General features: G+C 62.6%; 108 protein-coding genes and 3 pseudogenes (2 of these 111 only partly in view). 74 read left to right on the top strand and 37 right to left on the bottom strand.

Features of this window, described 5'->3' with window-relative positions; translation table 11 throughout:
• The 11 genes in view from trbB (GDIA_RS05020) to GDIA_RS18385 are tightly spaced (at most 7 nt apart) and all read left to right on the top strand, a layout consistent with a single transcriptional unit that may run on beyond the window.
• Positions 1 to 297 carry the final stretch of a P-type conjugative transfer ATPase TrbB gene (gene trbB / locus GDIA_RS05020; protein ID WP_012553512.1) on the top strand. 672 nt of this gene lie to the left of the window's left edge, so the window shows 297 of its 969 coding nt (coding positions 673–969); its start codon lies beyond the left edge, outside the window; it ends in the stop codon at positions 295 to 297.
• A complete protein-coding gene (locus tag GDIA_RS05015; protein ID WP_012553511.1) occupies positions 294 to 620 on the top strand; it encodes a TrbC/VirB2 family type IV secretion system protein in 327 nt (108 codons plus the stop codon). The genes trbB (GDIA_RS05020) and GDIA_RS05015 overlap by 4 nt, the downstream gene beginning before the upstream one ends.
• Positions 620 to 886, top strand: a complete 267-nt coding sequence (locus GDIA_RS05010; protein ID WP_012553510.1) for a VirB3 family type IV secretion system protein — start codon at positions 620 to 622, stop codon at positions 884 to 886. Before GDIA_RS05015 ends, GDIA_RS05010 begins: the two co-directional genes overlap by 1 nt.
• A 7-nt stretch (positions 887 to 893) precedes the next feature.
• On the top strand, positions 894 to 3,320 hold the full coding sequence (trbE, locus tag GDIA_RS05005) for a conjugal transfer protein TrbE (RefSeq protein WP_012553509.1): 2,427 nt from the start codon (positions 894 to 896) through the stop codon (positions 3,318 to 3,320).
• Positions 3,317 to 4,063, top strand: a complete 747-nt coding sequence (trbJ, locus tag GDIA_RS05000; protein WP_012553508.1) for a P-type conjugative transfer protein TrbJ — start codon at positions 3,317 to 3,319, stop codon at positions 4,061 to 4,063. Before trbE (GDIA_RS05005) ends, trbJ (GDIA_RS05000) begins: the two co-directional genes overlap by 4 nt.
• Entirely contained in the window at positions 4,063 to 4,335 is a 273-nt protein-coding gene (trbK-alt, locus tag GDIA_RS04995; protein WP_012553507.1) for a putative entry exclusion protein TrbK-alt, read from the top strand. Before trbJ (GDIA_RS05000) ends, trbK-alt begins: the two co-directional genes overlap by 1 nt.
• Before the next feature lie 4 nt (positions 4,336 to 4,339).
• Positions 4,340 to 5,599 (top strand): P-type conjugative transfer protein TrbL, encoded by a 1,260-nt coding sequence (gene trbL, locus GDIA_RS04990; protein WP_012553506.1) that lies wholly within the window; start codon positions 4,340 to 4,342, stop codon positions 5,597 to 5,599.
• A 2-nt stretch (positions 5,600 to 5,601) separates the two neighbouring features.
• Positions 5,602 to 6,282 (top strand): conjugal transfer protein TrbF, encoded by a 681-nt coding sequence (trbF, locus tag GDIA_RS04985; protein ID WP_012553505.1) that lies wholly within the window; start codon positions 5,602 to 5,604, stop codon positions 6,280 to 6,282.
• Complete coding sequence (gene trbG, locus GDIA_RS04980) at positions 6,282 to 7,268, top strand: P-type conjugative transfer protein TrbG (protein WP_012553504.1); 987 nt, start codon at positions 6,282 to 6,284, stop codon at positions 7,266 to 7,268. Before trbF (GDIA_RS04985) ends, trbG (GDIA_RS04980) begins: the two co-directional genes overlap by 1 nt.
• A complete protein-coding gene (locus GDIA_RS04975; protein ID WP_012553503.1) occupies positions 7,265 to 8,425 on the top strand; it encodes a TraB/TrbI/VirB10 family type IV secretion system protein in 1,161 nt (386 codons plus the stop codon). Before trbG (GDIA_RS04980) ends, GDIA_RS04975 begins: the two co-directional genes overlap by 4 nt.
• Complete coding sequence (locus GDIA_RS18385; RefSeq protein ID WP_012553502.1) at positions 8,422 to 8,667, top strand: DUF2274 domain-containing protein; 246 nt, start codon at positions 8,422 to 8,424, stop codon at positions 8,665 to 8,667. Before GDIA_RS04975 ends, GDIA_RS18385 begins: the two co-directional genes overlap by 4 nt.
• Here GDIA_RS18385 and GDIA_RS04970 read toward each other — a convergent pair.
• The 3 genes from GDIA_RS04970 to GDIA_RS04965 are packed head-to-tail and all read right to left on the bottom strand — an operon-like array spanning position 8,639 to position 11,020.
• On the bottom strand, positions 8,639 to 9,517 hold the full coding sequence (locus tag GDIA_RS04970; protein ID WP_012553501.1) for a LysR family transcriptional regulator: 879 nt from the start codon (positions 9,515 to 9,517) through the stop codon (positions 8,639 to 8,641). The genes GDIA_RS18385 and GDIA_RS04970 overlap by 29 nt on opposite strands.
• Positions 9,498 to 9,629, bottom strand: coding sequence for a hypothetical protein (locus GDIA_RS19775; protein ID WP_280110224.1), 132 nt, complete (start codon positions 9,627 to 9,629; stop codon positions 9,498 to 9,500). The genes GDIA_RS04970 and GDIA_RS19775 overlap by 20 nt, the downstream gene beginning before the upstream one ends.
• Complete coding sequence (locus GDIA_RS04965) at positions 9,626 to 11,020, bottom strand: efflux transporter outer membrane subunit (protein WP_244455131.1); 1,395 nt, start codon at positions 11,018 to 11,020, stop codon at positions 9,626 to 9,628. The genes GDIA_RS19775 and GDIA_RS04965 overlap by 4 nt, the downstream gene beginning before the upstream one ends.
• A gap of 219 nt (positions 11,021 to 11,239) precedes the next feature.
• Between GDIA_RS04965 and GDIA_RS04960 the strand changes: the two genes are divergently transcribed.
• From GDIA_RS04960 to fabF, 4 genes are all read left to right on the top strand, one after another.
• Positions 11,240 to 11,848 (top strand): TetR/AcrR family transcriptional regulator, encoded by a 609-nt coding sequence (locus tag GDIA_RS04960; protein ID WP_012553499.1) that lies wholly within the window; start codon positions 11,240 to 11,242, stop codon positions 11,846 to 11,848.
• A gap of 85 nt (positions 11,849 to 11,933) precedes the next feature.
• The gene (locus GDIA_RS04955) at positions 11,934 to 13,034 is read left to right on the top strand and encodes an efflux RND transporter periplasmic adaptor subunit (protein ID WP_012553498.1); all 1,101 of its coding nucleotides are present in this window, start codon (positions 11,934 to 11,936) and stop codon (positions 13,032 to 13,034) included.
• Complete coding sequence (locus GDIA_RS04950; RefSeq protein ID WP_012553497.1) at positions 13,031 to 16,114, top strand: efflux RND transporter permease subunit; 3,084 nt, start codon at positions 13,031 to 13,033, stop codon at positions 16,112 to 16,114. The genes GDIA_RS04955 and GDIA_RS04950 overlap by 4 nt, the downstream gene beginning before the upstream one ends.
• Before the next feature lie 48 nt (positions 16,115 to 16,162).
• On the top strand, positions 16,163 to 17,422 hold the full coding sequence (fabF, locus tag GDIA_RS18380) for a beta-ketoacyl-ACP synthase II (RefSeq protein ID WP_012553496.1): 1,260 nt from the start codon (positions 16,163 to 16,165) through the stop codon (positions 17,420 to 17,422).
• A 10-nt stretch (positions 17,423 to 17,432) separates the two neighbouring features.
• Here the strand turns inward: fabF and GDIA_RS04945 are convergent, their stop codons facing one another.
• Positions 17,433 to 17,810, bottom strand: a complete 378-nt coding sequence (locus GDIA_RS04945) for a winged helix-turn-helix transcriptional regulator (RefSeq protein ID WP_244455107.1) — start codon at positions 17,808 to 17,810, stop codon at positions 17,433 to 17,435.
• 145 nt (positions 17,811 to 17,955) lie between these two features.
• Between GDIA_RS04945 and GDIA_RS04940 the strand changes: the two genes are divergently transcribed.
• On the top strand, positions 17,956 to 18,759 hold the full coding sequence (locus tag GDIA_RS04940; RefSeq protein WP_012553494.1) for an SDR family NAD(P)-dependent oxidoreductase: 804 nt from the start codon (positions 17,956 to 17,958) through the stop codon (positions 18,757 to 18,759).
• Positions 18,760 to 19,256: 497 nt separating this feature from the next.
• On the opposite strand, the gene GDIA_RS04935 is transcribed toward GDIA_RS04940, so the two are convergent.
• Positions 19,257 to 20,966: a recombinase family protein gene (locus GDIA_RS04935; protein WP_012553493.1), complete on the bottom strand. Its 1,710-nt coding sequence runs from the start codon at positions 20,964 to 20,966 to the stop codon at positions 19,257 to 19,259.
• A gap of 443 nt (positions 20,967 to 21,409) precedes the next feature.
• On the opposite strand from GDIA_RS04935, the gene recD2 reads away from it, so the two are divergent.
• Positions 21,410 to 23,596 carry an SF1B family DNA helicase RecD2 gene (gene recD2, locus GDIA_RS04925; RefSeq protein ID WP_012553492.1) on the top strand — a complete coding sequence of 729 codons (2,187 nt, stop codon included), beginning with the start codon at positions 21,410 to 21,412 and terminating at the stop codon, positions 23,594 to 23,596.
• 180 nt (positions 23,597 to 23,776) lie between these two features.
• Here the strand turns inward: recD2 and GDIA_RS04920 are convergent, their stop codons facing one another.
• A complete protein-coding gene (locus tag GDIA_RS04920; RefSeq protein ID WP_012553491.1) occupies positions 23,777 to 24,748 on the bottom strand; it encodes an SDR family oxidoreductase in 972 nt (323 codons plus the stop codon).
• A 120-nt stretch (positions 24,749 to 24,868) separates the two neighbouring features.
• Between GDIA_RS04920 and GDIA_RS04915 the strand changes: the two genes are divergently transcribed.
• Both GDIA_RS04915 and GDIA_RS04910 read left to right on the top strand, forming a co-directional pair.
• A complete protein-coding gene (locus GDIA_RS04915; protein ID WP_062454554.1) occupies positions 24,869 to 25,810 on the top strand; it encodes an AraC family transcriptional regulator in 942 nt (313 codons plus the stop codon).
• Between the two features lie 603 nt (positions 25,811 to 26,413).
• On the top strand, positions 26,414 to 28,489 hold the full coding sequence (locus tag GDIA_RS04910) for a hypothetical protein (protein WP_012553489.1): 2,076 nt from the start codon (positions 26,414 to 26,416) through the stop codon (positions 28,487 to 28,489).
• A gap of 442 nt (positions 28,490 to 28,931) precedes the next feature.
• Here the strand turns inward: GDIA_RS04910 and GDIA_RS04905 are convergent, their stop codons facing one another.
• A complete protein-coding gene (locus GDIA_RS04905; protein WP_012553488.1) occupies positions 28,932 to 30,374 on the bottom strand; it encodes a DUF6880 family protein in 1,443 nt (480 codons plus the stop codon).
• Positions 30,375 to 30,651: 277 nt separating this feature from the next.
• Between GDIA_RS04905 and GDIA_RS04900 the strand changes: the two genes are divergently transcribed.
• From GDIA_RS04900 to GDIA_RS04885, 3 genes are all read left to right on the top strand, one after another.
• Entirely contained in the window at positions 30,652 to 31,329 is a 678-nt protein-coding gene (locus GDIA_RS04900) for a DNA methyltransferase (RefSeq protein ID WP_012553487.1), read from the top strand.
• A gap of 368 nt (positions 31,330 to 31,697) precedes the next feature.
• Positions 31,698 to 32,114, top strand: a complete 417-nt coding sequence (locus GDIA_RS04895; protein ID WP_012553486.1) for a hypothetical protein — start codon at positions 31,698 to 31,700, stop codon at positions 32,112 to 32,114.
• 574 nt (positions 32,115 to 32,688) lie between these two features.
• A complete protein-coding gene (locus GDIA_RS04885) occupies positions 32,689 to 33,060 on the top strand; it encodes a DUF736 domain-containing protein (protein ID WP_244455106.1) in 372 nt (123 codons plus the stop codon).
• A gap of 53 nt (positions 33,061 to 33,113) precedes the next feature.
• Here GDIA_RS04885 and GDIA_RS04880 read toward each other — a convergent pair whose 3' ends face one another.
• On the bottom strand, positions 33,114 to 33,365 hold the full coding sequence (locus GDIA_RS04880) for a helix-turn-helix domain-containing protein (RefSeq protein WP_012553484.1): 252 nt from the start codon (positions 33,363 to 33,365) through the stop codon (positions 33,114 to 33,116).
• Between the two features lie 271 nt (positions 33,366 to 33,636).
• Between GDIA_RS04880 and GDIA_RS19630 the strand changes: the two genes are divergently transcribed.
• The 11 genes and pseudogenes from GDIA_RS19630 (at position 33,637) to GDIA_RS04825 (ending at position 41,449) form a co-directional block, all read left to right on the top strand.
• Positions 33,637 to 33,843 carry a transcriptional regulator domain-containing protein gene (locus tag GDIA_RS19630; protein WP_081434703.1) on the top strand — a complete coding sequence of 69 codons (207 nt, stop codon included), beginning with the start codon at positions 33,637 to 33,639 and terminating at the stop codon, positions 33,841 to 33,843.
• 142 nt (positions 33,844 to 33,985) lie between these two features.
• Complete coding sequence (locus GDIA_RS04875) at positions 33,986 to 34,423, top strand: DNA -binding domain-containing protein (protein WP_043459202.1); 438 nt, start codon at positions 33,986 to 33,988, stop codon at positions 34,421 to 34,423.
• A gap of 96 nt (positions 34,424 to 34,519) precedes the next feature.
• Complete coding sequence (locus GDIA_RS04870) at positions 34,520 to 34,816, top strand: helix-turn-helix transcriptional regulator (protein ID WP_012553482.1); 297 nt, start codon at positions 34,520 to 34,522, stop codon at positions 34,814 to 34,816.
• Complete coding sequence (locus GDIA_RS04865; RefSeq protein ID WP_012553481.1) at positions 34,813 to 35,886, top strand: replication initiator protein A; 1,074 nt, start codon at positions 34,813 to 34,815, stop codon at positions 35,884 to 35,886. The genes GDIA_RS04870 and GDIA_RS04865 overlap by 4 nt, the downstream gene beginning before the upstream one ends.
• Positions 35,883 to 36,371, top strand: a complete 489-nt coding sequence (locus GDIA_RS04860; RefSeq protein ID WP_012553480.1) for a DUF2840 domain-containing protein — start codon at positions 35,883 to 35,885, stop codon at positions 36,369 to 36,371. The genes GDIA_RS04865 and GDIA_RS04860 overlap by 4 nt, the downstream gene beginning before the upstream one ends.
• Positions 36,344 to 36,853, top strand: a pseudogene (locus GDIA_RS19880) (DNA cytosine methyltransferase); the annotation flags it as partial. The gene GDIA_RS04860 and the pseudogene GDIA_RS19880, both read left to right, overlap by 28 nt.
• A gap of 181 nt (positions 36,854 to 37,034) precedes the next feature.
• A complete protein-coding gene (locus GDIA_RS19620; protein WP_244455104.1) occupies positions 37,035 to 37,748 on the top strand; it encodes a hypothetical protein in 714 nt (237 codons plus the stop codon).
• Positions 37,749 to 37,818: 70 nt separating this feature from the next.
• Positions 37,819 to 38,448: a S26 family signal peptidase gene (locus GDIA_RS04840; protein WP_012553478.1), complete on the top strand. Its 630-nt coding sequence runs from the start codon at positions 37,819 to 37,821 to the stop codon at positions 38,446 to 38,448.
• A 58-nt stretch (positions 38,449 to 38,506) separates the two neighbouring features.
• Positions 38,507 to 38,848 carry a DUF736 domain-containing protein gene (locus GDIA_RS04835; protein WP_012553477.1) on the top strand — a complete coding sequence of 114 codons (342 nt, stop codon included), beginning with the start codon at positions 38,507 to 38,509 and terminating at the stop codon, positions 38,846 to 38,848.
• Positions 38,845 to 39,516: a lytic transglycosylase domain-containing protein gene (locus tag GDIA_RS04830; RefSeq protein WP_012553476.1), complete on the top strand. Its 672-nt coding sequence runs from the start codon at positions 38,845 to 38,847 to the stop codon at positions 39,514 to 39,516. Before GDIA_RS04835 ends, GDIA_RS04830 begins: the two co-directional genes overlap by 4 nt.
• 193 nt (positions 39,517 to 39,709) lie before the next feature.
• Entirely contained in the window at positions 39,710 to 41,449 is a 1,740-nt protein-coding gene (locus GDIA_RS04825; RefSeq protein WP_012553475.1) for a relaxase/mobilization nuclease domain-containing protein, read from the top strand.
• A gap of 596 nt (positions 41,450 to 42,045) precedes the next feature.
• On the opposite strand, the gene GDIA_RS04815 is transcribed toward GDIA_RS04825, so the two are convergent.
• Complete coding sequence (locus GDIA_RS04815) at positions 42,046 to 42,822, bottom strand: helix-turn-helix domain-containing protein (RefSeq protein ID WP_049762866.1); 777 nt, start codon at positions 42,820 to 42,822, stop codon at positions 42,046 to 42,048.
• 69 nt (positions 42,823 to 42,891) lie between these two features.
• Here GDIA_RS04815 and GDIA_RS04810 point away from each other — a divergent pair, with 69 nt between their 5' ends.
• The gene (locus GDIA_RS04810; protein WP_012553472.1) at positions 42,892 to 43,584 is read left to right on the top strand and encodes an aspartate/glutamate racemase family protein; all 693 of its coding nucleotides are present in this window, start codon (positions 42,892 to 42,894) and stop codon (positions 43,582 to 43,584) included.
• A 6-nt stretch (positions 43,585 to 43,590) separates the two neighbouring features.
• Here GDIA_RS04810 and GDIA_RS18360 read toward each other — a convergent pair whose 3' ends face one another.
• The 4 genes from GDIA_RS18360 to GDIA_RS19405 all read right to left on the bottom strand — a co-directional run bounded on the left by GDIA_RS18360 (position 43,591) and on the right by GDIA_RS19405 (position 45,362).
• Positions 43,591 to 43,989, bottom strand: a complete 399-nt coding sequence (locus GDIA_RS18360) for a gamma-glutamylcyclotransferase family protein (RefSeq protein ID WP_244455130.1) — start codon at positions 43,987 to 43,989, stop codon at positions 43,591 to 43,593.
• 89 nt (positions 43,990 to 44,078) lie between these two features.
• A complete protein-coding gene (locus GDIA_RS04805) occupies positions 44,079 to 44,705 on the bottom strand; it encodes a type II toxin-antitoxin system VapC family toxin (RefSeq protein WP_012553470.1) in 627 nt (208 codons plus the stop codon).
• Between the two features lie 9 nt (positions 44,706 to 44,714).
• Complete coding sequence (locus tag GDIA_RS04800; RefSeq protein ID WP_012553469.1) at positions 44,715 to 45,137, bottom strand: hypothetical protein; 423 nt, start codon at positions 45,135 to 45,137, stop codon at positions 44,715 to 44,717.
• A gap of 75 nt (positions 45,138 to 45,212) precedes the next feature.
• Positions 45,213 to 45,362: a hypothetical protein gene (locus GDIA_RS19405; RefSeq protein ID WP_169307521.1), complete on the bottom strand. Its 150-nt coding sequence runs from the start codon at positions 45,360 to 45,362 to the stop codon at positions 45,213 to 45,215.
• A 173-nt stretch (positions 45,363 to 45,535) separates the two neighbouring features.
• Here GDIA_RS19405 and GDIA_RS04795 point away from each other — a divergent pair, with 173 nt between their 5' ends.
• From GDIA_RS04795 to GDIA_RS04740, 12 genes are all read left to right on the top strand, one after another.
• Positions 45,536 to 47,536, top strand: a complete 2,001-nt coding sequence (locus tag GDIA_RS04795) for a conjugal transfer protein TraG (protein ID WP_012553468.1) — start codon at positions 45,536 to 45,538, stop codon at positions 47,534 to 47,536.
• Between the two features lie 7 nt (positions 47,537 to 47,543).
• The gene (locus GDIA_RS04790) at positions 47,544 to 47,975 is read left to right on the top strand and encodes a ribbon-helix-helix protein, CopG family (RefSeq protein ID WP_012553467.1); all 432 of its coding nucleotides are present in this window, start codon (positions 47,544 to 47,546) and stop codon (positions 47,973 to 47,975) included.
• 148 nt (positions 47,976 to 48,123) lie between these two features.
• Positions 48,124 to 49,128, top strand: coding sequence for a P-type conjugative transfer ATPase TrbB (gene trbB, locus GDIA_RS04785; RefSeq protein WP_012553466.1), 1,005 nt, complete (start codon positions 48,124 to 48,126; stop codon positions 49,126 to 49,128).
• Complete coding sequence (locus GDIA_RS04780; protein WP_081434701.1) at positions 49,125 to 49,493, top strand: TrbC/VirB2 family type IV secretion system protein; 369 nt, start codon at positions 49,125 to 49,127, stop codon at positions 49,491 to 49,493. The genes trbB (GDIA_RS04785) and GDIA_RS04780 overlap by 4 nt, the downstream gene beginning before the upstream one ends.
• On the top strand, positions 49,493 to 49,768 hold the full coding sequence (locus tag GDIA_RS04775) for a VirB3 family type IV secretion system protein (protein WP_012553464.1): 276 nt from the start codon (positions 49,493 to 49,495) through the stop codon (positions 49,766 to 49,768). The genes GDIA_RS04780 and GDIA_RS04775 overlap by 1 nt, the downstream gene beginning before the upstream one ends.
• Positions 49,769 to 49,781: 13 nt before the next feature.
• Entirely contained in the window at positions 49,782 to 52,223 is a 2,442-nt protein-coding gene (gene trbE / locus GDIA_RS04770) for a conjugal transfer protein TrbE (RefSeq protein WP_012553463.1), read from the top strand.
• Positions 52,220 to 52,954 carry a P-type conjugative transfer protein TrbJ gene (trbJ, locus tag GDIA_RS04765; protein WP_012553462.1) on the top strand — a complete coding sequence of 245 codons (735 nt, stop codon included), beginning with the start codon at positions 52,220 to 52,222 and terminating at the stop codon, positions 52,952 to 52,954. Before trbE (GDIA_RS04770) ends, trbJ (GDIA_RS04765) begins: the two co-directional genes overlap by 4 nt.
• Before the next feature lie 5 nt (positions 52,955 to 52,959).
• Complete coding sequence (gene trbL, locus GDIA_RS04760; RefSeq protein ID WP_012553461.1) at positions 52,960 to 54,366, top strand: P-type conjugative transfer protein TrbL; 1,407 nt, start codon at positions 52,960 to 52,962, stop codon at positions 54,364 to 54,366.
• A 5-nt stretch (positions 54,367 to 54,371) separates the two neighbouring features.
• Complete coding sequence (gene trbF, locus GDIA_RS04755; protein ID WP_012553460.1) at positions 54,372 to 55,055, top strand: conjugal transfer protein TrbF; 684 nt, start codon at positions 54,372 to 54,374, stop codon at positions 55,053 to 55,055.
• Positions 55,052 to 56,053, top strand: coding sequence for a P-type conjugative transfer protein TrbG (trbG, locus tag GDIA_RS04750; RefSeq protein WP_012553459.1), 1,002 nt, complete (start codon positions 55,052 to 55,054; stop codon positions 56,051 to 56,053). Before trbF (GDIA_RS04755) ends, trbG (GDIA_RS04750) begins: the two co-directional genes overlap by 4 nt.
• Complete coding sequence (locus GDIA_RS04745; RefSeq protein ID WP_012553458.1) at positions 56,050 to 57,243, top strand: TraB/TrbI/VirB10 family type IV secretion system protein; 1,194 nt, start codon at positions 56,050 to 56,052, stop codon at positions 57,241 to 57,243. Before trbG (GDIA_RS04750) ends, GDIA_RS04745 begins: the two co-directional genes overlap by 4 nt.
• Positions 57,240 to 57,473: a DUF2274 domain-containing protein gene (locus tag GDIA_RS04740; protein ID WP_012553457.1), complete on the top strand. Its 234-nt coding sequence runs from the start codon at positions 57,240 to 57,242 to the stop codon at positions 57,471 to 57,473. The genes GDIA_RS04745 and GDIA_RS04740 overlap by 4 nt, the downstream gene beginning before the upstream one ends.
• Before the next feature lie 2 nt (positions 57,474 to 57,475).
• Here GDIA_RS04740 and GDIA_RS04735 read toward each other — a convergent pair whose 3' ends face one another.
• The 5 genes from GDIA_RS04735 to GDIA_RS04715 form a co-directional block, all read right to left on the bottom strand.
• Positions 57,476 to 58,396 carry a LysR family transcriptional regulator gene (locus tag GDIA_RS04735; RefSeq protein WP_012553456.1) on the bottom strand — a complete coding sequence of 307 codons (921 nt, stop codon included), beginning with the start codon at positions 58,394 to 58,396 and terminating at the stop codon, positions 57,476 to 57,478.
• Between the two features lie 46 nt (positions 58,397 to 58,442).
• The gene (locus tag GDIA_RS04730) at positions 58,443 to 59,861 is read right to left on the bottom strand and encodes an efflux transporter outer membrane subunit (protein WP_012553455.1); all 1,419 of its coding nucleotides are present in this window, start codon (positions 59,859 to 59,861) and stop codon (positions 58,443 to 58,445) included.
• Positions 59,858 to 61,345 (bottom strand): MFS transporter, encoded by a 1,488-nt coding sequence (locus GDIA_RS04725; protein WP_244455103.1) that lies wholly within the window; start codon positions 61,343 to 61,345, stop codon positions 59,858 to 59,860. Before GDIA_RS04725 ends, GDIA_RS04730 begins: the two co-directional genes overlap by 4 nt.
• 62 nt (positions 61,346 to 61,407) lie before the next feature.
• On the bottom strand, positions 61,408 to 62,442 hold the full coding sequence (locus tag GDIA_RS04720; protein WP_012553453.1) for an HlyD family secretion protein: 1,035 nt from the start codon (positions 62,440 to 62,442) through the stop codon (positions 61,408 to 61,410).
• Positions 62,443 to 62,540: 98 nt separating this feature from the next.
• Positions 62,541 to 62,924, bottom strand: a complete 384-nt coding sequence (locus GDIA_RS04715) for a carboxymuconolactone decarboxylase family protein (RefSeq protein ID WP_012553452.1) — start codon at positions 62,922 to 62,924, stop codon at positions 62,541 to 62,543.
• 176 nt (positions 62,925 to 63,100) lie between these two features.
• Here GDIA_RS04715 and GDIA_RS18355 point away from each other — a divergent pair, with 176 nt between their 5' ends.
• Complete coding sequence (locus GDIA_RS18355; protein WP_012553451.1) at positions 63,101 to 63,829, top strand: TetR/AcrR family transcriptional regulator; 729 nt, start codon at positions 63,101 to 63,103, stop codon at positions 63,827 to 63,829.
• Here the strand turns inward: GDIA_RS18355 and GDIA_RS04705 are convergent.
• Both GDIA_RS04705 and GDIA_RS04700 read right to left on the bottom strand, forming a co-directional pair.
• Positions 63,768 to 64,166: a GlcG/HbpS family heme-binding protein gene (locus tag GDIA_RS04705; RefSeq protein ID WP_012553450.1), complete on the bottom strand. Its 399-nt coding sequence runs from the start codon at positions 64,164 to 64,166 to the stop codon at positions 63,768 to 63,770. The two genes, GDIA_RS18355 and GDIA_RS04705, sit on opposite strands and share 62 nt — an antisense overlap.
• A gap of 135 nt (positions 64,167 to 64,301) precedes the next feature.
• On the bottom strand, positions 64,302 to 65,180 hold the full coding sequence (locus GDIA_RS04700; RefSeq protein ID WP_012553449.1) for a LysR family transcriptional regulator: 879 nt from the start codon (positions 65,178 to 65,180) through the stop codon (positions 64,302 to 64,304).
• Positions 65,181 to 65,402: 222 nt separating this feature from the next.
• Here GDIA_RS04700 and GDIA_RS04695 point away from each other — a divergent pair, with 222 nt between their 5' ends.
• Both GDIA_RS04695 and GDIA_RS04690 read left to right on the top strand, forming a co-directional pair.
• Positions 65,403 to 66,086 carry a type 1 glutamine amidotransferase domain-containing protein gene (locus GDIA_RS04695; protein ID WP_043458699.1) on the top strand — a complete coding sequence of 228 codons (684 nt, stop codon included), beginning with the start codon at positions 65,403 to 65,405 and terminating at the stop codon, positions 66,084 to 66,086.
• A gap of 10 nt (positions 66,087 to 66,096) precedes the next feature.
• Positions 66,097 to 67,152 (top strand): SDR family oxidoreductase, encoded by a 1,056-nt coding sequence (locus tag GDIA_RS04690; RefSeq protein WP_012553447.1) that lies wholly within the window; start codon positions 66,097 to 66,099, stop codon positions 67,150 to 67,152.
• A 129-nt stretch (positions 67,153 to 67,281) separates the two neighbouring features.
• Here GDIA_RS04690 and GDIA_RS04685 read toward each other — a convergent pair whose 3' ends face one another.
• From GDIA_RS04685 to GDIA_RS04670, 4 genes are all read right to left on the bottom strand, one after another.
• Positions 67,282 to 68,196 (bottom strand): LysR family transcriptional regulator, encoded by a 915-nt coding sequence (locus GDIA_RS04685; protein WP_012553446.1) that lies wholly within the window; start codon positions 68,194 to 68,196, stop codon positions 67,282 to 67,284.
• 6 nt (positions 68,197 to 68,202) lie between these two features.
• The gene (locus GDIA_RS04680; RefSeq protein WP_012553445.1) at positions 68,203 to 71,268 is read right to left on the bottom strand and encodes an efflux RND transporter permease subunit; all 3,066 of its coding nucleotides are present in this window, start codon (positions 71,266 to 71,268) and stop codon (positions 68,203 to 68,205) included.
• On the bottom strand, positions 71,265 to 72,335 hold the full coding sequence (locus GDIA_RS04675) for an efflux RND transporter periplasmic adaptor subunit (protein WP_012553444.1): 1,071 nt from the start codon (positions 72,333 to 72,335) through the stop codon (positions 71,265 to 71,267). The genes GDIA_RS04680 and GDIA_RS04675 overlap by 4 nt, the downstream gene beginning before the upstream one ends.
• A gap of 94 nt (positions 72,336 to 72,429) precedes the next feature.
• Complete coding sequence (locus GDIA_RS04670) at positions 72,430 to 73,863, bottom strand: efflux transporter outer membrane subunit (RefSeq protein WP_244455102.1); 1,434 nt, start codon at positions 73,861 to 73,863, stop codon at positions 72,430 to 72,432.
• 204 nt (positions 73,864 to 74,067) lie between these two features.
• On the opposite strand from GDIA_RS04670, the gene GDIA_RS04665 reads away from it, so the two are divergent.
• Positions 74,068 to 74,466: an ArsR/SmtB family transcription factor gene (locus tag GDIA_RS04665; RefSeq protein ID WP_233056741.1), complete on the top strand. Its 399-nt coding sequence runs from the start codon at positions 74,068 to 74,070 to the stop codon at positions 74,464 to 74,466.
• A 26-nt stretch (positions 74,467 to 74,492) separates the two neighbouring features.
• On the opposite strand, the gene GDIA_RS04660 is transcribed toward GDIA_RS04665, so the two are convergent.
• Positions 74,493 to 75,215, bottom strand: a complete 723-nt coding sequence (locus GDIA_RS04660) for a DsbA family oxidoreductase (protein ID WP_012553441.1) — start codon at positions 75,213 to 75,215, stop codon at positions 74,493 to 74,495.
• Positions 75,216 to 75,305: 90 nt separating this feature from the next.
• Between GDIA_RS04660 and GDIA_RS04655 the strand changes: the two genes are divergently transcribed.
• The 12 genes and pseudogenes from GDIA_RS04655 to GDIA_RS18345 all read left to right on the top strand — a co-directional run bounded on the left by GDIA_RS04655 (position 75,306) and on the right by GDIA_RS18345 (position 85,070).
• Positions 75,306 to 75,974 (top strand): alpha/beta hydrolase, encoded by a 669-nt coding sequence (locus GDIA_RS04655; protein ID WP_012553440.1) that lies wholly within the window; start codon positions 75,306 to 75,308, stop codon positions 75,972 to 75,974.
• Positions 75,975 to 76,474: 500 nt separating this feature from the next.
• The gene (locus tag GDIA_RS04650; protein WP_012553439.1) at positions 76,475 to 77,029 is read left to right on the top strand and encodes a Panacea domain-containing protein; all 555 of its coding nucleotides are present in this window, start codon (positions 76,475 to 76,477) and stop codon (positions 77,027 to 77,029) included.
• A 15-nt stretch (positions 77,030 to 77,044) separates the two neighbouring features.
• On the top strand, positions 77,045 to 77,458 hold the full coding sequence (locus tag GDIA_RS04645) for a hypothetical protein (RefSeq protein ID WP_012553438.1): 414 nt from the start codon (positions 77,045 to 77,047) through the stop codon (positions 77,456 to 77,458).
• Positions 77,459 to 77,779: 321 nt separating this feature from the next.
• Positions 77,780 to 78,187 carry a hypothetical protein gene (locus GDIA_RS19065; protein WP_157864139.1) on the top strand — a complete coding sequence of 136 codons (408 nt, stop codon included), beginning with the start codon at positions 77,780 to 77,782 and terminating at the stop codon, positions 78,185 to 78,187.
• Entirely contained in the window at positions 78,187 to 78,456 is a 270-nt protein-coding gene (locus GDIA_RS19060; protein ID WP_157864137.1) for a hypothetical protein, read from the top strand. Before GDIA_RS19065 ends, GDIA_RS19060 begins: the two co-directional genes overlap by 1 nt.
• 470 nt (positions 78,457 to 78,926) lie before the next feature.
• Positions 78,927 to 80,044, top strand: a protein-coding gene (locus GDIA_RS04635) for an IS3-like element ISGdi11 family transposase (protein ID WP_157864127.1) whose coding sequence is annotated in 2 segments (ribosomal slippage) — positions 78,927 to 79,179 and positions 79,179 to 80,044 — 1,119 coding nt in all. Because the reading frame shifts where the segments join, the coding sequence is not laid out codon by codon here.
• Positions 80,045 to 80,481: 437 nt separating this feature from the next.
• Complete coding sequence (locus GDIA_RS04630; protein WP_043458697.1) at positions 80,482 to 80,664, top strand: hypothetical protein; 183 nt, start codon at positions 80,482 to 80,484, stop codon at positions 80,662 to 80,664.
• A gap of 41 nt (positions 80,665 to 80,705) precedes the next feature.
• Positions 80,706 to 81,530, top strand: coding sequence for an IS5-like element ISGdi2 family transposase (locus GDIA_RS04625; protein WP_012553437.1), 825 nt, complete (start codon positions 80,706 to 80,708; stop codon positions 81,528 to 81,530).
• Positions 81,491 to 81,913: pseudogene (locus GDIA_RS04620) on the top strand (TonB-dependent receptor domain-containing protein); the annotation flags it as partial. The gene GDIA_RS04625 and the pseudogene GDIA_RS04620, both read left to right, overlap by 40 nt.
• Before the next feature lie 76 nt (positions 81,914 to 81,989).
• A protein-coding gene (locus GDIA_RS18350) for an IS630-like element ISGdi4 family transposase (protein WP_157864088.1) occupies positions 81,990 to 83,047 on the top strand; the annotation gives its coding sequence in 2 pieces (ribosomal slippage) (positions 81,990 to 82,482 and positions 82,482 to 83,047; 1,059 coding nt in all).
• Between the two features lie 18 nt (positions 83,048 to 83,065).
• Positions 83,066 to 83,803: pseudogene (locus tag GDIA_RS04605) on the top strand (TonB-dependent receptor domain-containing protein); the annotation flags it as partial.
• Positions 83,804 to 84,012: 209 nt separating this feature from the next.
• A protein-coding gene (locus tag GDIA_RS18345; protein ID WP_157864088.1) for an IS630-like element ISGdi4 family transposase occupies positions 84,013 to 85,070 on the top strand; the annotation gives its coding sequence in 2 pieces (ribosomal slippage) (positions 84,013 to 84,505 and positions 84,505 to 85,070; 1,059 coding nt in all).
• Positions 85,071 to 85,240: 170 nt separating this feature from the next.
• On the opposite strand, the gene hydA is transcribed toward GDIA_RS18345, so the two are convergent.
• Genes hydA through GDIA_RS04565 form a run of 6 tightly spaced genes read right to left on the bottom strand, consistent with a single transcriptional unit; the run spans position 85,241 to position 91,038 of the window.
• On the bottom strand, positions 85,241 to 86,635 hold the full coding sequence (hydA, locus tag GDIA_RS04590; protein ID WP_012226854.1) for a dihydropyrimidinase: 1,395 nt from the start codon (positions 86,633 to 86,635) through the stop codon (positions 85,241 to 85,243).
• A 38-nt stretch (positions 86,636 to 86,673) separates the two neighbouring features.
• Complete coding sequence (locus GDIA_RS04585; protein ID WP_012226852.1) at positions 86,674 to 87,315, bottom strand: GntR family transcriptional regulator; 642 nt, start codon at positions 87,313 to 87,315, stop codon at positions 86,674 to 86,676.
• A 4-nt stretch (positions 87,316 to 87,319) separates the two neighbouring features.
• Positions 87,320 to 88,267: a dihydrodipicolinate synthase family protein gene (locus tag GDIA_RS04580; protein ID WP_012226850.1), complete on the bottom strand. Its 948-nt coding sequence runs from the start codon at positions 88,265 to 88,267 to the stop codon at positions 87,320 to 87,322.
• A complete protein-coding gene (locus GDIA_RS04575; RefSeq protein ID WP_012553436.1) occupies positions 88,264 to 89,415 on the bottom strand; it encodes an NAD(P)/FAD-dependent oxidoreductase in 1,152 nt (383 codons plus the stop codon). The genes GDIA_RS04580 and GDIA_RS04575 overlap by 4 nt, the downstream gene beginning before the upstream one ends.
• Positions 89,412 to 90,836, bottom strand: a complete 1,425-nt coding sequence (locus GDIA_RS04570; protein WP_012553435.1) for an FAD/NAD(P)-dependent oxidoreductase — start codon at positions 90,834 to 90,836, stop codon at positions 89,412 to 89,414. The genes GDIA_RS04575 and GDIA_RS04570 overlap by 4 nt, the downstream gene beginning before the upstream one ends.
• Positions 90,823 to 91,038 (bottom strand): 2Fe-2S iron-sulfur cluster-binding protein, encoded by a 216-nt coding sequence (locus GDIA_RS04565; protein ID WP_012553434.1) that lies wholly within the window; start codon positions 91,036 to 91,038, stop codon positions 90,823 to 90,825. Before GDIA_RS04565 ends, GDIA_RS04570 begins: the two co-directional genes overlap by 14 nt.
• A 223-nt stretch (positions 91,039 to 91,261) precedes the next feature.
• On the opposite strand from GDIA_RS04565, the gene GDIA_RS04560 reads away from it, so the two are divergent.
• From GDIA_RS04560 to GDIA_RS04505, 12 genes are all read left to right on the top strand, one after another.
• Complete coding sequence (locus GDIA_RS04560; RefSeq protein ID WP_012553433.1) at positions 91,262 to 92,107, top strand: transporter substrate-binding domain-containing protein; 846 nt, start codon at positions 91,262 to 91,264, stop codon at positions 92,105 to 92,107.
• Positions 92,104 to 92,763, top strand: coding sequence for an amino acid ABC transporter permease (locus GDIA_RS04555; RefSeq protein WP_012553432.1), 660 nt, complete (start codon positions 92,104 to 92,106; stop codon positions 92,761 to 92,763). Before GDIA_RS04560 ends, GDIA_RS04555 begins: the two co-directional genes overlap by 4 nt.
• Positions 92,760 to 93,413 carry an amino acid ABC transporter permease gene (locus tag GDIA_RS04550; protein ID WP_012553431.1) on the top strand — a complete coding sequence of 218 codons (654 nt, stop codon included), beginning with the start codon at positions 92,760 to 92,762 and terminating at the stop codon, positions 93,411 to 93,413. The genes GDIA_RS04555 and GDIA_RS04550 overlap by 4 nt, the downstream gene beginning before the upstream one ends.
• On the top strand, positions 93,400 to 94,122 hold the full coding sequence (locus GDIA_RS04545; RefSeq protein WP_012553430.1) for an amino acid ABC transporter ATP-binding protein: 723 nt from the start codon (positions 93,400 to 93,402) through the stop codon (positions 94,120 to 94,122). Before GDIA_RS04550 ends, GDIA_RS04545 begins: the two co-directional genes overlap by 14 nt.
• Before the next feature lie 34 nt (positions 94,123 to 94,156).
• On the top strand, positions 94,157 to 95,044 hold the full coding sequence (locus GDIA_RS04540) for a dihydrodipicolinate synthase family protein (RefSeq protein ID WP_012553429.1): 888 nt from the start codon (positions 94,157 to 94,159) through the stop codon (positions 95,042 to 95,044).
• Positions 95,041 to 95,886 carry a transporter substrate-binding domain-containing protein gene (locus GDIA_RS04535; protein ID WP_012553428.1) on the top strand — a complete coding sequence of 282 codons (846 nt, stop codon included), beginning with the start codon at positions 95,041 to 95,043 and terminating at the stop codon, positions 95,884 to 95,886. The genes GDIA_RS04540 and GDIA_RS04535 overlap by 4 nt, the downstream gene beginning before the upstream one ends.
• A gap of 17 nt (positions 95,887 to 95,903) precedes the next feature.
• Positions 95,904 to 96,635 (top strand): amino acid ABC transporter permease, encoded by a 732-nt coding sequence (locus GDIA_RS04530; protein WP_012553427.1) that lies wholly within the window; start codon positions 95,904 to 95,906, stop codon positions 96,633 to 96,635.
• Positions 96,635 to 99,517 (top strand): FAD-dependent oxidoreductase, encoded by a 2,883-nt coding sequence (locus tag GDIA_RS04525; RefSeq protein WP_012553426.1) that lies wholly within the window; start codon positions 96,635 to 96,637, stop codon positions 99,515 to 99,517. Before GDIA_RS04530 ends, GDIA_RS04525 begins: the two co-directional genes overlap by 1 nt.
• Entirely contained in the window at positions 99,514 to 100,236 is a 723-nt protein-coding gene (locus GDIA_RS04520) for an amino acid ABC transporter ATP-binding protein (protein ID WP_012553425.1), read from the top strand. The genes GDIA_RS04525 and GDIA_RS04520 overlap by 4 nt, the downstream gene beginning before the upstream one ends.
• A gap of 157 nt (positions 100,237 to 100,393) precedes the next feature.
• Positions 100,394 to 101,665, top strand: coding sequence for an ArgE/DapE family deacylase (locus GDIA_RS04515; RefSeq protein ID WP_012553424.1), 1,272 nt, complete (start codon positions 100,394 to 100,396; stop codon positions 101,663 to 101,665).
• A gap of 75 nt (positions 101,666 to 101,740) precedes the next feature.
• Positions 101,741 to 104,269, top strand: coding sequence for a TonB-dependent receptor plug domain-containing protein (locus GDIA_RS04510; protein WP_012553423.1), 2,529 nt, complete (start codon positions 101,741 to 101,743; stop codon positions 104,267 to 104,269).
• 32 nt (positions 104,270 to 104,301) lie between these two features.
• Complete coding sequence (locus tag GDIA_RS04505) at positions 104,302 to 105,537, top strand: pyridoxal-phosphate-dependent aminotransferase family protein (protein ID WP_012553422.1); 1,236 nt, start codon at positions 104,302 to 104,304, stop codon at positions 105,535 to 105,537.
• Positions 105,538 to 105,758: 221 nt separating this feature from the next.
• Here the strand turns inward: GDIA_RS04505 and GDIA_RS04500 are convergent, their stop codons facing one another.
• The 6 genes from GDIA_RS04500 to GDIA_RS04475 form a co-directional block, all read right to left on the bottom strand.
• On the bottom strand, positions 105,759 to 108,119 hold the full coding sequence (locus GDIA_RS04500; RefSeq protein WP_012553421.1) for a TonB-dependent receptor: 2,361 nt from the start codon (positions 108,117 to 108,119) through the stop codon (positions 105,759 to 105,761).
• Between the two features lie 89 nt (positions 108,120 to 108,208).
• Entirely contained in the window at positions 108,209 to 109,660 is a 1,452-nt protein-coding gene (locus GDIA_RS04495) for an aldehyde dehydrogenase family protein (RefSeq protein WP_012553420.1), read from the bottom strand.
• Positions 109,661 to 109,674: 14 nt separating this feature from the next.
• Positions 109,675 to 110,442 (bottom strand): SIS domain-containing protein, encoded by a 768-nt coding sequence (locus GDIA_RS04490; RefSeq protein WP_012553419.1) that lies wholly within the window; start codon positions 110,440 to 110,442, stop codon positions 109,675 to 109,677.
• A complete protein-coding gene (locus tag GDIA_RS04485; protein ID WP_012226816.1) occupies positions 110,439 to 111,221 on the bottom strand; it encodes a nucleoside phosphorylase in 783 nt (260 codons plus the stop codon). The genes GDIA_RS04490 and GDIA_RS04485 overlap by 4 nt, the downstream gene beginning before the upstream one ends.
• 5 nt (positions 111,222 to 111,226) lie before the next feature.
• Positions 111,227 to 112,105, bottom strand: coding sequence for a carbohydrate kinase family protein (locus GDIA_RS04480; protein ID WP_012553418.1), 879 nt, complete (start codon positions 112,103 to 112,105; stop codon positions 111,227 to 111,229).
• Positions 112,102 to 112,398: the 3' portion of a cysteine hydrolase family protein gene (locus GDIA_RS04475; RefSeq protein ID WP_012226810.1), read on the bottom strand. It continues 267 nt past the right edge of the window; only the last 297 of its 564 coding nucleotides appear in the window; the start codon falls outside the window, past its right edge; the stop codon is at positions 112,102 to 112,104. The genes GDIA_RS04480 and GDIA_RS04475 overlap by 4 nt, the downstream gene beginning before the upstream one ends.

Raw genomic sequence — 112,398 nt, 5'->3', positions numbered from 1 at the left:
ATCGGCGAGGTGCGCGGCGCCGAAGCGCTCGACCTGCTCAAGGCCTGGGGCACCGGCCATCCCGGCGGTGTCGGCACCCTGCACGCCGGGTCTGCGATCGGCACTCTGCGCCGGTTGGAGCAGTTGATCCAGGAAGCCGTCGTCACCGTCCCGCGCGCCCTGATCGCCGAGACCATCGACGTGATCGCGGTCCTGTCCGGGCGCGGCAGCGCGCGTAGGTTGGCCGAACTCGCCACCGTCCAGGGCCTGTCCCCGGACGAGGACTACATCCTCGCATCTGCCGGAGATTTGTCATGACCCGCATGATCGTCCTGCGCCGCCATCTCGAAGTGGCTGGTGCCACCCTGTCGCTCGCCCTGCTGTCGGCCCCGGCTTACGCGGCAGGCTCCAACATGCCCTGGGAGGAGCCGCTCAACCAGATCCTGGAATCCGTGCAGGGGCCAGTGGCGCGTATCGTGTCGGTGATCATCATTACCGTAACCGGCCTGACCCTGGCCTTCGGGGAAACCTCGGGCGGGTTCCGTCGCCTGGTGCAGATCGTCTTCGGCCTGTCGATCGCTTTTGCGGCGTCCAGCTTCTTCCTGTCCTTCTTCTCCTTTGCGGGCGGGGCGCTGACCTGATGGAGCCGGACAGCATTCCCGGCTTCACCGCCCCGGTGCATCGCGCCCTGATCGAGCCGATCCTGCTCGGCGGCGCACCGCGCACGGTGGCCATCGTCAACGGCACGCTGGCCGCCGCCATCGGGCTCGGCCTGCGGCTCTGGATCGCAGGCGGCCTCTTCTGGCTGGTGGGTCATTTCGCCGCCGTCTGGGCGGCAAAACGCGATCCGGCCTTCGTCGATGTGGTGCGACGGCATCTGCGTTACCCCACCCATCTGGTCGGGTGAGGGCGCCATGATGAACCTTGCCGAATACCGCCATCGCCGTGACCGGCTGGCCGATTTCCTGCCTTGGGCGGCGCTGGTCGCCCGGGGCGTGGTGCTGAACAAGGATGGCGCCTTCCAGCGCACCGCGCGCTTTCGCGGCCCGGACCTGGACTCCTCGACCGTGTCCGAACTGGTCGCGATCACGTCGCGGCTGAACAATGCCCTGCGCCGTCTCGGTTCGGGCTGGGCCATGTTCGTCGAGGCGCAGCGCCGTCCGGCGCGCGGCTATCCCGCCAGCCCGTTCCCAGATCCGGCCTCCAAACTGGTCGACGCCGAACGGCGGGCACAGTTCGAGGAAGAGGGCGCCCATTACGAGAGCCGCTATTTCCTCACCCTGGTCTGGCTGCCGCCGGCGGACGATGCCGCGCGCGCGGAAGCCTGGCTTTACGAAAACCGCGCCCGTGGCGGTTCCGACTGGCAGGCCGTGGTCGCGGGATTCATCGATCAGACCGACCGGGTGCTGGCCCTGCTCGACGGCTTCATGCCTGAAGCCGACTGGCTCGATGACGGCGAAACCCTGACGTATCTCCACTCCTGTATCTCGACGCGCCTGCAGCGGGTGCGGGTGCCGGAAATCCCGATGCACCTCGACGCCATCCTGGTGGACGAGGCACTGACCGGCGGGCTGGAGCCGCGCCTGGGTGACGCCCATCTGCGCACGCTCACCATCACCGGTTTCCCGACCCAGACCTGGCCGGGGCTGCTGGACGAGCTGAACCGGCTGGCCTTTCCCTATCGCTGGGCGACGCGGGCGATCTGCCTCGATCGCACCGACGCGACGAAAGTGCTGGGCCGGATCCGCCGGCAATGGTTCGCCAAGCGCAAATCGATCATGGCCATCCTCAAGGAGGTGATGACCAACGAAGCCTCGGTGCTGCTGGATTCCGATGCCGCCAACAAGGCCGCCGACGCCGATGCGGCGTTGCAGGAACTCGGTACCGACCAGGTCGGACAGGCCTATGTCACCGCCACCGTCACGGTGTGGGACGAAGACCCGACTATCGCCGCTAATCGGCTGCGGCTGGTGGAGAAGACCATCCAGGGCCGCGACTTCACCTGCATGCGCGAGACGGTGAATGCGCTCGAAGCCTGGTTCGGCAGTCTGCCGGGCCATGTCTACGCCAATGTCCGCCAGCCCTGCGTCTCCACCCTGAACCTGGCGCACATGATCCCGCTCTCCGCCGTGTGGGCGGGGCCGGAGCGTGACGGGCATTTCGACGCGCCACCGTTATTTTATGCCCGTACTGAAGGCTCGACCCCGTTCCGCTTTGCACTCCACGTCGGAGATGTCGGCCACACGCTGATCGCCGGGCCGACCGGGGCCGGCAAGTCGGTGCTGCTGGCCTTCATGGCGATGCAGTTCCGTCGCTATGCAAACGCCCGGATCTTCGCCTTCGATTTCGGCGGCTCGATCCGCGCGGCGACCCTGGCAATGGGCGGGGACTGGCACGATCTCGGCGGCGCGCTGGCGCAGGACGGGAACGATCCCGTCGCGTTGCAGCCGCTGGCGCGGATCGACGAGCCGGGCGAACGGGCCTGGGCGGCGGAGTGGGTGGCGAGCCTGCTGGAGCGCGAGGGCGTCACTGTCGCGCCCGATCTCAAGGAGCATCTGTGGTCGGCACTGACCTCGCTGGCCTCGGCCCCGGTTGCGGAACGCACCATCACCGGCCTGTCGGCGCTGCTCCAGTCGCTGGCCTTGAAGCAGGCATTGCAGCCCTACTGCGTTGGTGGCCCATGGGGCAGTCTGCTCGATGCTGAGCACGAGCGGCTGGGCGTCGCCGATATCCAGGCCTTCGAGATCGAGGGTCTGATCGGCTCGGGTGCCGCGTCCGCCGTGCTGTCTTATCTGTTCCATCGTATCGAGGACCGGTTTGACGGCAGCCCGACGCTGCTGATCATCGACGAGGGCTGGCTGGCGCTGGATGATCGCGCTTTCGCCGGGCAGTTGCGGGAATGGCTGAAAACGCTGCGCAAGAAGAACGCCTCCGTCATCTTCGCCACCCAGTCATTGGCCGATATTGACGCCAGCCCGATCGCGCCCGCCCTAATCGAAAGCTGCCCGACCCGGATCTTCCTGCCCAATGACCGGGCGCTGGAGCCGCAGATTACCACGATCTATCGCCGCTTCGGGCTGAACGACCGCCAGATCGAGTTCCTCAGCCGGGCTACGCCCAAGCGCGATTATTACTGCCAGTCTCGGCGGGGCAACCGGCTGTTCGATCTCGGCCTGTCCGAAGTGGCGCTCGCCTTTACCGCCGCGTCGTCGCCCGACGACCAGGCCGCCATCGACCGGATATTTGCCCGGCATGGGCGCGACGGGTTCGCGGCGGCATGGCTCATGCACAAAGGTGTTGAGTGGGCGGTGGAGATGCTCAATCCGGGAGAAGGTTCATGAGAAGTCGGCCGACAATGAAATCGGTTTTCGTGTCCGGCGTTGCTCTGGTGCTGCCGTTTGCCGTGAGCGTCCCGGCCCATGCGCAATGGGCGGTCTATGACGGGGCCAATCATGTGCAGGGCGTCCTGATTGCCGCCCGGGCATTGCAGCAGGTCAACCAGCAGGCGCAGAGCCTCACCAATGAGGCGACCATGCTGGAGAACCAGGCGCGCAATCTGACCAGTCTGCCGTTCTCCGTGCTGGCGCCGCTGGACCGGTCGTTCGCGCAGACGGAAGCAATCGTCGGTCAGGCGCAGGGGCTTTCCTATAACCTGACCGGCATCGATCAGGCGTTTTCGCAGACCTATCCGCGGGCGCTTGCGAGCCCGGGTTCGGCGGCCCAGATGACCGGTGACGCGCAGACGCGATGGCAGAACGCGCGGGGTGCTTATCAGGACGATCTGCGCGTGCAGACCGGTGCAGTGCAGAATCTCGACAGCACCGGCAGCCAGATCGACGATCTGGTCACGTCGAGCCAATCCGCGACCGGCGCCTTGCAGGCCGCGCAGTCGGGCAACCAGCTCATGGCGCTCCAAACCCGCCAGCTTGCCGACCTCACCGCTGTGACGGCGGCGATGGGCCGCGCCCAGGCGCTGGAAGGTGCCCGGCAGGTGGAGAGTGAGGAGCAGGGCAGGGCACAGCTTGCGAATTTCCTCAATTACGGGGCCGGCTACACGCCTGGCACCGCACAGATGTTCCACTGATGCGCGCGCCGCGCCTTTCCCCGCCGATCGTCTTCCGGCTCGTGGCCGTCGGGCTGGTCGTTCTGATTCTGGTCGCTGCGACCCTGCATCTCCAGCATGTTCCTCGTGACGTCGCGGTGCTGGATCTCGGGCCGCCGGGCTCGCGTGACCGGTTGGCCACCGGTCTGGCGCATTGTCAGGCGCTCGGCATGAAGGCCGATGGCGATCCGGCCTGCGAAGCGATCTGGGCCGAGAACCGCAAGCACTTCTTCGCGCCCGACGCGGCACGGTGACGCCATGCAGCAGGGCACCGGCGTCATCGACAATTTCCTTGCCATCTTCACCCAGTATATCGATTCCGGCTTCGGGCTGGTGCAGGGCGACGTCCACTGGCTCGCCGGTGTGCTGATCACCATCGACATCACCCTGGCCGGGCTGTTCTGGGCGCTGGCGCCGGATGAGGACGTGCTGGCGCGGCTGGTCCGCAAGACCCTGTTCATCGGTATGTTTGCCTTCATCATCGGGAATTTTAACGGTCTCGCCCGCATCATCTATGAATCCTTCGCAGGCCTCGGCATCGAGGCTGGTGGTGGCCATCTCACCCAGGCGCAGCTTCTCCAGCCGGGGCGGCTGGCGCAGGTTGGCATCGATGCCGGCAAGCCGATCCTGACCTCGATTTCCTCGCTGGTCGGTTTCGTCGCCATCTTCAACAACGCAATCCAGATCGTGGTGCTGCTGCTCGCCTGGCTGATCGTGGTCATCAGCTTCTTTGTCATGGCGATCCAGCTTTTCGTGGCGCTGATCGAGTTCAAGCTGACCACGCTCGCCGGGTTCGTGCTGGTGCCCTTCGGACTATTCGGCCGCACCGCCTTCCTCGCCGAGAAGGTGCTGGGCAATGTGGTGTCGTCCGGGATCAAGGTGCTGATGCTGGCCGTCATCGTCGGTATCGGTTCGACAGTGTTCGGCCAGTTCACCAGCGGCTTCAATAATCCGCCCACCATCAACGACGCGCTGACCCTGATCCTCGCCTCCCTGACGCTGCTGGGGCTGACCGTGTTCGGCCCGGCATTGGCCAACGGGCTGATCGCCGGTGGCCCGCAACTCGGCGCGGGATCCGCTGTCGCTACAGCCGCCGGGGTCGTTGGTGCCGGCGTGGCCGCCGCATCCGGGGCTGGACTGGCCGTGGGGGCCGCTGCAGCCGCAGTGCGTGGCGGGGCCTTTGTCGCGGGCGGCACGACCGCCGCCTATCAGGCCGGAGGTGCGGTCGGTGTTGCGAAAGCCGGACTGTCCGCCGCCGCCAGCCCGTTGCGCCGGGCCATGGCCAGTGTCCGCACCAGCTATCAGGTTGGCGGAGCGGCTGCGACTGGCGGGGCGGGTGGTGCGACCGCTTCTGGTGCTGGCGGTGGCGCGGGTACGGCCGGCAAGCCGCCCGCCTGGGCCAGCCGGATGCAGCGCAACAACCGGATCAAGGGTGGGGCTGAGGCGGCCGCACAGGCGATCAAGGGCGGCGACCGGCCCAGTGGTGGCCATGACGTCGATCTCTCGGAAGGAGAATAGCCATGTTCCGCCGTCCCACCATACGTTTCGGCAGAACACCGGAACCGGAAACACCCTATCATAAAGCCGCACAGGTCTGGGACGACCGCATCGGCTCGGCCCGCGTCCAGGCCCGCAACTGGCGGCTGGCTTTCTTCGGTTGCCTGGCATTGAGCGGCGGGCTCGCCGTCGGGCTGGTCTGGCAGTCGGCGCGGGGCACCATTACGCCGTGGGTGGTGCAGATCGACCACCTTGGCCAGGCGCTGGCCGTGGGGCCGGCGACCGCCGCCTATCGGCCGACCGATCCGCAGATTGCCTGGTATCTGGCGCGCTTCATCTCCGAGGTGCGCGGCATCCCGGCCGATCCGGTGGTCCTGCGGCAGAACTGGCTCGACGCCTACAACTACGTCACCGATCGCGGGGCGCTGGCCCTGAACGATTATGCCCGCACCAATGATCCGTTCGGCAAGTTCGGAAGGATGCAGGTGGCGGTCGAGATCGCCAGCGTGATCCGTGCCTCCGACGACAGTTTCCGGGTGGAGTGGATTGAGCGCCGCTATGTCGATGGCGCGCTGGCCTCGACGGAACGCTGGGGCGCGCTCCTGACCATTGTCGTCACCATCCCCACCGATGCCGAACGTCTGCGCAAGAACCCGCTCGGCATCTACATCCACGCCCTCAACTGGTCCAGGGAACTCGGCTGATGCGCACCCTCAATACCGTCGCGTCGCTCATGATCCTGCTGGCGCCGCTCGCGGCCTGCTCATCATGGAAGCCGCCTGCCATCAGATACGACGATACGCCCCGGCAGGCGGTTCTTACGCCTGAGCCACCGAAGCCGGTGCAGGTGGTGACACTGCCCGAGCCGCTGCCGTTGCCGGGACAGCTCAAGCCGATTCCCTACCGGCATGCGGCACCGGAAGCTGCTGATCCCCATCAGCGGGTCGAGCATGCCAATAGTGCGGCGCGGGTCCAGCCGACGCGGGCCGGTTATCTCAATGCGATCCAGGTCTATCCCTTCTCCGAGGGCGCGCTCTATCAGCTCTACGCCGCACCCGGCGAGATCACCGACATCGCGCTGCAGCCGGGCGAGAAGCTGGTCGGCTCCGGTCCGGTCGCCGCCGGCGATACCGTGCGCTGGATCATCGGCGATACCGAGAGCGGGGCAGGGGCGTCGAAACGGATTCATATCCTGCTCAAACCGACGCGCCCGGATCTGATCACCAATCTGGTCATCAATACCGACCGGCGCACCTACCATCTGGAGCTGCGCTCCGACGAGCGGACCTATATGGCCTCGGTGTCCTGGGACTATCCGCAGGACCAGATCGTTGCCCTGCGCGGGCAGGATCGGGATTCTGATCTTGGCACTCCGGTCGCGACGGGCGTCGATCTCGACGCGCTGAATTTCCGCTATCGGATCGAGGGCGACGAGGTGCCATGGCGGCCGTTGCGGGCCTTCGATGACGGGCGGCAGGTCTTCATCGAGTTTCCGACCGGCATCGCCCAGGGGGAAATGCCGCCGTTGTGGGTCATCGGCCCGCAAGGGGACGGCCAGTTGGTGAATTACCGGGTTCGCGGCAACCGGATGATCGTCGATCGCCTGTTCGCGGCAGCCGAATTGCGACTGGGGGCGAAGCACCAGCAGGTGGTGCGCATCGTGCGCACCGATGGAGCCCGTCGGTCGTGAGCGGGAGCACCGGTGCGGGGGAGGCGGACAAACCGGCGCCTCCGGTCAGGCCGCCAGGCGAGATGCGGTTGCGCGTCACGCGACCGCCGGTCACGCGACTGTCGCGCAGGGTGATCATGGGGCTGACGCTGGTGGCGGTGCTCGGTGTCGGGGGCGCGCTCTATGTGGCGCTGAAGCCCACACCCCGAACGGGCAAGGCCGAACTCTATAATACCGGCAACCGCACCACACCGGATGGACTGGCGAACCTGCCGGGAGACTATACCCATCCGCCACGTCTTGGGCCGCCGTTGCCCGGCGATCTCGGCAGGCCGTTCCTCAAGGCAGGCGTGGGTGCTCCCGGCATGGCGACACCCGCCGCACCGGCTGATCCCGAGAAGCAGCGCATGGCTCAGGAGCAGGAAGCAGCACGGGTCAGCCACCTGTTCACCCAGACGCAGGTCGGGCGAAACAGCGCCGCCCCGGTGACGGCCGGCGCCACCCCGGTTCCGGCAGCCGGTGCTGCCACCGATCGCAACCAGGCGTTTCTCGATGGACCGGTTGACCAGCGAACCGTCAGCGCCGCGCGTCTGACGACCGTTCCCAGCCCCTATGTAATCCAGGCAGGATCAATCATTCCCGGTGCGCTGATCACCGGCATCCGCTCTGACCTGCCGGGTGAGGTGACGGCCCAGGTGACGGAGAATGTCTACGACAGCCCGACCGGGCATATCCTGCTGGTCCCGCAGGGGGCGAAACTGATCGGCCGCTATGATTCCCAGATCGCCTACGGGCAGACGCGAGTGCTGCTGGTCTGGACCCGACTGATACGCGGTGCGAATGATTCGATTGTGCTGGAGAACGAGCCGGCTGCCGATGCGGCAGGGTTTGCCGGGTTGCAGGACCAGACCGACAATCATTGGGGCGAGGTGTTCAAGGCCGCGTTGGTCTCGACCGTGCTCAGCGTAGGTTCAGAGGCCGATATCGGTGGCAGCAATGGCATCGCCCAGGCGCTGCGCACCGGCGGCTCGCAAGGATTTAACCAGATCGGTGAGCAGATGGTCGGACGCTCGCTCAATATCCAGCCCACCAATACGATCCGGCGCGGCTTTCCGGTGCGGGTCATGGTGCATCGTGATCTGGTTCTCTCCCCTTACAGACAGGAGGCTTCCCGATGACAAAGCTCAGGCTTGGCCCGATTGAGAATGACAAACCGGTTCGGCTCACCGTGGATCTTCCCGCCGCCGTGCATCGCGATCTGGTCGAATATGCCCGCCTGCTGGCGCGTGAAAGCGGTAAGGCCGAGATCACGCCAGCAAAGCTCATTGGGCCAATGCTCGCGCGCTTTATGGACGGAGACAGGGCGTTTTCCAAAGCAAGGCGCCTTCGAATTAGTGCTGGCGAACAAAATCTCGAATAAAGGAAACGAATCGGCCCGTCACCGCGTCCTGGCGATCGGCCTCCCAGCCAAGACGAATATGCAGGTGGGCGTGACGCTCTCGAAGCGGGCGAAAAACGACGCCTGGAAAGCCGCGTTCGGCCTGGCTCTGAACAGCAAGCGTTACCCCGTATCCTGCGCTGACCAGTGCGAGCACGGACTGTTTTCCGGCCGGATGGGTTTCAATGGTCACATCTTCGCCGAGAATCTCGATATAGCGGTCCCTCACGCTATGATCGCGTCCCCAGTCCTGAACCAGAAAAGTCTCATTTCGCAATTGTCCTTGTGTGATACTCTCGTATCGATGCAACGGGTGTTCACTCGACAAGGCCAGCATCAGACTCTCGCGGCAAAACGGAAGTGATTCAATCGCGCCGGATTTCGCAAATGGCGTGGAAAAGATCACATCCACACGACGGCGGAACAGCGAGGTCCGAAGGTCACGTGTTCCCATCTCGTAAAAAATTACTCTGATGTCGGGATGTTTCGTCTTCCAGACCGACAACGCAAGCCTGAACAGCGCACCGACCGGAGGGAGCAGTGTACCGATACGAACGACTCCGTGACCGCCTGTTCCAAGCATCTGGCATAAAGCTTTGACTTCATCGAGATCATCAAGCAGCGTGACGATTCTCTGAAACAGTAGGTCACCGGCGACCGTGAGGCGAACGCCGGCGTGGTTTCGCTCCAGCAAGGTAACGCCAAACTCATCTTCGAGCCTGTCGATGGCGCGGGTAAATGTAGACACTCTCACGCCGTGGAGGCCGGCCGCCCGCGTGAGGCTGCCGGCCTCCACGGCCAGTTTGAAATATTCAAGATTCGCGCTGCGCATGACGTGAGCGGATCTTTTCGAAGATTTCTACTCCATGAACAAGCAGAACAATGAGCATAGAGAAGAAAAATGAGCCAACTTTCCACCATGTTTTCTTGATCATTGCTGTCATGTCGGCCAGCCTCCCCCCAAGGCCCTGAACGAACTGACTGCAGCCCGCGCCGCATTCGCCCGGTTGAGGGCCAGTTGGTCCTGTGAGTCAAGAAGCTGCCGATCTGCGTCAAGCACGTCCGTCAAAGGAATAACACCGGCCTGGAAGGATTGCTGGGAAAGATCGCGCGCGCGGGTCAGCGAGGCGACTTCAGTCAGCAGGTCGTCTGTGCGCTGCTCCGTCTGCACCAGGGTTGTGAAAGCATTCTCGACATCCTCGGCAGCGTGGAGAACCGTTAGTTGGTAACGCGCGAGAGCCTCAGCATTGGCGCCGCGTGCCTGCTGTACCTCAGCGTCTATTTTGCCGAAATCAAAGATCCTCCAGCGAATGGCGCCTGATCCGACAGCCTGAAACCCTGGTGCCGTGAAAAGATGCTGAGGATTGATGCTCTGAAAGCCGAGGATGCCCGAAAGAGAGAGCTTGGGGTAATAGTCGCCGAGTGCCGCGCCTATCCTCGCATTTGATGCCGCCAGTCTGCGTTCGGCAGCCAGAATGTCCGGTCGGCGGCGTAGCACGTCCGTGGGTTTGTTCGTACCGCCGATGGCAGGGATGGCCGGAATTTCAGACGGCGTTCCCAGTTCGGCGGCATAGGTACCGGGCTGCGCGCCCATTAGTACGTCGAGCCGATTGAGCTGCGCTTCGAGTGCGATGCGGAGTAGCGGCACGGTCTGGCGCGCCGATTGCAGTAACGCCTCGGCCTGGGCCAGTTCCCGCTCATTCGAAACGCCGCTCGTTCGCCGTTGACGCACCAGTTCCAGTAGATGGGCGTCCACTGTGATCTGTTTTTCCGCGACGGCCAGGCGGGCTTGGTCGCCGCGGATCTGGAAATAGGCGTCCGCCGCGTCAGCGGCGACCGTGATACGTTCCCCCACACGCTCCATCTGTGCGGCTTCCGCTTCGTCACGCGCGGCTTCCTGCCCACGTCGTAGGCCGCCGAACAGGTCGATTTCCCAGCTTGCGGTGCCACTTACATCGTAAGTGCGATAATCGCGGTGAAAGCTCGGTATGGTGCGAACGACATGGCCGATCAGCCCCTCCTGCGACAGCCGGTTCGCGGAAGCCTGCGGGTTGAAATCCAGGGTGGGGAGCAGGCGCGCCGTGGCCGCCTCAGCGGCACCTCGAGATTGGCGGACGCGCGCTATTGCGGCCGCGAGATCAAGGTTCTGGGTCAGAACACGCTGTTCTATGCGGACTAGTTCGGGATCGTGAAATCCCTCCCACCATGTATCTAACGGTGGAGTCGAGGCGACTTGTCGCATGTCGACAGCAGCAGCACTGTGGAAGGGCTGAAGATGCGTATCGGGTGCATGATAGTTGGGGCCGACCGCGCAGGCCGTTGTCATGAGCGTCATGGTCAAGGCTACTGCGGGAGCCAGTAGTCCCCCGTGCCTCGTGCGATTGGCGTTCAGCTTGGATGCGGGAAGCGAAAGGTTCATGGTGGTCGACTTTCGATCAGCCCGGACACGCGACGTCCTGGCGTTGTCGGGTGACCGATATACACATACGTCACTCGTTGTCAATTTATAACCGACGTTCTATCTATGAGATGGATTTCAGTCGGGAGGAACAGGATGCGCACGCCTCGTAGCGGACAACGCGGCCCGGTCGATCATGAACGCCGGGATCAGATCATGACGGCGGCCATCGAACATTTTGGGCATTACGGATACAAGAAGACCACGATGGCCGATCTGGCCGACGCGATCGGTCTGTCGAAAGCTTATATCTACAAATTCTTCGACTCTAAGAAGGCGATCGGCGAGGCGATCTGCGCGCTCCAGCACGGCAAGATGCACGCGGATCTTCAAGCGATCATTGAGGATAACAAGTCAGCTTCCGACAGAATGCGCCGGATTTTTCTTGCGCTGGCGCGCAATACCGTCGCGCTGTTTTCTCATGAGCGTAAACTGCACGACATCGTCTATTCGGCAGTGGAGGAAGAGTGGTCGTCCTCCAGGAGCTTTGTCGAGGCTTTGCAGGGCATGGTGGAGCATCTGATCCACGAAGGTCGCGAGGGAGGCGAGTTCGAGCGTAAGACGCCTGTTGACGAGACCTGTCATGCCATCATGCTAGTCCTGCAGTCGATCTATCATCCACTCCTGCTCGAACAGCACATGGACACGCTGGACGATGATGCGGCGACGCTGGCCAGTCTCGTCCTGAGAAGCCTCGCGCCGTGAATTTAGCACGGGGCTTTATGTGACTAATTGACAATACGGTCACAAGTGTACAATTTGGGCTTCCAAACCCGTTGGGAGCCCGAACATGGCCGGAACACGCCTATCCCTTCTTGCTGCGGCCGGTATCTGCACCGCATTCGGGCTGTCGGCCTGCAAGCCCAAAGACGATCCTGATCCACGCACGGCCGACCGTATCGTGGAGACGGTGCGGATCGAATCCGTAGCGACTGCCGAGCATGTCTACACGGGGGTCGTAGCGGCCCGCGTCCAAAGCGATCTCGGCTTTCGCGTGTCCGGCAAGATCGTCGAACGCCTGGTCGACACGGGACAGACTGTCTCAAAGGGGCAGGTGCTGATGCGCCTGGACCCGACGGATTACCTCCATGCCGTGACAACTCAGATCGGCAGCGTTGCATCATTGCACGCCCGCTGGGTCCAGGCCGCGGCGGATGAGCGTCGCTATCGCGGCCTTGTCGCGACCGGTGCCGTGGCGGCCTCGGCTTACGATCAGGTGAAGGCCGAAGCGGACAGCGCCCGCGCGCAACTGGATGCGGCGATCGCGCAGGAGAAGATTGCTCGCAATCAGGACGATTATTCCCTGCTGCGGGCGGATGAAGACGGTGTCGTCGTCCAGACCCTGGCGGAACCGGGGCATGTCGTCGCGGCCGGCCAGACCGTGATTGTGCTGGCACATGCCGGCCCGCGCGAGGCCGCAATCGACCTGCCGGAAGGGGTGCGTCCGATCCTGCATTCCGCGGCGGAAGCCGAGCTGTATGACGCGGGTTCCCGCGTGTCCGCGCATCTGCGGCAACTGTCCGACGCCGCCGACCCGCGTACCCGCACGTTCGAGGCCCGTTACGTCATGGACGGGCCTGGCGCGGACGCGCCGCTGGGGGCGACGGTGCGTGTCCACCTGCCTGAAGCCAGCGACGATCCGTCCGCGCTCGTCGTGCCGTTGGGCGCCGTCGATGACGAGGGCAGGGGACCCGGCGTCTGGAGCGTGGATAGCCGGGCATCGACGGTCAGCTTTCATCCGGTACAGATCGCACATATCGGCGAGGATACAGCGACGATCCTCCCCGGTGCGGATCTTCGTCCGGGCATGCTGATCGCTGCGGCCGGCGGTCACTATCTGCATGCCGGCGAGCATGTGCAGATCGCCTCGACAAAGGTCGCGATGCAATGAGCGGATTCAATCTTTCTGCCCTCGCGGTGCGCGAGCGCGGGATTACATTGTTCCTGATCGTGGCATTGGCCCTGTCGGGAGCCTATGCATTCTTCAGCCTCGGTCGGGCCGAGGATCCGCCTTTTACGGTCAAGACCCTGACGGCGACCGCCATCTGGCCGGGCGCCACGGCGCAGGAAATGCAGGACCTAGTGGCCGATCCGCTGGAAAAGCGCGTGCAGGAACTGCAATGGTACGACCGGGTGGAAACATTGACCCGGCCGGGCCTGGCGCTGATGATGGTCACGCTCAGGGACAACACGCCGCCTGCCGTCGTTCCCGAGCAATTCTATCAGACGCGCAAGAAGCTGTACGACACCATGCCCCTTCTGCCGAAAGGCGTGCAGGGACCGTTCGTCAATGACGAATATTCCGATGTCGATTTTGCGGTCTATGCGCTGGACGGTCATGGATTGCCCGAACGTCTGCTGGTCCGTCAGGCGGAAACGGTGCGGCAGCGTCTGCTGCATGTGCCGGGCGTGCGCAAGGTCGATATTATCGGCGAACGGCCGGAACAGATCTTCGTCAATTTTTCCAATGCCAGACTGCTCACGCTCGGGATCAGCGCCCAGGACGTGTTCGCGGCACTTCAGCGTCAGAATGCGGTGACGGCCGCGGGTTCGATCGATACGCGCGGCCCGCAGGTCTTCGTGCGGCTGGACGGCGCGCTGGACGACCTGGAGAAAATTCGCGACATCCCCATCGCGGCGGGCGGCAGGACTTTCAAGATCTCGGACATCGCGACGGTGGAGCGGGGGTATGAGGACCCACCGACCTACCTTGTTCGGCATGCCGGGGCCCAGACTCTGGTGCTGAACGTCGTGATGCAGGATCACTGGAACGGGCTGAAGCTCGGCCAGTCCCTGGCTGCAGCAGAGAAGGCGCTGGGGGCGGGGCTACCCGCCGGCGTCACGCTGACGAAAATCGTCGACCAGGCCGGCATCATTCATGCCGCCGTCGGCGAGTTCATGCTGAAGTTTTTCGTGGCCCTCGCGGTGGTGATGGTCGTCAGCCTGGTAAGTCTGGGCTGGCGGGTCGGCATCGTCGTCGCGGCCGCCGTGCCGCTGACGCTGTCGATCGTCATGGTCATCATGCTGGTGACCGGTCGGGCGTTGGACCGCATCACGCTGGGGGCGCTGATCATCTCGCTGGGCCTTCTGGTCGATGACGCGATCATCGCGATTGAGATGATGGTGGTGAAGCTGGAGGAAGGGTACGAGCGCACGAAGGCCGCCGCCTATGCCTGGAGCCACACGGCGGCTCCGATGCTGGCCGGCACGCTGGTCACGATCATCGGTTTCACCCCGGTCGGCTTCGCGCGTTCGACCGCCGGCGAGTATGCGGGCAACATTTTCTGGATCGTCGGCTATGCGCTGCTGACCTCCTGGTTCGTGGCCGTGGTGTTCACGCCCTATCTCGGTGTCAAGCTGTTGCCGGACATCAAGCGGATCGACGGCGCCTACGAACATATCTACTCCACGCCCAATTACCGTCGCTTCCGGCGTCTGGTCGTGTGGGTCGTGCGCCGCAAGTTCATGGTCGCGGGGGCGGTGCTGGCATTGTTCCTGCTGGCCTTCGTCGGGATGGGTTCTGTCCGGCAGCAATTCTTCCCCAGTTCGGACCGCCCGGAACTGCTGGCCGAGGTGCAGATGCCGGAGGGCACCAGCATCGAAGCCACCACGCGGGTCACGGCCCGTGTGGAGGCCTGGTTGAAGACGCAGCCCGAGGCGAGGATCGTCACCAGCTATGTGGGCGCCGGCGCGCCGCGTTTCTTCCTGGCGTACAACCCCGAGCTGCCCGACCCTTCCTTCGCGAAGATCGTCGTCTTGACACCGAGTGCCCAGGACCGCGACCGCCTGCGCGATCGCATGCGCCAGGCGGTGGCCCAGGGGATGGCGCCTGATGCCCGGATCCGCGTGACGCAGTTCGTCTTCGGCCCCTACACCCATTTCCCGGTCATGTTCCGTGTCATGGGACCGGATGCGGATCGGGTGCGCGATATCGCGGCCCAGGTCGGCACGATCATGCGGAACAATCCGCATACGCGGCAGGTCAATGCCGATTGGGGCGAGCGCGTACAGACGGCGCATTTCGTGCTGGACCAGGCGCGGCTGCAACTGATCGGCCTGTCCCCCCAGGAAGCATCCGAACAGATCCAGTTCCTGCTACTGGGCGTGCCGGTCACGCAGGTTCGCGAGGACGTCCGGACCGTCGATCTCGTGGTTCGCAGCGCGGGACCGGAGCGCCTGAACCCGGCGAAGCTGGGCGACATGACCATCAGCAATCGCACGGGCCAATTGATACCGCTCAGCCAGATCGGTCATGTCGAAATCCGCGCGGAAGACCCCATCCTGCGTCGGCGTGACCGGATTCCGACGATCACGGTACAGAGCGATATCGACGAAAGCCTGCAGCCGCCGCAGGTCACGGCGGAGGTCGACCAGGCTTTGGCGCCGGTCCGCGCCGCGCTGCCCCCCGGCTATCGCATCGAAGCCGGGGGCAACGCGGAAGAATCCGGAAAGGCCAATAAGGCCCTGATGCCGATCTTTCCGGTAATGGTCCTGCTGACCCTGATTGTGCTGGTGTTCGAGACCCGGTCCATCTCCGGCATGTTCATGGTTTTCCTGACGGCCCCGCTGGGGCTGATCGGGACCGTGCCGACCCTGCTGATCTTCGATCAGCCGTTCGGCTTCAACGCGATCCTGGGATTGATCGGCCTGTCGGGGATCCTGATGCGCAATACGCTGATCCTGATCGGACAGATCAAGGTCAATCAGGCGGCGGGGCTTGATCCGTTCCATTCGGTGGTCGAGGCGACCGTGCAGCGGGCTCGCCCGGTCATTCTGACGGCCCTGGCGGCCGTGCTGGCCTTCATCCCGCTGACGGAATCGGTGTTCTGGGGTTCGCTGGCCTATACGCTGATCGGCGGCACGGCAGCCGGCACGGGGCTGATCCTGATGTTCCTGCCGGCGCTTTATGCGATCTGGTATCGTATAAAACCAAATTCCGACACGACTCAGCGTATGACCGAACCAGCATAATTACATTGCGATCCTATGTTTGTTTTCTGACGTAAGGAAATAATATATATGCGAATTGTCATAACCGGCATGGGTATTGTGTCCCCGCTTGGCTGCGGTGTCGGTGCGGTCTGGAGCCGCCTGTTGCGCGGTCAGTCGGGTATTCGGCGTGTTGACGGTAATTTCGTGCCTGATGTCGGCTGTCAGATCGCAGGTTTCGTGCCCGGTCGTTCCGACTGTGCAGGTTTTGATATCGACGCGACGATCCCTGTCAAGGATCGTAAGAAGATGGATCTGTTCATCCAATACGCCTTAGGCGCGGCGCAGGAAGCGCTGGGACAGGCGGGCTGGAAACCCGAGACAGAGGCGGCGAGGCTACGAACCGCGACCATTATCGCGTCTGGAATCGGTGGTTTCGGTGCAATCGCAAATGCCGTGCGCACAGTTGAGTTACGTGGACCTGAAAAGCTTTCTCCGTTCACGGTTCCGTCCTTTCTAGTCAATCTTGCGGCGGGTTGGGTCTCTATTAGGAATGGATTCAAGGGGCCGCTCGGCGCTCCCGCGACTGCCTGTGCGGCTGGTGTCCAGGCATTGGGAGACGCGGCGCGTCTGATTCGCGCGGGCGAAGCGGATATCGCTTTGGCTGGCGGATCAGAAGCTGCTATCAATCGGGTAAGCCTTGGGAGCTTTGCTGCGGCGCGTGCTTTGTCAACCGGTTATAACGACAGGCCCGAGCAGGCGTCACGTCCTTTCGATCAGGGACGTGACGGATTTGTAATGGGAGAAGGGGCAGGTCTTCTCGTCGTTGAGCGGTTGGATCATGCTCTGGCGCGTGGTGCGCGACCGCTTGCAGAACTCGTCGGTTATGGGACGAGCGCAGATGCTTATCATCTAACAGCTGGTCCGGAAGATGGTTCAGGTGCGGCCCAGGCGATGCGCGCAGCACTTGGTCAGGCTGCAGTTTCTCCGCGACAGATTGGTCACCTGAATGCTCATGCGACTTCGACGCCTATCGGAGATCGTGGAGAATTGGCCGCAATTCGCAATGTATTCGGCGGAACTGGAGGTCCGGCCATCAGCGCCACGAAGTCCGCGACTGGTCATTTGCTCGGTGCTGCCGGCGGGGTTGAGGCGATTTTTACGGTCATGGCCCTACGCGATCAGGTCGTGCCGCCGACATTGAATCTGAGCCGTCCCGATTTCCTAGCGGAGGGACTCGATCTCGTAGGCCCGGAAGCCCGGAGAGCTTGCTTTGATTACGCCATTTCCAACGGTTTCGGATTTGGCGGCGTGAACGCGTCTGTCGTGTTTCGGCAATGGCGAGAGTGAGGGCACGACATTATTCTTCTTTCCGGGGAGGCGGCTCCTCGAGGCGTAATGCCATGTCTCCGGTGGGGCGCCCTGTTGCACGATCCACGATCACGGGCTCGACGAGTGCGTCGGTCTGTGTGTCCACCAGGAAACTGAATTGACGGTCCGCGAAATGCCGCTGGGTCCATGCACCGAGTGCGTGCAGAATGGGCAGGTAGTCTTGCCCTGCATCTGTAAGCATGAACTCGTCTCTCGGCGGTCGATCGCAATACTGCCGGCGCTTGAGAAGCCCTTGATCTACGAGCATCGCTAGACGGCGCGTTAGAATATTTGGTGCTATTCCAAGACTTTTTTGAAATTCGTCGAATCGCGAAAGCCCCAGTCCCGCGTCGCGCAGAATCATCATGCTCCACGCATCCCCAACGCGGGCGACCCCGTGAGCAATGGCACATTTTCCACCAGAGATTTTTTCACAGTCCATTGCATATTGATAGCGAGATCGCTATTGATATGCAAGTAACTTGCATTTTGCAAGTTACTGGAGAAATCTCATGACTGAAACATCACGCAAAACAGCCCTTGTCACTGGAGCATCTAGCGGCATTGGTGCAGCCTATGCCGACCGTCTCGCCCGCCGGGGCTATGACCTCGTTCTCGTCGCGCGCAATGTTGAACGAATGGAGGAATTGGCGCGATCTCTGACCGCAGAGACCGCTCGCAGGGTGGTTGTGATCGGCGCTGACCTCACCAAAAGTGAGGACGTTGCGCGCATCGAACATCGTCTGCGCGACGATTGCGCGATCGATCTGCTCGTCAACAATGCGGGTATGGCTCTCACGGGTAACGTCCTTACAGCTCCCGCATCCGACGTGGAGCGGCTGATCGCCCTGAATGTGACAGCCCCGACGCGTCTGGCGACGGTGGCTGGAAACGCATTCGCCGAACGGGGACATGGAGCGATCGTGAATGTTGCTTCCGTTCTCGCCCTGGTCAGCGAAATGCTGGATGGTGCCTATAACGGCAGCAAGGCCTATCTCCTAACGTTTAGCCGCTGGCTTGGTCTGCAACTCGGGCCGAAGGGGGTCTATGTACAGGCTCTGTTGCCCGCAGTTACTCGCACAGAAGTCTGGGAACGGAGCGGCGTGGATATTGGCATGTTCCCACCTCAGGTCGTAATGGATGTATATGACTTGGTTGACGCGGCGCTGGTCGGTTTTGACCGGCGAGAGGACGTGACGATTCCGCCGCTTGCCGATGAAGTTCAATGGAAAGCCTATGATGAGGCACGCTTGGCCCTTCAGCCGGGATTTCAAAATGGCACACCAGCTTTACGCTATCGACCGCGGGCTTCGTAGTAGATCATTGTGATTTTCGAGATAAAAGTTTGACGAAGTCCGATAGGGCAAGCGATCGGCTTCTTGGTTGGAATACAAGCCCTCATGACGCGCTTCATGAGGGTTTTCTGACTGCGCGATGAGGTGCTGTCCGGCGATTTTGAAGATCAGATTAAGGCCTCTCTAGGCCACTGCGATCACCGGCATTGCCGCAAGAGTCTGAACGACGAGACGTTCACTCGGCTGGATGCCGACTATCATTCAATAATGCGTAAGCATCAAAAAGGAAAACCGTCATGCATCGTTGCTTACAGCACAGCAAGATCGCCGCTTAGAGCCATATCCCGTTCGCACTGGTTCACGGATATGGCTCTAGTTTACTGTTTTGGCGAGCATCTTCATCCGATCATATGATTCCATCTGATCGGATTATGCTCTAATATACACTGCCGAAGAGGTCTTTACTCCGTCAGTCTGTGTCGCGGCTCTGCGCCAAACGCTCTGGCAAGTTAATTCTGTTATGCGGCGAGAAGGGGTATTTCGCGGTCGACCAATCGCAAGTATCGTTGGTTGTCTTCCCCCGCAACCATCTGAACTTGCGATGCCAACGCATCACTAACCCCAGTCCGGAAACGGGCTGGGGTTTTTGTTTGTCCGCTGCCCGACGCCACCGTCAGGATGCCGGCGAGATCGCCACGGACATCGATCTGTAAACCCTTGTCGGATGGCGTGAGGATGATCGCCTCGATCAGCGAACGGATCACCTCTGCCGCCTCCTGGCGTTTCTCGTCCAGTTCGGAATGCAGCATATCGTGCAGACGCGCGAGCTGTCGGTGGTAGAACTCCGCCATCTGGGGATGGAGCAGGGGAGGCGGCGCTTCCGCGTTCGCGAGGGACTCTGTCAGCTCTGCCTTGCGGGCTTCGAGCTTGGAGCCGCGCTCCTTGACCGTCTCGATCGAGATGGCTTCCGAGAGGTAGAGATCCATCAGGCGCTGGATGTCGCGCTCGACCCGCTTCAGTTCTGTTTTCGCTGCGTCGATGTCGGCCGACGCTTCCATGCGCAGCCGGTTCATCTCGTTGGTGAAGGCCGTGCAGAACTCGGCGAACAGGGCCGGATCCATGAGATGATGACGCAGGGCGTCGAGCACGCGCCGCTCCAGCTCGTCGCGACGCATATTGGTCCGGTTGTCGCAGGTGCCCTTGTTGCGCGCTGTCGAGCAGCCGAGCAATGTGCCGGAGATCATCGAATAGCCGCCACCGCAGCAGCCGCATTTGCTCAGGCCGGAGAACAGGTAGCGGGGACGGCGCTTCTCGCGGAAATGGTCGGGCGATGATGTATCGCGCGTGTCCCGACTGGCGCTGACGCTGGCCTGCCGCGCCTTGACCGCGTCCCACAGGTCTTGATCGACGACCCGCAGTTCCGGCACCTCCTGAATCACCCATTCGGAGTCCGGATTGGGTCGGGCCTGACGTTTGCCGGTGTCGGGATCCTTGATGAAGCGCTGGCGGTTCCACACCAATTTTCCGACATACATCTCGTTATTGAGGATGCCGGTACCGCGTGCCCGGTTGCCGGTGATGGTCGAGAAGCCCCACGCGCCGCTGCCCGGTGCCGGGATGCCTTCATCGTTGAGACGGAAGGCAATCGCGCGCGGTCCCAGTCCAGCCGCGAAGTCGCGGAAGATGCGACGGACCACGTCCGCTTCTGCGGGATTGATGGTGCGGTCGCCCCGGATCGGCTCCCCATTGGCGTCGAGCCTGCGCACCACGTCGTAGCCGTAGGCGTTACCGCCGCCGGACTTGCCCAGTTCCACGCGCCCCCGCAAGCCGCGATGCGTCTTCTCGGCCAGATCTTTCAGGAAGAGGGCGTTCATCGTGCCCTTGAGGCCGACATGCAGATGCGAGACTTCTCCCTCGGAAAGGGTGACGATCTGCACGCCAGCATAATTCATGCGCTTGAAGACGCCGGCGATGTCCTCCTGGTCGCGGGACAGGCGGTCCATCGCCTCGGCCAGCACGATCTGGAACCGTCCGCGCTGCGCATCGGCGATTAGAGCCTGAATCCCGGGCCGCATCAGTGAGGCACCCGAGATAGCGTGATCGGTATACTCCTCGACGATGGTCCAGCCCTGTTTCTCCGCGTGGGTGCGGCAGACGCGAAGCTGGTCGGCGATCGAAGCGTCGCGCTGGTTATCGGAGGAATAGCGGGCGTAGAGCGCGACCTTCATGGTGAGGCATCCCTTACGGTCCGGAGCGGCGACGTTGCTCCTGTTGCTGCGACCGGAACCAGTCCCGTGCGGCACGACGGGCCATGAGGCGGACCAGCGCTATCAGGCGCGGGTCGGAGGCATCGGGCTGCAGGATGAGCCGCAACTCAGGCTCGGGCGGCCGATACGCCGGGGCAAGGGACTGTCTGGGTCTGTCCGTCATCGTTGCTCTCTTCCGACCGCATGGCAAGGAAAACAGACACACGATCTGGACAGATGACTGTTATTTCAATGGAAATGCGCATTGTGGAACATCGTGCTTGTGCGTGTTCCAGCGTACGGAATCGTAGTTATGGGTAGTCCCGGATACAGGCGCGTCGTACAAATACTGGCGTATGACGGCGGCACGGGAGGAGAGGGCGAGTCATGAATGATACGGGAGTGCCGTTCTTCCGGCAGGCCGGATGAGTGGACGCGCCACCGACTCTTCGCCCACGGAAGCGCTGGCCGGCCTCGTGGAGCGGGTGACGTTCCACAATGCCGAGAACGGCTTCTGCGTTCTGCGGGTGAAGGTGCGGGGGCAGCGCGATCTGGTCACTGTTGTCGGCCATGCCGCCATGATCTCGGCGGGCGAGTTCGTGCAGATGTCGGGCCGCTGGTTCAACGATCACACCCACGGCCTTCAGTTCAAGGCCGAGTTTCTCAAGGCCAGCCCGCCGACCACGGTCGAGGGCATCGAGCGTTATCTTGGTTCGGGCATGATCCGGGGCATTGGTCCCGTCTATGCGAAGAAGCTGGTGAAAGCGTTCGGCGAGGCCGTGTTCGATCTGATCGAGCAGGAACCGGGACGGCTGCGGGAGGTGACGGGCATCGGCCCCAAGCGCGCGGAGCGGATTGTCGCTGGCTGGGCGGACCAGAAGATGATCCGCGAGATCATGCTGTTCCTGCACAGCAATGGCGTCGGCACCTCGCGGGCGGTAAGGATCTTCAAGACCTATGGTCAGGATGCGGTCCAACTGATCAGCGAGAACCCCTATCGGCTCGCGAAGGACATCCGGGGGATCGGGTTCAAGACCGCCGACCAGATCGCCCGGAAGATGGGCATCGCGCCTGACGCCATGATCCGGGTGAGGGCCGGGATCTCCTACGCGCTTGGCGAGGCGATGGATGAAGGGCATTGCGGCCTGCCAGTCGGGGAGCTGCTGACCAGCACTGCCGAACTGCTGGAGGTCGCCACCCCTCTGATCGAGACGGCCCTCGCGCTGGAGCTGGAAGCGGGCGACGTTATTGTCGACAGCGTGGGCGAGACGGACTGTATCTTCCTCGCCGGCCTGTACCGCGCGGAGCAGAGCATCGCGGAGCGATTGCGCGCCTGCGCCATTGGCCGTCCGCCCTGGCCGGACATCGACGCTGAAAAGGCCATGTCCTGGGTGGAGGGCAAGATCGGGCTTGCGCTCGCGCCCAGCCAGCAGGAGGCGGTGCGCCTTGCCCTGCACAGCAAGGTGCTGGTGATCACGGGCGGACCCGGCGTGGGCAAGACAACGCTGGTCAACGCCATCCTCAAGATCGTGACGGCCAAGGGCACGGATGTGCAGCTCTGCGCGCCGACCGGTCGCGCGGCGAAGCGCCTGTCGGAAAGCACGGGGCTGGAAGGCAAGACCATCCACCGCCTGCTGGAGACGGATCCGGCCAATGGCAGTTTCAAACGGGACGATACCAACCCGCTGACCTGCGATCTGCTGGTCGTGGACGAGGCCAGCATGGTGGACGTGCTGCTGATGCGCTCCCTGCTGCGCGCGCTGCCCGACAACGCCGCGTTGTTGATCGTAGGCGACGTGGACCAGTTGCCTTCTGTCGGGCCGGGGCAGGTGCTGGCCGACATCATCGGCTCCGATGCCGTGCCTGTGGTGCGGCTGACCGAGGTGTTCCGCCAGGCGGCACAGAGCCGGATCATTACCAATGCGCACCGGATCAACGAGGGCAGGATGCCCGAACTGAACGCGGAAGAGGGATCGGATTTCTATTTCGTAGAGGCCGCCGAGCCGGAGATCGGGCTGCGTCGGCTGCTGGCCGTGGTGAAAGACCGTATCCCGGCGCGGTTCGGGCTGGACCCGGTCCGCGATGTGCAGGTGCTTTGCCCGATGAACCGGGGCGGGCTTGGGGCGCGGTCGCTGAATATCGAATTGCAGCAGGCGCTGAACCCGCCGGGCGACGTGAAGGTTGAGCGGTTCGGCTGGACCTATGGTCCCGGCGACAAGGTGATGCAGATCGCCAATGATTATGACCGGGACGTCTTCAACGGGGATCTTGGCGTTATCGATAGGATCGATGTGGAAGAGGGCGAACTGACGGTCTCATTCGATGGACGGGAGGTCGTTTACGGCTTTGGAGAACTGGACGAACTGGTGCTGGCCTACGCGACCACCATTCACAAGAGCCAGGGATCGGAATATCCAGCGGTGGTCATCCCCCTGGTGACGCAGCATTACGCTATGCTGGCGCGGAACCTGCTCTATACCGGCGTCACACGCGGGCGGAAGCTCGTCGTGCTCGTGGGGCAGAAGAAGGCGCTGGCCATCGCCGTGCGCAACCAGGGCGGGAGGCGGCGGTGGTCGAAGCTCAGGGAGTGGCTGGCGGGTAGCATCGCATGATGGAGTGACGGGCGTGTCTCCATGTCGGCTTCCGCCTCATGCCAGACGCACATGAGCTCGTTGACGGTTCCCGAAAGCAGACGTGCCTTACAAGCTTTTCGTTCGAAACTGACCTTCATCTTCAAGTGGCACCGTGTGACTTGATCGTCCCAGGATGACGAAATATAGCGTGCACGACGATTAAGTCTTGCGAGCACTCGTGAAGTACGCTCCGGCTTCCATATCGGTCAGCAAGCCGACCTTGGTGGGAGCCCAGCTCAGCGCTTGGCGCGTCATCTCACTTGTTGCTGGGTTGTCGACGCTACAGAACGGTGCAAGCCAGCTGAAACGCTTTTGCGCAGCCCGTTTCGAAAGACTCTGACTTGGGATGCCAAGCTTACGCGCAATGACCGCGGCGATATCAGCAAAAGCAATACCCTCCTCCGCCACGCCGTGATAGCACGCACCCCCATCGCCTCGCTCCAGAGCAAGCCGGAACAGATGCGCTGCGTCGTCACGATGAACGGCACACCAGCGATTGCGTCCGTTGCCGACATAATCCGCCGAGCCTGCCTTACGAGCGGCCTTGATGATCTGTGGCACGAGGCCTTTGTCCCCATCTCCATGGACTGACGGCGGCAATCTCATAATCATCGCCCTGACGCCACGGTCCGCCCACGCGTGCACCGCAGTCTCAGCGACCGCCCGTGCGGCCCCTGGAGACCGCGGATCGGGAAGATCTGCCTCCGACATGCCGCCGGGTGCCAACCCCATGGTGCCGAAGGCCGCGATGAACGGGCGCCCCGACCCTTTCAAGGCGCCCGCCATCGCGTCAATGGCCCGACTGTCCACGCGTGTGATTTCAGCACCGAACCGCGCGACAACGCCCGTTGGCAAACCGCCTCCGAAAACACGCAAGCGTTGGAGCCAGTCGAGCTGCCCAGGCCCATGGATAAAGGCCAGATGGATAACACCGTCGGCTTTCGATGCCGCAGCTGTGAGGCTCTCTATGTCGGTCAACGCCCCTTGATGAACTTCCACCCCAGCGGCGGCCAGCGATTTCGCAGTCTCCGCAGATCGTGCGAGACCGATGACGGTATGTCCGGCGCCCTGCAATTCGCGCACGACAGCACGACCGATAAATCCGTTGGCTCCGGTCATAAAGATCCGCATGTCATTATCCCCTGCGCGACATCTGGCCGCTTCTTGGCCATTGATCTATCTTTACCCGTGCTTTTCAGGGTTGTAGATAACCGAAACTCTTAAAACGATTATCGAGCGTCCAGAATGGGTATGCCTTCTGAAATCGACCCCCTGTCACGGACGATCGCCCTGCTCAGGCCGCGCGTTCTGGCGTGGCGTGTGATCGAGGCTCGTGGGTCATGGGCGATTGCGTTCCCAGCCAACCCAGTCATCTCGTTCGGGCAGGTCATCTCGGGCAATCCGACAATTAAGATCGGTTCCACGCATACTGCGTCCCTGACGCGCGGCGACCTTGCCTTTTTAGGCACCACGGAACCATGGGTGATTAAAACCGGCCCCAATCCACGTTCGATCGATTTCATGACTGCCATCGCCGAACCCGCACGCCTGATGCAGACAGACGATCCATCCACGAACGTAACGTGCTTCGTGGCCGGAGCGTTCGTGCTGGAAGCACCGAATGCGGCGCTGGTCGCAGATCTCATCCCGCCCTTGCTGCCGGTCCTGCACAATGACGTGGCGGCCGAACGCCTTGGCATGCTGCTAGGCCTGGTTGGTGACGAAGCAACGACCACCCGGCCGGGTCGAAGTCTGATCCTTGATCGGCTGATCGAAATCATCCTCGTTGAAACACTACGCACGCGTCCTGATGCGCTGCCGGGTCACGCCCAGCGCCTGTTGACGGCCCTAGGCGACCAGAAGCTTGCCCGCGCTTTGCAGATCATCCACGGTGAGGCATCACCGCCCTGGACTGTGGAACGTCTAGCCCGCCATGCTGGCATGTCACGCTCCGCATTTGCCGATCGTTTTGCCAGGACGCTTGGCACGAGCCCGATCAACTATGCCACGCAATGGCGCATCAATCAGGCCCGCTCGATGCTTGCCTCACGCGACATGCCGATGGCACAGATCGCCCGGCAGGCAGGCTTCCAATCTGTCAGCGCCTTCAGCACCGCGTTCAGTCGCGTGGTCGGTGTGTCACCAACCGCCTATGCGCGCAGCTTGGAGATGCTGCCTGTGTCGGCAGCATGAGAGTTTTGGTTGCCTACAAATAGCCCCGGCAAGACGGCTCTCGCCGCTTGCCAGCCATAGCCGGTGTCTGAAACGTTTTCCGATAGCGGACATGAAGCATCCGACACTCTACTGGAAGAGGCGGAGTGCGAACTTGCGCTCGCATTCTACCCAGTCCAAGTTCGAATTTGGGCAGGTGCACCGGGAAGGATGAAGAAGGTCACCATTTTTATGCCATAGTCACCTAAGGCGCTCTAAACCTTTCTCGTCCGGCAGGTTGGTTGTGCCAGAATGGATGAAATTGAGTGAAGATACGGTCCAATTTCAATCCTAACAATGTCATGGATTGGCCGTCTGCGTTCCGGCAGCTTATAAGCAGCGCGGCGTGGAAGTCATCGTCGCAGTTCCGGTTTAAACTTAGACGTTACTTTCACTAGACATAGCGTAGTTACCGCCCGAAACGTCGCATGTGTCGTAGCGATCCAGCATGAGACATGAATGCTTTCGGAAACAGCGATGTGTCTGGTGCTTGACGATGGTATCTACCCTCATTCAACGTCGAGCGGCGGCCCTTGCAATTTTACAGAATTCGTGCCCGTAAGTCTGTTGTGCAAGGAGGGCGTTATGTTCGATATCGCAACAGGCTGGATGGCGCGGCTAGGGTCGGCAATCATTCCCGATACAAGCAAGGCGGTCGGATGGATCGTCGACAGCCAAGTCGACCAAGCGTTTGTGGAGCCAACACTCAATATCTTGCAGGGTGATCCTGCCACCGCCTGTATCTTGATCATCGCAGCGCCCGGCGCGGTGGGCAAGAGCACCTATGCCCGCTCGATCGGCGCCCGCGCGAATGCCGTACTCGTCGATCTCGCTCAGACCGAACCGCTGGGTGGCAACTTTTTCGTGGGCGGTATCGCCAATGCGTTCGGCTACGAGGCGTTGGGCGACCTCGCCAACGGCCGGATTGGCCTTGTCGTTGATGCCCTCGACGAGGCTCAGTTGCGCTCGGGCAGCGAGGGCTTTTCTGCGGGGCTGCTGGATCTGTGCACGATCGTTCGAAATTCCTCGGCCCTACCGGCCACCCTTCTCGGCCGCGCTGCAGCGGCGGAAGAGGCGTGGTTAATTTTGAGCGAAGCCGGACTCAATCCGTGCCTACTGCAGATAGAATATTTTGACGAAGACCAGTCCAAGCAGTTCATCAGACGCCGGCTGCCAGTGATCGCGGACGCCCGCGACGCGATGCGGAACGCTTTCCGCAAACATGAAGAGAAGTTCGTCGAATTTGCACTCGCAACCCGCGAGAAACTGAAGAGCACGCCAAGCGGCAACGAACAGCGATTCGCAGGATATGCGCCCGTTCTGGATGCCATCTGCACTTATGCGCTCGGCGATGACGGCTTGAACCCGAGCACGCGACTATCGAACCTCGCCGCCGAGAGCGCAATCAACCTCATTGTCCAGATCGCGACCAGCATCCTGCAGCGCGAGCAGACCAAACTGACCTCGCAGATCGAATCTCCGCCTGCGGGCATCGACCTGTCATCACTGTACACTCCGGACGAGCAACTTGGCAGAATCGCCGCAATCTTGCTTGACTCTGATGCGCCTGCGGGCATCTCGATCTCCAATGCTGCTTTCAGGCAGGCTTATGAAGGCATGGTCGCCGAGTTCACGCCGCAGCACCCGTTTCTCGATCCACGCGGCGGTCCCTCAAACGCGGCGTTCGCCGCTTATCTGCTCGTCTGGGCCATCACCACGGGAAACGCAAAGCGGGATGCCCGCCGCATGCTGGCATTGAATCCGACGTTTGGGTCCGGCTTGTTCTTCGAGATGTACATGAGTTGGCTCGGAAGTTCGGCGGATAACCTGCTGGAGCTCGAGGACGTGGGGTCGCTCTACGGCTCGTTCGCGAGTCAGGCTGCACAGGGCGAGCGCCCAGTGCTCGAGGTAAGCGCCGAACCGGGCGACGCGACCGCCGAGGTCGAGTTCGAGATGACACCTCTGGCTGACAGCTCGATCGACGCCAGTAGGAGCTACGGACCCTACGTAAGTGCAATCGACGGCATCCTCGAATTCAAGGGACCCGTCGGCGGACTGCGAATAGTGGCCCCCGTCTCAGTCATCATAGGCGACGGTCGTACGGCAAGCATAACCAGCCCGGTCGAAATCGACGTGGAAGTTTTCGAGATCGATGCGCGCGAGCTTCGCGTGTTCAAGTCGACTGCTGGTGAGGATGTCGGGCTCGGGCGGGTAGTGTTGGAGGCACTCGATGCCTCCGTAGAACGTGTCGAGCGCATCTTTCTTCATGGAGCGGAATTGCAAGTTACCTTCCCCGGTGCGCGTGCTCATCCTTGGGCGGACTATGCCGTCAATAGGCAGGTAACGCAAAATCCGAGGATCGCCTTACTCAGGAGGCGCGCGCGCAAGGTAATCACTTCGTTTCGTTCGCACAGCAAGGGAGCTCTGGTCCGCCTAGCCGCTAAGATCGAGCACACGAGGATGATGAAGGAAGGTGAGGACGGGCCCCGACTACTTCAGCGGCTGCGCGATGACGGCATATTGACGACGTTCGATGCCGGAAAGTTCTACGTCTTGCATCCTGACAAGCTCGCCCAGCATTTCAACATGGATTACCAAGCGCTGCATCTGCAGCGCTGGACAGACGAGGCGGACGCCTATCTCTCCTCGATCGGCGGGTGATGGCCGCTAAGATTGGGCGCGCAACACCACGATACTCCGCCCCGCTTCCGGCATGAATACGGGCAACCAGCGCGGCGCTCCAATGCGCCGTCGCAAGGGTATCTCCCAAGTTTCATCAGTTCACGAGGTTGATGCCGTTTGCTTGCTGCCACGGTATTTTTAACGAAGGCCCTCCGCCAGCAGACGGTACGGGGATCGTCGATCCTACCCACAGCACGCTAGACCACGCCGCGCTTTGATGGCGGACAAAGTGGGATTCGAACACTTACACTGAACCAATTGGCTAGCGCTTCGCTGTTTTAGGAGGAAATGTCCGCTCTCAGAGAATCTTACGGGTTATTTGAACGATCGGATTGGGGTTAAAGCCTTCGTGAGAGGCGTCCGGTTTTACCGATCGCCCTACACAAAGCCGACCTTCCGCTTCCCCCCCCCATTGCTGCCTTTAATGCTCACCGATCAGTGACCAGAATCCCAGCTTGCGCTTATGCTGCGCTTTCAAGCGGATCATAAAGGCTTCGTGGGTTTCCATGCCGTCTGTCGCTGTTAGCAGTGGCGCAAGCAGCCGACAGGAGGCAAGATCCTTCGCTGCATAGGAATAATAGCGGGAAAGCGCCTTATCCAGTACGGCCTCGACCAGCAGGCGGTAAAGAAGCGTCGCTTCATTGGGATAAGATTCAGACAGACGATCTGCGGCGGGACGTAATGCCCCATAATCCCGTCCGTCCAGTTCCGAAATATGCTCCCGCACGAGACGGGCGGCGCCGTCGAGCGCCGGCCACTCCAGCAGAGTGGAAAGGGCCACGCTTTTAACCGGGAAATTACGGATGTGATCGAGTGCCTGCTCTTCGGCATCAATCGCGTCATAGTCACTGAGATGGCGTTGATAGGCCTGCCAGTGAGGCAGGCTCAGGCATTCACGAAAGATTTTCCAACGTATGGCTTGGGCTGTATCGTGGTCGCCCAAAATTTCGCACGCTTCGATCCGAAGATCGTCATTCTCCCTGCGAAACCGGGAGGGTTCGTCTGTCTCTCGATCTAGCCATTCAAGTGCCTCCTGGGCGCGTCCCTTGTCCAGAAGGCGGCGTGCAATATCGCTGAAATAGGGGGATTGGCGATCGCTCATGCCGACCGCCTCGATATAAGCATCGACGTCACCCGTCGCATCGGCCAGATCCCTCAGATGACCGAGGGTCTGCATACGCACTCTGTCGATACGATACTCATCTTTTCCTCGGGAGGCAGGGAGTTCGTGCAGTCGTGTGACGAGTGTGACCCTGAGCATGGTCGCGCCTGCTGTACCCAGCGCCTCGCCGCACGACGCGAGCAGGTGGTCACATGTGCCATACCCATCTGCATCGAGAAGTGTGAGCAGATCCCTGACGGTGACAGCCGGATCCCGGCCAGCGTGTCGTCCCCAGAGGGTGCCAAGGTCGGAGGCTGCTTCGCGAAACACATCTGACAAATAACCAGAACTGTCATCAGAGCGCTCATAGACGGAAGGAGCAAGTTCCACGAGAAGACGCATCGCAGAAATGGCCTGCCCGACATCCGTCATCGCAACATCATCGAGAATGGAGCGTCGCAGGGTGTCGAGTTCCGTGGCGAGGGGTTTGATCCGGTCCCAGGGCAGGAAACCACGGGAGCGCTGGATCGTTCGCAGCCTCTTTTCGATCTCCTTGCCGAGTTTGTCTTTCGCATGAGTGGCTGTCAGCGCCATGCGCAGCTTCCGGGTGAGCACGGCATCCTGTTCCGACAGATCGACCAGAAGGTCTGCCAGCCGATCCGCACCAAGGGCTTTCAGATTGTCTTTCGTGACGGTCGTGCCGACTTTCGCGGATGCGGCGGACTTGCGGGTGGCAGGTTTTGTCGAAGGAGTGCGGGCCATGAATACAGATTATGACCGTGCCCCCAGGGGCGCAAGCAAATGCCGTCACCATGAAAAAAGAGAAAAAGGGCTAATGGCTCCGCCCTCGCGCCGGCAAGGATGCGCGTCAGCAGGCTGACGCCGCCCGATGGGGTGTCCCCGATCTTCCTGCGCTGCGCTCCGTGCAGACCGGGAGAGACCCCTCCCCATCGGTCGCCCTTGCCGTTGCTACCCCGCTGCTCGCCGCGAGGCAGAGGAACAGCGGGGGCTGTTCCTCGCGGAACTAAGGGCAAAGACCATGACCGACACCACCACGGCGACCGATTTCCGCAATACCATTCTCAACGGTGACAGCGTGCAGCTTATGCGGAGGCTGCCCCGCAATGCGGTGGATTTCATCCTGACCGACCCGCCTTATCTGGTGAACTATCAGGGCAGGGATGGGCGGAAGGTTCGCAACGACGATAATGCGCGCTGGCTCCGGCCCGCTTTCAACCAGATGCACCGTGTTCTGAAATGGGGCGGGTTTGCCGTTTCGTTCTATGGCTGGAACCGCATCGACTTATTCGCCGATGCCTGGAAGGCGGCGGGGTTCCGCATGGTCGGGCATATCGTCTTTCGCAAGTCCTATTCGTCCTCTTCCCGGTTTCTCCGGTATGAACACGAAAGTGCCTATCTTCTGGCCAAGGGCAATGTAACGCCCCCGGCAAAACCTATCCCCGATGTGCTCGACATGCCCTATTCAGGCAATAAACTGCACCCGACGCAAAAGCCGGTGGCGGCCTTGCTTCCCCTGGTGGAAGCTTTCTGCCCTGTAGGCGGTCTGGTGCTGGACCCGTTCGCGGGTTCCGGTTCGTCGCTGGTGGCGGCGCAGCATCTTGGGCGCGATTGGCTGGGCATGGAACTGGACCCGGAGCACGCGGCCACGGCGACCCGTCGGCTGGCCTGGCACGGGGCAGGGAGGGCGGCGGCGTAAGCCGCCCTTTTCTTTCTTCACGCTGACCGGGCGGCCAGAAAATCGCGCCGGTCCTTCGGGACCGGCGGTGGGGACGCGCTGCCCGCACGTGCGGCGCTCGCCGGCATGGCCGGCTCGCAAGGTTCAGTGAAACAGGGGGCTGGACCGGCGCCCTTTGATCCAATCCCAACGCTGCCAAGTCAACGCGCCGCGTTCCTGGCGCGAGCGGAAGGCACCGACAAGGGCGCCTCGGTCAGGATTGTCCGGCGCGCTCCGCGCGCTGTCCCGATCGTGAAAACGATGTCGGGAAACTGGCTTCTATTCCCTGGATATATCGGAACCGTCCCGGCATGTGTGAGATATTCCATTCCACGGAAAGGATGCGATCCATGCTGCTCGGTCTCGGAATTGCCCTTGGCGTCGCCGGTATCGGTTTCCTGTGCTGGCTGCTGTTTCTCTGTGCGGTCTATGCAGCTCCCCTGTTTGTGGCGGCAATGGTCTGCACCACATTTTATGACCACGCCATGATGTCCGGCTCTCATGCCATCCTTGCTGGTATCGCCGCCGGGATCATGGTTCTGGTGCTCGGTCAGGCGATCCTCGTCTCCTCGCACGATCCCGTCCTGCGGGTTACGGTCTCGCTCCTGCTTGCTTTGCCAGCCGCGCTGGCTGGATTTGGCATGACGCTGGGGTTCAGCGGTCTGGGCGATATGGGTGCCATTCCCTCGTATATCTTCGCGACATTTGGGGCGCTGTGCGTCGGTGGGGCCGCATGGACGCGGCTATGCGCCATCCAGCCCGCCTGAAAGATGGTCCCTCCGGCGAACCGGAAGGGCCGGGGGGGGGCAGTCCACATGGAACGATTACGCCTGACTCCATGTGTCGCATTTACGCACTTCCTCCATCGAAAGGGCTGAGCACGGACCGGCGGATGGGATGTAGGATTGTCCAGCGTCACGCTGAGATACGTCCATTCATGTGGTGAGGTATGTGCCTGCCGCGTCCATCATGGTTTTCCAGCATCGGTATGGGTGTGATCTCTGTCACAGGCCCGCAGTTCGGTACGACTGGTAACGGCCCCGGATTGTCCCGAGACGCAGGGAGACGTCACCATCAGACCCACGCCCCAGTCATGAAACACGACGGACTGCCCTGTCTCCATACAAGGCTGACGGTGCCGCACATCATGGCCTCTCGATATGGCCGATCTGCCCGAAGACCGGCTTCGCCTCGCCCGGCTATGGCGCAACGGCGTCCCGCAACTTTCTTCCCCTGCCGGCTGCGCCGTCATTCCTCGCGCATCAACAAAGTTCCGTGCCGCCGTCCTCCGCGTTGCTCTGGCCCCTGCGGGGTGCGCCGCCGGTCGCCTCCGGGCTGACGATGGCCATCGAGGCCACGGTGGTCGCGGCCCGATACAAGCCAGGAGACAGGACAATGATCATCGGTTCATTCAAAAAGGTCGGCGAGGGGTACGAAGGCGAAATCGTCACCCTGACACAGAAAATCCGGGGTATCCGCTTTGTGCCCGAAGCCAACCGGGCCAGCGACAATGTTCCCAACTTCCGGGTGCAGATCGGCAAACTGGAAGCCGGGGCAGCCTGGATCAAGCACACCACCGACTGGCGCGAATATCTCAGCGTGAAGCTGGACGATCCAACCCTTCCCGGTCCGATTTTCGCCAGCCTGTTCGAAGAGGCAGGTGGCGCCTACAACCTGGTCTGGAGCCGCCAGCGCCCGCGTAACGGGGACTGACCACCCCAGGCCCCTCCGGTTCGCCGGAGGGGCTTTTTTCATCGCCAGGCCGGTTATGACTTTCCGTCGGCCGGTGCCGCTTCTGTAGCGACAGCGTGGCTTTCGTCCAGCAGCGCGGCGGGCCGCACGCCCAATGCCTGTGACGCATGCCATAGCGAAAGCAGCGTCACATTCTGGCGTCCGGTCTCGATCCAGCTGATATAGGCGCGGTCCACGCCCATCCGTTCCGCCAGGGCTTCCTGGCTGAGACCGGCGGCGCGTCGCAGGCGCCTCACGTTCGCGCCGAAAAGTCCTCGGATGTCCATCCGCAGGATAGGAACGATTTGTGTATTATCGCGCTACGTATTATAATACACGGAACGCTCGACGCCTTTCCGTGTGATGCGCTATGGGCATCACGTGATGTCGCGGAAACCGACGTTTCCGGCCCGTCTGGCGTCAATCTTCCCCCGATATAGAAATAATCACGAACCCACCCGATAGTTTCGGGATTACCTCCCTGAGTCTTCGGGACTACCCGCGCCGTTCCCGCACCGGATACTGGGTCGAATCCATGACACATCGGGGGAGGGGGGCGTGCCGACAAACCGGCCGTGGGATGCCGCACCCCTTCGTCGCGCCTTCTCCGGGCTCGACCCTGCCGGTCTCGCCCAGGAATGGCTGCGGCGCAACCCGGCCTACCTGAACGATTATGCAGTAACCATGACGACGGGCAAGGCGGACGCCGAAACATGGCGCGCCTTCGCCCGTCGCTGGGGGGTGCGTTTTCCCTGTCGACCCTGATCTCCCCGCCTGGCTCGCCCCCGCGTTCTGGGATCCGGACATCGCGCCCGAGGTGGCCGTGCGTGGCGATGGGGGTGACATCCTGTCCCGCCTCGCGCCATACGCGCGGGCACGACATGATGGTCCGGATGGCATCCATCTCGTGCTGGATAGCGCAGCAGGCCCGCTGCGCATCGTCATTGTCGTCGATCGACAGCCCGACGCACCAGGAACCTGGTTCATCATCGATGACAGGCACCTCCCGACCCGTCTGGCTAGCGTTGCGTGCTTCGGTCGCCTGCTTGCCGGCCAGACGCCCGGTCCTCTTCCCCCCAGCTTGCGCCTGAGTCCCCAGCAGAAACTGCGCCAGATCCGCATGCTCTGCATCGCCGAAGGCCGGCGCATGGGCGTGGCGGTCCGACGGATCGCGGCCGGCATCTACGGCGAGCATATCCTGCGCCTGTCCCGCAATGAATGGCGTGCCAGCGCATGGCACCGCGCCTTCTACCGCGATCTCGACGGTGCCGGGTTCTATCTGAACGGCGGACACATTGCTCTCCTTCAGGGGCTGAAGCAGGGGGGTGACAGTCTGGCGGCCTGAACTTTGTCATCCCTCCCCGCAGTCCCTTCTCCGGCAGCGTCCTCCCATGAGCCGCGACAGTCCGCACGCGGCCCGATCCAACGGGAGGAAGACCCCATGCGTGTCCAGCCGACACTGCCACCGCGCTATCTGCGCACCCCGGATGCGGCCAATTTCGTTGGCCTGTCCATCCGCACCCTCGAAAAACACCGGAGTTGCGGCACCGGTCCGCTCTACCGCCAGCTTGGCGGCCGGATCGTCTACGCCGTCGAAGACCTCTGCGCCTGGGCCGATCTGAACGTCAGGCTCTCCACCGGGGACGGCGGTGGCATACCGATGCCGTCCGATCCTCGCGCCTATATCATCCGCTTGCAGGCGAAAGCCCGCAAGGCGCAGCGGAGTGCCGGACGATGATGCCGGCCGCCGATAGCTGGCGTCAGCCCGACCGCCGGTTTGTGGTCACGGGGGCGGCACGGCCCCGCGACATCCGCGATCTGATGGGACGCCCGTTCTTCGCACTGGGAAAAACGCCGCGCCTTACCCCGATCGATTATCAGGCGCGACATATCGCGATCATGGTGCGGGCTGAAAATGCCGGTGGTATGGCGACTGTCTGGGACGCCGACGTCCTGATCTGGCTGACCGGGCAGATCGTCGATGCGCTGAACCATGGATTGTGGGTGTCACGCCATGTGCGCTTCACACCATGGCGTCTGTTTCAGGATCTGGGATGGGCTTCGGGGCTGCACGAATATCATCGCCTTCGTGGTGCATTGGAGCGGCTGTCCACAACAACAGTCATGACGAACATCCGCCAGGGCACTGACTGGAGGAAAAGACCGTTCACCTGGATCAGTGATGTCCGGATATCCCGTGACGATGGCGTGGCCCTGACGCTGCCGGACTGGCTGATGGAAGCCGCCTGCGATCGCTCGCGCGTGCTGAGCGTTGATCCCGCCTATTTCTGCCTTCGTGGCGGTCTGGAGCGGTGGCTTTACCGCCTGGCGCGTCGGCATGCCGGGCGGCAGAAAGATGGATGGCGCTTCGATCTGGCGGAACTACACGCACGCTCGGGCAGCCTGACCCGGCGTCGCGATTTCATCGCAAAAATCCGCGCCATTGTCGTCAGCCAGATCATCCCCGGTTATGCGTTTCGCGTCATTTCTGGCGGAAAACAGGGAGTTTTATGCGCTGTTCCAACGAGTCAATCCACCGAGGGTGTGGATAACGATGTGAAACATGTCGTTGGATCAACGGCGCATCATATCGTGGGAGCGGCGGCGGATTTATCGTGGGATCATTGGCGAAAATCGGCGCAACGTGTTGTTTTCAAAAGCGGAATCAGCCCCGTAACTTATATAACTAATATAATAACTTATTATGTAGGGGATTTTGGTTTTTTCGCCCCTTTTCCGGCAGCCCGATCGGGGCATGGAAAAGAGGCTCGGGAAGCGGTCGCGGATCGCTTGGTCGGTGTCCCATGACCGCCCGCTCTTTCCGACCGGAGGACGCTGTCCTCACTACGGTCGAACTGACCTGGATCGAGAAGCGCATCGAACACTGGGTCCGCTTCGGCCATCCCATCGAGGATCGCATTCTGGATCGCAGGCGCAGGCTGATGAGTTTCACGCCGGACAGCGTGTTTGCGTTCATCCGGTGGGCCGCGAACGATTTCGGGACCGTCGCATCTTGCATCGACATCGTGCGCGCCGTGGGGGCTCAGGAAGCCTGCCAGACCGTGCCGTTCGTGCGCCCCGGTGGGGAGACCCTGCTGCGCCAAAGTGGCTGGCCAAAGGTGCGCCGGGTGCTGGAGGCCATCGACGGCGTAGAGGCGCTGGGGATCGATCCCGCCGCAGCCTGTCCCGATCACTGGCGGCATCTGCATCACCGGCTCACGGCAGCGCAGGAGCCACGTCCTTACACGTCAGAGCGCCATGAGGCATGGCTGCGCCGGAGGGCTGTGGCATGACGCATGGTCATTCCCCCATGGGTGACATCTCACCCCGCACACCCTTCCGCGTGCTGGACCTGTTCGCGGGTGCGGCTGGCGGCTGGACGCTGGGCCTGCACCGTGCGGGTTTCGTCACCGTCGCCGCCTGCGAGATCGTTCCATGGCGGCGCGTGCTCTACGCGGAGAACAATCCCCATGTCCGCCTCTACGACGATGTCCGGACCCTCACGGCAGGGCGACTTGTTTCCGACCTCGGTTTCCTGCCCGACCTCATCGCGGGCAGCCCGCCATGCCAGGACATCAGCAGCGCCAACACCAGGGGCAAAGGGATCGACGGCGCGCGGTCGGGCCTCTACCGCGAAGCCGTCCGCCTGGTCGGAGAATGCCGCCCTCGCTGGTTCGCTTTTGAGAACAGCGCTAACCTCCGAACTCGCGGTGCGGACCGGCTGCTCGATGCGCTGGAGGCGCTCGGCTACGCCTGCGAACCGTGCGTGGTGGGTGCTGGAGACGTCGGCGCCTGCCATGTCCGCAAGCGGTCCTGGCTCATCGGTTTCGACCCCCGGCAGCTTGCCGACACCGGTCTCGCAGTCGCAACAGGGCGGGATGCGGATGGAAGGGGGAGCGGGCGCGCGGGCGGCGATGAAGGCGTCGGGTCTTTACGATGTGTTCCGCACGGATCGTATGGCGACGCCACGGGCGTCGGATGCCGCGAAGGGTGGTCGGGGCGACGTGCTGGCGCAGATGACGGGGCAGGAGAACCGTCATGCGGGGATGCTGGGAACCCCGACTGCCAACCCTGCGCCACGGGGCAGCATGCTGCGTCGGTGCAAGGGGCGGATGACATCGGAGCAGGACGATTTCAACCGTACGCCGACGATCGGGGAAGCGCTGTATTTCGAGGAGCACCAGCCTCCCTGCGGGATGCTGCCCACACCGCTGGCGCCGAACGGGGGCCGCCGGCTCACCGCGCGGGAGATCGGGACGGGCCGTCGGGCGAACGGATCCAAGGCCCAGATCGACACGCCGAACCTGCTGCGGCACGCAGCACTGGAAACGCTACCGACACCCACGAAGCGGGACAGCCGGATGGACGGCTGGAGCGATGCCTACGACCGGAGGAAGTCGCCCACGATGGACGCGGTGATGGATGGAGCGATGACGGGCAGGGCACCCCCGGACCGCTGGGCGGGTGCACGGGCGCTGGCGGTCCTGCTGCGGAGCCATGGGCTGACTGGAACGGCGGCCCTGCCGCTCACCTACGGCTGGATGATGGGCTTTCCGCCTGGCTGGCTCGCACGCGCGTTGCGCTCGGCGATGGACGCCGGGCGTCTGCCGCCAGCCTCGTCGTCGAGGCGTTCGGCGACGCGGTCGTCCCGGACATCCCCGAAGCCATAGGCAACGCCATCCTGCGGGTCGAACTGGCGCTCGACATGGTCCTGGCGCGTGCGGCGGCCGGAGATGTGTCATGACCCGGCGCGGCTGGTTTTTCACCACATATTTCGCCGTACTCGGCGTGGGCGTTTCGCTGGCGTTTCATCCGGCCCCGCGCTGGGTCTGGAACGAGACGGCCAGTGTGCCGGTCGGGCTGTATCGCATCCAGTCCACCATGCCGGTCCGCGTCGGCGACATCGTCGCCATCCGCCTGCCCGAGCGCGAGGCGACGCTGCTGGCGATACGCGGTTACCTGCCGTTCGGCGTGCCGCTGCTCAAGCCTGTGGCAGCACTGGCGGGCCAGAGTGTCTGCCGCATCGGCACCCACATCACCATTGACGGCAAACCTGTTGGTGACGCGAAGACCGTCGATCATCGGGGTTGCAAGCTGCCGGTCTGGCAGGGCTGTCAGCGCCTCGGTCCGGGGCAGGTGTTTGTCATGAACGCCGCCGTGCCGACCAGTCTGGACGGGCGGTATTTCGGCGTCCTGTCGATGGACACCGTCATCGGGCGTGCCGTGCCGGTTCATGTCCGCATGGGCGAGGCGGAGCAACCGCCCCCGCATTTCGATCCCCTCCCGGATCTGCGCGATCCGGTGCGGGAACGGCCACTCCTTGGACCGCCCATGATGCTCGTGAAACCGGGCGAACCGCCCATCGAATGATGATCGTAAAGCACACGGATTTTCCATCATCCCTATCATTTCCGAAAGGATTTTTCCCATGACCCAGATCGGATTTTTTACCCGCACTGCCGATGGATTTGCCGGACGGGTGCGTACCCTGTCGCTGGATGCCGAACTGACCTTCGTGCCAGCGGAAAACAATGGCGCGGAGCATGCGCCGGATTATCGCATCCATCTCGGTGACGGGGATTCCGGACCGGAGATCGGTGCCGGGTGGACCCGCACCGGGGAACGTGCCGGCGAATATATTTCCATCGTGCTGGATGACCCCACGTTCCCGCAGCCGCTCCGCGCCACGCTGTTCCAGGTCGGACGCGGTGGGCGTGAGTGGCAACTGGCGTGGAACCGGCCCGCGAAACGCCCGGGAGGTCGGGAATGAGGCGCCGGTTTTTCGTGTCCGCCGGCATGCTGGCCATGCTCTCGCTGACACTCTCGCCGACCATCGTCCGCGCACAAGATTGGGACGATCTGGTGCGTCAGGCGGCGGAACGGAATGCGATCCCGGCAACGTGGGTGCGGGCGGTTCTGCGGGCCGAAAGCGCCGGCGATCCGCATGCGGTTTCGGGTGCTGGTGCGATGGGGCTGATGCAGCTCATGCCCGGCACCTGGAAGGAGGTCCGGCGCACGCTCAATCTGGGTGCCGATCCCTTCGATCCGCGTGACAATATCGCGGCCGGGGCAGCCTATCTGCGATGGCTGCACGACCGCTACGGTGATGCCGGTTTCCTTGCCGCCTACAATGCCGGACCAACCCGTTACGACGACTATCTGACGACTGGCCGACCGCTTCCAGGAGAGACGGTTTCCTACGTGGAATTCGTCACACAGCTGATGAAAAAACCATCGTCTGACTTCCAGCTTCCCGTTTCTTTTTTTTCCTTTCCTGCTCGCTCCTGGGTGACGGCCGGGCTCTTCGTTTCCGGCCAGTCCGATGGGTTTCGGACGACCACTTCACGTCGTGTCGCTGTTCCCGAGAACCTCTTCGCGGGGCATGTCGGGGAGAGGTCCGGCATCGTCCCACTGAGGGGATCGGATCAGGTCCAGTGAGGCGTGAGAACCCCGGAAAGCCAACAGAAAAGGGAGGGCTGGATAAAAGGCCGCACATCGCGGCTCGGTTGGGGTGGCGGTTTTTCGGGGTTTTTGAAGTCTTGTTGCGAGGTGCGTGGAAATTCCATACCTCGCGTCGAGGCGTCATCTCTTTGATCCGAGGCGATCTTTCGTGCGGTGCAGGGCAGTTTTCATGAATAGGGACGAGGAATTTCGCATCCGGTCAGGGCGCATCCGCTCTGCCCGCGCCCGGCAGGCGCGGCCTTTCGTGACGCAGGTGCTGGCGTCGGTGCAGCGGGCCGGTGGCAGGGTGTCCCGCGCGGGGAAAATCGGTGCCGGGCGTCGCTCCAGTTTCGGGCGTGGGAGGGCCGCCGCTCATGCGGCCAATCGCCTGCTCACCAGCCGCTCACGGGGCGTCGTCATCAAGGCCCGTGTCGTGCGCCATGCCCCGCGCGCCACACCATTGGCAGCACACCTGCGGTATCTCCGTCGGGAGGGTGTGACGCGGGACGGGGAGGACGCGCGCCTGTTCGGCAGGGACAGTGACGACATCCGCGCCTCGGACTTCGCGGAACGCTGCGATGACGACCGCCACCATTTCCGCTTCATCGTCTCCCCGGAGGACGCACCGGAGATGTCGGACCTGCGGGCTTTCGCGCGGGATCTGATGGGGCAGATGGAAACCGATCTCGGTACGAAACTGGACTGGGTTGCCGTCGATCACTGGAACACAGCACATCCCCATTTGCATGTTATCGTTCGGGGTGTCGCGGAGGACGGTTCCGACCTGGTGATCGCGCGGGATTATATTCGCGAGGGGATGCGCGCCCGTGCCCAGGATCTCGTGACGCTGGAACTCGGGCCACGCACCGATCATGATATCCATCAGGCGGTCGAACGGCAGGTGAATGCCGACCGCTGGACCCCGCTTGACCGTCAGCTTCAGAGGGACGGCGGGGAAGATGGTGTCATCGCTCTTGGGCGCGCGTCGGGCGAAACGCCGGACGCCTTCGCCACGGTGAAGCTGGGTCGCCTGCGCCGCCTGGAAACCATGGGGCTGGCGCACCAGGTCGGGCCGGATCGCTGGCGGATGGACGAGAGTGCGGAAGCGACGCTGCGGGAGATCAGCGAGCGCAACGACATCATCAAGCGCATCCACCGGGGGTTGGCGGAACAGAAAATCGATCGCGCCGCGTCCTCTTGGGTGCTGGCGGATGAGGACACCACCGATCCCGTCATTGGACGACTGGTCGATCGAGGCCTCGATGACGAACTGCGCGGCACGGCCTATGCGGTGATCGACGGAATTGATGGTCGCACGCACCATGTCCGCCTGCCGCACCTCGAAGCCGCAGGTGATGGGTCGGTCGGTTCGATTGTCGAACTGCGGCGTTTCACCGACAAACAGGGACGTGATCGTATCGCGCTGGCTGTGCGTTCGGACGTCACGCTGGAGCGGCAGGTGATGGCGCAGGGGGCCACCTGGCTCGACCGGCAGGCCATCGCGCGGGAGCCTCTTGCCCTGGCGTCCACGGGGTTCGGCGCCGAGATCAAAGAGGCGATGGAAAAGCGGACGGATCATCTGGTGGAGCAGGGGCTGGCCAGCCGCGACGGCGGAAGCATCCGCTACGCCCGGAACCTGATCGCCACGCTGCGCCAGCGGGAGCTGGACGCGCTGGGCCGGAGCCTTGCCGGGACGGCACGGATGCCGTTCCGGCGGAGCGGGGAAGGCGATCCCGTCACGGGCACCTATCGTGAGCGTTTCAACCTGGCGTCGGGGCGGTTCGCTATGATCGACGACGGGCTGGGGTTTGAGTTGGTGCCGTGGGCGCCGTCGTTGGAAAAACAGCGCGGGCGGGAGGTGTCCGGCATCATGCGCGGTGATGGCGGGATTGACTGGTCTTTTGCGCGCAAACGGGGGCTGGGTCTATGATCAGGAAGGACAGGGATTACGGGCCTCCTGCTTTGGAGCATCAAGCCGACATAAGTTACCCTTTAATCAGGCTCAGATGGTCGACAGTTACTCACCCGCAAGAGATACTTAAAACGCTTCACGCTGTCTTCCAGGCGGTCCTGTATAGGGTCGCGGCGACGGCAGCCCGGTCGGTTGGTCGAGGAAGCTAATATCGCGCCGTCGAATTGCATTATGTTCTACTCGTTTGGGAGAGCGTCGTGTCGAAAGAGCTTGGTAAGACCCAGATAAAGCTGCAAGCCGTATCGTACGTTTTGCTTTGTATTCTGCAAAAGCTTGATGAAGCACAGCCGGACCTCATAACGGACGTCCTGAGTGGCGTGAGGGCGGATCGGGAGGCGTCATTCGAGCAGTCTCCCGTTGGCCTTCCAATTTTCGACGAAGCTATAAAGTTCCTGGAGCGCGCCAACAAGCAGAACAGGACTTAGCATCGCCCCCATATGGCAAGATCCAGCGTGAGCGTTTGCCAGGCTTGTGTTCCAGGAGCGACCCTCGGCTTCAAAAACAACTATGTCGAAATAGTCTGGAAGGCGGCAGCTGTTTGATATTTTGTCCTCTCATTTCTCCATACGCTCATAGTACGCTGGCGTGACCCCGGTAGAGCGCTTCAAATGGCGCGTCAGATGCGCCTGATCGGCGAACCCACATTCGGCGGCGGTGTCCGCAATAGGACAACCGGCGTCAAGGAGCCGTCGAGCTTGGGCGAGGCGTCGTTCCATGACATAGCGATGCGGCGTTACGCCGAGGCTTTGCCGGAACGCCCGAACCAGAAATCCAACGGACAATTCAAGCTCCGCTGCCAGTCGGGCAATTGCCAACCGTTCGCCCATGTGACGGTCGATCAACCTGTCGATCGCGGCCAAACGAGCCGCCGTGATCCAGGGTGCAGCAGCCTTCCCGGAGGTAAAATGACGGAGGAGGACGGCGGCAAGGATATCCGGTTCCGACGCGATCTCCCGTTCCCCGGAGAGCAGCCTGCGCCGCAATGAACAGGCGGCCGCCACGGCGTCCGGGTCGACAATGGCGTTCAACGGTCGCTCTCTGGCATCCCGATGCCCTATCATGACGGGCGGCATACCGCGCAGGACGAGGTATTCACCGCCTTCGTCCGAGCGGGAAAACACCGGACATTTGCCTGGCACCCAGGACAAGGTATTGGGGCGTCGCAGGAAGGAGCGCGCCTTCCCGGTTCCGATCGCATCCATGCCGCTCTGCGGCTCGAAGGCGAAGCCGATCACAGCGCGATCAGAGGTTGCCTGCACATCGTAGGCCGCCTTGGGCCACAACTCGACCACCCAGTTTTCTGTCTCAAGCCTTCTGACCGTTTTCGCCATGTGCATTTTGTTCAAGACCCGTCCCCTGGCTTCGATAGTAACGGTCACGGACAGGAAAAGGAGAAGAAAATGCGCGTTCTTGGTCTTCTGGGTGGAATGAGCTGGGAAAGCACGGCGATCTACTATCGGCTGCTGAACGAGGGCGTCCGGGCGCGAAAGGGTGGTCTGCACTCGGCCCCCTTGCTGCTCTGGTCTCCGGATTTCGCGCCGATCGCGGAACGTCAACGTGAAGATGACTGGTCGGCGCTCACAGAGCAGTTAAGCCGGGCCGGTCAGCATTTGAAACGGTCAGGCGCTGAGGCATTGCTGATCTGTAGCAACACCATGCATTGTCTCCATGAGGCCATCGAACAGGCGGCGGAGATCCCGGCACTGCATATCGCGGACGCGACTGGTGAAGCGTTGCAACGCGCCGGCTGCAAACACCCCGTGCTTCTTGCGACCCGTTTCACGATGGAGCGCGAATTCTACACGAAACGCCTGCGCGATTTGTTCGGGATCACGGCCAGGATTCCCGATGGGGATGCGCGGATCGGCATTCATCGCATTATCTATGAAGAACTTTGCCGGGGTATCATACGCGATGAAAGCCGAGAGCATTATAGAAATGCCGTCCGCCGAATGCAGACGGAAGGGGCCGATAGTGTCATTCTTGGATGCACGGAGATCGCCATGCTTATCTCTCAGGACGATATAGACTTGCCGATTTTTGATACCACCGCGATTCATGCTGATATGGGCGTTTACTGGATGCTGGACTGAGAAGCGTCATTGTCGTTCGGATGTCTCGATTAGGTTTAACAGTCCGTCGGTATAGTGGGCAGGTAGGCCGACTTTGCGGCCAACTTCGCGGAGTTTTTCGCGATACTCATTGCTGGTGACGCCTCTTTCCGGAGGTATCGGCAGATTGAAACAAAGGGCTGCGATGCTTGTGCTATCGGAGAGGCGGGCCAAGACAGCTTCTGCCCGGTAGGAGGCGACGCTTTCGTCGGCGTAAAGACGGTCGATATCGTTGTGAGTCAGGTCCATGACTATTCCATGCACTGAACCAGATATGTCAGGGACAAGAGTAGCGCGCTTTCCAATACGAAGCGCCATTCCCGCGACCTCAGCCGGTCGAGGGTTCGCGGGTTCAAATCCTTGCCTCCGTAGGACATCCGCATCCATGAACAGGCCGTAGAAGAAAATCGAAATGTGACGTGAAATCATGTCCGCTCTCACTTCAATTTTTGTTCGCTCTGGTTCCAGTGCCGCCATCAGCGGAATAGCAGAACGCTGGTGTCCGGCCGGAAACGGAGAAGGAGATCCATATCGCGACGGTTCATCGACACCAGGATGGCATTTTGCTCGCGGGCGCTGAGGAAGAGCAGGGTGTCATTAATCAGCTTCCGGCGCAGGCCCTCCTGGCAGCACGCTTCCGCTGACGTCAGCGTGCTCTTGGGCTTTGCGAGATGCTGCGTCCGAGCCAGAATACCGGCGATCATGCCCGCTTCGGCCCAGGTTTCCGCGCTGGGGGCCACGATATCCGTTCGGTCGATTGTGTCGAGCATATCCAGCACGACTTTGCGGTTGTGCGGCGTGGCGGGATGAGTCGGATCGAGGATGCCTGCGCTGATGGCAAGCTCGCTACATGCGACGCCGCTATGCAGAATCCTCCGGCTGGCCACGAAGGCAGCCAGATCCGGCGCGAGCTTTCCCTGAAGGCGTCGCAGATAGAAATTCGTGTCGAGCATGACCGGCAGGTCCGGCGGCTGGGCCGTGATGTCGAACGGAAGCTCTGTGTCGGGTCGGCGTGCCATCGCCCGTGCATAGGCGTCGGGGTCATGCTGTCGTGCAATGTCGGCGGCGGTTTCGTTGCCGCGCGATCCTGCTGGCGTCTTCACGATGAATGCTTATACCGCGAGTTCAAAATCGTCCGTGACCGTGTCCTGGCTCTCCATGAGCCATGTCTTGAACCGATCTGGCGCTGCCGCCATCGCCAGGCTGGCGTTGATGACGTCGGCATCGTTGGTCAGTCCGAACCGCTTCCGGGCTGCATCCATCACGCCGGGATCGACACGCGTGGAAATCTTCTTCGAGCGGACGCCGGTGACGACACCCTGGTGCGTCAGGAAGACAACCGCGCGTGCAACCGACGGATCGCGCGCCATCAGGCTCGCGAACGCCTTGCTTTTGAACACCCGTATAATGTCGCTTTCCACGGTCGGCTGGCTGGTTTTCCCACGCCGGCGCGCCGGGCGGGCAGCAGGACCGATGCTGGCCGGTGCAGTCACACCGGATTTGGTAGCACCTTGCTGTCGGCTCGTATGTGCCATCGGAGTCTCCCTTATGTCGGACGTTTCTACCATAAATGTCCGACATATGCACGATTCAAGTGGAGATCGCCCGGCTCAAAGCGTCGGGAATTCATCGCTCAGGAAGCCGTGCTGCAAGTGCAATGCGTTCAGTGCATCAATCACAGGGTCGAGCTTCCTCCGTTCCTCCGTGCCTAGTTGATCAACTGCATCGTCAGACCGAGGCGGGTTCTGCGGTCCAGTCATGGCTCGACTCCTTCCGAGAGATATCCCGCGCATGATGGGCGGGTTTGGCTGTAGCCCGCAACGCGCAAGTATTTCTTCGCTCCTGCCCGCTCGGGTACGATGGGTGCCGGATCATGCTTGCGCCCTGGAAAGCGCCGGTTCTTCGCTGTCTCCCATGACAGGGGGAGGGATCGATGGACCAGCCGGGAACACGTATCCAGTGGGGGCAGGCGCTGCTGGTCCTGTCCATGATCGTGCTGTCCTGGTGGACGGCGACACAATGGACGGCCTGGGAACTCGCGTTCCAACCGGAACTCGGTCAACCGTGGTTCACGGTTCTGCATCGTTGGCCGGTCTACGCTCCGCCGCTTTTTTTCTGGTGGTGGTACGAGTTCGACGCCTACGCCCCGGCGGTCTTCGCGCGGGGTGCCTGGATCGCGGGTTCGGGCGGGGTACTGGCCTTCGCAGCCGCCGTGGCGCTGTCCGTCCACCGCGCCCGCGAGGCGAAGCGCGCCGCGACCTATGGGTCCGCTCGCTGGGCCGAGGACGCGGAAATCCGCGCGGCGGGGCTGCTGGGCGAGGATGGGGTGGTGCTGGGAAAATACCGCCGGGCCTATCTCCGGCACGATGGTCCCGAGCATGTCCTGACCTTCGCGCCGACGCGTACGGGTAAGGGTGTAGGCATGGTGATCCCCACACTTCTGACCTGGCCGGGCTCGGCCATCATCCATGACATCAAGGGTGAGAACTGGCAGATCACCGCCGGTTTCCGTGCCCGCTTCGGACGTGTGCTGCTGTTCGACCCCACCAATCCGGCGTCCTCGGCCTACAACCCGCTGCTGGAGGTGCGGCGTGGGGCATCGGAGGTCCGCGACGTGCAGAACATCGCCGATATTCTGGTCGATCCGGAGGGTTCGCTGGAGCGGCGTAACCACTGGGAGAAAACCTCCCACGCCCTGCTGGTCGGTGCGATCCTGCATGTGCTCTATGCCGAGGAAGACAAGACCCTCGCCGGGGTGGCGAAATTCCTTTCCGACCCGAAGCGGTCGATCGAGGCAACTCTGTCCGCCATGATGCGCACGAACCATCTGGACGGGAAGGGGCCGCATCCCGTCGTGGCCTCAACGGCACGGGAACTGCTCAACAAATCGGACAACGAGCGCTCCGGCGTGCTGTCCACCGCCATGTCGTTTCTCGGCCTCTACCGCGATCCGGTGGTGGCCACCGTGACCAGTCGCTGCGAATGGCGGATCGGCGATCTGCTGGACGGCGAACGGCCTGTTTCCCTGTATTTCGTCATCCCGCCCTCGGATATCAGCCGCACCAAGCCTCTGATCCGCCTGATCCTCAACCAGATCGGGCGGCGGCTGACGGAGGATCTGTCCGGTCGGGCGGGGCGGCGTCGCCTGCTGCTGATGCTCGACGAGTTTCCTGCTCTCGGCAGGCTGGACTTCTTCGAGAGCGCGCTCGCCTTCATGGCGGGCTACGGGATCAAGGCGTTCCTGATCGCGCAGTCCCTTAACCAGATCGACAAGGCGTACGGTCAGAACAACAGTATTCTCGACAACTGCCATGTCCGAGTATCCTTCGCTACGAACGACGAACGTACAGCAAAGCGCGTGTCCGACGGTCTGGGTGTGGCCACCGAGATCCGGTCGCAGAAGAACTATGCCGGCCATCGGCTGTCGCCTTGGCTTGGGCATCTCATGGTCTCGCGCCAGGAGAGCGCGCGGCCCCTGATGACGGTGGGCGAAGTCATGCAGATTCCGGCACGGGAGGAGGTGGTCATGGTGGCGGGCTGCCCACCGATCCGGGCACGGAAGGCGCGATATTTCCGGGATCGCCGCTTCGTCGAGCGCATCCTGCCGCCGCCCGATCCTGCACAATTGCCACGGCCTGTCCGGCCCGATGACTGGAGTGGTCGTCCGTCTCCTGTCACCCCGCCACCGGAGCAGGTGGGGGCGTCGGCAGCACCGGATAAACCCGACGACGCCGATAGTGATGAATCCCTCGGCACGGGACGGAAATGGTCGCGTGAGCATGATCCGACGGATGTCGGCAAACACAAGAAGCGTACAGATCCTGACCTCTTTGGCGAGGAACTGCCACCGGATCCGGAAGCACGGGATCGTGCCGACCTGACGCGGATCGGCCGGCAGGCCGGCCTCGACCGTGGCAATGACCTTGGGCTGTGAGGGCGTGATGAGAACATCCCCCAAGAAGGCGCGGCTGTCGGTCTATCTGGAACCGAAGCTGCTGGATGCCCTGACCGCGCACGCGGCGCGGCGCGATCTGTCCCTGTCCCTGGTGGCGGAGGCCGCCATTGCATCCTTCCTGTCGCCCGATGCCGATGAGCGGCGGGAAGCGGCGATGAGCCGCAGGCTGGATCGTCTCGACCGGCAGGTCGCTCGCATGGAGCGCGATCTCGGGATCAGCCTTGAGACGCTGGCCCTGTTCATCCGCTACTGGATGACGGTCAGCCCGGCCTTGCCGGAACCAGCGGCCGCTGCGGCACGGGCACAAGGGGCGGAACGCTACGAGGCGTTCGTGGCAGCCCTTGGGCGACGACTTAGCCGGGGGCCATTTTTCCGGCATGAGATCCCGGAGGATGTACCTCCCACATCAGAATCATGATGTCCGCAGCCAGCAAGTAAAAACCGCATCCGTTACGATCCTGTACGATCGCAGGAAAACGCTGTTGAAAACGGGAGAAAACAGCACTCTCTAATGATCCCCGTCGTCGTCCGGAAAAGCCGGATGACCCAAACGGACGGGGATTCCCATGGCGGTTACACCGATTGAAAATGGTGCCCGACAGCGCGGCATGTCCATGCTGCGCACGGCGATGGGACCGGCGATTGCGGGGCATTTGGCGGACCCAGCAGTGGTCGAGGTGATGCTCAATCCCGATGGGCGGTTGTGGACCGACCGCTTGTCCGAGGGGCTGGGCGATACGGGCGACAGGATTGCACCTGCCGATGCCGAGCGCATCGTGCGTCTGGTGGCCCATCATGTTGGGGCCGAGGTGCATGAAGCGGCACCGCGCGTATCGGCCGAACTACCAACCGGCGAACGGTTCGAGGGGTTACTGCCGCCCGTGGTGACGGCCCCCAGTTTCGCGATCCGCAAGCCCGCCGTGGCCGTGTTCACACTCGACGATTATGTCGCCGCCGGAATCATGACGGAGGGGCAGGCGGTGTTTCTGCGCCGCGCTGTCGTGGAACGGAAAAACATTCTGGTCGCGGGCGGGACCAGCACGGGCAAGACCACGTTGGTCAATGCCCTGTTGGCCGAAGTCGCGAAAACCGATGACCGTGTCGTGCTGATCGAGGATACGCGCGAACTGCAATGCACAGCACCCAATCTCATAGCGCTGCGGACCCGCGAAGGTGTCATCACGCTGTCGGACCTCGTCCGCTCTGGTCTCCGCCTGCGCCCCGACCGTATCCCCATCGGTGAGGTACGTGGGGCTGAAGCCCTTGATCTGGTCAAGGCATGGGGCACCGGGCATCCCGGCGGCATCGGCACGCTGCATGCCGGATCGGTGCTCGCCGCCCTGTATCGGCTGGAACAGTTGATCCAGGAGGCGGTGGTCACGGTGCCGCGCGCCATGATCGCTGAAACGATCGACGTCATCGCGGTCCTGTCCGGGCGCGGCAATTCCCGCCGCCTGTCCGAACTGGCTGAAATCGAGGGCCTCGATCCCACGACCGGAACCTATCGCATCCGTCCGGTCAGCCTCTCGTCTCCCGAAACATCCTTTGCTGCCAATGGAGAATCATCATGATGCCGCCTTCACGTCTGCGCGCCATCGTATGCGCTGTCGCACGTCCCGACCGGCATGTGCCGGATCTTCGTGTGTTCGGAACCTCCATGCTGCTGTCGCTTGCTTTCGCGTCATCGGCATGGGCGTCAGGATCCAGCATGCCGTGGGAAACGCCGCTGAACGAGATTCTGGAATCCGTGCAGGGGCCGGTGGCGAAGATCATCTCGGTCATCATTATCACCGTGACCGGTCTGACCCTGGCCTTCGGGGAAACATCCGGCGGGTTTCGCCGCCTGATTCAGATTGTCTTTGGGCTAAGCATCGCTTTTGCGGCGTCGAGCTTCTTTCTGTCGTTCTTCTCCTTCTCCGGTGGAGCACTGATCTGATGGCGGGATATGACGATGATGCCGTGCCGGGCTTCCATGTCCCGGTGCATCGCTCGCTGACCGACCCGATCCTGCTGGGCGGGGCGCCCCGTGCCGTGGCCATCGCCAATGGCACGCTGGCGGCAGCGATCGCGCTGGGCCTGCGGCTCTGGCTGATCGGGGCCGTGTTCTGGATCGTTGGCCATGGGCTCGCGGTCTGGGGGGCGAAACGCGATCCTTTCTTCATTGAGGTGGGGCGGCGGCATCTGCGTTATCCCGCCTGGCTGCGGGCGTAGGGAGGGCAGGGCCATGATGTCGCTTGGCGAATATCGCAACCAGAATTCCCTCCTGTCGGATTTTCTCCCATGGGCAGCGCTCGTGGAGAAAGGCGTCGTCCTGAACAAGGACGGCAGTTTCCAGCGCACGGCAAAGATACGCGGTCCCGATCTGGACAGTGCGACGCCCGCTGAACTGGTGGGTGTCACCGGACGCCTGAACAATGCCCTGCGCCGTCTGGGTTCAGGTTGGGCCGTGTTCGTCGAGGCGCAACGCATCCCGGCGACACTCTATCCCGAGAGCGATTTCCCGGATGCGGCCAGCCAGATGGTCGATCTGGAACGTCGGGAGCAGTTCGAGGACGAGGGCGCGCATTTCGAGAGCCGGTATTTCCTGACCCTGGTCTGGTTGCCACCGGCGGAATCGTCAGGGCGTGCTGAGCGTTTTCTGTATGAGGGCAGGGAGCGCGATGGGCCGGACCCGCATAACATATTGAATTCCTTCATCGATCGCTCCGACCGGCTTCTGGCCCTGCTGGACGGCTTCATGCCCGAAGCGGCATGGCTGGATGACGGCGAGACGCTGACCTATCTGCATTCGACGATTTCCACTCGGCACCAGCGGGTGAGGGTGCCGGAAATTCCCATGCATCTGGATGCCCTGCTGGTGGATCAGCCTCTGTCGGGTGGTCTGGAGCCGAAACTCGGCGATGCGTTTTTGAAAACCCTGACCATCACGGGTTTCCCGAGCCGCACGTTTCCCGGAATCCTGGATGACCTGAATCGGCTGGCGATGCCCTATCGCTGGTCCACCCGCGCGATCCTGCTCGACAAGACCGACGCCACCAAGGTTCTGACGAAAATCCGTCGCCAGTGGTTCGCAAAGCGCAAGAGTATTGCCGCCATCGTGCGCGAGGTCATGACCAACGAGGCGTCGGTGCTGGTGGATAATGATGCCGCCAACAAGGCGGCCGACGCCGATCTGGCTTTGCAGTCCCTCGGTGCCGACGATGTCGGACAGGCGTATCTTACCGCGACCATCACGGTCTGGGATGGCAGCGCCAGCATAGCGGTGGAAAAACTTCGCCTCGTCGAAAAGATCATCCAGGGGCGCGATTTCACCTGCATGGCGGAAAGCCTCAACGCCGTGGAAGCGTGGCTGGGATCTCTGCCAGGTCATGTCTACGCCAATGTGCGTCAGCCCCCGGTCTCGACACTGAATCTGGCGCATATGATTCCGCTCTCTGCCGTGTGGGCCGGGCCGGAACAGGATGGGCATTTCAGGGCAGCGCCGCTGTTTTATGGCAGGACGGCGGGTGCCACACCGTTCCGGTTTGCCCTGCATGTCGGGGATGTTGGCCATACCCTGATTGCAGGACCAACAGGAGCCGGCAAATCTGTCCTACTGGCGTTGATGGCGCTCCAGTTCCGGCGTTATGCGGGATCGCAGATTTTCGCCTTCGATTTTGGCGGTTCGATGCGGGCCGCGACGCTGGCGATGGGTGGTGACTGGCACGATCTCGGCGGTGGGCTGACAGACGCTGATCCATCGGGAGAACAGGGTGGCAGTGTATCGCTCCAGCCTCTGGCGCAGATTGATGATCCCGATGAGCGCAAATGGGCCAGCGAATGGCTCGGCCAAATCCTTGTCGGAGAGAGGGTGACGCTGATCCCGGAGGTGAAGTCTCACCTCTGGTCGGCGCTGAATTCCCTGGCGTCATCGCCCAGCCATGAACGCACGATCTCAGGTCTGGTCGCGCTCCTCCAGTCCAACGCCCTGAAGCAGGCTCTGGCCCCATACTGTCTCGGTGGTCCCTATGGCCGCCTGCTCGACGCGGACGCTGAGCGGCTGGGAGACGCCGATGTGGTGGTGTTCGAGACCGAGGGCCTGATCGGCTCCGGCGCGGCATCATCCGTGCTGTCCTACCTGTTCCATCGGATCGAAGGCCGCCTGGACGGCCGGCCGACGCTGCTGGTCATCGATGAGGGCTGGCTGGTGCTGGATGACGGCGATTTTGCCGGCCAGCTCCGGGAATGGCTGAAAACGCTGCGTAAGAAGAACGCCAGCGTCATCTTTGCCACTCAGTCCCTGTCGGACATTGCCAATTCCCGCATTGCGCCAGCGGTGGTGGAAAGCTGCCCCACGCGGATTTTCCTGCCCAATGAACGGGCGATCGAGCCGCAGATCGCGGCCATCTATCGCGATTTCGGCCTCAACGACCGGCAGATCGCCATCATCGCCCGCGCGGCATCGAAGCGGGAATATTACTGCCAGACGCAGCGGGGAAACCGGCTGTTTGAACTGGGGCTCGGGCCGGTAGCACTTGCCCTATGCGCGGCATCCGGCAAGGACGATCACCGGCAGATCGATGCAGTGCTGGCGGAACATGGCCGTCCCGGATTTCTCCCGGCCTGGTTTGAGGCGCGTGGCATAGCGTGGGCTGCGGACCTTCTGCGGGAAGGATCTGTGTCATGAGGCTGGTGGTCTTTCTCTGCGGTACGGCGGCCCTGCTGTCGCTTGGCGTTTCACAGGCCCGGGCACAATGGGCGGTGTATGACGGAGCCAACCATGTCCAGAATGTTCTCATCGCGGCACGGACCCTCCAGCAGATCGACAATCAGATCACCTCGCTGGCCAACCAGGCACAGATGCTGGTCAATCAGGGACGTAATCTGGCGAGCCTGCCGCTTTCGACATTGTCATCGTTGCAATCAACGATTTCCCAGACCACGGCACTGCTCGCGCAGGCGCAGAACATTGCCTACAGCGTCCAGTCCGTCGAGCAGCTGTACCAGCAGTCCTATACGTCGGTCTCATCGGGCATGTCCGACAGCGCCCTGTTCAGCCAGGCGCAGACACGATGGCAGAATTCCGTGGGCGGCTTTGAGGATGCTCTGAAACTGCAGGCGCGTGTTGTGGGGAATATTCCTTCCGACAGCAGTGCCATGACCCAGCTTGTTTCGGCGAGCCAGGATTCCACAGGTGCCCTGCAGGCGGCGCAGGCCGGCAATCAGCTTCTGGCACTTCAGTCGCGCCAGTTATCGGACATCCAGGCCGAACTCGCCGCCAACGGGCGGGCCACGGCGCTGGAGCGGGCGCGAAATGCTGCCACCGAAGCCGAGAGCGAAGCTCAGTATCAGCATTTTTCCCAATATAACGCCTATAGCCCGACTTCGGTGTCCATGTTCGGCAGTAGTGGGAACTGACCATCATGGCCATGAACGATGTCGGTGTTATCGATACCTTTTTGAACACCTTCACCACCACCATCGATACGGGGTTCGGTCTGGTGAAGGGGAATGTGATCTCGCTGGCAGGTACGCTGTCGGTGCTGGACATCGCGCTGGCCGGTCTGTTCTGGGCCTGGGCTGCGGATGAGGACATCATCCAGCGTCTGGTGAAGAAGACGCTCTATATCGGCTTCTTCGCCTGGGTCATCAACGATTTCGATGCGCTCTCGAAGATTGTTTTTGACAGTTTCGCGGCCCTCGGTCTGAAGGTCGGAGGCGGCAGTCTGGCTCTCGGTGACTTCCTGCGGCCCGGCCGTCTGGCCTCCACGGGGTTCACGGCGGCGCAGCCGCTTCTGGACTCTGTTCACAATCTCCTCGGTCCTGTCGCCTTCTTTACGAATTTCATCCAGATCTTCGTGCTGTGTCTGTCCTGGCTGATCGTGCTGGCAGCCTTTTTCATCCTCGCCGTGCAGCTTTTCGTAGCGCTGATTGAGTTCAAGCTGACCACGCTGGCGGGTTTCATCCTGATCCCCTTCGCCCTGTTCAATCGTACGGCTTTCCTCGCCGAGAAGGTGCTGGGCAATGTCGTCTCCTCGGGTGTGAAGATCATGGTGCTGGCGGTCATTTCCGCCATCGCATCCGTTCTGTTCGCCCAGTTTACGACGTCCTATGGCAGCGACGTGCCGACCATCGGGCAGTCCGTCTCGGTGGTGCTGGCGTCTCTGTCGATCGTCGGGCTCGCCATTTTTGGCGGCAGCATCGCCAACGGGCTGATCTCCGGCGCACCGCAGCTTGGCGCGGGAGCGGCTGTTGGCACCGGCATGGCGGTGGGCGCCATGGGCGCTGCTGCTGCGGCCGGTGTCGGCGCTGTCGCCTCTGGCGGTGCCGCTGCGCTGGGCGCTACAGCCGCCGCCGCGCGGGGAGGGGCCGCGATCGCGGGTGCGGCCAACACGGCTTATTCCATGGGAGCCATGAATGCTGCCGGGGGCAGTGCCGGTGCCCGTATGGCGGCTGGTCTGGGCGGTGTCGCCCGGGCGCCGGGCAGTGCTGCCGCAAATGCCGTGAAGAGTAAAATGTCGTCGGCGGCGACCGCCATGAAGCAGAGCTACGGCGAGGGAGCGCGAGGCACCTTCACCGCGACGGGCGGACGTTTCACGGGTGGGTCGTCGTCCGATGCGAACGGCGGGCAGGCCGGTGGTCCGTCAGGTAATGGCGGCGGACCAACGGGTGGTGGTGAAGGCGGCAGTCCCGACGGTCAGTCACCCCGCTGGGCGCAAAAGATGAAGCGCCGCAGTGCCGCCGCCCATGCTGCTGAGGCCGCGCATGTCATTCGCTCCGCCGACGGCGGGGGCGGATCTTCCTCCATCGATCTGTCGGAAAAGGAATGAGGACGATGTTCCGTCGCTCCACCACCCGCTACGGGACCACGCCCGAACCCGTGACACCGTATCAAAAGGCAGCGCAGGTGTGGGATGAACGGATCGGTTCCGCCCGCATTCAGGCCCGCAACTGGCGACTGATGGCGTTTGGCTCCCTGTTCCTGTCCGCAGGCCTTGGCGTAGGGTTGGTCTGGCAGTCTGCGCGCGGGACAATTGTGCCGTGGGTTGTGCAGGTCGATCATCTGGGGCAGGCACAGGTCGTGGCCCCCGCGACAGCGGGCTATATGCCCACCGATCCGCAGATCGCCTGGTATCTGGCGCAGTTCGTCCACGACGTGCGCGCCCTGTCGTCGGACCCTGTAGTGGTCCGGCAGAACTGGCTGCGCGCCTATGATTTTACCACCACGTCAGGCGCACAGGCGCTGAACGATTATGCCCGCCTCAATGACCCGTTCTCGCGCATCGGGCATGAGCAGGTCGAGGTGGACATTGCCTCGGTGATCCGGGCCTCGCCCGGCAGCTTCCGTGTGGCCTGGACCGAGCGGCATTACCGCGACGGCGCGTTCACCGGCACCGAGCGCTGGACCGCCATCGTCTCGGTCGTTCTGCGCACGCCACGCGATGCCGATCATCTCAGGAAAAACCCTCTCGGAATCTACGTCTCCGCCATCAACTGGTCGAAGGAACTCGGACAATGAGGTGCTTCATTTTCGCGGCCCTTCCTGTGGCGCTGCTGTCGCTTGCGGGTTGCGCGCAGCACTACCATCCGCCTGTCATCCGTTACGATGACGCCGCGCGCGCAACGAAAATTCCGGACCCACCGAAACCGGTGCAGGTCGTGGAAGTCCCGAAACCGCTTCCTCTGCCGGGGCAGCTCAAGCCGCTGCCCTCACGACGCACGCTCCATCCGGCCCCCGAAGTCGCCGATCCCACCGTTCGCGTGACCCAGGCCAATCTGGCGGCGCGCATCCAGCCGACGCGGGCCGGTTTCATCAATGCGGTGCAGGTCTATCCCTACAGCCCCGGCGCTCTCTATCAGGTCTATACCTCGCCGGGTGAAATTACCGACATCATGCTCCAGCAGGGCGAGAAGCTGGTCGGCACCGGGCCGGTTGCCGCCGGTGATACGGTGCGCTGGATTATCGGTGATACCGAAAGCGGGGCAGGGGCGACAAAACGTATCCATATTCTGGTCAAGCCGACGCGGCCGGACCTCACAACCAACCTGATCGTCAACACCGACCGGCGGACCTATCTGGCGGAACTGCGCTCCACGCCCGCGACTTACATGGCGTCGGTCTCGTGGGATTACCCCGAGGACGACCTGATTGCCCTGCATCGGCAGGACAGTGCGGCCGATGACTCTGCACCGGTGGATGTAGGGCTGGATCTGAACGCGCTGAATTTCCGTTACGCCATCCAGCCGGTGAAAGGCGCCACACCGCCCTGGCTGCCTGGCCGGGCGTTCGATGATGGCCACAAGGTCTACATCGCCTTTCCGGCCGGCATAGGGCAGGGGGAACTGCCGCCGCTCTTTGTGCTGGGGGCGGATGGTGGCCCGGAACTGGTCAATTACCGGGTGCGGCAGAATTGGATGATCGTGGACCGTCTGTTCGCGGCCGCCGAACTGCGGCTGGGTGACAAGCATTCCGAGCAAAGGGTGCGCATCGTCCGCACTGACGGACGGCGGACATGAGCGGGCAAGCACCGACAGCGGGTGAAAATCCTGCGGCCCCCGCCACAGGAGGAAATTCCGTATCACCACCGCCCGATCTGCGCCTGCGGGCGGAACGGCCGCGCGTTGTGCGTCTTAACCGCACCGTGGTCTGGGCGCTCGGCGGGGCAGGGATGCTCGCCATTGGTCTCGCGCTCGGCTACGCGCTGGAGAACAGCAGCCACAAAGCGCCGCCCGCCGCCAGCCAGGACACGGATGTGCGTCCGTCCGCCGATGGGTTGGCAGGGCTGCCCTCAGACTATGTCGGCAACGGCGTGCCGAAGCTCGGTCCTGCACTGCCCGGTGACCTTGGGCACACTATCCTGAAGGCACAGGGGCAAGGGAAAGCTACATCAGGCGGGGAGGATCGCCGTGCTGCCCAGGAGATCGAGGCCGCGATCGCCAGCCGACTGTTCGTGCAGACGGGGGAGCGCGACCACGCCAGTGAACAGGCGATCCCGCCCGCGCCGGGCGCTCCGGCCACTCAGGGGCGGGCGTCCACCACGGCCGGACCACAGGCCGGAAACCTTGCCTTTCTGGAAGGGCAGCCTGATCGCGCGACGATCAGCCCGGACCGTATCATGCCGCGTGCCTCGCCCTATGTTCTTCAGGCCGGTACGGTGATCGCCGGCGCGCTGAACACGAAGATCAGTTCCGACCTGCCGGGCCAGATCGTGGGGCACGTCACGCAGAACGTCTATGACAGCCCGACCGGCCGTTATCTGCTGATCCCGCAGGGCAGCACTCTGTTCGGGGCCTATAACAGCGGCATCTCTTTCGGGCAGCAGCGCACGCAGATCATCTGGACGCGGCTGATCTTCCCCGACGGCGAGAGCCTGGTGCTGGAGAAGCTGCCCGGTGGTGACGCCATAGGCCAGTCTGGACTGGCTGACGAGGTCAATAATCATTGGGGCCAGCTTTTCAAAGCGGCTCTGGTCACGACCTTGCTCAGCGTGGGGTCAGAGGCGGGAACCAGCCAGAGCGAAAACAATCTGGCCCAGGCGATCCGCTCCGGCGCCAGCAATGGGTTTTCCATGGTCGGCAACCGCCTGATCGATCGCAGCCTGAACGTCCAGCCCACCCTGACCGACCGGCCGGGACTGCCGTTCACCGTTCTGGTCGGGCACGACCTGCTACTCAAACCCTACCGGGATCAAGGACATATACGATGACGGACCTGAAAATCCGGGAATTTCCCGATGAGAAGCCGGTCAGAATGACCGTGGCGTTACCTCCCGATATCCATCGCGATCTGCTTGCCTATGCGGCACTTCTTTCCGGCAACGATGGGGCGACGGACCCGGCCCGGCTGGTCGCGCCCATGCTTCGGCAGTTCATGATGTCGGACAAGGGGTTCGCCAGAGCACGGAGGCAGGTAAAAGCAGCACCGTCGAAAAAGTAGTCTCACGTCCACGGCCGATGGGCTTCGACATATCGGGCGAAGCTCCGGGCGCAGGGATTTTCATTGTCTGGCCGCCAGACGATCCCGAATTCCAGATGGGAGGAGCCGTTCGCGTCGCGGATTTCCATGATCGTGACGTCATGCCCATGCTGGTCGCGGATTAGTGGCAGCCATGAGGCGGGAAGCAGGGCGATGCCTTCGTAATTCTGGACGAGTGCGACGATCCTGTTGCTGCCGATATCATGACGCCGGATCTTCGGGCCGATATCTGTCTCCCCGAGCTTGCGTTGGATGAGCGTCTCGAAGTCCTGACCAGCGTTGTCTCGTCCGATCAGGAATATTTCATGACGCAGGTCCGCCCAGGACACTTCCGGTTGTGTCGCGAGAGGATGACCGGTGGGGAGTGCGGCTACGATGCGGTCGCTCCACAGAGGCGTGACCCGTAACGCAGGGACAAGATTGCGGCGGGTGACGACCGCGAAATCGATCTGCCCGCGCTGGAGGCGACGCAAAAGCCTTTTGCCTGTGCCCTCGGAATAACGGAAGACGATATCGGGATATGTGGTGCGGAACTCCGCCGTGAAGGTCGAGAGTCTTCCGGGCAGGACGCAGGTCTGGATGCCGAGGGAGATCTGGCCATTCTCGCCCTTGCCCGTCCGCCGCGCGCGAGCGTTCATGCCGCCCACATTGTCCAGGATTGTCTGGCTCCAGCGGACGAATTCCCCACCAAAGACGGTCGGGGTAGCACCGGCCGGGGAGCGGGTGAACAGCCTGACATTCAGCCGCTCCTCGAGGTTGTGCAGGGACCGGCTGACGGCCGATTGCCGGGTGTTCAGGAAACGCGCCGCGCCGTGGATACTGCCGTGCTCGGCGATTGCCCGCACGCACAGCAATTGCCACAAATCGAACGGTGGCCGTTTCATCTGGGATCCACTTCAGATGGTGTGAGGTGGTCGTGATGACACACCATCATCCGCCATCCCTCGAAAGGACAGCACGCCAGCCTCCGCCCAGCGCTTTATAGAGTGCGATGCTGGCCAGTGCTGTTTCTTGCCGGGTCGCAAAAGCCTGATCGTGGATTCTGTCCACCATGCTGTCTTGAACAAGAACTGATGACAGGGCAGTTTCCCCAGCGTGGAATTGCCGTTGCGCATGTGCGCGTTTTTCCTGGGCTGCACGCAGTTCAACATTTACGGACGAGAGCCGACTTTCAGTATCCGCCACCGTGGCGAGCCGGTCCTCCACATCGCGCAGCGCGTTAAGCACGGCCTGCCGATATCCGAGCCATGCCGCATCACGTTGCAGGCGCGCCGCGTCGATCTGGGCTGTACGCCGGCCTCCTGCGTAGATCGTTTCGCCGGCGGTGACACCGAGCTGCCAGAGAAGGCTGGCGGTGGTGAACGCCTGATGCAGCGTGCTGGTGGTTACCCCGAAATCCAGCGGGATTGCGACTTTCGGGTAGAGGGAGGCGACTGCGACTCCGATCTCGGCATTGTCCCGCGCATAGCGAAATGTCGCGCTCTGGATATCCGGCCTGCGCGTCAGCACCTCGGATGGAAGTGAGGGTGGCCGTGCGGGCGGCATGGGGATGGAGAGGTCCGCGCGCGGCGTCAGTTGCATCGCTTCCGGTGCCGTCGCGGTCAGGATCGCCAGGGCGTCCTTCATGTGGGCGGCCTGCGCGATGAGGGGCGGCACAATCTGTTGCGCGGCCGCGAGGTCCGCCTCGGCCTGGTCGACATCGGCGCGGGCGCGCGCACCGGCTGTCCATTCGTGTGTCAGGAGATCACGCTGCCGAATGGCAAGGGAGACGCGATGCTCCGCGACCTGCACCCGCGCCTCGGTCGCGCACCAGGTCACATAATCCGCGCCAACTTCCGCCAGAAGGCGCAGGCGGAACCCGTCGCGTTCGGCTTGCATCTCGGCCGCCGATGCGCGAGCGGCTTCCGTGCGGCGTCGCGTCATGCCGAACAGGTCCAGTTCCCACGAACCGTCAAAGCCGAGAGACCAGTACCGATAGTCCCCGGCATTCGCTCTGGGGGGCCATTGGATGGTCTGCGACTGGCGTCGGTTCTCGGCGATGCCGCCAAGGCCAATGACGGGTGATGAGGCTGCCGCCTCGATCCTGATCTGCTCACGCGCGGCCTCGACACGTTTTTCCGCGGCGGCAAGGTCATTGTTGCGCGTCAGTGCCTCGTGGATGAGGCGGCTTAGCTGTGGATCGTGGAACCCCGCCCACCAAATTTCATCCGGAACCGGCTTGCTGGGAGTGCCGGGCTGGACCACCCATTGTGATGGAGCATCGGTATGGGGCGGGACATAAGTCGGCCCGACGGTACATCCTGAGACGGCGACGAGTGCCAGGACCGAAACCGTGCGCCTCATTTTCATGATTGCTCCTCCGGTCGATCAGCGCCGGCCGGTGGCATACAGGCCGCGATGATGCAGGTTACGGCCAGCATGAGCGCCAGATCGGCCAGCAGCGTCGAGAACCCGATGACGACCGACTGGTGCCGCACGAGCGTGCCGAACACTGACCGGGCGCGATGGTCCAGCAGCACGGGATCGGGCGTCGTCCGGGGGAAGGCACCAACTCCGTCCCATACCGCGACCATACGACGGTGCGGCTGAAGCCCGGTGCTGGTAAGCAATTCGCCGTAGCGCCCCTCGGCCCGAAGCCGTAGTCCGGTCGCCGCCCATGCCGCTGCGACCGTGCCGGCGAGGCTGCGCGCGACATTGAAGATGGCGGCGGCATAAAGCCCCTCGCTTGGTACCACGTCGCCCACGAAAAGCATCAGCAACGGCAGGAGGATCCACGGCAGGCCGATCCCCTGCAGGATTTGTCCCGTGAGGAAATTGCCGGGAATCCAGTCGCTCGTGACGTCGAGGTCGAGCAGGCAGGCCAGTGCGTTCAGGCCGAAACCCAGCACGAGGAAGGTCCGGGCTTCCACCCATCCATAGCGCAACGCCATGACGCAGACGGGGTAAGCGAGGGCCTGCGGCCAGAACACAGCGTCGAGCGCGGGAGCGATCTGCTCCGGCCGATAGGCGGGGATATCGGCGAGGAAGGCGGGCACTAGGCTGCCCGAAAGGACCGATGCGAACTGATAGGGAATGGTGATGAGCGCACCGAGCAGCGCATTGCGGCGGGTCAGCAATCGCTTCATCAGGATCGGATGGACCACCCGGCGTCCACCCAGCACCAGAACGCCGGTTAGCAGCGCGATGCCCGTGACGACGGTGAACAGGGTCAGCGGTGTCTCCGACCAGTGCAGCCGGTTTCCCTGACTGACGCCGCCGCCGAGCAGGATAGCACCCACCGAAAAGGCGAAGACCACGCGCAGGTCGGCGCGAGCAAATAACAGCCAGCGAATTCGCTCCCGCCATAGGCCGAGATATCCGCAGACGAACGCGATGAGCCCCAATGGGATCGCGATCCAGAAGATTGCCGGTATGCCCCAGCGGGTCACCAGCCAGATGTCCAGAGGTGCTGCGGCCTGCGGCGCCATCGTCGCCGCCGTGGAATAGAGCGCGATCGCTAGCGCCCGCCATGTCGGGGGGAAGGTCCGCAGCTCGGTGATGATGGCGAGCGGCACGATGATTCCGGCGGCGAAACCCATGCCCGCGCGTGCCATGATCATCATCGTCAGGTCATGCGTGACCGCCGCGATCGCGGAGGCGATCACGAACAGCAGGATCGCAGGCAGCATGACCCGGCGCAGGGAGAAGATGACGGCCAGCCAGCATCCAAGAGCGACACCGACCGGCTCGAATGCCAGGTAGCTCGCGGCGAGCCATGAACCCTCATCCGGCCCGATCCCCAGCACGCCCTCGATATCGGGAAGGGAAAGCGCGAAGAACCGCGTCGACATCATGGCCATCCAGGCCGCGCAGACACCGCAGGTTCCCGTGAGGATTCGTCCTCGCATCTCGGGTATCATCGGTCGCCTCCGGCATCGGTCTGCACCGAGACGAGTGACGACATGCCAGGCCGCAGGAGGCGGACGCTTTCCTGACCTGGCTCAAGGACGATCTTGACCGGGAAGCGCTGGACGATATGGGTGAAGTTGCCGGTCGCGTTGTCGGGCGGCAACAAGGCCGTCTCGGCACCCGACACTGGCCCGATACTGTCCACATGCCCACGAAAGGTACGGCCGGGAAAAGCATCGATCGCGATCGACGCGGTCTGGCCGACCCGCATATGCGTCAGCTGCACCTCACGGAAATTCGCGACGATCCAGACATCCGGCAGCGGCGCGACCCGCGCGACCTGGGTGCCGATCCCGACATATTCGCCGACATAGACCATCCGTGCGGTCAGCTGACCGGAGACAGGGCTGGTAATCCGTGTGTAGCCGAGGTCGATCGCAGCGAGATCACGCGAGGCCCTGGCCGCCTCAACGGCCGCTCGCGCCTGCTCGAGCCTGGCCCGCAGGACATCCTGCATGTGCCGCGCCGCGTCCAGAAGAGCCGCGTCGCGGTCCCGTGCCGCCGATAACCGGGCCAGATCGGCGTCGGCGACTTCGAGGTCGCGATGCGACGTGCTGCCGTCGGTGATGAGATCATGTTGCCGCCGTCGCTCCAGGCGTCGCTGCGTGACATCGGCTTCGGCCATGCGCAACGTGGCGTCCGCTGCCGAAACCTGCGATGTCTGCAGGACGATTTGCCGCTGGACGACCTCCAGCGCCGCTTCGGCTTCGTGGAATGTGGCGTTTTTCTCCGCCAGACGGGCATGATAATCGTCGTCCCGGATTGCGATCAGCGTCTGCCCGGTGGAAACCCGTGCGTTGTCGGCGACCGGAACCTCCGTGACGTATCCGGCAACGTGGGCGGAGAGCACGACCGTATCCGCATGCACGAACGCGTCGTTCGTGGTTTCGCAGCGCAGGCAGATTGCTATGGCGTCGCCATGCAGAAGTATCCGGGTGGCGAGGATCGCCCCGGAAGCGACGAGGATCAGGCCCAGCGCCATGATTCGACCCCGCCCGGCAGGCAGAATGAGCTTCATCAGCCTGAACGGAAACAGTCGTGCGAAATGTGTGTCGCTCATGCCGGAAAAGCGGATCAGGACTATTCTTCCGGCGTTCCGGCGAAAACTTCGCCAGCGATCTGCAACGCGGACAGGGCAGCCGGAACGCCCGCGATGATACCTGTCTGCACGCAGATATCGGCGATTTCCCGGCGTGTCAGGCCGGCGCGCAGGGCCGACCCGATGCGCAGACGCAGCACGCCTGCTGCCGTGGCGCCCCGTGCCGCGCAGGAGGCGATCATCACCGCCTCCCGCAGCCGGGCATCCAGCCGCGTCTGGCCGTAGACGTCGGCGAACTCCCATTCCATGACGAAGCGGCCCAGTTCGGGGGCAGTCGTTGCAAGTGAATCGAGGAAGGCGGAGGCCGGCACGCCGGTGATCTCTTCGAAGGCGCGCTTGCCCTCTGTGAAGCGTTCGTCTGCCATGTTGTCTGTCTCCGATGATCGTTGGATCGGTTGGAAGGCCGTCGTCGCGGTGCATTGTTCTAATGACCGGACGGTAACTAAGATGCAGATTTCATCGGTCGCTCGTCAAGCGTATTTGCCGGTCGGTCATCTGTTCCGTTAGAATGGTCTCATAGCAGTGGGGGGACAGAGCCAGGATGGCAGCGGAAAACAGATCAGCTTCGTCGAAACAAAAGCGGCGTCGCCTCGATCCGGAAGATCGCGAACGTGAGATCATCGACGGCGCCGTCGCGTTCTTCGCGGAGGTCGGATTCGATGGGGGACTGCGCGATCTGGCGAAGAGGCTTGGAATCACGCACCAGAACCTGTTCCGCTATTTCCCGACCAAAGAGGCACTCATCGACCGGGTCTATGAGGAAGTCTATCTGGGCCGCTGGCAGGTTGAATGGGAGGTGCTGCTCGCTGACCGTACCATCGCACTCGAACTGCGGCTCATGCAGTTCTACCGATCCTATCTTCAGGCGATCTTCCGCTACGACTGGGTAAGGATCTTCGTTTTTGCCGGCCTGAAAGGCGTCGGCATTACCCAGCGTTATCTGGAACTGGTCCAGGCACGGGTCGTGGAGCCCCTGGCACGGGAACTGCGGGCGGCGACCGGTCTTCCCGATACGAGCGAGGTTCCCCTTTTGCCGGAGGAAACCGAACTGGCCTGGGGGCTGCACGGCGAACTGTTTTATCTGGCGGTTCGCCGTTGGGTCTATGAGATGAAAGTCCCCGACGATCTGGATATGGTCGTCAGGGTCGCGGTGGTGAAGTTTCTTTCCGGAGCGCCAAGTGCCATGCGGTTGCTCCATGAAGGCACTCTCAGAACGCCAGCACCCCAGCCTGGGCGACGCGTTCGTCCTGTTCGCCGGAACCCCCGCTGATTCCGATCGCGCCGACGATCTGCTCGCCACGCCGGAGTGGTACGCCGCCCGCGAAGATCATCACGCGCCCGTTGTTCGAGGTGTGAATGCCAAAGAACGGGCCGCCTGGCTGACTGTGCTCGGCTAGGTCGGCCGTGCTCATGTCGAATGCACGGGCCGTAAATGCCTTGTTGATCGCGATGTCGATCGCACCGATCCGGGCACCGTCCATACGAGCATGCGCGACGAGGTGGCCGCCGGCATCGACGACGGCGATGTTCATTGGCTGTCCAATCGCCCGTGCTTCGGCTTCGGCGGTCGCGATCACGCGTCTGGCGTCTTCGAGGGAGCAGGTCATGAGCACCTCCATAAGTGACCGATCGGTAAATAAAGAAATGGGAGACCTCCGTCAAGCTCGGCAGAGTTCGTATCGTGGTCGATTTAGGCGTCGTGGTCGTATGGCTAAGGAATAATTGCATGCGATAACAGAATGTTATTCGGATAGTGCTGCCAGTAACGCGTCGCGGGCGAAAGCCACTCTTGGCTGCCGGAGCGCGGTGCGCGCCCACACCAGGTGGAATGCGTTGCGCGGAGTGGTCTTCGGCGCCGCGATTTCCCGGAGGGTGCCGGCCTGCCGCTGCTCCTGCGTCAGATAGTCCGGCATGACCGACCAGCCGATACCCGCAATAAGCATCGCGCGCAGCACGCGCATATCCGGCGCGGTCGCGACAGGCGGTCGATCGACGGCAAGGTCGTTCGCACTCAGCCATGTGCGGAGCAGCGGACGTTCGAGATCATAGGCGATATGGGGCACGATGCGCAGTCCGTCTGCCAGACCCAGATCATGGATGCGGTCGGCGATTGCGGGGATGGCCACGGCTTGGAGGGTCTCTGTCCCGAGTGGGATCCAGTCTAGGCGCGGGTCTGCCGGTACGGACGCCGTCAGTCCGAGATGGACCGCGTCCGACAGTAGCCAGCCATACAGGGCGTCTCGACCCCCGATATGCAGGCGCAGGTCCAGTCCCGCTTCGATCAGCGGGGCGAGGCGCGGGGCAACATATTCGGCCAGATACTCTGCCGGAGCCGCCAGATGCAGCGTTCCGGTGAGATCGGCCGACCGCGCTTTTGCTGTCGCCAATGCCGTCTCGGCCCGGTCGAGGCCATCACCGATTGCCATCGCCAGGTCGTCCGCAGCGGGTGTTGGGCGTACGCCTCTGGCGTGACGGACGAACAGCGCCCGACCCAGCTGTGCTTCCAGTGACGCGATATGCTGCGAGACAGCCGGCTGAGTCAGCGACAATGCCCGCGCCGCTTCGCTGATTGAGCAGCATCGGTGGACTTCGACAAAGGTGCGCAGATGGAGGAGTGACATTGATCACCCATAACAGAATTTATGGGAGGCCATCGATAAGCTTTGATGTTGTGATGGGCTACTCTGACTTAAGCTATTGCATTCATTCAGGAGAAGACGGTCATGCGAAGTCGCCGACAACTGATTCTGGGCGCAGGGGCCGCCAGTCTCGTAGGGAGTGGATCGGCCGCTGCCTCAGCGCGGCGGCATGACGTTTTCGGGAAGCGTGGAGGCAAAACACAGATGAAAATCCTTATGATTGCGACGTCTGCGGATCGACTGGGGCAGGGTGGCCACGCGACAGGTGTATGGCTCGAAGAACTGACGACGCCGTTCTATGCCTTCCAGGATGCGGGTGCTGAAGTTACGCTCGCTTCCATCGCAGGGGGCACCGTGCCGATCGACACGCGCAGCGTGAAAGAGGTCGGCCAGAATGAGGCGTCAGTGGATCGATATCTGGCGGATCCGGCACTTCGGCAGACAGTCGCCGCAACGCCGAAATTCACGGCGATTGACGCGGCTGGCTTCGATGCGGTGTTTCTTCCCGGAGGCCACGGGACGATGACGGACTATCCCGAGAATCTTGCGCTCGCACATCTGATCGAACAGTTCGACCGAAACGGCCGGATCGTCTCCGCTGTTTGTCATGGTCCGGCTGGTCTGCTTACGGCTCGAAAGCCTGATGGGACACCCTTTGTTGCCGGCCGCCGTGTCAGTGCCTTCGCCGACAGTGAGGAGCGAGCTGTCGGGTTGGAGCATGCGGTGCCGTTCCTGCTCGAAGACCGTCTGCGTGCATTAGGCGCCGTCTACGAACAGGGGCCTGACTTTGCATCGTTCGCCATATCGGATGGCAACCTCATCACCGGTCAAAATCCGGCTTCGGCCGCGCGCGTCGCGGCTTTGGTGATGGAACGGCTCAAGGCGTGAGAAAACGATCATGACACAACCAGTCGCTCTGGTTGCCGGAGCAAACGGCATCATAGGCAACGCCACAGCCCAGGAACTGAGGCGTCGGGGCTGGAAAGTCAGGACGCTGGGGCGGCATGCGGTAACGGATTTTGAGTCCTTGACCGCCGATCTGACGGATGCCGCGTCCACGCGGGAGGCGCTGGGTCACGCGGTGGACACGACGCATCTGTTCTACGCCTCCTTGTCCCCGGACCCGGACCTTGCGATCGAAGCGGACCGTAATGCCGGGATGCTGCGTCATCTGCTTGATGGACTTGAGGCCGCCAGAGCACCTCTTCGGCGCGTCGTGATCTACCAGGGCTTCAAGATTTATGGCATCCATCTGGGCGCTGCTGTCCGCACACCCGCCCGCGAGAGCGATCCGCCACACATGCCGCCGAACCTCTATATGGCGCAGGAGGATGTTCTGCGGAGATATGCCGAACGCGCTTCGTGGGATTACGTTGCCCTGCGCCCGGATGTCGTGGTCGGCGACGTGATTGGCAATCCGATGAATATAGCCCTCGTTGTCGGGGTTTTCGCCGAAATCTCGCGGGCTCTTGGCATTCCGCTGCGTTTCCCCGGCACCGAGCGCGCCTATCGCCAACTCGTCCAGTTTACGGATGCCGGCCTGCTGGCCCGTGCCAGTCATTGGGCGGCGATCACGCCACAGGCGGGGGGAGAAGCGTTCAATGTCACGAACGGCGATGTCTTCCGCTGGGAGCGGATGTGGGAGGATGTCGGATCGCATCTCGGTCTCGCAATCGCATCGCCGGTGCCCCTGACACTCACGCGGCATATGGCTGACAAGGGACCGTTATGGCGGGAACTTGCTGAGCGGCATGGATTGGTCGAGCCAGATCTCGCCCGGCTTGTGGGATGGGGCTTCGGAGACTTTATTTTCCATACCGAAACCGACGTCATCTCGGATGTGAACAAAATCCATCGTTTCGGTTTTTCTGAGCGAATGGACTCTACGGCATCCCTGCTCGGTGCGCTCGCCCGGCTACAGGACCGGAAGGCGCTGCCGGCAGTCATGGATTGATAAAGCACGATTTAGACCGTCTCTTTTGTGATCTTGCATAATGCACATTTCCGGACCTTCGGCAGTTCATGACGTCAGACAAAATATTCACCAGCGCACGGAGAAAGGACCGTCGTCAGAAAAGTAGTCTCACGGCCCATGGGCTTCGATATATCGGGCGAAGCTCCGGGCGCAGGGATTTTCATTGTCGGGTCGCCAGACGATCCCGAATTCCAGATGGGAGGAGCCACCCGCGTCCCGGATTTCCGTGATCGCGATGTCATGGCCATGCCGATCGCGGATCAGCGGTAGCCACGAGGCGGGAAGCAGGGCGACGCCTTCGTTGTTCTGGACGAGTGCGACGATCCTGTTGCTGCCGATATCATGACGCTGGATCTTTGGCCGGATGCCGGTTTCCCCGAGCTTGCGCTGGATGAGTGCCTCGAAGTCCTGACCCGCGTTGTCGCGTCCCGTGAGGAACGTCTCGTGACGCAGGTCTGTCCAGGATACTTCCGGTCGTGTTGCCAGGGGATGATCAGGGGGAAGTGCGGCCACGATGCGGTCGCTCCACAGAGGCGTGACCCGCAAGGCGGGCGCCAGGTTGCGGCGGGTGACGACCGCGAAATCGATCTGCCCGCGCTGGAGCCGGCGCAGCAGCCTCTTGCCTGTACCCTCGGAATAGCGAAAGACGATATCGGGGTGAGTGGCGCGGAAGTCTGCCGTGAAGGTCGAGAGTCTTCCGGGCAGGACGCAGGTCTGGATACCGATAGAGATCTGGCCATTCTCGCCCTTGCCCGTCCGCCGAGCGCGGGTGTTCATGCCTGCCACATTGTCCAGGATCGTCTGGCTCCAGCAGATGAATTCCTGGCCGAACGCAGTTGGTGCGGCACCGGAGGGGGAGCGGGTGAACAGCCTGACATCAAGCCGCTCCTCCAGGTTGTGCAGCGACCGGCTCACGGCTGACTGCCGGGTGTTCAGAAAACGCGCCGCACCGTGGATACTGCCGTGTTCCGCGATCGCCCGCACGCAAAGCAGTTGCCAGAGGTCGAATGGCGGGCGCCGCATAGCCCGTCACACCGCCTTGCCACGGCGCGGCCTGATGACCGTGTAGACCGAGGGCAGCACGAACAGCGTCATGCTCGTGCCGACGATCATGCCGACAACGATTACCGTTCCCAGTCCGAAGCGGCTGTTCGCGCCCGCACCGGTAGCGATGACCAGGGGCGCAAGACCTACGACCATTGCTGCTGTGGTCATGATGATCGGTCGGAAACGGATGGCGGCGGCCGTCTCGATTGCTGTCCTGCGGTCTACATTGTCACGATGAAGCATCTCGTTTGCGAACTCGACCATCAGGATGCCATGCTTACTGACCAGTCCGATCAACGTAATGAGTCCGATTTCGGTATAGATATTTAAGGTCGTCACACCGAGGGCGAGTGGAATAAGGGCACCGAACACGGATAACGGCACACTGACTAGGATGATGACCGGATCGGTGAAGCTGTTGTACTGAACCGACAGGACGAGATAGATGGCAATCAGTGCGAAAAGGAACGCAAAAATCAGTGCGTTTCCTTCCTGTACATACTGACGTGAATCAGACTGCCAGTCATAGCTGTAGCCGGGCGGGAACTCCGCTGCCTTTGCCTTCAGGAAGCTCACGGCGTCACCCATCGTCACGCCTTTGGCGAGAATGGCCTGAAACGTGGCCGAGTTCTGCTGGCCGAACTGGGGTAGACGGTTGGGTTCGACATCGACCCGCACGCTGGCCAGAGCCGACAGCGGTACCTGATGGCCGTTCTGGTCGCGCATATAATAGGTCTTCAGGGCGTCAGGGGTCAGGCGGGACAGCGGAACGGCTTGCGGGATCACGTCATAGGACCGGCCATAATAGCCAAAGCGATTGACGTAATTTTCCCCGATGAGCGTATTCAGCGCGTTGCCGATCTGCTCCATACGGATCCCGAGCGCATTGGCTTTGGTCCGATCGACCGTGACCCGAACAACCGGGTTATCGAAGGCGAGGTCGCTATCGACCACGGCAAACAGACCGCTTTTAGAGGCTTCGTCCCGCAGGTGTGACATGACGCCGAAGACGTTGCGATAGCTGTCATCACTGCGGACGACCATCTGAACTGGCAGGCCGCCGGTTGAACCCGGTAGTGCCCCCATCTGGAACACGAAGACGCTGGTCCCCTGGATGGAAGCGACACGCTGTTGAAGGTCCATCTGGATCTGATCGGCGTTACGCTTCCTCTTGCCCCAGTCGTCGAGATTGACACCGCCAACGCTGTTGGCGATCCCGTCAATTCCGTTCATCTGCCAGTGGCTATGGCCTTCCGGGATTTCAGACATCTTCTCGTAAAGCGCCTGGGCATAGGTCTCGACATAATGAAGATTGGCGTATTGCGGAGCCTTGACCGCCGTATAGACGATGTCCTGATCCTCATTGGGCGCCAGCTCGCTTTGCGAGACATGCAGCATGACCGGAATAAGAAGGAAGATCACTGCTGCCGTGCCGAGCGGAACCCAGCGATGCCGTAGCGAAAAATCGAGCACGGTTTCATAGCGCGCGGTCATGAAACCGAAGGCACGCTCGGCCATCCGTTCCATGAAGCCTTCCTTCTCTTTCGCTTTGAGCAATTTTGCGCTCATGAGCGGCGACAGGGTGAGTGCGACGACACCGGAGACGATGACGGACCCAGCCAGCGTGAGCGCGAATTCCCGGAACAGCGTGCCCGTCAGTCCGCCCATGAAAGCGATCGGGGCGTAAACCGCTGTGAGTGTAAGGGTCATCGCGACAACAGGGCCTGCAACCTCACGCGCCCCGAGTAACGCGGCGTCGAAGGGGGACTTGCCTTCTTCAATATGGCGATGGACGTTCTCGATCACGACGATGGCGTCATCGACCACGAGCCCAATCGACAGCACCATCGCCAGCAAGGTGAGCAAATTCAGGCTGAACCCGAAGGTGTACATCAGCCCGACGGCACCGAGCATCGAGAGGGGTATAGTGGCAATCGGCACGATCACCGCCCGCACGGTGCCGAGGGAGAGGTAGATCACCAGGATCACGATGAGCAGCGCCTCGATGAAGGTCTCGGTCACTTCATCGATCGACGCCTGAATGAAATGCGCGGTCTCGTAAGGGACGCGGACATCAATGCCCGGCGGAAGAGTCGCCTTGAGTTTGGGCATGATCTCGTTGAGACGCGAGATGATCGTCAGCGGGTTGCCTGTCGGCGACGGTTCCAGCCCCACGAAGATCGAAGGGCGGGGCGTCGGTTTGCCATTCGGCGGTCGAAGCGTGCTGGTCTGCGAACTGGTGTCCGTATTGTCCGGCCCCAGTTCCGCGCGCCCGATGTCCCGCACCCGGATAACCCGGCCACCGGTCGAGCGCAGTACCATATCACGGAATTCCTCGACCGTTTTCAGATCCGTGTTGAGGTTGATATTGCTGATCGTATAAACGCCTCGGATCCGGCCGGGTGCTGCCTGGAAATTGTTCTCCCGGATGGCCTGCGCGACATCCTCGCCCGTCATGTCGTTGGCAGCCAGCTTCTCTGGGTCGAGCCAGAGGCGCATTGAAAGGCGCTGCTCTCCGAAATAACTGATCTCCGATACACCCTCTATGCCCGAGAGCATCGGTGCTGCGACCCGATGGATATAATCCGAGATTTCGTAGAGAGGCCGGGTCGTGCTGGCAAAACCGATATAGGCGACTGCGGTAAAGCCGCCCGATGTGCGTTTGATGACCGGGTCATACGCGCCTTCCGGCAACCGGTATTTGACGGCGTTCACCTTGGACATCACGTCGGTCAGGGCGCGCATGGAATCATAATTCAGCATCATGCGCACCGTCACCACGCTGAGGCCCTGCGTCGTGGTGGAGGAAAGATAATCGATGCCCTCGACGGACGCGACGGCCTCGCTGATCGGCTGGGTCACGAAGCCTTGCATGAGGTCCGACGACGCGCCCGGATAGCGGGTCGAGATCAGGATCGTGGAGGTTTCGAGGGTTGGATATTGACGTGTTGCGATGGAATTGAAGCCCTTGATCCCGAAGAGAATAATCAGGATCGTCACGACAATCGCGAGGACAGGCCGCCGAAGGAAGCGATCAGTAAAACTCATTGTGCCAGCTCCCGCAGGCCGGCCAGAGGCAGGGCTTCCGGGATCTCGCGCACCTTCATGCCGGTGACGAGGCGGTTCTGACCACTGGTGACGACGCGGTCATCCGGTTTCACCCCGTCGTCGATGACCACCCATCCGTTACGGCGGTCGCCCGCGCGTACAGCCGTCGCGGTGACGGTGGGGCCATCGGTGGAGGGCTGCTCGACGAAGAGCGTCTCTCCGTAGGCGGTATAGGTGACGGCGGTTTCCGGGACCACGAGGTGCGGCGCCACCTTCGCGGCAATGGAGACATGCGCATATGTACCCGGATGCAGGTCGGCCGGCGGCGCGTCGAGCAGGGCCTGGACGGAGAGCGTATGCGAACCGTCGATGCGCGGGTCGATGGTAGTGACCGTGGCGGTGAAGTCCTGTCCCGGCGTCGTGTCGAATGTCAGGTGGACGGTCTGCCCGAGCTGCACACTGGCGGCGTTCTCTTCGGCGAGGATGAAGTTCACCCGCATCCGGGCGTAGGACGTCAGCGTGGCGATGGCGTCACCCGGATTCAGATACTGGCCCAGATTGACCTGTCTGATCCCGACGGCGCCGTCGAAGGGCGCGCGGATATGCTTCTGGTCGATCACCGCCTGCACTCTGGCGACATTGCCTTTCGCGGCTTCGAAACGGGCCGTGGCTGTCTCCAGATCCTCGTGGCTCTCCACGCCGGTGCGGATGAGAGAGCGGGCACGGGCGAGATCGGCCTCGGCCGCCCGCAGTTCACCGCTCTGGCGGATCAGCTCGCCCTGTTCCGGTGCGTCATTGAGGACCAGGAGCAGCTGGCTTTTCCGGACGGTCGCCCCGGAATCGAAATCCAGTTCCGTGATCCGGCCGGCGATCTCGGGGGAGAGTGTTACCCCCTGGAACGGTTCGACCTGACCGATCGTCTCGAAATGGGCGGCGAAAGGGACGGGTCTGACTTGCCAGACGGAGACCGCCGTTGCCGGAGTGTCGGCAGCCCTGCCGGCGGCGGGCAGGGACATCAGCACCGCGAGAGCGGTGGCATGGTGCCAGGGGACGGAGAAGCGTCGCACAGATATCTCCCGAAGTTATTGTTATACGCGGATATACGTACCTAAAGGGCTGGAAAGTCCGGGCATTGGAGGCCGAACGTGCATCAGATGCCGGTCATCGCGCCGCGAGCCGGACGGATCGCCACTGATCGGGTGTGACGTGGGGGTCGGCGAGTCCACCGCCGGTCGCCACCATGATCCGCACCGTCTGACGGAACATCTCGGTCTGTGCCCGCACTGTGTTCTGGCGCGCGAGCAGAAAGAGCCGTCGGGCGTTGATCGGCTGAAGGATGGTCTCCCGGCCCGCCTGATAACCGGCCTGGCTCAAGGTCAGCGCGTCATCGGCCGAGGTCACGGCCTGTCGCTGGTTATCCAGTTCCGTCGAGGCGTTCTTCAGGCCGTTCAGGCCATCGGCGACTTCGCGGAAGCCGTTGATGACCACCAACTGGTAATGATCGAACGCGATCCGGTAGTCCTCTTCCGCCTGTTTTTTCCGGGCCATGAGGGTTCCCCCATGGAACAGCGGCAGAGCAGCCCCTCCGATCAGGCGCCACGCCGCACCGGCGGGGCCGCCCATCAGCCCCTCGGCGGCGACGGCCGCGCTGAGGGTCAGTCGGGGATAGAGGTCGGCGGTCCGGACGCCGATTTCGGCATTCGCCGCGCGCATCATGGCTTCGGCGCCGATGATGTCCGGGCGGGCATGCACAAGTTCGGATGGCACCACCACAGGGATGTCCGACGGAAGGCTGAAATCCGCGAGGGCCAAGGTCGGTGCGGTCCAGTTGGCGGGCGAATGCCCGGTCAGGACGGCCAGCGTAGTTCGCGCGGCCTCATGGGCATTGATCAGCGGTGGCAGAAGAGACTGATCGTGCGCCAGTTGTGCTTCAGCGGTCACGACATCCAGTCGGGGTCTCCTGCCCGCCTGCCAGGCGAGCGTTGCCAGCTGGAGCGTTTCCCGGTCGGTGTCGATCACACCCCGGATCACGGCGATCTGGTCTGCTGTCGAGGCCGCTTCGAAGGCGGTCAGGACTGTATCACCGATCACCAGCAGCATCGTCACATCACGGCGCTCCCGTTCGGCATCCTTCTGTGCGCCGGCCATCTGTACCAGTCGATGGTTGCCACCGAAAATATCGGGGTCATAGGAAACGTCGAGGCCGGCCGAATAGGCGGAGAAGGCCGGGAAGGTCCACGCCCAGGGACCGAACAGGGCGGCCCCGTATTCCTGCCGCCCCTCGGTACCGGTGGCGTCGATCTGGGGCATCAGGCTGCCCTGGGCGGCATGAAGTCCCTCAGCGGCCTTGCGCAAGTTGGCCTGCGCCGCCTGGATCGACCAGCTGTTCCGGAGTGCCTCTGTGACGAGGGCATCCAGCCGGGGCGAGCGAAAGAGACGCCACCAGTCGGAACCCGGCTTTCCGGCAGCCTGCTTCGTGGAGTTGGCCGAAGCGACGGTCGCTGTTTCCGACCGGGTTTCGCCGAATGTTGCGGCGTCTGGTGGCAGGGGAGCCTTGTAGGTCGGGCCGACTGTGCAGCCTGTGAGGCCCGGCATCAGGACAACGAGAATCAGCCGGGCCGCGCGTGATGCGGCGGCGACCCGCTTTGGACTATGGGTATGGAGTAGGAAATTGGGTGGCAAGGCGGCCTCCGGTCGTCATGAACGAGTCTCATTGATACGAACATAGACGTATATACGGATTAAAGACCAGTCTTATTGGGCACAGGCTTATGACGGGGGCTCGGAAGCAGCGTTTTCTTGACCCGCTCCCATGATACGCGTACCAATCCACGCATGATCGCACGTCATCCGAAACGCGAGGATATCCGGCTCGACGCCGTGCTGACGGCGTTGGGTAATCCCATCCGTCTTGCTGCCGTGCGGACGATCGCCGTGGGCGGCGAACATCCCTGCTGTGATGTGCTGCCGCAGATTCCGAAATCCACCATGACGCATCATTGGCGCGCTCTGCGTGACAGCGGTGTGGTCTGGCAGCGCCATATCGGTCGGGAATACCGTCTTGAGTTGAGGCGCGAGGATCTGGACAGCCGGTTTCCCGGTCTGCTGGATTCCATTCTTGGTCCGCTCACCAGCGACCCACTCACGCAGGAGACGATTTCCGAATACGACCGGTCCCGCCAGGGTGCGCCTGCCTGACGGGATTGCCGGCGGGACGGCTTTGCTCAGGGACTGCCGGAGGTGGAAGGCGGGATAACGCATCCCGTGCTGTCGCAGGTCATACCGGTGGTAGGATTCTCGGACACTGTTTTACGTGCCTCGTTCCATGACTGGCGCAGGGCGGCCAGCAATTGTGCTTTCGGCTGAGCGCCTGAAAGAGCGTAGGCGCCGTCGAAGACAAAGAAGGGCACTCCATGAACGCCCGCCTGTGACGCACGGGTTTCATCACGCCTGACATCTTCGGCGAAGTCGCTGCCCGTCAGCGTAGCGCGCACGGCGTCGCCATCAAGACCGACATCCTGCGCAAGGCCGACAAGTATGTCATGGTCGGCGAGGGGGGAGTTGTCGGTGAAATAGGCCCGGAACAGCCGCTCCGTCATGTCCGCGCCGTGACCGTGCTGTTCGGCGAATTTGGTCAGCCGGTGTGCGTCGAAGGTGTTGGTGTAGCGGACCGAGGCATAGCGCATGTCGAGACCGCATCGCTCGCCCATGGACGTGATGTGGTCGATCATGGCCTGGGCATCGCTTCGGCTTTTGCCGTATTTCCGCATGATGCGGTCAAGCGTTGTGGTGGTCACTGCCGGACCCGATGTCGGATCGAGTTCGAAGGCCCGGAAGACGATCTCGACTTCGCGGGCATGCTCGAACTCGGCCAGGGCGGATTCGAGAAACCGCTTGCCGATATAACAATAGGGGCAGGCATAGTCGGACCAGATTTCGAGTTTCATGACAGCCTCCGCATGCTTGATAATGTACGATTATACCCGTACCATGGTTTCATCAAGCATTACGAACGCCGATGGTGAAGGGAGCAGGGGATGAAGCCGCTGAAAGCGCTGGAGGTCGAAACCGGGAAAAATCCCGTCGCGTCGATCATCCTCATTCACGGCCTGGGGGCGAGTGGCCGGGATCTGGCGCCCATGGCCCAGGCGCTCGACCTGCGCTCCATCGGCGCGGTCCGGTTCATTTTTCCCAACGCGCCCGTCCGGCCGGTTTCGGTCTGTGGTGGTGAGCGCATGCCGGCATGGTATGATCTTCTCGCGCCAGATTTGCTTCTGCAGGAAGATGAGCCGGGGCTACGTGATGCCCAGACCTATCTGGCGAGCCTGATCGACCAGGAAGTCGCGCGCGGTATTCCGTCCCGGCGTATCGTGATTGGCGGGTTTTCCCAAGGCTGTGCGATGTCGATGATGACCGGGCTGCGCTATCCCTTGCCCCTGGCGGGGATCGCCGGTCTGTCCGGCTATCTGCCGCTGGCGGGGCAGACGGGAAGGGAGGCAACGGAGGCGAACCGGGCAACGCCGGTTTTTCTGGGGCACGGTGAAGGCGACACGGTCGTGCCGTTGGCGGCGGCCCGTCTCGCACGGGACTGGCTGCGTGCCGATGGGCATGACGTTGCCTGGCATGTCTATCCGATGGCGCATGAGATCATCGGTGCGGAGATTGCCGATCTCAATGCCTGGTTGGCAGAGTGTCTCGTGTCATGATGATATCGGTTAAGGGGAGGCAGGGTCGGCCGACCGGCCTGATACCGAATGTTAAGTTTCTAATTATTTTGTCCGGAATAGGGGGGGAGTGGATTGCCCAGTTTGGAGCGCCTAGACAATATTTTCTGCCGTTCGCTCAGCTATGTGTGATGACCGCTGCGCGCCCCCAAGCAATTCGGCAGCGATTTTCATGCGCCCGGAAGCAGACATTCATATCATGACTGCGTTTAGGATGAAGCCGTCGTTCCCGTCTCAGGACTGGAATGGCGGTTTTAGGCTAGATCAGACACTTAGACTTGCACGGACGGCGTCGGCGATTGATCGAGACCGGACCGATTGCAGCCTAGCGGCGGCGTTAATATCGACTCACGCTCGTAGTGCTACCTGGCCGCTGAAATGCTTTATTTTCTTGGTGCACGAGACCCGTATGTGCGTTGTGGAAAATTGAGGTGAGCTTTGCTATATGAATTACGTGACAATGGGTCGCAGGAGGTTTTCAGGTGTATAATTCGGCAAAGGCGGCGCAAATCATCGCTTATCTTGCGCTGAAAACCGACGCCCGCGCGATCAATATGTTGAAGGCGATCAAGCTCGTCTACATCAGCGATCGGGAGGCGCTGAAGCGCTTCGCCGTGCCCATGCTTGATGAGCCGCGAGCGTCATTGCCGCATGGCCCAGTGAACTCGTGGACTTACGACAACGCGAAGGGCGAAGTCGAAGACGCGAACTGGTCAACCATCCTCGATGATCGCGCAAACCACATGATCGGCGTAAAGGCAGATATCGGGGTAGACGATCTCGACGAACTCAGCGACGCCGAGGTCGAGGTGCTCGACAGCGTCTGGGAAGAGTTCGGTGGCATGACGCAGTGGCAACTCCGCGATTGGACGCACAAAAGCGACAACATTCCCGAATGGGAAGACCCGAACGGCAGTTCCAACCCGATCCCGCTTGAGCGACTGCTCCACGCTGTCGGCATTGAGAACACGGCTGAACACGCGCAATTTCTTCGCGATCAAGCGTCGATTACCAAACTGCTAGCTGAGCTAGCGTAAGCAGGCTAACGGGGGATGACTATCGCGAAGAAGGGCACCTTGCTCATTGTGTCCGGGCCCAAGCACGATCCGGAACGTAAGCACCTTCATGTGGTCTGCAGTGATCCAGACGAAGAGGGAAACGTGGCGTTAGTAAGCGTTTGCTCGGTCACTGGCACGAACCACGACACCACCTGCATCCTTCAGAAACACGAGCATGCCTTCCTCAAGCATGACTCTTTCGTGCTCTACGCACGGGCAAAAATCGTTAGCACGAGCAGCCTCACGAACGGGATGGCGGCTGAACTGATTGTCATGCACGACGACATGAACGGGCAGACTTTCCTGCGCGTGCTAAAGGGCGTCTGCCGCTCGTCGCAGACCCCGCGCAAGGTAAAGAAGTATCTTAGCTGCGTTGAGCTGGAAGCCGAAGAAAACGCGGCCATCTAGCCTGGCCTCACTGGTCGGCGCTGGCACTGCCTGCGTGACCATTGTCGTGGCTGCTCAACCGGCCGCTATTCCCTCCTACGACTCGGCTGTTTGAGGGGCTTTGCTGCCTGGCAGTGGCCAAACTTGCGAAGGCTGATTCTGGCATTTCGAAGTCGGGAAAGTGTCGGTAGTTTCTCAGTGAACCGCTTCGACATCACCATTCTCACATTGCTTCGAAACTGGAACCATGAATGAGGTGGTGGTGTCGGCTAATTATCTGTTGGTTGACAAAACCTAATATCGTTTCGTATTTAACGGTGTTACGACAGAAACGGCTTTATTATGAATTTAGGTAAATTAACTGAGGCCATAGAAAAAATTGGCAAGGTAAACTTACGAGGTGGTATCTTCGGTAAGGCTACTTTAGCTCTTATTGTAACAGTCATTTGTATCTCTGCCATTGTTCTGGCAGCGCGGAACTTATGTCTAGATATTGCTGCAGTTATTTTAATACTTATATTTTCTGCTTATTTTCTACAAAGATTTCTCCAATTCGCCGAAAAAAATCCATTGATCGCCATTTTGGATGGTGCGGAGTTCGTTGCACATGAGCGCATAATACAGGAATCGAAGTATGGTGGCATTCTGCAATCACAAACAAATGCGATCGATCATGCGCAGCCAATTATCGATAATGCATCTATAGAAGCCGCTGATATTGAAGAACCAAAAAAAATAGAGGGGCAGTGATGACCGGGTTTTTCGTTGTTTATTTAGATCGAAAGCCAGATGTCACTGCTGATCAAATTGAGGAGAAAATGAACAAAGCAATCGACTGGTATAAAGTCGATTCTAAAATGTGGATTCTCTATTCAAGTTCAAGCGTTGAAAAGTTATATGCAAGGTTATCACCTCTTGCAAAAGAGGGGGGTAACGTATTCATCTGCGAATTAAACATAGACAATCGACAGGGATGGATGTCCAAATCATTTTGGAGTTGGATTAAGAAGGAACGTTAAAGAAGAGTGGGAAAGTGTGTCCGCTTCAAGCGAGGAAAAACTAAGCTTTCTACATCCGACGTGAGGCGCAAGCGGACACAGCTTCGAATAAATAAATCCTCCATTCCACGAGGAGCTGAACTCAATGATTGCAGTTGGGGATCAGGCGCATGCGGAAAAAAGTCGATCGAAACAGTCTATTAAGCCCGCTTTATTCTCGTCTTGCGATTGTCGCAACTTGAGAACCAATCCTGCCCCCGCAACCATACAAAATACAAAAACCCCGCTAAACCAATCGGTTGGCGGGGTTTTTGTTTGGCTGCATGGCGGGATGAAAATAAATACCAACCAAAATCAATGACCTAATTTCGCAGGTTCAAAGCGGGGCCGCTTAACCCGCAACCAATTGCGATAAATGTCCAGTTCTACGGTGACCTTGCCCCCTGAAATGCCCTCGCATTGAAGTAAGGTCTGTCCACTGGAGACAGACGATGAAGAAAGCGCGATTTACGCAGGACCAGATTATCGGGGTCCTGAAAGAGCATCAGGCGGGCGCTACGGCTGCGGATCTGTGCCGCAAGCACGGGATCAGTGACGCGACCTTCTACACCTGGCGGTCGAAATACGGCGGGATGGAGGTGTCGGAAGCGCGGCGCCTCAAGGCTCTTGAAGAAGAGAACGCGAAGCTGAAGCGGCTTCTGGCGGAGAGCGTGATGGACGTCTCGACGCTGAAGGAACTACTGGCAAAAAACTCGTGACGCCCGGTTTGCGGCGGGAAGCCGTGACCTGGGCGATCCGGGAGAAAGAGTATTCGCAGCGACGGGCCTGCCGGCTGATCGGCATGGACCCGAAGACCTGGCGCTATGCGTCACGCCGCCCGGATGATGCCGCAGCGCGCGGGCGGCTGCGCGAACTGGCTGGGGAGCGACGGCGATTTGGCTACCGGCGACTGCATATCCTGCTCGGCCGGGAAGGAATGACGATGAACCACAAGAAGCTGTTCCGGCTGTATCGCGAAGAGGGGCTGTCGGTCCGCAAGCGTGGCGGCCGGAAACGGGCGCTGGGCACGCGCTCGCCGATGATGCTGCCCGACGGGCCGAACCAGCGCTGGAGCCTGGATTTCGTCTCGGATGCATTGAACAACGGACGGCGCTTCCGGGTGCTGACGGTGGTCGACGACTACACGCGCGAATGTCTGGCGCTGGTGGCGGACACCTCGTTATCAGGCGAACGCCTCGGTCGTGAACTCGACCGGATCGGCGAGCATCGCGGCTGGCCGCTGATGATCGTTAGCGACAATGGCACCGAGATGACATCGAACGCGATCCTGGCCTGGCAGCAGAAGCGATCGGTGCTGTGGCACTATATCGCACCGGGCAAGCCGCAGCAGAACGGGTTCGTCGAGAGCTTCAACGGCCGGTTCCGCGACGAATGCCTCAATGAGCATCTGTTCCGTAACATCGCCCACGCTCGGACGGTCATCGAGGACTGGCGGGCCGACTACAACGCCGTCAGGCCTCACACCAGCCTCAATGGCATGACGCCAGAGGCTTTCGCTCAACACGCCACCAAGGCATACAACAATACACAGACCCTAACTCAAAACTGAGGGCACGTTCGGGGCAGGGTCACACCTAATGGGCTGGTGGTTGCGAGCCACCAGCCTATCAATGCTTTACCCATAACAGTATTATTAAGTGAGGAAATATGCCTTCTATAAATACTATGAACTGTGCAGAACTACATGCTGCGTTGAAACATATTAAAAAACTCGAAGAATTTGTTGCTCAAGAAAGTCAACGAAATCAGGGGCCAGGATGGTCTTATGTAATTGATATTTTGGACAGGGATAGAAAAATTGTCGAAAATGAAATAAAAAAACGCTGCTAATTTACATTTAATTTTATAGTAAATAAGGGCGCAAGTTGCACCCTTATTTTTACCCAAAAAGGTAAAAAGTATCTTGCGGCTTGAGTTACCCTCATTTGAGGGTAACTCATCAAATCAACAGGCTATGACTCACGTTTTTAGGCTGTTTTCGGACTTTTGAAACAGTCACTTAGCGATACGCTGGCCGCGAAGGACGGCACCGATGGTTTCTATACGTCGAAAGCAACGGCGACGACGACGGCGGACGATTTCCGCGTCGGCAGCAACATGGCGTATTTCAATGGTCGTGTTCATACGGGGCCGATCAGGCATGATCTGGTCATCGGTACCAACGGTTAGAGCCTGTTTGGAAAGTCGCTGAAGTGTGATTCAAGCTCTGGATGTGGACGCCAGAGCAGAGAGGCCGCATGGCCAGGATTACCCGCAAGACGAAGCGTTATCCGTCTGATATGACGGAGGAGGAATGGGCGCGCATCGCGCCACTGATGCCCGAGCCGGGACGCACGGGGCGTCCGCGCGAGATCGAATTCCGCGAGGTGATCAACGCGGTTCGTTACCTGGTTCGATCCGGCTGCGGCTGGCGAATGCTGCCGATCCATTTCGGGCATTGGCGTACGGTCTATGGTTGGTTCAGGGAATTGGCCCGGCGGTTCCTGTTCCAGACCATTCATGATGTGGAACTGATGCTTGACCGGGAGCGCTCGGGCCGTGAAGCCAGCCCTTCGGCCGGAGTGATCGACAGCCAGAGCATCAAGGCGCCGCACGCGAAAACAAGAGGTTACGACGCTGGAAAGAAGATTGTCGGGCGCAAGCGGCATATCGCCGTGGATACGGACGGACGCCTGCTGATGGTCAACCTGACGCCGGCGGACATCTCCGACAGCGCCGGAGCGCAGATGATCCTGGACGCGATCCGCAAGCGCTGGCCGTGGGTCAAGCATCTATTCGCGGACGGTGCCTATGACCGGCTCCAGTTGATGGACAAGGCTGCCTACCTGGACTTCGTCGTCGAGGTGATCCGTCGCAGGGACGGAGCGAAAGGCTTTGAGGTTCTCCCCCGGCGCTGGGTCGTGGAGCGAACCTTCGGATGGATGACCCGATGGCGACGCCTCGTGCGCGATTACGAGCGTCGCATCGATGTCTCACAGGCCATGATCTTCGTCGCCATGGGCGCCAATCTCACCCGAAGAAACGCTCATCCATGACTTTCCAAACAGGCTCTTACATGATGGGAAACTATAATCCGACGAGTGCGGTAACGGCGCCGCAAAACCTGGGAACGTACAATATGTATGGTGCTGCGCCCACCGGCGGCACGCAGCCTTATTATCAGGGACGTTACAAATCCAGCACCATTACCAGCCAGTCCTTTATCGTGGGCGATACGCTGACGATCAATAAACATTGGTCGATCATGGGGACGCTCGCCTGGAGCTGGATCGATCAGGCAGGTGCGCTCAATGCCACCAGTCCGCTCAAGCAGAGCTTCCAGGCCAACGCTGCCTTCAGTCCGACGACCAGCCTGATGTACAAGCCGACCGACAACCAGACCTTCTATTTTATACCAACTCCGGTCCGCCCTGACTCATATGTGATTGCCTGACGGTATCGTTCTGGAACGAGCTGTGATTCACAGGATGCCGAACCGGGCGGGAGGCATCCGAATGGGCGGGGCGTTAGCGTTGCGTGAGGATTATGATGCGGCGGGACTGCGTGCTCTGGCGCGGACAACGAGGCATGCGGGCCAGGCGCGTCGGCTTCTGGCGCTGGCGGCGATCTACGATGGTGCGTCACGCGGAGACGCGGCACGACTGGCTGGGACGGATCGGCAGATTGTGCGGGACTGGGTGGTGCGTTTCAACGCCGAGGGCCCGGATGGCGTGCGGGATCATCATGGGGGCGGTGTCGTTCCCCGCCTGACACCAGCCATGTTGGAAGCGCTGATGCGCCGGATCGAGGACGGCCCGATCGCTGCCGTGCATGGGGTGGTGCGCTGGCGGCAGGCTGATCTGGGGCAATGGCTTTATGAGGAATTCGGCGTCTCTCTTTCGCGCAGCCGGCTGAGCGCCGTTATCCGGGGCCTCGACTTCCGCCTTCTGACGGGACGCCCCCGGCACCATGCCCAGGATCCCGAGGCCCAGGACGTTTTTAAAAAAGCTTCCCCGACGTCATGGCCGGGATCCGGGCCCGGCATCCCGGCAAGGCCATCGAACTCTGGTGGGGCGACGAGGCGAGGGTCGGCCAGAAAACGAAGCTGACGCGCCGCTGGGCCAGACGCGGCACCCGTCCACGCGCGCCTGCCGATCAGCGCACACGTTCGGCCTGGATCTTCGGAGCGATCTGTCCGGCGCTAGGCAAGGGAGCGGCCCTCGTCCTGCCCTGGTGCAACCTCCACGCCATGAACCGGCATCTCGACGAGATCTCGCAGGCCGTAGCGCCGGGCGCTCACGCTATCCTCATCGTCGATCAGGCAGCGTGGCATACCAGCCCGAAACTCGATATCCCCGCCAACATCACCATCCTGCCGCTCCCGCCACGCTCGCCCGAACTCAATCCGGTGGAAAACGTCTGGCAGTTCATGCGCAATACCTGGCTGTCGAACCGGATCTTCCGCACCTACGACGACATCGTCGATATCTGCTGCCACGCCTGGAACCAGCTCGTCGACCAGCCCTGGCGCATCATGTCCCTCGGGCTACGACAATGGGCACATGGGTTTTAACAAACAGGAGTTGGTATTACCTATGGGCAGTCGGTCGAGGCGGGACCCGTTACGCCCAACAGTCAATATTATACCAACACGAACATCGCATTGCCGATCGCGCATTCCGAAGAGTATGAAGTTGGCTATAAAGTGCGGTATCAGAAAATGCATTTCAACGTCGATGGTTTCCGCATGACCTCGCCCTATGCGATGTATGTCGGCGCGGCGAATGGTACGTGCGCCGGCGGTAAGACCTGCCAGACCTACACATATGGCGGAACGCAGCGCAATTATGGCGTGGAAGCCCAGGTTTCGGGTGAGGTTCTGCCTAACCTTTCCGTTCTTGCCGGTATGACCTGGCTGGATGCGGAACTGGTCGGCAGCAAGACCGCCGCCTACAACAACAAGGAAATTGTGGGCGCCGCGCCGTTGCAAGCCAGTCTGTTGCTGGACTACCGCCTGCCGGCGAGGTTGGGTTCCTTCGCGTCGGGTTGGGCCTTCAATGCCGGGGTCCATTATATTGGCAACCGTGCGGCCAATGTGACCAATACGCTGCATACCGGATCGTACACGACGCTGGAACTGGGCACGCGTTATGCCTTCCACGTCGCCCGGTTTCCGTGGGTCGCGCGTTTTGGCGTCAGCAATGTCACGAACGAACGGTACTGGGCATCGGTTTATACCGGTGCGCCGAGTGGCACGTCCGGCGCGGCATCAACCTTGTATGCGGGGCTGCCGCGCGTCTATCACTTTACCTTGTCGGCGGAGTTCTGAGGCGCCGTCCGTTAGTGACCGTGTCTGAGCTGCGGATGGCATCGTTCTCTTGTCATGCAGCGAGGCGGAAAATTTTGACGCAGAGACTACAACGAGATCGGCAATAATACCAACTCCGGTCGGCCCTGACTCATATGTGATTGCCTGACGGTATCGTTCTGGAACGAGCTGTGATTCACAGGATGCCGAACCGGGCGGGAGGCATCCGAATGGGCGGGGCGTTAGCGTTGCGTGAGGATTATGATGCGGCGGGACTGCGTGCTCTGGCGCGGACAACGAGGCATGCGGGCCAGGCGCGTCGGCTTCTGGCGCTGGCGGCGATCTACGATGGTGCGTCACGCGGAGACGCGGCACGACTGGCTGGGACGGATCGGCAGATTGTGCGGGACTGGGTGGTGCGTTTCAACGCCGAGGGCCCGGATGGCGTGCGGGATCATCATGGGGGCGGTGTCGTTCCCCGCCTGACACCAGCCATGTTGGAAGCGCTGATGCGCCGGATCGAGGACGGCCCGATCGCTGCCGTGCATGGGGTGGTGCGCTGGCGGCAGGCTGATCTGGGGCAATGGCTTTATGAGGAATTCGGCGTCTCTCTTTCGCGCAGCCGGCTGAGCGCCGTTATCCGGGGCCTCGACTTCCGCCTTCTGACGGGACGCCCCCGGCACCATGCCCAGGATCCCGAGGCCCAGGACGTTTTTAAAAAAGCTTCCCCGACGTCATGGCCGGGATCCGGGCCCGGCATCCCGGCAAGGCCATCGAACTCTGGTGGGGCGACGAGGCGAGGGTCGGCCAGAAAACGAAGCTGACGCGCCGCTGGGCCAGACGCGGCACCCGTCCACGCGCGCCTGCCGATCAGCGCACACGTTCGGCCTGGATCTTCGGAGCGATCTGTCCGGCGCTAGGCAAGGGAGCGGCCCTCGTCCTGCCCTGGTGCAACCTCCACGCCATGAACCGGCATCTCGACGAGATCTCGCAGGCCGTAGCGCCGGGCGCTCACGCTATCCTCATCGTCGATCAGGCAGCGTGGCATACCAGCCCGAAACTCGATATCCCCGCCAACATCACCATCCTGCCGCTCCCGCCACGCTCGCCCGAACTCAATCCGGTGGAAAACGTCTGGCAGTTCATGCGCAATACCTGGCTGTCGAACCGGATCTTCCGCACCTACGACGACATCGTCGATATCTGCTGCCACGCCTGGAACCAGCTCGTCGACCAGCCCTGGCGCATCATGTCCCTCGGGCTACGACAATGGGCACATGGGTTTTAACAAACAGGAGTTGGTATAAGACGCCGATCTCGCTGCACATTCCCGACGCATTCAGACCGTTGCCGTGACTCAGGTCGGAAACTCTACCATTCGGCGGTTCGACCTTCGGGAGCAAGCCGTAACCTTAATTCGGAACCCAGGGCACATTGGGGCAGGGGCGGCAGGCATGTTCAATCCTGCGGTCCCGAACGGGCTTTAAGGAAACGGCCCATCGTGGGTTTGCGGAGTACCTGGCCGTTCTCGACGGCTATCCTGCCGCGTGCAAGCACCATGGCGGGCCAACCGGTGACGAGGCGTCCCTCGAATGGTGTGTAGTCGATCCTGCTTTGGAACAGGTCATTGGTGATCCTGACCTGCTGTGTCCGGTCCCAGAGGACCAGGTCCGCGTCGCTGCCCGGGGCGATCGTGCCCTTGCGGGGATAAAGGCCATATCGCTGGGCCGGTGCGGTGGCCGTCAGGCGGACGAAATCCGTCAGGCCGATCTTCTGGCTGTTTACACCGGCATCGAACAGGACGGCCATTCTGGTTCCCAGCCCGGGCATCCCGTTGGGGATCAGTGAAAAATCCGCGTCGCGGCCATGGCGTGCTTTGCCGGACGTTCCTTCCAAGCTGTAGCCGCAATGATCGGACGATACGATGCCGATCACTCCATCGCGCAGATACGACCACATGCCGTCCTGGTCGGCCTGGGTGCGCAGAGGGGGGCTGCAGATATATTTTGCGCCCTCGAATCCGTTCCGCTTCAGATCGGCTTCCGTGAGGGAAAGATAATGCGGGCAGGTTTCCGCGGAGACCTTGACGCCGCGGTGACGGGCGCGCGCGATTTCCTCGGCGACTTCCGGGCATGAAACATGGAAGATCTGGATGTCGTGGTCGACGAGTTCGGCCAGGGTCATGGCGCGATAGGTGGCCTCGCGTTCCAGGCAGGGGGGGCGGGAGGTGGCGTGGGCGTGGGCGTCGGTTCGTCCGGCGGCGAGATGGGCTTCGATCATGTGGCGGATCGCGTCGTAATTTTCGCAATGGACCGAAACCACGAGGCCGCTGGCCTTCGCCGCGTCGAGAACGCGTAGGAACTGTCCGTCCGTCAGATGGAAATCGTCGTAGGTCATGAAGACCTTCAGCCCCGCCACGCCCCGGCGGGCGATTTCGGGAATACCCTTTTCGATCGTATCCGCGTCGGTACGCGTGACGATCTGGTGGACGGCGAAATCGATGCGCGAATTCTGCCCCCGCCGGAGATAATCCTCGAACTGTGTGACGATGTTGCGTCCGGGCACATGGGACGCGAAACACACCACCGTCGTCGTGCCGCCCAGCAGTGCGGACGCGCTTGCCGAAGCGAAATCGTCCTCATGCACCGTGCCGTCGGCCTCTTCCTGCTCGATATGGCAATGACCGTCGATGCCGCCCGGCATGACCAGCAGCCCGGTGGCGTCCACGACATGGTGGCCGGTCAGACCGTGCCCGATCGTGTCGATCGTTTCGCCGGTAATGCCGATATCGGCGGTAAACACGTCGCTGGCGGTCACGATGGTGCCGTTGCGGATGACGATGTCGAAGGTCATTGGAAGATTCCTGGCGTGGGAAAGGTCGGGGCAGAGCGCTAGCCGCCGCGAAGGATGTCCATGCAGTCTGTCGCAACGTTGCGCAGGTGGGTCAGCATGGCGGTCTTCGTGGCCTCGGCATCGCCATCGAGCAGCCTGTCCAGAATGGCCAGATGTTCGACGGTCGAAGCCGGCACGCGCCCGAGCGGATAAGTGACCTCACACAGTCGCGTCAGCGTTCGCAGTTCGTTTATGGTCTTGGTCAGAACGATATTGCCTGATGCCCGGGCGAACATCAGATGGATCTGGTCGTCCAGCTGCCACTGGGCGGCAGTCTGTTCGGGGGACTGGCCCAGCGCGATCACCTTCTCGCGCAGTTCGGTGACACGGCTGCGATCGATCTTGCCGAATGCCAGTTGGATCGCTTCGCCTTCCAGGACCTCGCGGATATGCATGCATTGAAAGAATTCGGCCGCCGAAACGCGGCGGACCGCGAATGACCGCGACCCCTGTTTGGTCAGCAGCCCCTCGGCGGCCAGGCGCATCACGGCTTCGCGAACCGGAGTGCGCGAAATTTCCAGATGGTCCGCCAGGCGGCCTTCGACGACCGACATGCCCCCGGGCAGTTCCCGTTCCAGGATCATGCGCCGAATCTGCCCGTAGGCGTGTTCGGCAAGATTGAGTTCACGTTCGGCCGTCATGGTGTCAGTCACGTTCCTGTTCCATTACCAGCGCGTATTCTAGAGCCTGTGACAATTCCCGCCATTCCTCCGGTGAAAGAACTTCGGATGCCTTCCTGGTCCGGCAGGACGACCATGTCTTCTGCATGACCAGGCAGGCTTTCAGGCGCAGCGTGGCGCGGCCGGACGGGGCGCGGCCGTAGATCAGGTTCGCCAGGGGCTGGATGGCGGCATGGACCCGGCGGGCGGTGTCCAGGTCCTGGGCCTGGACGGCGTTCCACAGCCGGCCGATGCTGCGGGGCAGGATGGCCGCGAGGCTGACGAGGCTGCCGGTGGTTCCAATCGCGAAGCAGGGCAGCAGATGCTCGTCGCCCGAGGCCATGACCTCGACGTGGGGGGCGACGCGCGCCGCCAGCCGACGATGACGGTCATAGGCGTTGGTCTCCCAGCTTCCCTCCTTGATCGCCACGATTCGGGGAAGCTGCAGCAGCCGTTCCAGGATCGGAAGGGAATAGGCCATGCCGCCGGTGCCGATCGACGACTGGTATAGCATGACCGGCGCATCCACTGCCTCGCAGATGGCACGGTGATGGGCGACGATGGCCTCGGCATCCTGCGATACTGCCCAGGAGAAGGGGGGAAAGACCAGAAGGGCATCCGCCCCGGCATCGACCGCGTCGCGGGCCTGCAGGCAGGCGTCCTGGATGTCTTCCGACAGCACGCCCGAGACGATGATCTTCTCCATGCCGATCGCGTGCCGGGCGGTTTCGACGACCAGCCGTTTCTCCTCGCGGTTCAGCAGGTGGTTCTCGCCGGCATGGCCATTGCAGAGGATACCCACGATGTCCGGGGAGGACGTACAGTCCTTCATGTGGCGGGCCAGGCCGGGTGCGTCGATCATCCCGTCTTCGTGCAGGGGAAGCAGCGTCGCGGCATAGACGCCCCGGAAGGGGGTGGCGGAAGCAGGGATCATGACGAGGATTCCGGAATGCTGGACGGGGAAAAGCGGTGAGGGTCGAATGCGCTCAGGTCCGGTGTGCCGCCCAGGATGCGTTCCGCCAGCAGGCGGCCCATATACGGGCCGCTGGTGAAACCGGAATGGGCGCACCCGATCACGAACGCGTCGTCGCGTGGGGTCAGGGCGCCGATCAACGGCATGGCGTCCGGCGTTTCGGATTCGAGGCCGAGCCATACCCGAAGGATCTGCGCCTGGGACAGGCGCGGGATGACGTGCTGCGCCAGGCGCACATTGCCGCGCAGGTTTTCGGGAATGACGCGGGTGCCACCTTCATGGATATTGCCTTCGCCCTGCCAGCCCCCGCCGATCAGGACGCTGCCGTTGGCGAACTGCTTGAGCGACAGAAGGCCGTTGGCGATGCTGACGACGCTGCCCATGACCTGCGGCATCGTTTCCGTCACGACGAGCTGGTTGATCAGGCAGCGGATGGGAATGGTGTGGCCGAACCAGCCCAGCATCTTTTCCAGCCATACGCCGCCGGCCAGCACGATGCGCCGGGCCGCCAGGGGGCGCGCCTGTTCCGCGCAATGGATGTCGTATCCGTTGCCGGAAGGGTGGATCGCCTCCACCGCACACTGCTCGAACAGGTGCACGCCGGCTCGGCCCAGGGCCTGCGCATAGGCCTTGCCGACGCGGTAGGCGGGAATGTGTCCGTCCAGTTCGCAATAGGCGGCGGCGCGAACCGAGGGGTTGAGGCCGGGTTCGATCGCGACGGCGCGCGCAGGCGGGACGATTTCGATGGGCGCACCCGCCTGCTGGCGGATTCTGGCGCGCTCGCGTAACAGGGCTTCCTCGGCTTCCGTGAAGGCCAGGGACAGGCCGGGCGTGGCAAGGGCGCCGACATCCGCCCCCAGCCACTCCCTGCTGGTCAGCCACATTTCGCGGCCGCGCATGGCGTGGGGGATCAACTGCGCACGCGTCATATGCAGTGTCAGCGTGCCGGCATTGACGCCGGATGCCGCCCGAAACAGGTCCTGTCGGTCCAGAAGCGCGATGCGCATGCCACCGCGTGCCAGGAACAGTGCGGTGGTCGCCCCCATGACGCCGCCGCCGATGACGGCGATATCCATGGGCGCGTCGGGCCATGCCGGTTTCACGGTCATAGCGGGGCCGCCTTCGGCAGCGGGATGTCCGAGTAGGCGAACGTCCCGGTCAGCGCCGCGAGGGGCAGGGGGAAGAAGGGCGTGCGCGGCGTGAAACTGCCGGCCTCTTCGGGCGACAGGTCGCAGGATGCGGCGAGTACGCCCCGGGCGCCGTCTTCGCACATGCGGCCCTGGCATGGCCCCATGCCGCAGCGGGTCCAGGCCTTGACCTGGTTGAGGTCGCGCGCGCCCGTAGCCGTGGCCTCGCGGAGTGTCGCTGCCCGCACCCGTTCGCAGCGACAGACGATGGCGTCGTCTGGAATGGCGCGGAACAGCGGCGCGGAGGCGTTGAGCAGGGGCAGCATGGTCCGCGATACATGGTCCAGCCGGCGCAGCAGCATGCGGGGATGCCGCGTCAGGCGTGCGAAATCCCGGGCGGTGATGGCCCCCTGGTCCAGGGCGACGGCATGGCCGGTGATCAGGCCCCGCAGCCGGGCGACGGCAGCGCCCCGGATGCCCGCGGCGTCCCCGGTCGCATAAAGCCCGGCCCGGCTGGTGCGGCCGGAGAAATCCGTCTCCGGCTCCCAATAACCGCCCACGCCGTCGAAACGGTGGCGCGCGCCCAGCGTGCGGGTCAGCAAGGTGGCGGGTTTCAGGCCATGGCCACAGGCGACCGCATCCACATCGTCGTACCGGAAGGCCACTCCCGGCCGTCCGGCTTTCGCGACCGCGACGGACAGTCCGTCCGTGGCGGCATGGACGGCGGCAATGTGGGCCCTGTGATGGATCGGGATGCCGGCCAGGCGCAGGCGCGTCATCCATTGCACGGCCAGGCGCAGCCGCGCCGGGTCCCGCATCAGGGCGGTCCCCAGCCGGAGCCAGTCGCCGGATCGCCCGGCATCGACCACGGCCACCACGTCGCCGCCCAGCTCCATCACCTGATGGGCGACGGAAAAGAGCAGGGGGCCGGCGCCCGCGACCACGACACGCCGGCCGGGCAGGGTTCCGGCGTTGCGCAACAGGATGCTGGCCCCCGCCAATCCGATGACGCGCGGATCGGTCCAGCCGGGGAAGGGCAGGACGCGTTCCGTCGCGCCGTTCGCCACGACCAGGGCCCGGGTGGCGATCTGGTCGATGCCGTCGGGGCCCAGGACATCCAGATCCATCCGGGGCGATACGCCCCAGACCCGGGTAGCGGGGCGCGTCTCGACGCGAGACCCTGCCAGCAGGGCGCGCAGACGGTCGCCGCCGGCGAATTCATGGTTTGGCGGCACATGCCGCCGTGCATAAGGCGTCGGTGCGCGAAAGATCTGTCCGCCCGCCTGCGGCTGCTCGTCGACCAGGGTGACCGGCAGGCCGTGACGGCTGATGGTCAGGGCGGCGGTGGCGCCGGCGACGCCCCCGCCGACCACGACCAGCGCGCCGCGGTCAGGAGGCGACATAGGCTGTGACCTTCATGTCCCGCCGCACCGTGGCACGGCAGGCATAGGCAAGGGTGCCGTCGATCAGGACGCGGCATTCCTGGCAACTGCCCATGAAGCAGAAGGCGCCGCGCGGCGTGCCGTCGCGGGGGGAAACACCCAGTGCCACGATTCCCGCCCGCCGCAGGACGGCGGCCAGGGGTTCGCCCTCTGGCGCCTGCATGGCGCGTCCTTCGAAGAGAAAAGGGACGGAACGGTTTTCGTTCCCGGGAGGAATCGGTTCGGGCAAGAAACTCTTCCTTGAACGGTGTTTTAATCGTATACAAAGCGTATATGTTCTTTAGAACAGTGATGCCTGGATCGCAACATCCAATATGGAGGAAGCCGGAGTCTTGAGAGCCTGTCTGAAAATGCGCAGTGTCGGCCGACCGGGGCGCGTTTTCCGCATGTCGCGGCCAAAGGCTGCCGGGGTGCGTTCCGGCGCGCGGAAAGTGGGCGGGATTCTGGCCGGCTGCGTCCTGTCGCTCTTGCCGCTGTGCATCGGCCAGGGCGCCCAGGCGCGGGCGCTGGCCGATATCCGCGCCAGCGGTCATCTGAATATCGGTGTCAACCCGGCGCTTCCGCCGCTGGCGGCATATGATTCGCGCAACGTGATCGAGGGATTCGACGTGGATGTCGGAACCGCGCTGGCGGCGCGGCTGGGGGTGTCGCCCCGTTTGGTTCCGGTATCGTCGAGCGGGCGCATTCCCTACCTGATGGCGGGCAAGGTGGACGTGGTGCTAGGTGGGCTGACCCGCACGCCTGAACGCGCGGCCGCCATTGCGTTCTCGGCGCCGCTCTATGCCGAGGAATTCGCCATCATCGCCCCGGCGGTATCCAGGGTGGGGGGGCTGGACGACCTGGCGTCCGGACGGGTGCGGATGGTCGAGGTCCGGGGTTCCACGGCGGTGCCGTTCCTGCGGACGCATGCGCCGAAGGCACCGATCCTTCTGCTGGGCAGCTATCCGGATGCCGTGCGCGCCCTGGCCCAGGGGCGGGGTGACGCCATGGTGGACGTCATCGAATATGTCGGCCGGTTTCTGGCGGCCGAACCCCAGGCCGGATGGACGATCCAGCGCGGCTTCGCCCCCGCCGCGGGCGAGGATTGCGTGGGCGTCGCCCAGTCCGACACCGATCTTCTGCGCGTGGTCGACGGGACGCTGGCCGACCTGAAGCGGGATGGAACAATCCAGGCCGCCTATCGTCGCTGGTTCGGCGTGTCCATGGCCACCCCGGCGGAGGGACGTCCATGACGGCGCTGCATTTCCAGCCGGTCCTGCAACGCCTGCCGTTCCTGCTGGGGGGCGCCGCGACGACGGTTCTTCTGTCCGTCGCGTCCTTTGGTGCCGGCCTTCTGCTGGCGGGTGGCCTTGCGGTCCTGCGCGCCGAGGGGCCGAAGGCGGGGCAGCGGTTCAGCACGATCTACAGCACGATCATGACCAACACGCCGCAGCTTTCGCAGATCTTCGCGATCTTCTACTGCCTGCCGCTGCTGGGGGTCATGGTGTCTCCATTCGCGTCGGTCTTCATCGGCATGGCGCTGAACGCGGCGGCCTACCTGGCGGATATCGTGACGACGGGGCTGGGCCGGGTGCCCCCGCTTTATCACGATGCGGCGGCTTCGCTGGGGCTGACCCGGCGGCAGGCCTATATGCGCGTCATCTTTCCCCATGCGCTGCAGACGATGGCGCCGGCGCTGGCCAATCATTTCCAGATCATGATCCTAGGCAGTTCGATGGCGTCCATCTTCGGGGTCGAAGATCTGACGGGGCGCGCGTACGATGTCGGGTCGACCACCTTCCGTATTCTGGAGGTGATGCTGGTGGCCGGGGTGCTGTATGCGCTGCTGTCCGTCGCCCTCACGGGGCTGTTCGCCCTGGGGCGCAGGCTGTTCGAGGCCGCGGCATGATGGCGTTTTCCCATTACGACGTCGCGCTGCTGGCGCGTGCCCTCTGGATGACGGTGGTGCTGTCCGTCGCGGGCGGGCTGGCCGGGCTGGCCGGCGGCACCGCACTGGCATGCCTGCGGATGGCGCGGGGGCCGGTGTTCGCGCCCGCGCGCTTCCTGGCTGCGGGATATGTGCAGGTGGTCCGGCGCGTCCCGTTCATCGTGACCCTTTATATCGTGTTCTTCCTGACCGGCGTGGCTGGGCTGGACGTTTCGGAACGGACGGTGGCGATCTGGGCCATCGGGATGATCGCCACCGGATATATTGCGGAGATCGTCCATGGTGGGCTCCGGTCCGTTCCGACCGATCAGGTCGAGGCCGCCGTCACGCTGAACCTGCCGCTGCTGGCGCGGTGGCGCCACGTGATCGTGCCGCAGGCGCTGCCGGTGATCGTCCCGCCGGCCGTCGGCTACCTGGTGCTCTTCATCAAGGATACGGCCCTGGCCTCGCAGGTCGGGGTGCTGGAACTGAACCAGGCGGGGGTCATCCTGTCGAATCGCGGGCTGCCGACGATACAGGTCTTCCTGGCCGTGCTCGGCCTGTATTTCGCCCTGTCCTATCCGCTGACCCGCCTCAGCCGCATGCTGGAGAAACGCCTTGCCCTATCTTGACCTGCGCGGCGTGACCGTTCGCCATGGCACGCACGCCATTCTTCGCGATGTCGGGCTGCAGGTCGGGCGGGGGGAAATCGTCAGCCTGATCGGCCCGTCCGGTTCGGGGAAGAGCACATTGCTGCGGGCGCTGATCGGGCTGCAGCCCGTCGTCAGCGGGCTGCTGACGCTGGACGGCGCCGCGATCGACATGACCGCCCCGTCCGCCCCCCGTGCGTTGCGCGCCCGTGCGGCGATCGTCTTCCAGCAGTTCGGCCTGTTCGACCATATGTCGGTCCTGCGCAACCTGACGCTGGCGCCGACCGTCGTGGCCGGGCGCCCCCGTGCCGAGGCCGAGGAGACGGCACGGAACCAGTTGCGCATGCTGGGCCTGGCGGACAAGGCCGACGTTCTGCCGTCGCGCCTGTCGGGCGGGCAGAAGCAACGCGTGGCGATAGCGCGCGCGCTGATGACCCGGCCGCACCTGCTGCTGCTGGACGAGCCGACATCGGCCCTCGATCCCCGTCTGGTGTCCGAGGTGACGGCCCTGCTGCGGGACCTGGCAAGGGCGGGGATGACGATCGTCCAGGTCTCGCACGGCATGGACTCCGTGGCCGCGCTGTCCGACCGCATCGTGCTGCTGGAAGACGGGCGGGTCCGCGCCGTTGGCGCCGGGGAACAGCCGGCGGCCGAGCCGTCGATCGCGGCCTTCATGAACGCCCATCGCTAGGGTGTGGTTCTGGCAGGGCAGGAAAGGAAATATCGTGGAATTTCGAGGAACCTATACCGTCATGATCACGCCCTTCGACGGGCGTGGCCGCGTCGACGTACCGGCGCTGCGGCGCTTTACCGACTGGCAGATCGCGCAGGGCATTCGCGGACTGATCCCCCTGGGCTCGACGGGCGAATTCCTGTCGCTGACCGACGATGAACGGACACTGGTCGCCGAGACGGTGATCGGCCAGGCCGCGGGGCGGGTTCCGGTCTTCATTGGAACGGGCGCCGAGAATACGGATGACGTCATCCGCTACAGCCGGGAGGCCGAATCGCTGGGGGCGGACGGCGTGATGATCATCCCGCCGTTCTATTCGACGCCGACCGATGACGAACTGTTCGTCCATTATCGTCGCGTTTCGGATGCGATCGGCCTGCCGATCATGCTCTACAACAATCCTGCGACCGCCAATGTGGACCTGTTGCCCGAACTGGTGGCGCGGCTGGGCACCATCGACAATTGCCGCCTGATCAAGGAATCGACGATGGATGTCACGCGCGTGCGGGACATCATCCGCCTGTGCGGGGACCGGATGACCGTATTCGGTGGCATCATGGGGTTCGAAAGTTTTCTCGAAGGCGCCGTCGGATGGGTCGCCGTGGCATCGAACGTGGCGCCCCACGCCATGAGCCAGATCTTCGCCCTGTGCGACGGCTTCCGCGATATCGGCGCGGCGCGCGAGATCTACCGGCGCCATGTGCCGCTGATCCGCTTCGTGGGCGGCGGCGGGTATGTGGCGGGATCGAAGGCGCTGCTGAAGCATATGGGATTCGACGTGGGGGCGCCGCGTCCGCCGCGCCTGCCCCTGCCGGCCGCGCAGGATGCGCAGGCGCTCGAGATCGTACGCGACCTCGACCTGCGTTTCGTCGAGGCATGAAGGTGCCGCGACAGATCCGTGTCCGTGCCTGGATGGCGTTTCCGTTGCTGGTGGCGGTCGCCCCCTGCCACGCGGCGCCATGCCCGGTGGTGCCCGGACTTGTCGCGCCGGCACGTCTGACGATGGCGACGAACCCGACCCTTCCGCCGCTGCAATATATGAGCGTGGACGGCAATCTGTCGGGCATGCGGATCGTGCTGGGACAGGAAATCGCGCGCAGGCTCTGTCTGGAGCCTGCCTTTCTTTCCACATCCTTCGCGCAACTGACGCTGGGGCTGCTGGAAAAGCGGTGGGACGTGATCGATACCGGCATGTTCTATACCCGCCAGCGGGCGGCGTTGATGGACATGGTACCATACGAGATCCAGGCCATCAGCCTGAGCGTGGCGGATGACGCGCCTGTGGTCGTGCGTACCGTCGACGACCTGGCGGGCCGGTCGCTCGGCGTCGAGATGGGGGGGATCGAGGAACGCCACGCCCGCGAGATCGACCGCGCTTTGCGGCAGGCGGGGAAACCGGGTCTGGATATCAAGACGTTCCAGAATGTGGGCATCGCCTTCGCGGCGCTGCGCGCGCACCAGGTGTTCGCCGTCTTCTCGATCGATGCCGTGGCGCAGCGGGGGGTGGCGCAGGGCGGCGTCCGCAGGGACCTGCATGGCCTCTATCCCACGCCCGTGGCGCTGGCGTTGCGCGACGCCGCCCTGGCGGACCGGGTCGCCGGCGTCCTGAACGCGATGCAGGCCGATGGTACGCTCGAACGGATCATGGCGCCGTATGGTGTTTCCCCGATTCCCGGCAGGATCGAGGCGTCCGGTCCCGGCTGTCTCTCCGACCGCTACTGAACGACAGGGCATCCGACATGCAGGTCTGGAACTGGCACGGTTTCTTCACTTACCTTACAAGCCCGTACATCTTTCGCGGCGCGCTGGTCACGTTGTGGATGACCTTCGCGGCGATGGTGTTCGGCTGTCTGCTGGGGCTGGCGCTGGCGGTCATGAAGCGGTCGCGTCATCGGGTGCTGTCGGTGCCGGCGCGCTTCTATGTCTGGCTGTTTCGTGGCACGCCGCTTCTGGTGCAGCTTGTCGTGATCTATGCGGGCCTGCCGAAACTGGATATTCGCCTGAGCGTGACGGCCTGCGCGGTAATCGGCCTCAGCCTTAACGAAGCGGCCTACCTGGCCGAAATCATCCGGGCCGGGCTGAATGCCGTGCCGCCGGGCCAGATCGCGGCCGCGCGTGCGCTTGGCATGGATGAATGGCAGATTTCCAGCCGTATCGCCTTTCCGCAGGCGTTCCGCCTGATCATCCCGCCGCTGGGCAATTCCGTGAACGGCCTTCTGAAGACGACCAGCGTCACGTCGGTCATTTCCATGGAAGAGCTGATGCAGCGCAGCCAGATCCTGGTGCAGGACCAGTTCATGGTGCTGGAACTCTTTTCGGTCGCGGCCCTGTATTATCTTTTCATGACGACGGCGTGGGATTTCCTGCAACGCCGTATCGAACGGCATGCCGAACGGCCCTATCGTCGCCTGTCGTCGGCGGGGGGCGCCGACCTGCCGGACATGGCTGCTGCAAGCCGGGACGCGCGGTGATGGAAGGCGGGATCGCTTTCCGGTTCGAAGGGCAGGATCTGGCGGCCCGGCCGGGACAGAGCGTGACGGCCGCGCTGGTGATGCATGGCGTCGTCGCCCATCGTACGGCGCCTGACGGCACGGGACGCGGCCCGCTGTGTGGGATCGGTGCCTGTCACGACTGCCTGCTGGAAATCGACGGGCGTTTGTCCCAGCGCGGCTGCATGACGACGGTGAAGGCAGGCATGGACGTGCGGCGCGCAAGGGCCGTGCCGGATGCGGCGGACGCCATGTCGCTGGGCATGCAGCCCGATGCGATCGGCGAGGAACGGTGCGACGTGCTGGTCGTCGGGGCCGGGCCGGCGGGGATCGTGGCGGGCCGTCTGATGGCGGCCGGCGGACTGGACGTGCTGGTGGTGGACGAACGGCATGAACCCGGTGGGCAATATTTCAAGCAGAACGCGGTCGGCGGCCGACCCTCCGACAGGCAGGCGCTGAAAGGCAGCGAGGCCATCGCGGCGCTGAAGGACAGTGGCGCGCGGATCTGGACCGACACGCTGGTCTGGGGGGCTTTTCGCGAGGGGGCGGAACTGCGTGTCGGTATCCTGCGACACGGGCGGGCCGAGTACATCCGGCCGCGCCATGTCGTCATCGCGACCGGGGCGCAGGAGGCGCCGCGCCCGCGTCCCGGATGGACCCTGCCCGGCGTGATGACCACCGGCGCGGCGCAGACCATGCTCCGGGCCTATGACACGCCCTTGCCGGGCCGGATCGTGATCGCCGGGAACGGGCCGCTGAACGTGCAACTGGCCGCCGAACTGACCGGGCGGGGGGCATCGGTCGTGGCGCTGGTCGAGGCCGCGCCTCCCCCCTGGACACGCCCCGCGCTGGCCGTGCGCCTGAGCGTCGCTTCCCCGTCGCTGGCTGCGGCCGGCGGACGGCACCTGTCCCGGCTGAAGGCCGCCAGCGTGCCCGTGCTCTGGGCCAGTCGCCTGGTCCGCATCGAAGGGGCGGAGCGGGCGCAGGTCGCGATCATCGCCGGACCGGACGGGCGTGAGCACCAACTGGAGGCGGACGCGGTGTGCCTGGGGGACGGGTTTGTGCCGGCCAACGAACTGGCCCGCCTGCTTGGCTGTGCCCATTCCGTCTCCGGCTGGCCGGTACCGCATCCCGAGGCGGGGCGGCGGCCGGACGGAATGACCGATCAGGCCGACGTCTCGATCATCGGCGAGGCCGGGCGGTTCGGCGGCGCGGCGCTGGCGCAGGCGCAGGGCGCGCTGTGCGCCGGGCGTCTTCTGGCCCTGTTCGGAAAGAAGGCGCCTGCGGCGGAGAGCCGTGCGGCGCGGCGGCTTTTCCGGCGCGGCGAGCATTTCCAGGGCCTGCTGTGGCGTCTCTACGCCCCGGTCGCGGACCTGCCGGAACCGACGGACGACACCGTCCTGTGCCGTTGCGAGGCCCTGTCGGCGGCCAGGATCCGCGCACAATGCGCGCGGGACGGGGCGCAGGACATCGCGACGCTGAAGCGGGCGACACGGGCCGGAATGGGTCGATGCCAGGGACGGTTCTGCCAGCCCGTGCTCGCCGCGCTGCTGCCCGCCCCGGCCGGCGAGATGGATTTCACCGCGCCGCAGATGCCGCTGCGCCCGATCCCGCTGGCCGCGCTGGCGGTGGAAAAGCCCGAATGGCGGGGACACCGGCGCGTGGAAATCCCTTCCGCGCTGCCGGAAGGGGGCGTCGCGGCCCCGGTGTTGGGCAACGCGCAGGTGGCGGACGTGGTGGTGATCGGCGCGGGGATCGTGGGCCTGTTCGCCGCGCTGTTCCTCGCGCAGGCCGGGCGTCGCGTCGTGGTGCTGGAGCGCGGACGCCCCGGTGCCCTGGCGTCGGGCGGCAATGCCGGCAGCCTGCATGCCCAGCTCATGGCCTTCGACGACAGCGCCGGAGTGGACGGGCCGTCCCTGCCGGCGCGGACGTTGGCCCTGCAGCGGGAAGCAATCGGCATGTGGCAATCCATGGTGCCGTTTTTCGACCGGGACCTGGAAATCAAGGTATGTGGCGGTCTGGCCGTGGCCGAAAACGAGGCCGACATGACGCGGCTGCGGGCGAAAGTCGCCGTCGAGCAGTCGCTGGGTGTGGCCTCGCGCATGGTCGACAGCCATGAACTGCGCGCGATCGAGCCGGCACTGGGTACGGGGTTCCCCGGGGGCGCCTATTGCTCCGAGGAAGGCAAGATCAATCCGATGGCGGCGTCGCTGGCGGTGATGGCGCGGGCGAGGGAGGCGGGCGTCACCATCCGGCCATTATCGCCCGTCGCGGCGATCACGCGCGAGACGAACGGATTCCGCGTTGTCGCGGACGGTCACGCCTGGTCGACGGGCGCGGTGGTGAACGCGGCCGGTGCCTATGCTGGCGAGGTCGCGGGCCTGGTCGGCCATCGCCTGCCGGTCTTCGGTGCACCGCTGCAGATGGTGGTGACCGAACCGGTGGCTCCGCTGGTCGGTTCGTTGCTGGCCCACGCCAGCCGTCACCTGACGCTCAAGCAGGCCGCCAATGGTACGTTGCTGATTGGCGGAGGATGGAGCGCCGGACTGGATCCCGTGCATGGTCATCCGCGCCCGTTGCGAGACAGTCTGGAAGGCAATTTGTGGGTCGCGCGCAGGCTGGTGCCGGCGCTGGGCAGCGTGCACGTGGTGCGGAGCTGGGCGGCCATGAACATCGATATCGACGGGGCGCCGATCCTCGGCGAAAGCCCGGGCGTGCCCGGATTCTACAATGCCGTCACGGCCAACGGCGTCACGCTGGCGCCCGCCATGGGGCGCAGCGTCGCCGACATGGTCCTTGGCATCAGGCAGCGCGCGGACCTCGACGTCTTCTCCCCCCGGCGCTTTCATGGAGGCAGCGCATGATCGTTCTGGACAACGTGACGAAATCCTATGGCGGATTTCGCGTCCTCAATGGCTGTTCGGCAACCATTCGCCGAGGAGAGGTGGTCGTGATCTGCGGGCCTTCGGGCTCGGGGAAATCGACGCTGATCAAATGCGTCAACGCGCTGGAACCCTTCGAGGGCGGTCAGATCCTGGTCGACGGGATCGCCGTCCGGTCGCCCGACGTCAGCCTGCAGGCGCTGCGTGCGAAGGCGGGCATGGTGTTCCAGAGCTTCGAACTCTTTTCCCACCTGACGATTCTGGACAATGTCATGCTGTCCCCGCGGCTGGTGCAGAAACGTCCCGCCCAGGAGGTGCGCGAGGACAGCATGCGCCTGCTGGAACGCGTCGGGCTGGCGCAGCACGCAATGAAATATCCGATCGCCCTGTCCGGCGGACAGCAGCAGCGCGTGGCGATCGCGCGGGCGCTGGCGATGCGTCCTTCGATCATGCTGTTCGACGAACCGACCTCGGCGCTCGATCCCGAGATGGTCGGCGAGGTGCTGGCCGTGATGAGCGAGCTGGCGCGCGAAGGCATGACCATGATGTGCGTGACCCATGAAATGGGATTTGCCCGCCAGGTCGCGGACCGGATCCTGTTCGTGGACCGGGGCGAGATCGTTGATGACTGTTCTTCAAAGGATTTCTTCGCCGGCCGGTGCAGCCCGCGGGCGCAGGCGTTCCTGAGCAGCGCGCACTGAAACGGCGCCCGTCGGGCACCTGACCGCAGGACCGTCACAGGAAAGGATTCATAAAAAGCCGAACGCCCATTGTTTCGCTTTACGATTGAATTCGAACGGTATACAAATCGCATATAGAACGAAGACCGTGATGCGTATCCGAGCGAAAGGGCGGCCGATGTCTGCGACCCTGAGTGATGAAAAAATTCCGAGCGACGGGATCGAACGAACCGTCGACCGCGATTTCGATACGCTGCAGGTGGCATTCCTGCGCGACCTGGTGCGCGTGCCGTCGGACAATCCGCCAGGGGATTGCGCGCCGCACGGCCGTTTTGCCACTGAACGCCTGGAGACGCTGGGGTTTGTAGTGGAACGGGACGTGGTGCCCCCGGATGTCCTGGAGCGGAGCGGCCTGCGCAGCGCCACGAACCTGATTATCAGGCAGCACTTCGGAAACGGGGACGGCCCGGTCGTCGCCCTGAACGCCCATGGTGACGTGGTGCCGCCGGGAGGCGGATGGACGCACGATCCCTATGCCGGTGTGATCGAAGAGGGTCGCCTGTACGGACGGGGGGCGGCAGTCTCGAAATCCGATTTCGCGACCTTCGCCTTTGCCCTCCGGGCCCTGAACGCCCATGCCGAGGGCCTGCAAGGGCAGGTGGAACTGCATTTCACCTACGACGAGGAAACCGGGGGCAGCGCGGGACCTGGTCGGCTGCTGGAACAGGGGCTGACCCGCCCGGATTATGTCATCAGCGCCGGGTTCACCTACGGGGTGATGATCGCGCATAAGGGCAGCCTGCAACTCGATGTGACGTTCACGGGAAAATCGGCGCACTCCGCATGGCCCGACACCGGCTGTGACGCCATCCAGGCGGCCTGTGGCGTGATGGTGGCGCTATACGCCCATCGTGACGCACTGGCTGCCCGGCCGTCCATAATTCCCGGTATCGGTGCGCCGACGCTGGTCATCGGTACCATCAACGGCGGCGTGGCCGCGAACGTCGTGCCGGAACAGGCGACGTTCCGGATGGAGCGGCGGATCATGCCGGACGAGGATGCGGATGAGGTGGAGCGGGAACTGCGCGACATCATCGTCCGGGCCGTGACGGTAGAGGGAGTGACCTGCGCCGTACGCCGCCATCTTCTGGCGCTTCCGCTGGTGCCCGAAAGCCGGCAGGCCCCTCTGGTCGCGGCGCTTCAGGATGCGGCCGAAACCGTGATCGGCGAGCGGATTCCGGCAGAGGGCATGCCCCTGTTCACGGACGCCCGCCTGTACAGCAATGCCGGATGCCCGACCGTCCTGTACGGGGCGGGGCCGCGTCGCCTCCAGGACGCCAACGGCCATCGGGCAGACGAACATGTGGTGCTGGAAGACATGCGCCGGGCGACGAAAGTCGTGGCGATCGCCCTGTGGCGGCTGCTGGGTCGCCCCGGCACACAATCATAACGAAAACGATCCGAAAATACCCTTAACCGCCTGCAACGCGGGTCCCCCGGAGCGGGATGGACCGATGGAGTCGACATGAATATCCGCAAGCTTGCTCTTTATTCCACGATTCTGTCCTTCGGCCTCTGGACCGGGGTGTCCGTCGCGGCGACAGCCGACGGAAGCGCCCAGGATTCAAAGAAATCCGCGCATGCGAAGAAGGCCAAGGCCTCGCCCACCCGTGCGGCCGCCAGCGAGGAAAACGTGATCGTGACCGGTACGCATGCGAGCAACCGCCACGCCCGTCAAAGCACAAGCCCCGTCACGGTTCTTTCCGCTGCGACGCTGCGTCGTTCGGGTATGCTGAATCTGTCGGATGCTCTGACCAGAACCTATCCGTCGATCAATGTCAGTACAATGGGCAACGATGCGGGGGCGCTGACGGCCTCCATCCGCATGCGGGGGCTGAATCCGAATGAGGTCCTGGTTCTGGTCGATGGCAAGCGCCGCCACACGACCGCCAACATCAATGCCGATGCGGGACCGAACTTCGGTTCGACGCCGGTCGATCTCAACATGATTCCGTCCAACATGATCGACCATATCGAGGTGCTGGAAGACGGCGCCGCCGCGATGTACGGGTCCGATGCGATTGCCGGCGTGGTGAATATCATCACCAAGAAGCAGGATCATGGTCTCGACATCAGTTCCCAGACCGGTGCGAACGCCTATAATGGTGATGGCTGGCAGTATCAGCTCAATGCCGATGGCGGGTTCAAGCTGGGTCGCGACGGCTATATGCATATTGCCGCCCAAGTCTATCATACCGACCATTTCGTAACAAAAACGCTCGATAATCGCCTCGCTGGTTACACCCCGCCCGGCGTGCAGAATGAGCTGTATACGGGATCTATGAACGTTCCCGGCGATTCCAACAAGATCATGAGCACGCCGGAGGAAACCCGCGAGAATCTCGGCATCGATTTCGGCAAGCCGATTACAGAAGACATACAACTATACGGCCAGATCACGTATGGGCACCGCCATGCCGAGGCATACGAGAACTATCGTCTGCCATCCGGTACCAGCGCCAGCAATCCGGAACTGTTCCCCTCTGGTTATTCGCCGTTGGAGACGATCGACGAGGACGACTATGCTGCCACGCTTGGTTTGAAAGGCGGACGTCTGTTCGGCTTCGACTGGGACCTGAGTACGACCTGGGGGGAAGACCTGGACAAGATCAGCACGAAGAATACCACCAATCCTAATATGTATGCCGCGACAGGCTACACACCGACCACCGTCCGCAACGAGAATTTCCGCCTCGCACAGTGGACGAACAACCTCGACTTCAGAAGGAATTTCAGAATCGCCAACGTCGTTCCGATGACACTGGCATTCGGTGGCGAAAGCCGGATGGAACAGTACACCGTGACTGCGGGCGAGCCGGCATCTTATGAATATGGCGGTACGTCGGCATTGGCGGGACTGACGCCGCAGGATGCCGGGAAGTGGAATCGTGATATCTGGGCAGCGTACCTGGATGGCGATTTCCATCCCACGCGGAAATGGGACCTCGATTTCGCCGGACGGTTCGAACATTATACCGACGTCGGCGACACCGAAAACGGCAAGGTTTCGACGCGCTATGACTTCACGCGCCGGATCGGGGTGCGGGCGACCATCAGCAACGGCTTTCGTGCGCCCACAATGGCCGAGCAGCATTACAGTGCGATCAATGTCGGGCCGACATCCGTTCTCGGGCTGTTGCCGGTCTCGTCGCCAGAGGCGGCGGCAACGGGTGCTTCGCCCCTGAAGCCGGAACGGTCCACGAGCGCGAGCGGCGGCATCGTTCTGGAACCGGTCGATGGCTTTCATATCGAAACGGATGTCTACCAGATCAACATTCGCGACCGTGTGGTGCAGGGGGGCAACGTCACGGGTCCGGTTGCCGTCGCCGCGCTGGAACAGATGGGGGTCTCGCTGCCGGCCCTGACACAGCAGTCGGAAAATTCCGTTCAGACCTATTATTTCACGAATGGTGCCAGTACCCGGACGCAGGGCTTGGACATCAAGGCCGATTACATGGTGCATATGCACCAGTACGGTAATGTCGCCCTGTCCATGGCGTTGGATCTGAACCGTACCCGGCTGACGCATAACGGCCTGTCCGGCACAGGTTCGCCGCTGCTGAATGCGCAGAATATCGGCTATCTGACGACTGGCTTCCCGCGCAGCAAGATCATCCTGAACGCCTACTGGACCGTCGGCGCCTGGGATGTTAATCTGCGCCAGACCCGGTACGGCGAGACGACGGGCATGATGACATATCAGGACTGGACGCCTTCGGCCGCGACATGCCCGGGCGGTGGACAGTTGGAACAGTCGAGCGTCTGTTTCGCGCAATTCAAGAATACGCCGCGTTGGTTGACCGACCTGGAAATCGGCTATCGTGTAAGCCCGCGCTGGCATGTGGCTGTCGGTGCCAACAATATCTTCAACATCCGCCCACGCAAGCTTCCCGGTTATCTGAATCAGCTTGGGGGGAATCCGTATGATACGTTCTCGTCGCAGGTTCCGATGACGGGCGGATATTATTATGGGCGGGTCAATTTCACGCTCTGAGAAATTTTCTGACATATATTGGGAATAACAATATGTTCGGGCAGATCGATCCGCCGCAGCGGCTGCTGATGGGGCCGGGGCCGGTGAATGTGCATCCGCGCGTGCTGCGCGCGATGGCGGCGGACATGCTGGGCCAGTTCGACCCGGAGATGACGGGGTACATGAACCAGACGATGGCGCTGTACCGCCAGGTGTTCATGACCGAAAACCGCTGGACCTTCCTGGTCGACGGCACGGCGCGGGCGGGGATCGAGGCCGCCCTGGTCTCGCTGGTCGAGCCGGGGGCGCGGCTGCTGATCCTGCGGGCGGGCCGGTTCGGGCTGCTGCTGTCGGAAATCGCGCAGCGCATCGGCGCCGAGATCCGCACCATCGACATCCCGTGGGGCGAGGTCGCGACCCCGGAGCAGATCGAGGCCGCGATCATTGAACACCGGCCGCAGGTCTTCGCCACCATCCACGGCGATACCTCGACCACCATGGCCCAGCCGCTGGACGGCGTGGGGGCGATCTGCCGGCGGCACGGCGTGCTGTCCTATGTCGATGCCACGGCGACGCTGGGCGGCATGGCGGTGGCGACCGACGCCTGGGGCGTGGACGTGGTGACGGGCGGATTGCAGAAATGCATGGGCGGTCCGCCGGGCTCGGCCCCCATCACCATCTCGGACCGGGCGGCGGCGCATATCATGGCCCGCCGGCATGTCGAGGCCGGGATCAGGGGCGCCGACGCCCAGGATGGCAGCCGGTCGCGGATCGGGTCGAACTATTTCGACCTGGCCATGATCATGGAATACTGGTCGGAGAAACGGCTGAACCACCATACCGAAGCGACTTCCATGCTCTATGCGGCGCGCGAGGCGGCGCGGATCATGGTGGAAGAGGGGCTGGAGGCGCGCTTCGCCCGGCATCGCGCCGCGAGTGCGGCCATGGCTGCCGGATTGCGGGCGATGGGCCTGACGCTGTACGGCCAGGATGCGTACCGCATGGCCAACGTCACCGGCGTGTTCATCCCCGACGGCGTGGATGGCGAGCGCGCCCGCACCCGCATGCGCGAGGAGTTCGAGATCGAGATCGGCACCGCCTTCGGCCCGCTGGCGGGCAGGATCTGGCGCATCGGCGCCATGGGATACAATGCCATGAAGCACAAGGTACTGATCACCCTGGGCGCGCTGGAAGCCGTGCTGGCCGCCGAGGGCCACGCCCTGCCGCGCGGGGCCGGCGTGGATGCCGCCCGCGCGTCCTACGAGGCCATGCCCGGGGCCGCGTCATGACGGGCTTCTATCCCGCGTCTTCCTGATCAACCATTTGATAAAAGATGGAAAATCCACCAAATCGGGTGGATTTTTTATTGCCGCGAAACGCGGCACGGGAAACATGCCGGTTCGACCATCTTGACCCTGTCCCGAACGTGCCCTCGGTTCTGAGCCAGGGTCCGGAGGAGTAAGTAGACCTCGCTTCAAATCGGGGGCATTTCAGGGGGGCGGGGTTCTGTTCAATAGGCGATCTGCACCGACCCGATCATTGCAAATCCGGATCCGACAAAATACGTGGCAGGAGATCCGGTAATTTTGCCGTAGGTTCGCGCATTTAACGTGGGATAGGCAACGCCCGACAGAAAATGCGTATCGCCGATATTGATGAAGTTTAAACGAAATTCAGGCGCTTTGGCAATCCAAACGTGTTTCGCGCGCACGCCCAATGCCAGATCGCCCGTAATGTATCCGGGCATTTTTTCGTCGTTCATGAAGGACCCATATTGGCTGCCAGTATATTTCATGCTGCCATTAGCGAAAAATGTACCGTCATCGTAGGAAAGTCCCACCGCGGCCTGCCATGCCGGACTGCGCACCGCGATCTTGCCCGCCGTCGGCAGCGTGCCGTTGGCCGTCACCATGTTATTGTCGATCGTCGCGTGCAGGTATTCAGCTGACGCATAGGGACTGAAATGGTGATAGGGGTGCATGCCGATTTCCGCATCGAATCCGCGTGATGTCTGACCGCCGGCGTTCATGTAGGTCGAGACCAGGCTGCCATTTTCATTCACGACCGTCGCGATCTGGCGATTGGTGAAATTGTAATTGTAGAACGTGAGGGATCCGATGAATGCACCCTGGTAGCGATATCCCAGTTCCTCCTGGATCGAATATTCGTTTTTCAGCTCCGTATTCGGGATGCTCACGACTTTGCCGCTCGTAATGCTGTAGGCATCATACAGGTTGCTGGTCGAGGGCGGCCGGAAGTTTCCGCTGGCCGACGCGAAGATCTGGTGTTCTGGCGCCGGGCGAAAGCTGATCGAGAATTGCGGCAGAGGCGCGGACGTGTTGTCGCTGACCGTGCTCTGCGGTCCCGGCAGGTAATTCCGTCCCTTGCGGTCGAACATCATTTCCTTGAAACCCGCGCCGATCTGAAGACGGTCCTGCAGAAGGGAGATATGATCGCCGATATACAGGCCGTTGATCTGGGTTTGGGTGTAATTGTCGCCGGACAGCAGTTCGGTCCCGTCTGGATATTTGACGCTGTAGCCACCCATGGCGTTCGCGGCTTCGCCGGTCGGGCCCAGTGCGGCAAAGGGCTGCTGCACGGCGTTGGTCTGATAGCTGTACCAGTACCCGAACGTGATGTCGTTATGCGCCACGTGGTAATGAAGCGCCGTATTGATCCCGTAGCTGTATTCCTGCTCCAGATATTGCCCCAGTGCATTGAACTGGCCGTTGATGGCACCCGGAACATTCAGGTTGCCGGGCAGATAGGTCGTGCCAAGATAGTTTCCGGACTCGTTTACGAGCGTGCCACCGGGATAATAGCCGCTGCCCCAGTAGAAATAGGGAGAAGCATCAAGTGTCAGTTTCCGCAGCAGGGTGAATTTCGATGGCATGCTGATGATCAGGTCGTTCCAGCCGCCGATAAAGGACTTCCAGTAGTTCGTCGCTCCGGGTGTGAACGTTCCCGCATAATTGGCGGAGTAGCCCAGCGCGTTCCATTGCGACATCGTGGGTTCCTCGTAATAGGCCACGTCGCGGCTATTGTACGAGCCGAACAAGCTGACGCGATTGCCCGTCCCCCACTCCTTCAACAGTTTGAAATCCACATGGCGTCGATGGTTCCGGCCGGGTCCATGGGAATTCTTGCTGCTGGCACCGGAGAAGGAGAAAAAAGCCTTCACGCCGCTATTGCCAAGCTCACCCGTATCAAGACGAATGAAATCGCGATTCGTGTTGAACGTACCATAGGCTGCATCGGCCAGTATGCCGAATTTCTTCGATGGGTCGCGGATGGTTACCGTCATGACGCCGCCGGCCGCCGTATATACGGGGTCCGACAGGCCCGCTGCCCCCTGCGCCAGAGAAATGTTCGAAATATTTTCGGAATCCGCCCATTCGGATGCATCCTGGATATAAATGCCGCTGTCGTTCAGCGGATATCCTTCCATGACATAGCCGATTTCGTCCTGGCCAAGCCCGCGGATCGAGATTGTCGACTGGTCGGACAATCCGATGGGGTCGGACCCGCCGACATTGGCGCCTGGCAGCAGTTTGACAAGCTGCAGCGCACTGGTTCCAGGCGCCTGCTTCTGGATGTAGTCAGCCGACACCGAACTTTGGGAACGCGGCGCGGTCTCGCGCCGAATCAGGCCGGCTCCCGTACCAGGGCCCGTCACGCCGTTGGTGGCGTCGGTGCCGTTCGACGTGACGACAATCTGTTCCGGCGACCGGGACGACGGCGCGGGGTCGGTCTTTACGCGGGATGAACGCGAATTGTTTGACGGCTTGGTATTGGCCGTTTCCTGCGCCCAGACATGTGTCCCGGAATAAAGGACGCACAGAGGGAGTATGACGGCGAGTCGTCTCGACATGACAAAGTCCCTTTTCTTCACGCCACAATGGGGCATTTAATTCGATATCGTAACAATATCAACGCAATGCGAGCTTTCCGCCCGACTTGTCACAGGGGTAGCGGCCGGACACGCATGCGGACATGTTTCGTTTCGCGATACGTTGCCAGGCCTTCCGGCCCCAGTTCTCTTCCGAAGCCACTCATCTTCCAGCCGCCGAATGGCGCCTGAAGTTCGCTGACATCGTTTACGTTTATTCCGATGCCACCAGCCTCGATTCGATCTGCGACGGCCCAGGCGCGTTCCAGGTCGCGGCCGTAGATGTAAGCGGCCAGGCCGAAGGGAAGCGCGTTCGCCACCTCGATGGCTTCGGCGATCGTGTCGAAGGAACGGATCGCGGCGACGGGGCCGAACGTCTCCTGGGTCATGACCAGCGCATCGTCGGGAACGCCGTCGAGAACCGCTGGCTGAAAGAAGTAACCAGCGTCAAGACCATCCTGTTCGGGAATGGTACCGCCACAGAGCAGCCGGCCACCGCGATGCAGTGCGTCCTCGATGTGCTGCGCGGCCCGCGCACGTACCGGCTCGGCCAGTACCGGTCCGTAGAGGGTGCCCGGTGCCATGCCGTGACCGAGGCGAATGGCCTGCGTCGCTTCGACCATGGCGGCGCGGAACCTGTCCAGGACCGGCCGTGCGACCAGAATGCGATTCACCGCAATGCAGATCTGTCCCATGTTGGAGAAGCTGCGTCGCACTGCGGCAGTCGCGGCTTCCTCGATATCGGCATCGTCGAGAACGAGAAGCGGACACTGACCGCCGAGTTCGAGGGCCACCCGCTTGAGGTTGCCGGCCGCTTGCCGCATGATGGACTGGCCTGCGGGCACGGATGCCGTGGCCGAAATCAGCCGAATGTCGGGATGGGCCGCCAGCGCTGCGCCGACATCCGGCCCGTCGCCTGGAATGTCGTTCAGCACCCCCGGCGGCAATCCGGCATCGGACAGGCAATGGACGATTTCCGCGATCGCCAGCGGCGTTTCCGGTGGTGGCTTGACGACCATGGCGCATCCCGCAGCCAGGGCGGGGGCAATCTTCCAGACGTAGAGATCTACCGGATAGTTCCACGGTACGATCGCAGCGACGACACCCACAGGTGCATCCGTGACCAGGCTACGCAGGTCCGGACGGACTGATGGGCGAATTGTTCCGCCCAGGCGCCGTGCTTCCTCGGCATAGTAGTGCAGGACCTCGACACCGAACAGAATTTCCTTGCGTGAGTCGGCAACGGGCTTGCCCTGCTCACGGGTCAGGATTTCCGCGATCCTGTCGACACGCTCGGTGATCAAGTCCGCCGCGCGGTGCAAAATCCGTGCCCGCCGATCGGGTTCTGTGCCCCCCCATCCCGATTGGGCACGCAAGGCCGCGACAACAGCGCGCGTGACATCTTCCGCCGTCGCCAACGCGGTGACGCCGACATCGCTGCCGGTTGCAGGATCGCGAATGGTTCGCCGCTTTCCGCGAACGGCGTCGACCCATGTGCCATCGATGAACAGCAGTCGCGTCATGTCTCGACCCTTTCTCAGCGTCCGCGCAGGCGACGCCACAGTTCGGCGTAGTTCCGGTCATTCTGCTGCGTGGCGCTCGCCTTGTGTTCCGTGTTCGGATTGACCATCACGAACGGCTGAATGCCACGCTTGACCAGTTCCTCGGCGGTAGCCGAGACGATGGCATGCGCGACGGCAATCGTCAGGCTGGTCGAACTGGCACCCACCGGCGCATCCAGTCCGGCGATGCGCAGGCTTGCGTCGGCCTTGGGCACCCCCGTATCGATCACCACATCCGCGACCTCGAACAGCCGCTTTCCCGACGAGTGGCGCGATTGCGTGGTCGAGGAGTGCGGGAGCGAGGTAACGGCGATAACCGCCATACCCTGCGCCTGCGCCTCAAGCGCCATGTCAAGGATCACGGCGTTGATACCGGAGTGCGAGAACAGGATGAGCGTGTCACCCGGAAGCAGTTGATGCGATGACAGGATCGCCTTGCCATAGCCTTCGACCGCGTGAATGAAACGGTATTGCCGCGCCCCCTGGTCGCCCAGCACGCGATGGAACGAGATCATGCTGCTTTCGACGATCGGCCGGAATCCGGCGATTGTCCCTGTCCGTGGAAACGTCTCGATCGCGGGGAGCGCCCCATGGCCGGTTCCGAAGGTGAAGACCAGCTTGTCGTCCGCGATGCTGTCGGCACAGAGCCGCGCCGCGCGCCGAATGGCATCGTGCTGCGTCGTCTTGACGAATTCGAGACGCGAGGCAAGAACATCGAAATATTCGTTGATGATATCGGTCATGAGTCTGTCTCCTCTTCCTCGTGAAAGGAGGCGTTCGAAACACTGTCGAGCGCGATCTGGAACAGTTCGTGTTCGGTGGCGGTCGTGGCGGCTGCGTCCAGCTTGGCTTGGGTTACGGGGTCAACAGTGGCCATGCACAGGCTCGAAACACGCGCATCCAGCATGCGTCCCGCGACCAGAAGGGCGGACGTCTCCATGTCGGCTGCGATCAGGCCGTAGTTCCCGATATCGGCCAGCAGTTCCGGACGGACCCGCTGGCGCGCGCCGGGCAGGGTGAACATCTCCGAGTAGAAACCGTCATAGCTTGCGAAGACCCCTGAATAATAGGGGTGTTTTCCGGACTTCAGGCGATCGAGAATCACCTCGTTCAGGGAACGGTCGGCCAATGCCGGATACCCCGCCGGGGCATAGCTGGCCGAAGTTCCTTCGCGGCGCAGGGCACCTTCCGCAACCACGAAATCACCCAGGGAAACCGGTCCGGCCGCCATCGCGGTGCCGATGCGCAGAAAAAGCCCGACCCCCAGAGCGCGCAGTTCCTCCATGACCACCACGGCGATCGGCGCCCCCATTCCGAAGGCGGTTACCGTGACCCGCCGGCCGGCGTGGGTGCCGGTGATGGTCTGCAATCCCCTGCTGATCGGCACGCGATGCACATCGTCCAGTAGAAGGGCGATTCTATCGACGCGGGCCGGATCTCCGACCAGGATCGCCACCTTGCCGACGTCCGCGGACGTCGCGCCGATATACCAGGCCGTTTTTATATCTTCGCGTTCTGACATGTTCCTTAGGCTCTCTTGTCGTTTTGCCGTTCGGACAGCATGGCTCGCGCGGCCTCCATGCCGGCGCCCAGCGCAGTATCCGGATCGGCGTTGTCGCGTATCAGGGCGGCCAGCATGCTGCCTGCCAGCGTGTCGCCGGCCCCTGACGGGTCGATAACCGTCACGGGATTCGTCATCCGGTGCCTGCTCACGCCGTTACTGCGGATGCAGGCACCGTCTCGCCCCCGGGTCTCGATCAGGATCTGTCCCGGTCGGGCGGGGGCATCGCGTCCGGCCTTCGCCACCATGTCGGCTTCGGCCAGGCTGCTGAAAATGATGTCGGCGCGGCCTGCGATTTCCGCCGCCAGGTCGCAGGGAAAGGCATCGGCATCGTTCTTCGCGATCCAGGCCAGCATCGCGTCCGGTCTGGCATGGCGCAGCGCCTGGCGGATCATCCCGGCAGGGGCAACGCTCAGGCACACGCACTCCGCCTGTTCCAGCAGCGCGATCTGTCGCCCGGACAGGTGTGCCGGCTCCGTGCCGTCGGGATTGCGCAGCGGCTCGTAAAGGCAGGCACATTCGCCGGTCGCGTCATAGATCATCGCGGTAACCGGCGTCCGGGCTCCGGCAACGACATCGAGACAGCGCACGTCTGCGCCGTCGGCCTGCAGGGCGGTGCGATAGGCTGATCCCAGCGCGTCGTCACCGACCTGGCTGATGATCGCGGGGTGGGCGATGCCACCCCGGTTCATCGCGCGGGATACGAAGGCCGGGGCCCCGCCGACACGCGGCCATCCGTCGGTCGGACGCGCGCGGATCAGGCTGGTACGGCCAGGCGTGATCGCGCCACCCAGCACGATGACATAATCCATGCTAGCATAGCCGAGGACGGCGACGCGGCTCATCCCAGCATCTTCTCGGCTTCGGTTGCCGACACGACCTCGCCGAAATACCGCGCGATGTCTTCCAGCGATGCTTCGGCCAGGTGGGGGCGATTGGAACTGGTCGCCTCACGCGGAACGATGGGGGTGAAGCCATGGGCGAAGGCATCCTGCACGGTGGCGCGGATGCAGCAATTCGTCTTGACGCCGACGATGATGAGATGGGTTACATTCTGCTCATGCAGGAACAGGGCCAGATCCGTGGCGAAGAAGGCGCTGTACCGACGCTTGTAGATGACGGCCTCGGCCGGTCCGGC

The sequence above is a fragment of the Gluconacetobacter diazotrophicus PA1 5 genome, assembly GCF_000021325.1.
GTDB lineage: Bacteria > Pseudomonadota > Alphaproteobacteria > Acetobacterales > Acetobacteraceae > Gluconacetobacter > Gluconacetobacter diazotrophicus.
This window is presented reverse-complemented; position numbering and strand designations above follow the sequence as displayed.

What these genes read in the sequence shown, in the direction of transcription:
- GDIA_RS05010 (WP_012553510.1), top strand. Translation starts at nt 620, where the DNA reads ATGGAGCCGGACAGCATTCCCGGCTTCACCGCCCCGGTGCATCGCGCC.
- GDIA_RS04705 (WP_012553450.1), bottom strand. Translation starts at nt 64,166, where the DNA reads ATGACCTGCTCCCTCGAAGACGCCAGACGCGTGATCGCGACCGCCGAA.
- GDIA_RS04815 (WP_049762866.1), bottom strand. Translation starts at nt 42,822, where the DNA reads ATGGCGAAAACGGTCAGAAGGCTTGAGACAGAAAACTGGGTGGTCGAG.
- GDIA_RS04800 (WP_012553469.1), bottom strand. Translation starts at nt 45,137, where the DNA reads ATGGCACATACGAGCCGACAGCAAGGTGCTACCAAATCCGGTGTGACT.
- GDIA_RS04745 (WP_012553458.1), top strand. Translation starts at nt 56,050, where the DNA reads ATGAGCGGGCAAGCACCGACAGCGGGTGAAAATCCTGCGGCCCCCGCC.
- GDIA_RS04935 (WP_012553493.1), bottom strand. Translation starts at nt 20,966, where the DNA reads ATGAAGGTCGCGCTCTACGCCCGCTATTCCTCCGATAACCAGCGCGAC.
- GDIA_RS04485 (WP_012226816.1), bottom strand. Translation starts at nt 111,221, where the DNA reads ATGTCAGAACGCGAAGATATAAAAACGGCCTGGTATATCGGCGCGACG.
- GDIA_RS04970 (WP_012553501.1), bottom strand. Translation starts at nt 9,517, where the DNA reads ATGCGCAGCGCGAATCTTGAATATTTCAAACTGGCCGTGGAGGCCGGC.
- GDIA_RS04525 (WP_012553426.1), top strand. Translation starts at nt 96,635, where the DNA reads ATGGAAGGCGGGATCGCTTTCCGGTTCGAAGGGCAGGATCTGGCGGCC.
- trbG (WP_012553459.1), top strand. Translation starts at nt 55,052, where the DNA reads ATGAGGTGCTTCATTTTCGCGGCCCTTCCTGTGGCGCTGCTGTCGCTT.
- GDIA_RS04860 (WP_012553480.1), top strand. Translation starts at nt 35,883, where the DNA reads ATGACCGCCCGCTCTTTCCGACCGGAGGACGCTGTCCTCACTACGGTC.
- GDIA_RS18360 (WP_244455130.1), bottom strand. Translation starts at nt 43,989, where the DNA reads ATGGATGCGGATGTCCTACGGAGGCAAGGATTTGAACCCGCGAACCCT.
- trbE (WP_012553509.1), top strand. Translation starts at nt 894, where the DNA reads ATGATGAACCTTGCCGAATACCGCCATCGCCGTGACCGGCTGGCCGAT.
- GDIA_RS19065 (WP_157864139.1), top strand. Translation starts at nt 77,780, where the DNA reads ATGAATTTAGGTAAATTAACTGAGGCCATAGAAAAAATTGGCAAGGTA.
- GDIA_RS04905 (WP_012553488.1), bottom strand. Translation starts at nt 30,374, where the DNA reads ATGGCCCGCACTCCTTCGACAAAACCTGCCACCCGCAAGTCCGCCGCA.
- GDIA_RS04740 (WP_012553457.1), top strand. Translation starts at nt 57,240, where the DNA reads ATGACGGACCTGAAAATCCGGGAATTTCCCGATGAGAAGCCGGTCAGA.
- recD2 (WP_012553492.1), top strand. Translation starts at nt 21,410, where the DNA reads ATGAGTGGACGCGCCACCGACTCTTCGCCCACGGAAGCGCTGGCCGGC.
- trbE (WP_012553463.1), top strand. Translation starts at nt 49,782, where the DNA reads ATGATGTCGCTTGGCGAATATCGCAACCAGAATTCCCTCCTGTCGGAT.
- GDIA_RS04790 (WP_012553467.1), top strand. Translation starts at nt 47,544, where the DNA reads ATGAGAACATCCCCCAAGAAGGCGCGGCTGTCGGTCTATCTGGAACCG.
- GDIA_RS04940 (WP_012553494.1), top strand. Translation starts at nt 17,956, where the DNA reads ATGACTGAAACATCACGCAAAACAGCCCTTGTCACTGGAGCATCTAGC.
- hydA (WP_012226854.1), bottom strand. Translation starts at nt 86,635, where the DNA reads ATGACCTTCGACATCGTCATCCGCAACGGCACCATCGTGACCGCCAGC.
- GDIA_RS04780 (WP_081434701.1), top strand. Translation starts at nt 49,125, where the DNA reads ATGATGCCGCCTTCACGTCTGCGCGCCATCGTATGCGCTGTCGCACGT.
- GDIA_RS19620 (WP_244455104.1), top strand. Translation starts at nt 37,035, where the DNA reads ATGGCGACGCCACGGGCGTCGGATGCCGCGAAGGGTGGTCGGGGCGAC.
- GDIA_RS04870 (WP_012553482.1), top strand. Translation starts at nt 34,520, where the DNA reads ATGCGTGTCCAGCCGACACTGCCACCGCGCTATCTGCGCACCCCGGAT.
- GDIA_RS04775 (WP_012553464.1), top strand. Translation starts at nt 49,493, where the DNA reads ATGGCGGGATATGACGATGATGCCGTGCCGGGCTTCCATGTCCCGGTG.
- GDIA_RS18385 (WP_012553502.1), top strand. Translation starts at nt 8,422, where the DNA reads ATGACAAAGCTCAGGCTTGGCCCGATTGAGAATGACAAACCGGTTCGG.
- trbG (WP_012553504.1), top strand. Translation starts at nt 6,282, where the DNA reads ATGCGCACCCTCAATACCGTCGCGTCGCTCATGATCCTGCTGGCGCCG.
- GDIA_RS04945 (WP_244455107.1), bottom strand. Translation starts at nt 17,810, where the DNA reads ATGATGATTCTGCGCGACGCGGGACTGGGGCTTTCGCGATTCGACGAA.
- GDIA_RS04660 (WP_012553441.1), bottom strand. Translation starts at nt 75,215, where the DNA reads ATGAAACTCGAAATCTGGTCCGACTATGCCTGCCCCTATTGTTATATC.
- GDIA_RS04505 (WP_012553422.1), top strand. Translation starts at nt 104,302, where the DNA reads ATGTTCGGGCAGATCGATCCGCCGCAGCGGCTGCTGATGGGGCCGGGG.
- GDIA_RS04550 (WP_012553431.1), top strand. Translation starts at nt 92,760, where the DNA reads ATGATGGCGTTTTCCCATTACGACGTCGCGCTGCTGGCGCGTGCCCTC.
- GDIA_RS04555 (WP_012553432.1), top strand. Translation starts at nt 92,104, where the DNA reads ATGACGGCGCTGCATTTCCAGCCGGTCCTGCAACGCCTGCCGTTCCTG.
- GDIA_RS04625 (WP_012553437.1), top strand. Translation starts at nt 80,706, where the DNA reads ATGTGGACGCCAGAGCAGAGAGGCCGCATGGCCAGGATTACCCGCAAG.
- GDIA_RS04690 (WP_012553447.1), top strand. Translation starts at nt 66,097, where the DNA reads ATGACACAACCAGTCGCTCTGGTTGCCGGAGCAAACGGCATCATAGGC.
- GDIA_RS19405 (WP_169307521.1), bottom strand. Translation starts at nt 45,362, where the DNA reads ATGACTGGACCGCAGAACCCGCCTCGGTCTGACGATGCAGTTGATCAA.
- GDIA_RS04840 (WP_012553478.1), top strand. Translation starts at nt 37,819, where the DNA reads ATGACCCGGCGCGGCTGGTTTTTCACCACATATTTCGCCGTACTCGGC.
- GDIA_RS19060 (WP_157864137.1), top strand. Translation starts at nt 78,187, where the DNA reads ATGACCGGGTTTTTCGTTGTTTATTTAGATCGAAAGCCAGATGTCACT.
- trbJ (WP_012553508.1), top strand. Translation starts at nt 3,317, where the DNA reads ATGAGAAGTCGGCCGACAATGAAATCGGTTTTCGTGTCCGGCGTTGCT.
- GDIA_RS04915 (WP_062454554.1), top strand. Translation starts at nt 24,869, where the DNA reads ATGCCTTCTGAAATCGACCCCCTGTCACGGACGATCGCCCTGCTCAGG.
- trbF (WP_012553505.1), top strand. Translation starts at nt 5,602, where the DNA reads ATGTTCCGCCGTCCCACCATACGTTTCGGCAGAACACCGGAACCGGAA.
- GDIA_RS04490 (WP_012553419.1), bottom strand. Translation starts at nt 110,442, where the DNA reads ATGACCGATATCATCAACGAATATTTCGATGTTCTTGCCTCGCGTCTC.
- GDIA_RS04865 (WP_012553481.1), top strand. Translation starts at nt 34,813, where the DNA reads ATGATGCCGGCCGCCGATAGCTGGCGTCAGCCCGACCGCCGGTTTGTG.
- GDIA_RS04950 (WP_012553497.1), top strand. Translation starts at nt 13,031, where the DNA reads ATGAGCGGATTCAATCTTTCTGCCCTCGCGGTGCGCGAGCGCGGGATT.
- GDIA_RS04735 (WP_012553456.1), bottom strand. Translation starts at nt 58,396, where the DNA reads ATGAAACGGCCACCGTTCGATTTGTGGCAATTGCTGTGCGTGCGGGCA.
- GDIA_RS04645 (WP_012553438.1), top strand. Translation starts at nt 77,045, where the DNA reads ATGACTATCGCGAAGAAGGGCACCTTGCTCATTGTGTCCGGGCCCAAG.
- GDIA_RS04530 (WP_012553427.1), top strand. Translation starts at nt 95,904, where the DNA reads ATGCAGGTCTGGAACTGGCACGGTTTCTTCACTTACCTTACAAGCCCG.
- GDIA_RS04900 (WP_012553487.1), top strand. Translation starts at nt 30,652, where the DNA reads ATGACCGACACCACCACGGCGACCGATTTCCGCAATACCATTCTCAAC.
- fabF (WP_012553496.1), top strand. Translation starts at nt 16,163, where the DNA reads ATGCGAATTGTCATAACCGGCATGGGTATTGTGTCCCCGCTTGGCTGC.
- trbJ (WP_012553462.1), top strand. Translation starts at nt 52,220, where the DNA reads ATGAGGCTGGTGGTCTTTCTCTGCGGTACGGCGGCCCTGCTGTCGCTT.
- GDIA_RS05015 (WP_012553511.1), top strand. Translation starts at nt 294, where the DNA reads ATGACCCGCATGATCGTCCTGCGCCGCCATCTCGAAGTGGCTGGTGCC.
- GDIA_RS04960 (WP_012553499.1), top strand. Translation starts at nt 11,240, where the DNA reads ATGCGCACGCCTCGTAGCGGACAACGCGGCCCGGTCGATCATGAACGC.
- GDIA_RS04680 (WP_012553445.1), bottom strand. Translation starts at nt 71,268, where the DNA reads ATGAGTTTTACTGATCGCTTCCTTCGGCGGCCTGTCCTCGCGATTGTC.
- trbK-alt (WP_012553507.1), top strand. Translation starts at nt 4,063, where the DNA reads ATGCGCGCGCCGCGCCTTTCCCCGCCGATCGTCTTCCGGCTCGTGGCC.
- GDIA_RS04910 (WP_012553489.1), top strand. Translation starts at nt 26,414, where the DNA reads ATGTTCGATATCGCAACAGGCTGGATGGCGCGGCTAGGGTCGGCAATC.
- GDIA_RS04685 (WP_012553446.1), bottom strand. Translation starts at nt 68,196, where the DNA reads ATGCGGCGCCCGCCATTCGACCTCTGGCAACTGCTTTGCGTGCGGGCG.
- GDIA_RS04515 (WP_012553424.1), top strand. Translation starts at nt 100,394, where the DNA reads ATGTCTGCGACCCTGAGTGATGAAAAAATTCCGAGCGACGGGATCGAA.
- GDIA_RS04830 (WP_012553476.1), top strand. Translation starts at nt 38,845, where the DNA reads ATGAGGCGCCGGTTTTTCGTGTCCGCCGGCATGCTGGCCATGCTCTCG.
- GDIA_RS04575 (WP_012553436.1), bottom strand. Translation starts at nt 89,415, where the DNA reads ATGACCGTGAAACCGGCATGGCCCGACGCGCCCATGGATATCGCCGTC.
- GDIA_RS04880 (WP_012553484.1), bottom strand. Translation starts at nt 33,365, where the DNA reads ATGGACATCCGAGGACTTTTCGGCGCGAACGTGAGGCGCCTGCGACGC.
- GDIA_RS04730 (WP_012553455.1), bottom strand. Translation starts at nt 59,861, where the DNA reads ATGAAAATGAGGCGCACGGTTTCGGTCCTGGCACTCGTCGCCGTCTCA.
- GDIA_RS04700 (WP_012553449.1), bottom strand. Translation starts at nt 65,180, where the DNA reads ATGTCACTCCTCCATCTGCGCACCTTTGTCGAAGTCCACCGATGCTGC.
- trbL (WP_012553461.1), top strand. Translation starts at nt 52,960, where the DNA reads ATGGCCATGAACGATGTCGGTGTTATCGATACCTTTTTGAACACCTTC.
- GDIA_RS04920 (WP_012553491.1), bottom strand. Translation starts at nt 24,748, where the DNA reads ATGCGGATCTTTATGACCGGAGCCAACGGATTTATCGGTCGTGCTGTC.
- GDIA_RS04725 (WP_244455103.1), bottom strand. Translation starts at nt 61,345, where the DNA reads ATGATGTCGACGCGGTTCTTCGCGCTTTCCCTTCCCGATATCGAGGGC.
- trbL (WP_012553506.1), top strand. Translation starts at nt 4,340, where the DNA reads ATGCAGCAGGGCACCGGCGTCATCGACAATTTCCTTGCCATCTTCACC.
- GDIA_RS04715 (WP_012553452.1), bottom strand. Translation starts at nt 62,924, where the DNA reads ATGGCAGACGAACGCTTCACAGAGGGCAAGCGCGCCTTCGAAGAGATC.
- GDIA_RS04965 (WP_244455131.1), bottom strand. Translation starts at nt 11,020, where the DNA reads ATGACGCTCATGACAACGGCCTGCGCGGTCGGCCCCAACTATCATGCA.
- trbB (WP_012553466.1), top strand. Translation starts at nt 48,124, where the DNA reads ATGGCGGTTACACCGATTGAAAATGGTGCCCGACAGCGCGGCATGTCC.
- GDIA_RS19775 (WP_280110224.1), bottom strand. Translation starts at nt 9,629, where the DNA reads ATGACAGCAATGATCAAGAAAACATGGTGGAAAGTTGGCTCATTTTTC.
- GDIA_RS04495 (WP_012553420.1), bottom strand. Translation starts at nt 109,660, where the DNA reads ATGACGCGACTGCTGTTCATCGATGGCACATGGGTCGACGCCGTTCGC.
- GDIA_RS04565 (WP_012553434.1), bottom strand. Translation starts at nt 91,038, where the DNA reads ATGCAGGCGCCAGAGGGCGAACCCCTGGCCGCCGTCCTGCGGCGGGCG.
- GDIA_RS04670 (WP_244455102.1), bottom strand. Translation starts at nt 73,863, where the DNA reads ATGCCGGGCCTCACAGGCTGCACAGTCGGCCCGACCTACAAGGCTCCC.
- GDIA_RS04480 (WP_012553418.1), bottom strand. Translation starts at nt 112,105, where the DNA reads ATGAGCCGCGTCGCCGTCCTCGGCTATGCTAGCATGGATTATGTCATC.
- GDIA_RS18355 (WP_012553451.1), top strand. Translation starts at nt 63,101, where the DNA reads ATGGCAGCGGAAAACAGATCAGCTTCGTCGAAACAAAAGCGGCGTCGC.
- GDIA_RS04585 (WP_012226852.1), bottom strand. Translation starts at nt 87,315, where the DNA reads ATGACGGCCGAACGTGAACTCAATCTTGCCGAACACGCCTACGGGCAG.
- GDIA_RS04885 (WP_244455106.1), top strand. Translation starts at nt 32,689, where the DNA reads ATGGCCATCGAGGCCACGGTGGTCGCGGCCCGATACAAGCCAGGAGAC.
- GDIA_RS04895 (WP_012553486.1), top strand. Translation starts at nt 31,698, where the DNA reads ATGCTGCTCGGTCTCGGAATTGCCCTTGGCGTCGCCGGTATCGGTTTC.
- GDIA_RS04795 (WP_012553468.1), top strand. Translation starts at nt 45,536, where the DNA reads ATGGACCAGCCGGGAACACGTATCCAGTGGGGGCAGGCGCTGCTGGTC.
- GDIA_RS04580 (WP_012226850.1), bottom strand. Translation starts at nt 88,267, where the DNA reads ATGATCCCTGCTTCCGCCACCCCCTTCCGGGGCGTCTATGCCGCGACG.
- GDIA_RS04825 (WP_012553475.1), top strand. Translation starts at nt 39,710, where the DNA reads ATGAATAGGGACGAGGAATTTCGCATCCGGTCAGGGCGCATCCGCTCT.
- GDIA_RS04695 (WP_043458699.1), top strand. Translation starts at nt 65,403, where the DNA reads ATGAAAATCCTTATGATTGCGACGTCTGCGGATCGACTGGGGCAGGGT.
- GDIA_RS04835 (WP_012553477.1), top strand. Translation starts at nt 38,507, where the DNA reads ATGACCCAGATCGGATTTTTTACCCGCACTGCCGATGGATTTGCCGGA.
- GDIA_RS04955 (WP_012553498.1), top strand. Translation starts at nt 11,934, where the DNA reads ATGGCCGGAACACGCCTATCCCTTCTTGCTGCGGCCGGTATCTGCACC.
- GDIA_RS04500 (WP_012553421.1), bottom strand. Translation starts at nt 108,119, where the DNA reads ATGTCGAGACGACTCGCCGTCATACTCCCTCTGTGCGTCCTTTATTCC.
- GDIA_RS04720 (WP_012553453.1), bottom strand. Translation starts at nt 62,442, where the DNA reads ATGGCGCTGGGCCTGATCCTCGTCGCTTCCGGGGCGATCCTCGCCACC.
- trbF (WP_012553460.1), top strand. Translation starts at nt 54,372, where the DNA reads ATGTTCCGTCGCTCCACCACCCGCTACGGGACCACGCCCGAACCCGTG.
- GDIA_RS04510 (WP_012553423.1), top strand. Translation starts at nt 101,741, where the DNA reads ATGAATATCCGCAAGCTTGCTCTTTATTCCACGATTCTGTCCTTCGGC.
- GDIA_RS04520 (WP_012553425.1), top strand. Translation starts at nt 99,514, where the DNA reads ATGATCGTTCTGGACAACGTGACGAAATCCTATGGCGGATTTCGCGTC.
- GDIA_RS04655 (WP_012553440.1), top strand. Translation starts at nt 75,306, where the DNA reads ATGAAGCCGCTGAAAGCGCTGGAGGTCGAAACCGGGAAAAATCCCGTC.
- GDIA_RS04570 (WP_012553435.1), bottom strand. Translation starts at nt 90,836, where the DNA reads ATGTCGCCTCCTGACCGCGGCGCGCTGGTCGTGGTCGGCGGGGGCGTC.
- GDIA_RS04560 (WP_012553433.1), top strand. Translation starts at nt 91,262, where the DNA reads ATGTCGCGGCCAAAGGCTGCCGGGGTGCGTTCCGGCGCGCGGAAAGTG.
- GDIA_RS04535 (WP_012553428.1), top strand. Translation starts at nt 95,041, where the DNA reads ATGAAGGTGCCGCGACAGATCCGTGTCCGTGCCTGGATGGCGTTTCCG.
- GDIA_RS04810 (WP_012553472.1), top strand. Translation starts at nt 42,892, where the DNA reads ATGCGCGTTCTTGGTCTTCTGGGTGGAATGAGCTGGGAAAGCACGGCG.